General features: G+C 40.6%; 73 protein-coding genes and 1 tRNA gene. 31 read left to right on the top strand and 43 right to left on the bottom strand.

Going from position 1 to position 93,268, the window contains the following annotated elements; genetic code table 11:
- Positions 1 to 75: 75 nt before the first annotated feature.
- From B2O97_RS14395 to B2O97_RS14420, 6 genes are all read right to left on the bottom strand, one after another.
- A tRNA-Asp gene (locus B2O97_RS14395) sits at positions 76 to 149 on the bottom strand.
- Positions 150 to 223: 74 nt separating this feature from the next.
- Positions 224 to 1,297, bottom strand: a complete 1,074-nt coding sequence (gene prfA / locus B2O97_RS14400) for a peptide chain release factor 1 (protein WP_070563288.1) — start codon at positions 1,295 to 1,297, stop codon at positions 224 to 226.
- A gap of 98 nt (positions 1,298 to 1,395) precedes the next feature.
- Complete coding sequence (locus B2O97_RS14405) at positions 1,396 to 1,725, bottom strand: DMT family transporter (RefSeq protein WP_070563291.1); 330 nt, start codon at positions 1,723 to 1,725, stop codon at positions 1,396 to 1,398.
- Between the two features lie 66 nt (positions 1,726 to 1,791).
- Complete coding sequence (locus B2O97_RS14410; protein WP_286767607.1) at positions 1,792 to 2,382, bottom strand: Crp/Fnr family transcriptional regulator; 591 nt, start codon at positions 2,380 to 2,382, stop codon at positions 1,792 to 1,794.
- The gene (locus tag B2O97_RS14415) at positions 2,364 to 3,119 is read right to left on the bottom strand and encodes a UDP-2,3-diacylglucosamine diphosphatase (protein ID WP_070563293.1); all 756 of its coding nucleotides are present in this window, start codon (positions 3,117 to 3,119) and stop codon (positions 2,364 to 2,366) included. The genes B2O97_RS14410 and B2O97_RS14415 overlap by 19 nt, the downstream gene beginning before the upstream one ends.
- Positions 3,120 to 3,178: 59 nt before the next feature.
- Positions 3,179 to 5,347 carry a M1 family aminopeptidase gene (locus B2O97_RS14420; protein WP_286767608.1) on the bottom strand — a complete coding sequence of 723 codons (2,169 nt, stop codon included), beginning with the start codon at positions 5,345 to 5,347 and terminating at the stop codon, positions 3,179 to 3,181.
- Between the two features lie 321 nt (positions 5,348 to 5,668).
- Here B2O97_RS14420 and B2O97_RS14425 point away from each other — a divergent pair, with 321 nt between their 5' ends.
- Positions 5,669 to 7,792, top strand: coding sequence for a prolyl oligopeptidase family serine peptidase (locus B2O97_RS14425; RefSeq protein ID WP_286767609.1), 2,124 nt, complete (start codon positions 5,669 to 5,671; stop codon positions 7,790 to 7,792).
- Between the two features lie 111 nt (positions 7,793 to 7,903).
- Here B2O97_RS14425 and B2O97_RS14430 read toward each other — a convergent pair whose 3' ends face one another.
- The 19 genes from B2O97_RS14430 to B2O97_RS14520 form a co-directional block, all read right to left on the bottom strand.
- A complete protein-coding gene (locus tag B2O97_RS14430) occupies positions 7,904 to 9,142 on the bottom strand; it encodes a thioredoxin family protein (RefSeq protein WP_286767610.1) in 1,239 nt (412 codons plus the stop codon).
- Positions 9,143 to 9,195: 53 nt separating this feature from the next.
- The gene (locus tag B2O97_RS14435) at positions 9,196 to 10,434 is read right to left on the bottom strand and encodes a thioredoxin family protein (protein WP_070563305.1); all 1,239 of its coding nucleotides are present in this window, start codon (positions 10,432 to 10,434) and stop codon (positions 9,196 to 9,198) included.
- Between the two features lie 111 nt (positions 10,435 to 10,545).
- Entirely contained in the window at positions 10,546 to 11,733 is a 1,188-nt protein-coding gene (locus B2O97_RS14440; protein ID WP_286752243.1) for an aminopeptidase C, read from the bottom strand.
- Positions 11,734 to 12,000: 267 nt separating this feature from the next.
- Positions 12,001 to 13,053: a TerC family protein gene (locus B2O97_RS14445; RefSeq protein WP_115047120.1), complete on the bottom strand. Its 1,053-nt coding sequence runs from the start codon at positions 13,051 to 13,053 to the stop codon at positions 12,001 to 12,003.
- Between the two features lies 1 nt (position 13,054).
- Positions 13,055 to 14,026, bottom strand: coding sequence for a polyprenyl synthetase family protein (locus B2O97_RS14450; RefSeq protein WP_070563314.1), 972 nt, complete (start codon positions 14,024 to 14,026; stop codon positions 13,055 to 13,057).
- Between the two features lie 50 nt (positions 14,027 to 14,076).
- Positions 14,077 to 14,640, bottom strand: coding sequence for a DUF3109 family protein (locus tag B2O97_RS14455; RefSeq protein ID WP_070563316.1), 564 nt, complete (start codon positions 14,638 to 14,640; stop codon positions 14,077 to 14,079).
- A gap of 5 nt (positions 14,641 to 14,645) precedes the next feature.
- Positions 14,646 to 15,431, bottom strand: a complete 786-nt coding sequence (locus B2O97_RS14460; RefSeq protein WP_070563318.1) for a DUF3108 domain-containing protein — start codon at positions 15,429 to 15,431, stop codon at positions 14,646 to 14,648.
- A 117-nt stretch (positions 15,432 to 15,548) separates the two neighbouring features.
- Positions 15,549 to 16,070, bottom strand: a complete 522-nt coding sequence (locus B2O97_RS14465) for a DUF2480 family protein (protein WP_286767611.1) — start codon at positions 16,068 to 16,070, stop codon at positions 15,549 to 15,551.
- Between the two features lie 62 nt (positions 16,071 to 16,132).
- Positions 16,133 to 18,238 (bottom strand): peptidylprolyl isomerase, encoded by a 2,106-nt coding sequence (locus B2O97_RS14470; RefSeq protein WP_286767612.1) that lies wholly within the window; start codon positions 18,236 to 18,238, stop codon positions 16,133 to 16,135.
- A 293-nt stretch (positions 18,239 to 18,531) separates the two neighbouring features.
- Positions 18,532 to 19,161 (bottom strand): LPS export ABC transporter periplasmic protein LptC, encoded by a 630-nt coding sequence (gene lptC / locus B2O97_RS14475; RefSeq protein ID WP_070563326.1) that lies wholly within the window; start codon positions 19,159 to 19,161, stop codon positions 18,532 to 18,534.
- Between the two features lie 8 nt (positions 19,162 to 19,169).
- Positions 19,170 to 20,495, bottom strand: coding sequence for a membrane protein (locus B2O97_RS14480; RefSeq protein WP_046672330.1), 1,326 nt, complete (start codon positions 20,493 to 20,495; stop codon positions 19,170 to 19,172).
- Positions 20,496 to 20,670: 175 nt separating this feature from the next.
- The gene (locus tag B2O97_RS14485) at positions 20,671 to 21,654 is read right to left on the bottom strand and encodes a DUF6427 family protein (RefSeq protein WP_070563329.1); all 984 of its coding nucleotides are present in this window, start codon (positions 21,652 to 21,654) and stop codon (positions 20,671 to 20,673) included.
- Between the two features lie 20 nt (positions 21,655 to 21,674).
- Positions 21,675 to 21,884, bottom strand: coding sequence for a CcmD family protein (locus B2O97_RS14490; RefSeq protein WP_046672332.1), 210 nt, complete (start codon positions 21,882 to 21,884; stop codon positions 21,675 to 21,677).
- Positions 21,885 to 22,031: 147 nt separating this feature from the next.
- Positions 22,032 to 22,694, bottom strand: coding sequence for a cytochrome c biogenesis protein (ccsA, locus tag B2O97_RS14495; protein WP_046672333.1), 663 nt, complete (start codon positions 22,692 to 22,694; stop codon positions 22,032 to 22,034).
- A 37-nt stretch (positions 22,695 to 22,731) separates the two neighbouring features.
- A complete protein-coding gene (locus B2O97_RS14500) occupies positions 22,732 to 23,391 on the bottom strand; it encodes a heme exporter protein CcmB (RefSeq protein WP_046672334.1) in 660 nt (219 codons plus the stop codon).
- A 77-nt stretch (positions 23,392 to 23,468) separates the two neighbouring features.
- Complete coding sequence (locus B2O97_RS14505; protein WP_286767613.1) at positions 23,469 to 23,867, bottom strand: hypothetical protein; 399 nt, start codon at positions 23,865 to 23,867, stop codon at positions 23,469 to 23,471.
- Positions 23,868 to 23,970: 103 nt separating this feature from the next.
- Positions 23,971 to 25,806 (bottom strand): ABC transporter ATP-binding protein, encoded by a 1,836-nt coding sequence (locus tag B2O97_RS14510; RefSeq protein ID WP_286767614.1) that lies wholly within the window; start codon positions 25,804 to 25,806, stop codon positions 23,971 to 23,973.
- Positions 25,807 to 25,966: 160 nt separating this feature from the next.
- A complete protein-coding gene (locus B2O97_RS14515) occupies positions 25,967 to 26,521 on the bottom strand; it encodes a hypothetical protein (RefSeq protein WP_070563342.1) in 555 nt (184 codons plus the stop codon).
- Between the two features lie 158 nt (positions 26,522 to 26,679).
- Positions 26,680 to 27,468, bottom strand: a complete 789-nt coding sequence (locus B2O97_RS14520; protein ID WP_046672337.1) for an SAM hydrolase/SAM-dependent halogenase family protein — start codon at positions 27,466 to 27,468, stop codon at positions 26,680 to 26,682.
- Between the two features lie 351 nt (positions 27,469 to 27,819).
- Here B2O97_RS14520 and B2O97_RS14525 point away from each other — a divergent pair, with 351 nt between their 5' ends.
- The 13 genes from B2O97_RS14525 to B2O97_RS14585 all read left to right on the top strand — a co-directional run bounded on the left by B2O97_RS14525 (position 27,820) and on the right by B2O97_RS14585 (position 39,551).
- On the top strand, positions 27,820 to 28,785 hold the full coding sequence (locus tag B2O97_RS14525) for a PhoH family protein (protein WP_046672338.1): 966 nt from the start codon (positions 27,820 to 27,822) through the stop codon (positions 28,783 to 28,785).
- Positions 28,786 to 28,985: 200 nt separating this feature from the next.
- A complete protein-coding gene (locus B2O97_RS14530) occupies positions 28,986 to 29,936 on the top strand; it encodes a phosphoribosylaminoimidazolesuccinocarboxamide synthase (RefSeq protein WP_286767636.1) in 951 nt (316 codons plus the stop codon).
- A 33-nt stretch (positions 29,937 to 29,969) separates the two neighbouring features.
- Positions 29,970 to 30,350 (top strand): STAS domain-containing protein, encoded by a 381-nt coding sequence (locus B2O97_RS14535; RefSeq protein WP_046672339.1) that lies wholly within the window; start codon positions 29,970 to 29,972, stop codon positions 30,348 to 30,350.
- A 1-nt stretch (position 30,351) separates the two neighbouring features.
- Positions 30,352 to 31,263, top strand: a complete 912-nt coding sequence (locus B2O97_RS14540) for a ribonuclease Z (RefSeq protein ID WP_070563348.1) — start codon at positions 30,352 to 30,354, stop codon at positions 31,261 to 31,263.
- Between the two features lie 118 nt (positions 31,264 to 31,381).
- Positions 31,382 to 32,440 (top strand): histidinol-phosphate transaminase, encoded by a 1,059-nt coding sequence (gene hisC / locus B2O97_RS14545; RefSeq protein ID WP_115047130.1) that lies wholly within the window; start codon positions 31,382 to 31,384, stop codon positions 32,438 to 32,440.
- Positions 32,441 to 32,444: 4 nt separating this feature from the next.
- Entirely contained in the window at positions 32,445 to 33,584 is a 1,140-nt protein-coding gene (gene hisB / locus B2O97_RS14550; RefSeq protein WP_046672342.1) for a bifunctional histidinol-phosphatase/imidazoleglycerol-phosphate dehydratase HisB, read from the top strand.
- Between the two features lies 1 nt (position 33,585).
- Complete coding sequence (gene hisH / locus B2O97_RS14555) at positions 33,586 to 34,185, top strand: imidazole glycerol phosphate synthase subunit HisH (protein WP_046672343.1); 600 nt, start codon at positions 33,586 to 33,588, stop codon at positions 34,183 to 34,185.
- A 12-nt stretch (positions 34,186 to 34,197) separates the two neighbouring features.
- Positions 34,198 to 34,950: a HisA/HisF-related TIM barrel protein gene (locus tag B2O97_RS14560; protein WP_046672344.1), complete on the top strand. Its 753-nt coding sequence runs from the start codon at positions 34,198 to 34,200 to the stop codon at positions 34,948 to 34,950.
- 1 nt (position 34,951) lies between these two features.
- Positions 34,952 to 35,704 (top strand): imidazole glycerol phosphate synthase subunit HisF, encoded by a 753-nt coding sequence (gene hisF, locus B2O97_RS14565; RefSeq protein ID WP_070563353.1) that lies wholly within the window; start codon positions 34,952 to 34,954, stop codon positions 35,702 to 35,704.
- Between the two features lie 123 nt (positions 35,705 to 35,827).
- Positions 35,828 to 36,412 carry a bifunctional phosphoribosyl-AMP cyclohydrolase/phosphoribosyl-ATP diphosphatase HisIE gene (gene hisIE, locus B2O97_RS14570; protein WP_115047132.1) on the top strand — a complete coding sequence of 195 codons (585 nt, stop codon included), beginning with the start codon at positions 35,828 to 35,830 and terminating at the stop codon, positions 36,410 to 36,412.
- A gap of 258 nt (positions 36,413 to 36,670) precedes the next feature.
- A complete protein-coding gene (locus B2O97_RS14575) occupies positions 36,671 to 37,573 on the top strand; it encodes a WD40 repeat domain-containing protein (protein WP_286767615.1) in 903 nt (300 codons plus the stop codon).
- A gap of 123 nt (positions 37,574 to 37,696) precedes the next feature.
- The gene (locus B2O97_RS14580; protein WP_115047136.1) at positions 37,697 to 38,917 is read left to right on the top strand and encodes an LVIVD repeat-containing protein; all 1,221 of its coding nucleotides are present in this window, start codon (positions 37,697 to 37,699) and stop codon (positions 38,915 to 38,917) included.
- A gap of 31 nt (positions 38,918 to 38,948) precedes the next feature.
- Complete coding sequence (locus B2O97_RS14585) at positions 38,949 to 39,551, top strand: hypothetical protein (protein ID WP_115047138.1); 603 nt, start codon at positions 38,949 to 38,951, stop codon at positions 39,549 to 39,551.
- Between the two features lie 132 nt (positions 39,552 to 39,683).
- On the opposite strand, the gene B2O97_RS14590 is transcribed toward B2O97_RS14585, so the two are convergent.
- From B2O97_RS14590 to dacB, 5 genes are all read right to left on the bottom strand, one after another.
- Entirely contained in the window at positions 39,684 to 40,160 is a 477-nt protein-coding gene (locus B2O97_RS14590; protein ID WP_286709377.1) for a GAF domain-containing protein, read from the bottom strand.
- A 180-nt stretch (positions 40,161 to 40,340) separates the two neighbouring features.
- Positions 40,341 to 42,197 carry a beta-N-acetylhexosaminidase gene (locus tag B2O97_RS14595; RefSeq protein WP_115047140.1) on the bottom strand — a complete coding sequence of 619 codons (1,857 nt, stop codon included), beginning with the start codon at positions 42,195 to 42,197 and terminating at the stop codon, positions 40,341 to 40,343.
- 659 nt (positions 42,198 to 42,856) lie between these two features.
- Entirely contained in the window at positions 42,857 to 43,438 is a 582-nt protein-coding gene (gene ruvA, locus B2O97_RS14600) for a Holliday junction branch migration protein RuvA (RefSeq protein WP_115047142.1), read from the bottom strand.
- A 32-nt stretch (positions 43,439 to 43,470) separates the two neighbouring features.
- Positions 43,471 to 45,753, bottom strand: a complete 2,283-nt coding sequence (locus tag B2O97_RS14605; protein ID WP_046672353.1) for an NADP-dependent malic enzyme — start codon at positions 45,751 to 45,753, stop codon at positions 43,471 to 43,473.
- A gap of 93 nt (positions 45,754 to 45,846) precedes the next feature.
- Complete coding sequence (dacB, locus tag B2O97_RS14610; RefSeq protein ID WP_286767616.1) at positions 45,847 to 47,271, bottom strand: D-alanyl-D-alanine carboxypeptidase/D-alanyl-D-alanine endopeptidase; 1,425 nt, start codon at positions 47,269 to 47,271, stop codon at positions 45,847 to 45,849.
- Positions 47,272 to 47,505: 234 nt separating this feature from the next.
- On the opposite strand from dacB, the gene B2O97_RS14615 reads away from it, so the two are divergent.
- Complete coding sequence (locus tag B2O97_RS14615; RefSeq protein ID WP_286767617.1) at positions 47,506 to 49,281, top strand: aminopeptidase P family protein; 1,776 nt, start codon at positions 47,506 to 47,508, stop codon at positions 49,279 to 49,281.
- A gap of 103 nt (positions 49,282 to 49,384) precedes the next feature.
- Here B2O97_RS14615 and B2O97_RS14620 read toward each other — a convergent pair whose 3' ends face one another.
- The 9 genes from B2O97_RS14620 to B2O97_RS14660 form a co-directional block, all read right to left on the bottom strand.
- Positions 49,385 to 49,792: a response regulator gene (locus B2O97_RS14620; protein ID WP_286767618.1), complete on the bottom strand. Its 408-nt coding sequence runs from the start codon at positions 49,790 to 49,792 to the stop codon at positions 49,385 to 49,387.
- Between the two features lie 158 nt (positions 49,793 to 49,950).
- Complete coding sequence (locus B2O97_RS14625) at positions 49,951 to 51,846, bottom strand: sensor histidine kinase (protein WP_286752259.1); 1,896 nt, start codon at positions 51,844 to 51,846, stop codon at positions 49,951 to 49,953.
- Positions 51,847 to 52,059: 213 nt separating this feature from the next.
- Positions 52,060 to 53,853 carry an alpha-L-fucosidase gene (locus B2O97_RS14630; RefSeq protein ID WP_286752260.1) on the bottom strand — a complete coding sequence of 598 codons (1,794 nt, stop codon included), beginning with the start codon at positions 53,851 to 53,853 and terminating at the stop codon, positions 52,060 to 52,062.
- A 165-nt stretch (positions 53,854 to 54,018) separates the two neighbouring features.
- Positions 54,019 to 55,872 (bottom strand): alkaline phosphatase, encoded by a 1,854-nt coding sequence (locus tag B2O97_RS14635; protein WP_286767619.1) that lies wholly within the window; start codon positions 55,870 to 55,872, stop codon positions 54,019 to 54,021.
- Complete coding sequence (locus B2O97_RS14640; RefSeq protein WP_286767620.1) at positions 55,866 to 57,386, bottom strand: RagB/SusD family nutrient uptake outer membrane protein; 1,521 nt, start codon at positions 57,384 to 57,386, stop codon at positions 55,866 to 55,868. Before B2O97_RS14640 ends, B2O97_RS14635 begins: the two co-directional genes overlap by 7 nt.
- Before the next feature lie 53 nt (positions 57,387 to 57,439).
- Positions 57,440 to 60,784, bottom strand: coding sequence for a SusC/RagA family TonB-linked outer membrane protein (locus tag B2O97_RS14645; RefSeq protein WP_286767621.1), 3,345 nt, complete (start codon positions 60,782 to 60,784; stop codon positions 57,440 to 57,442).
- 67 nt (positions 60,785 to 60,851) lie between these two features.
- Complete coding sequence (locus tag B2O97_RS14650) at positions 60,852 to 61,799, bottom strand: FecR family protein (RefSeq protein WP_286767622.1); 948 nt, start codon at positions 61,797 to 61,799, stop codon at positions 60,852 to 60,854.
- A 97-nt stretch (positions 61,800 to 61,896) separates the two neighbouring features.
- Positions 61,897 to 62,424 (bottom strand): RNA polymerase sigma-70 factor, encoded by a 528-nt coding sequence (locus tag B2O97_RS14655; RefSeq protein WP_286767623.1) that lies wholly within the window; start codon positions 62,422 to 62,424, stop codon positions 61,897 to 61,899.
- Positions 62,425 to 62,551: 127 nt separating this feature from the next.
- Entirely contained in the window at positions 62,552 to 64,015 is a 1,464-nt protein-coding gene (locus B2O97_RS14660; RefSeq protein ID WP_286752265.1) for a hypothetical protein, read from the bottom strand.
- A 334-nt stretch (positions 64,016 to 64,349) separates the two neighbouring features.
- On the opposite strand from B2O97_RS14660, the gene B2O97_RS14665 reads away from it, so the two are divergent.
- A complete protein-coding gene (locus B2O97_RS14665; protein WP_286767624.1) occupies positions 64,350 to 65,450 on the top strand; it encodes a Fic family protein in 1,101 nt (366 codons plus the stop codon).
- A 29-nt stretch (positions 65,451 to 65,479) separates the two neighbouring features.
- Here B2O97_RS14665 and B2O97_RS14670 read toward each other — a convergent pair whose 3' ends face one another.
- Positions 65,480 to 66,571 (bottom strand): DKNYY domain-containing protein, encoded by a 1,092-nt coding sequence (locus B2O97_RS14670; RefSeq protein WP_286767625.1) that lies wholly within the window; start codon positions 66,569 to 66,571, stop codon positions 65,480 to 65,482.
- Between the two features lie 545 nt (positions 66,572 to 67,116).
- Here B2O97_RS14670 and B2O97_RS14675 point away from each other — a divergent pair.
- The 4 genes from B2O97_RS14675 to B2O97_RS14690 all read left to right on the top strand — a co-directional run bounded on the left by B2O97_RS14675 (position 67,117) and on the right by B2O97_RS14690 (position 73,534).
- The gene (locus B2O97_RS14675) at positions 67,117 to 68,844 is read left to right on the top strand and encodes a hypothetical protein (protein WP_286767626.1); all 1,728 of its coding nucleotides are present in this window, start codon (positions 67,117 to 67,119) and stop codon (positions 68,842 to 68,844) included.
- Between the two features lie 10 nt (positions 68,845 to 68,854).
- Positions 68,855 to 72,352, top strand: coding sequence for a DEAD/DEAH box helicase (locus tag B2O97_RS14680; protein ID WP_286767627.1), 3,498 nt, complete (start codon positions 68,855 to 68,857; stop codon positions 72,350 to 72,352).
- 18 nt (positions 72,353 to 72,370) lie between these two features.
- Positions 72,371 to 73,063 carry a hypothetical protein gene (locus B2O97_RS14685; RefSeq protein WP_046674172.1) on the top strand — a complete coding sequence of 231 codons (693 nt, stop codon included), beginning with the start codon at positions 72,371 to 72,373 and terminating at the stop codon, positions 73,061 to 73,063.
- Between the two features lie 159 nt (positions 73,064 to 73,222).
- A complete protein-coding gene (locus tag B2O97_RS14690; RefSeq protein WP_286752270.1) occupies positions 73,223 to 73,534 on the top strand; it encodes a hypothetical protein in 312 nt (103 codons plus the stop codon).
- A 60-nt stretch (positions 73,535 to 73,594) separates the two neighbouring features.
- Here the strand turns inward: B2O97_RS14690 and B2O97_RS14695 are convergent, their stop codons facing one another.
- The gene (locus B2O97_RS14695; protein ID WP_286767628.1) at positions 73,595 to 73,945 is read right to left on the bottom strand and encodes a helix-turn-helix domain-containing protein; all 351 of its coding nucleotides are present in this window, start codon (positions 73,943 to 73,945) and stop codon (positions 73,595 to 73,597) included.
- A 276-nt stretch (positions 73,946 to 74,221) separates the two neighbouring features.
- On the opposite strand from B2O97_RS14695, the gene B2O97_RS14700 reads away from it, so the two are divergent.
- The 9 genes from B2O97_RS14700 (at position 74,222) to B2O97_RS14740 (ending at position 87,714) form a co-directional block, all read left to right on the top strand.
- The gene (locus B2O97_RS14700; RefSeq protein WP_286752272.1) at positions 74,222 to 75,352 is read left to right on the top strand and encodes a TlpA disulfide reductase family protein; all 1,131 of its coding nucleotides are present in this window, start codon (positions 74,222 to 74,224) and stop codon (positions 75,350 to 75,352) included.
- 20 nt (positions 75,353 to 75,372) lie between these two features.
- On the top strand, positions 75,373 to 75,531 hold the full coding sequence (locus tag B2O97_RS14705; protein ID WP_286752273.1) for a hypothetical protein: 159 nt from the start codon (positions 75,373 to 75,375) through the stop codon (positions 75,529 to 75,531).
- A 156-nt stretch (positions 75,532 to 75,687) separates the two neighbouring features.
- Positions 75,688 to 78,768, top strand: a complete 3,081-nt coding sequence (locus tag B2O97_RS14710) for a SusC/RagA family TonB-linked outer membrane protein (protein ID WP_286767629.1) — start codon at positions 75,688 to 75,690, stop codon at positions 78,766 to 78,768.
- Between the two features lie 28 nt (positions 78,769 to 78,796).
- Positions 78,797 to 80,371 (top strand): SusD/RagB family nutrient-binding outer membrane lipoprotein, encoded by a 1,575-nt coding sequence (locus tag B2O97_RS14715; RefSeq protein WP_286767630.1) that lies wholly within the window; start codon positions 78,797 to 78,799, stop codon positions 80,369 to 80,371.
- A 30-nt stretch (positions 80,372 to 80,401) separates the two neighbouring features.
- The gene (locus B2O97_RS14720) at positions 80,402 to 80,770 is read left to right on the top strand and encodes a hypothetical protein (protein WP_286767631.1); all 369 of its coding nucleotides are present in this window, start codon (positions 80,402 to 80,404) and stop codon (positions 80,768 to 80,770) included.
- Complete coding sequence (locus B2O97_RS25265; RefSeq protein WP_369012019.1) at positions 80,671 to 81,339, top strand: BT_3987 domain-containing protein; 669 nt, start codon at positions 80,671 to 80,673, stop codon at positions 81,337 to 81,339. Before B2O97_RS14720 ends, B2O97_RS25265 begins: the two co-directional genes overlap by 100 nt.
- A 205-nt stretch (positions 81,340 to 81,544) precedes the next feature.
- A complete protein-coding gene (locus B2O97_RS14730; protein WP_286767633.1) occupies positions 81,545 to 84,796 on the top strand; it encodes a SusC/RagA family TonB-linked outer membrane protein in 3,252 nt (1,083 codons plus the stop codon).
- Positions 84,797 to 84,931: 135 nt separating this feature from the next.
- Entirely contained in the window at positions 84,932 to 86,452 is a 1,521-nt protein-coding gene (locus tag B2O97_RS14735) for a RagB/SusD family nutrient uptake outer membrane protein (RefSeq protein WP_286709382.1), read from the top strand.
- 17 nt (positions 86,453 to 86,469) lie between these two features.
- Positions 86,470 to 87,714 (top strand): YdcF family protein, encoded by a 1,245-nt coding sequence (locus tag B2O97_RS14740; protein ID WP_286709383.1) that lies wholly within the window; start codon positions 86,470 to 86,472, stop codon positions 87,712 to 87,714.
- Positions 87,715 to 87,823: 109 nt separating this feature from the next.
- On the opposite strand, the gene B2O97_RS14745 is transcribed toward B2O97_RS14740, so the two are convergent.
- Positions 87,824 to 88,906 carry a Gfo/Idh/MocA family protein gene (locus tag B2O97_RS14745; protein WP_286767634.1) on the bottom strand — a complete coding sequence of 361 codons (1,083 nt, stop codon included), beginning with the start codon at positions 88,904 to 88,906 and terminating at the stop codon, positions 87,824 to 87,826.
- Between the two features lie 16 nt (positions 88,907 to 88,922).
- Positions 88,923 to 89,570, bottom strand: coding sequence for a hypothetical protein (locus B2O97_RS14750; protein WP_286767635.1), 648 nt, complete (start codon positions 89,568 to 89,570; stop codon positions 88,923 to 88,925).
- A 149-nt stretch (positions 89,571 to 89,719) separates the two neighbouring features.
- Between B2O97_RS14750 and B2O97_RS14755 the strand changes: the two genes are divergently transcribed.
- Positions 89,720 to 91,090, top strand: a complete 1,371-nt coding sequence (locus B2O97_RS14755; RefSeq protein ID WP_286709386.1) for a sulfatase-like hydrolase/transferase — start codon at positions 89,720 to 89,722, stop codon at positions 91,088 to 91,090.
- Between the two features lie 20 nt (positions 91,091 to 91,110).
- Positions 91,111 to 93,213, top strand: a complete 2,103-nt coding sequence (locus B2O97_RS14760; RefSeq protein ID WP_070563436.1) for a polysaccharide lyase 8 family protein — start codon at positions 91,111 to 91,113, stop codon at positions 93,211 to 93,213.
- Positions 93,214 to 93,268 lie beyond the last annotated feature (55 nt).

Below are 93,268 nucleotides of genomic sequence, written 5' to 3' on the forward strand. Positions count from 1 at the left end.
AGCTGAACTACCAGACCTAAAAATCTTAAAAACTTATTTGTTAAAGAACGTATGAGATTTCTCTCTCTTTTGAAGCGGTCTGGACGGGACTCGAACCCGCGACCCCATGCGTGACAGGCATGTATTCTAACCAGCTGAACTACCAGACCTCAACCCTTCTCCTCAGAAGGTGTGCAAATATAGCGTTTGTTTACGTATCTGCAAAGATTTTTTGAAAAAAAAACTAATCTACTTGACCGTCTTTCATCTTCTCTGCATTCTCCGCAAACTGCAATGCATCGATAATACCTTGAATATCACCGTCCATAATTGCCGGTAAGTTGTACATCGTCATTCCAATACGGTGCTCCGTTACGCGACCTTGTGGGTAGTTATAGGTACGAATTTTTGCCGAACGGTCTCCAGTAGATACCAAAGTTTTTCTTTTTGCAGCGATGTCGCCGTTCTTTTTGTTCAACTCGAGCTCGTAAAGTTTGTTCCGCAACATCTCCATCGCTAACTCACGGTTGGCTAATTGGGAACGTTCTACCTGACAAACCACAACGATACCACTTGGTTTATGCGTCAACTGCACTTTTGTTTCAACCTTGTTGACGTTCTGTCCACCAGCACCACCTGAACGGGATGTCTGTAATTCAATATCACCCGGATTGATCTCAACATCGACATCTTCAGCTTCAGGAAGAACTGCAACAGATGCTGCAGAAGTATGTACACGACCCTGTGTCTCCGTATCCGGAACGCGTTGTACACGATGTACACCTGATTCGTATTTCAATTGTCCGTAAACGTCTTCACCGATGACTTTTAAGATCACCTCCTTATAACCGCCAGAAGTTCCTTCGGTAACGTCCATTACTTCGTTGCGCCAGCCTTTGGTTTCGAAATAACGTGTGTACATGCGGTAAAGGTCGCCAGCGAATAAGGCTGCTTCATCACCACCTGATCCACCACGAATTTCGATAATGGCATTTTTCGCATCTTCAGGATCCTTAGGAATCAACATTAAGCGAATTTCTTCTTCTTTTTCTTCTTTTGCTACGTATAAAAGATCCAATTCCTCTTTAGCCATCTCACGAAGTTCTTGATCCTTCTCGTTCATGATGATGTCCTTATTGGTATCAATATTACTCACCATATTTTTGTAAATATGGTACTGATCCACGATTTTGCCCAAATCTTTGTACTCTTTATTCAATTTGGCAAAACGTTTCATATCTTGCATGGTATCAGGGTTGCTCAATTCAGCTTCCACTTCTTCCCATCTTTCTTTTATCGCTTGTAATTTATCTAACATATATCAAAAATGCTTCTTCTAGGAATGTATGACCTAGATTACTATTGAGTGTACAAAAGTAAGGAAATTTTGTTGCTTTTAAACAACCTAGCCTGCTATTAATGAGAGGAAACTGCTTTTAGTCCCACGATGGAAGCAATCAGCGTGAAAATAAAGAATATGCGCCAAAAATCTGCAGGCTCCTTAAAGAAGATGATCCCCATTAAAACTGTGCCTACTGCACCTATTCCGGTCCAAACAGCATAAGCTGTGCCTAAGGGAAGTGTCTGTGTAGCTTTGATCAATAAGCCCATACTTGCAAATAAGAATACGACAAAGGCACCGTACCAGAGCCATTGCGCATTTCCGGTCGCATCTTTGGCTTTACCTAAGCAGGTCGTAAAGCCGATTTCACATAATCCACCCAATATTAAAAATACCCAGTTCATATCTTTTTTGATTTTTTGTTTCGATACAAAGATCCGGCTTTAGGGCGATAATAATTTTTACAAATGTTAAAAATTTGTGTGAATATTTGCGCGAATCCGGCTTAGGGTAACCTGACTGACACCGAGATAGGAGGCGATGTAACCAAGTTTGATCCGTTGAATATATTGAGGGTATTTTTGAAGTAACTCGGCATAGCGCTCTTGGGCAGTATTAAAGAGCTTGGACATGGTTCGTTGCTCGGTCTTGATAAATTCAAGTTCAGCCATCTTTCTTCCCCAGTTGGCAATGGCAATATCACTTTCGTAGAGATCAAAAAGTTGCTTTTGGTCTATCTGATAAACAACACTGTCCTCCAAAAGGTCTATGTTTTCATAACCCGGGGTATCATGGACATAACTATTCATGGATATGAGCGTTCCACCGGGTGAAACGAAATCCAAGGTAATCTGACGGTTGGCCGTCTCGTAGTAAACGCGGGCTAATCCGGAAGCCAGAAAATAGAGATTTTTTTGAATTTTGTCCTGTTCGATCAGCAGGCTATTTCTTTTCGCTGTGATTTTCTTACTGACCTGCTCCAATTTTACAGCACTTTCAGGCGTTAGAAAGTGGTAACCGTTCAGGCAATCGGATAAAGAAATTAGGATTTGCTCGCCCATTTTTCCAAACGTAAAGTTTCACCATCCCATACTGCATAGGTATGGTAATTGATCCATTCCCCTAAATTTAGAATACGGCTATTGGAGTTGAGTTCAACATCATAGGGAAGATGTCTATGGCCAAAGATATAATAGTCGTGATGTTGGGTTGACTCCAGCTCCTTTGCATAGCCAATCAGCCATTCTTTGTCTTCACCCAAAAACTTTTCGTCCTCATTATTCGAAAGCCTACTATGTTTGGACCAGCGTGTCGCGATTCCGATTCCAAAATTTGGGTGCAACCGCGCAAATAACCATTGGCAGAGACGGCTCCGAAATACTTTCTTGAGTACCTTGTATTTGTAATCACCCGAACCTAATCCATCGCCGTGGTGAATATAAAAGTGTTTTCCGTTGAGTTTTAATTCCAGCTCATTGTCGATGATCTGAACATTTAATTCCTTTTTGAGGTAGTCAAACATCCACATATCGTGGTTTCCTTTAAATAAAGTAATGGGAATGCCGAGATCCGAAATTTCGGCTAATTTACCCAAAAAGCGGATATAGCCTTTCGGGACAACCGTGGCATATTCAAACCAGAAATCAAAAATATCACCAACAAGATAGAGCTGTGCAGCATCTGTTTTGATCTGGTCCAGCCACTGTATAATTTGCAGCTCCCTTTCCCGTGAACGTTCCAAGGGGTAAGATCCAAGATGAAAGTCGGAGGCAAAATAAATTTTTGTTCTTGTTGACATGTGGCCAAAACTAAAAAAAATGGCGGCGAATACAAAATTCGCCGCCACAATATAATTTGCTATGATTTCGATAATTCGGTGATGAGCGCCTTTAGATATTCCGTGGCATCCGGATCAATGCGCTTCAAAGACTGCTGAAGTTGATCGGGATAAGCACTTTTTATCGCCATGATTGAACTTGCGATAACCATATAAGATTTGTCATTTACAGCGTTCAGAATTAGACTTTTGTATTTTTTATCTTTTGTCTGTGCGAGCTTTTGAATCGCAGAGGCGCGGATGACAGAGGCTTCGGATTTCTCTGCAAGTGTCAAGATTGTTTTTTCTGTTGATTTGCGAACCGTGGGATTGCTTAAATCGAGCCCTTGAATTGCTGTTGCAGCAAGATCCGCATCGGTATCCGCCAATGCTTTTGTTAAGATTTGCTGGCTGATGGTATTTGTCGGATTTTTTGAGGCGTATGCAATCGCACCGACGCGGTTAGCAAATGAAGGTGCATGCTCATATTGATACAGATAGTCGGCATCTGACTTATCGATTTGAATTTGACCAACGAGTGTTTTTTCGGGATCGACATCAATAAATTCAACAGCAGCAGGTAAAGGAATCATAAATTGGGCATTCCGCTTGTTGAGTTGAAAGGTCTGTCTGATCTTCCCATTTTTCGTATAGATATCGACGGCTAAGGGAAGCTGGAATGTCTGCACGGTTGAATCTTGAATTTGGGCTACATTCAGGATGATACTGTTCTCTCCGTTTCTTGTCGTGATTTTCAAAATTGGATGCCCACCTTGGTAATACCATTGATTGAAGTACGGAGCCCAGTCTTTTCCGGTCACCTCTTCCATCGCTAGACGGAGCTGTTGCGGTTCGCCGGTTTTAAAGGAATTGTCTGTCAAATATTTTTTCAGCGATTGATAGAACGCTTCATCACCCATTTGTTCTTTTAAAGCATAGAGAATCAATGAACCTTTTGCATAGCTGATATTATCAAACATATCTTCTTTATCATGATAATAATAACGGGCTAAAGTCGGACTTTTTCCATTTTTTGTCGATTTGAGATAAGACTGGAGTTTTTCAAATCTAGATTTATCGCCACGATCTTTACCACCATCGTGCTCACGCCAGATAACCTCGCCGAAAGTAGCGAAAGATTCATTCATGGTCAAATTGGACCAAGATTCTGCTGTTACCAAATCGCCAAACCACTGGTGAAACAGTTCATGGGCAATCGTTCCCTCCTGATTATCGTCCAACAATTCGCGTTTTGTCTTTTGTACATGTTCACCATGTAGGGTTGCACTTGTATTTTCCATGGCGCCTGAGACATAATCGCGACAGACAATCTGTGCATACTTATTCCAAGGGTAAGGAACGCCTAGAGTCTTGCTGTAAAAATCCATCATGGCCGGTGTCTTTCCGAAGATATCTTTGGCATAGGGTGCATACTTCGGTTCAAGGTAGTAGTCAACGGGGATATTGTTGTATTTGTCCTGATAGATTTTAAAATCACCAACGGCCATCATAAATAGATATGGGGCATGTGGTAAATCCATTTTCCAGGTATCTGTACGTGTACCATCACTATTTTTCTGTTGATTGCTCAATGCACCGTTCGATAAACTGACGTAATTGTCAAGAACGGTCATGGAGATTTCAGCCGTCGTCTTTTGGTTGGGGCGATCAATTGTCGGGAACCAGGCTGATGATGCTTCAGTCTCGCCCTGTGTCCATATTTGACGAGGTTTGTTGGGTGTGCGTTCATCTGGATTGATAAAATAAAGCCCCTTAGCATCGTTGATTGCTGCACTGCCCTGCGCCTTCAATAAATTGGGCTTTGCGGTATAATCGATGTATACTGTATATTGCTCCTTTGCAAGGTAATTCCGGTCGAGCTTAATCAGTAGAGAGTGATCATCATAGGTATATTTCAAGGGAATCATTTGTGTGCCATTGACCAAAGATACCTGTTTAATATCCATGCCTTTTGCGTCAAGGCGGAGGGAGTCTGTTGGGTAGAAATAGGGTTGTAAAGTGACCCATTCTTTGCCATTCAGAAATTGGTTTGTATAGTCAAAACGTACATCGAGTTTGGTGTGGACAAGATCGTTGATCTTGGTAGGGGTGGCTCGATATTGCTGATCTATAGGTAATTGTTGTGCTTCGCTTATTCCGATTTGAAGAATGGAAATCGACAAAGAAAGGTATATGACTTTTTTAAACATGGTTATAGTATTTTCAAGATTTAAATAAATCTAAAGAAATTTCGGTTGTGATAAAAATATACGCTGCAGAAATGTGTCTAATGCTACTATGAGCGGCCCATGTTTTGTTTATTTATTCGCTTTGATTTAGGTAGTTTGGATGCTAACGTAAAGGACAAGCGGGAAGTGATGAATCTAGGCTTTTTAGTTATTATTCGAGGAAGAGAAAAAACTGCCTAAGGTAGGTAAGAGGTCGATAAATTTGTTTATATTCAACTCAAATTGAATTTTCAAATGCTAAGTGAATAAAACTTAGATTGGTTGAAACAAGTATAAGGTTTTATGATAAATAAGAATTTTGGTCTTATCCTAATGATGATAGGTATGGCAGGTACAGCGACGACTGGTTATGGACAACAGTTGACATATCCGACGACAAATAAAGGAACCGTCGTGGATGAATTTTGGGGTGAAAAGATAGCCGATCCTTACCGCTGGTTGGAAGATGATCGTTCAGCTGAAACAAAAAGCTGGGTACAGGCAGAGAATAAAGTGACTTTTGACTACTTGAATGCTATTCCATTCCGTACAAAATTAAAAGATCAATTAACCGAAATATGGAATTATGAAAAAATAGGAACCCCGTTTAAGGAAGGCGAGTACACTTATTTTTTTAAGAATAATGGCTTGCAGCAACATGCTGTCCTCTACCGTAAACTAGGGGAGGGAGGAGCAGAAGAAGTTTTCTTGGACCCAAATACGTTCTCGAAAGATGGGTCGACTTCATTGGCCGATGTTTCGTTTTCAAAGGATGGGAGCTTAGTCGCCTATTCTATTTCTGAAGGGGGATCGGACTGGCGGAAAGTCATTGTACTGAATGCCAAAGATAAGGCGCCTGTGGGAGAAACATTAGTAGATGTCAAATTCTCTGGTATTGCTTGGAAAGGAAACGATGGTTTTTATTACTCGAGTTACGATAAGCCAAAAGGATCTGAACTTTCTGAAAAAACAGACCAACATAAATTATACTACCATAAACTTAAAACAGCTCAGTCTACAGATAAATTGGTTTTTGGCGGTGCTGCAACACCGAGACGTTATGTCGGTGCTTCATTAACAGACGATCAACGTTACCTGATTATTTCAGCTGCAAATACGACAACAGGAAATGAACTTTATTATCAGGATCTCCAGCAACCGAATAGCAAGATTGTCTGCCTACAAGATCATTTTGATGCCAATACAAGTGTCGTTGACAATATTGGGGATAGTTTCTTATTGGAGACAAACTACAAGGCTGCCAACAACCGTTTGGTAAGAGTTGATTTGAAGAATCCTGCAAAGGAGAACTGGAAAGATGTTATTCCAGAAACTGAAAATGTGCTTTCGATCAGCACCGGAGGTGGTTATCTTTTTGCAAATTATTTGAAAGATGCGGTTTCAGTGGTGATTCAATATGATTATACCGGTAAAAAGATTCGGCAAATAGAATTGCCAGGTGTAGGCACAGCGAGTGGTTTTTCGGGCAAGAAAAAGGAAAAAGAAATCTATTTTGGTTTTTCAAATTACATTACGCCTTCTTCAAGTTATAAGTTTGACGTGAATTCTGGTCAGTCTGCACTTTATATCAAACCTAAGGTGAAGTTTGATTCCGATCAGTATGAATCGAAACAGGTTTTCTACACATCCAAAGATGGTACAAAGGTTCCGATGATTATTACGTACAAAAAGGGGATTGTCTTGAATGGGAAAAACCCGACGATTGTGTATGGTTATGGCGGCTTTAATATCAGCTTGACACCTGCCTTTAGTACTTCCGTTGCGGTGTGGTTGGCAAATGGCGGTGTTTATGCTGTTCCGAATTTACGTGGGGGCGGCGAATATGGTCAGAAATGGCATGATGGCGGCAGACAGTTCAATAAGTTGAATGTGTTTAATGATTTTATTGCCGCCGCACATTATCTTCAGGAGAATGGTTATACATCACCCGAGTACACCGCTTTATCGGGGGGATCCAATGGTGGTTTGCTCGTGGGGGCAACAATGACAATAGATCCCAAAGTAGCCAAGGTCGCACTTCCCGAGGTCGGTGTTTTGGACATGTTGCGTTATCATACCTTCACAGCTGGTGCAGGTTGGTCCTATGATTATGGTACAGTCAATGATAGCAAAGAAATGTTTGACTATCTGAAAGCATATTCTCCGGTGCACAATGTGAAAACTGGAGTTTGTTACCCAGCGACGATGGTCTTTACGGGAGATCATGATGATCGGGTGGTACCGGCGCACTCCTATAAGTTTGCTTCCGAACTACAGGCAAAACAAGCTTGTGATAATCCTGTATTGATTCGTATTGAGACAAAAGCTGGTCACGGTGCGGGAAGGTCAACAGAAGTCCTGATCAATAGTACAGTTGATAAATATGCTTTTGCCCTTTGGAATATGGGTATTAAAGAATTAAAATAAGCGGACAGCAGTCAAAGACTCAACATATTGTCTGTCTTGTTCTCCATAAAAAAGCCGCGATCAATAATTTGATTGCGGCTTTTTTTATTCATTGACTATTCGAATATCTTCTTATTGCCAGGTCTTTTCACCCTTTTTCATTTTTTGTAATGTTGCTACATATTCTTCTTTTTGAGTAGCATCGGTAATGAGTGAGATCGCTTTTTCTTGCGTTTTAATTGCTTTTTCTTTTTCTCCGAGGCGATATAATATGTTTGCAAAAGTGTCTAAATACATGGGTGCATCTTTTTCTTTTTCGTTGGATAATTTGCTCCATTCAGCTGCTGCTTTTAGGCACGCTGGGTCATTGCAGTTTTCAAAAATGGACCACGCCATGTTGTTTAGTTCTGCAGCGGTAATGGTTGAACCATATTTTGCAATGTATTTATTGAAGCTATCTCTTAAACCAGGGTAATTTTTGGTATAACCATAATAACGTGGTTGCATTTCGAGACTTGCTTTCTCTGTATTCACAGTCGGATATTTTTGCGCCAATTCTTTTTCTATGCTCGTAAAATCAACTGTTTCCTTTGCACGAATTTTGGTGTTTACTGCATTACTAACCAACAGTTGGGAGAGGAAGTCATTTGCTTTCACTTTTTCACTAACGACATCAAATTTAGCAGGATTGTCTTTGATTAAATTAAAAGCCTTAGAATCGACAACATTCGCCGCTGAAAGTAATAAACTAACATTCTCCTTTGTAAAGATTTGATCCGTAGACAAGGACGCTAATACGACTCCTTCCGCTTTTGCTTGTGTCTCTTGATCATAAGCTTCTTTGGCAGCTATAGCCATACTTTTGGCGATGTTTACATTTGTTGGGTCGGCATTGAATTTTGCCAATAGTGTTTCATATTGTGTATTTGGATCAAGTGATTTTTGTGTTTTCGCTATAAAATCGTCCGCTTCACCACCACCTACGATACGATGCACAAGGGTACCTTTTGAGTCAAAGATCAGAAAAGTTGGGTAGGCTCTAACTTTATATTCTTTGGCAAAACGATCGGCCTCTTCGTACCATGATTTTACATCTTCATTGTCATTCTTAGTTTTATCCATCTGAATTTTTGCATTGACAAATTTAGCATTGAAAAAATCGCCTACTTTGGCTTGTGGGAAGATGGTACTCGACATATATTTACAGGGGCCACACCAGGTTGTAAAACAGTCTACAAAAATGAATTTGTTTTCTTTAGCCGCTTTTTCTTTAATCTGACTCCAATTGAGCCCATGCTCAAATTTGACCCCTTCGCTCTGCGCAAATAGGAGGGTTGGAATTAGAAATAGCATTAAAATCAATTTTTTCATAATGTTGGTATTTTGGATTTTTAATTTAATCGTTCGTATTGGTCGGGATAGGTTTAGTTTTCCCAAGTTTTTATTCCTTTCATCATTTTGTCCAGTGTTTCTTGATAGATAGGACGATCGTCCTCACTGGCCATTTCGATCGCTTTGTTTTGCCACTTTATGGCTTTTTCTTTTTCTCCTTTCTTATAGAGCAGATTTGCATAGGTATCCAAAAATGCACTGCTTGGATCCTCAAGGATGGATTTCTTGCTCCAGCTTAACGCGGATTCAATACATGCAGTATCACTGCTATTATTAAAAATAGTCCAGGCAAAGGTATTTAATTGGTGTGGGGTAAAATCTTCTGACGAAAGGTAATCATTGATGGTATTCTTCATGGCGACGTAATTCTTCACCTGAAGGTAATAGTGTGCTTTTATTTTCTTGAACATCGGGATGAAATCGATGTCTGGATATTTTGCAGCGAGTTCATTCTGATAACTATCCCAGTTGGGTTCATGTTTGGCATCAATCTTAATCTGAAATAATTCGTTGACGACAACATTAGCCAGGGTGCGGTTGGCAATACCTGGTGACTCTAATAGAATATCGATTTTCTCTTTATTGTTGCGAATAAGATTAAAAGCTTTTGAATTGGTGAATTTGGCAGCTGCCAATAAAATATGGACATTTTCTTTTTTGAATAACTCATCCGTACCCAATGAATTCGCTAAGGTATTTTCTGCCTTTCGTGCAGTATTTTCATCGTAAGCGATATTTGCTGCTTTCAGCATCTGCTTGGCCGTATAAATATCTTGGGGTCTTTTCTCGAATTTTTTTAACAGCGTGTAATACTGTGTTTCGGGATTTAGTCCATCCATCACATGTCCGACAAATTCGGGAGCATCACTTGCACCGACAATCCGGTGTACCGCCTGCCCATCGGGATTAAAGATAAGAAATGTGGGAAAGGATTGAATATTGTATTCATTGGAAATAGCACGCGCATCGGCATACCATTTTTTGACATTGGCATTGTCGGACTCTGTCGAATCCATTTGCACTTTTACACTAATGAAGTTCTGATTGATTGGCTGCCCCACCTGCTCTAGGGGAAAGATCTCATTGCTCATATATTGGCATGGGCCACACCAGGTTGCAAATAGCTCTACGAAGATAAACTTGTTCTCAGCTTGTGCCCGTTCCTTTATCTGCTTCCAACTCAACCCTTCTACAAATTTCACTCCCTTAGTCTGGGCTTGAGCCAAATTCCCGAATAAAATTGTAAGGCATAACGCGATTATACTTCTCATACTCACTCAACAAAAGATTCATAATTATGTTTAAGTTATTAAATTAATCTGAAAACAAAAACACCTCTGAAGTATTAATTTCAGAGGTGTTTTCGTGGACTGATAAATCGCTTATTTGATATTTATCTTCGATTTTAAATCTTTTGTTAGACCGTCTTTATGTAACATCAAAGAAGTTGTTTTATATCGTACAAATTCTTTTGATGCATACAAATAACCATGGTAGTCATTTGTTGTACCCCAAGAGTTTTTAACGATGTAATACTCTTTTCCGTTTTGATCTTTTACAAGACCTACGATATGCATACCGTGGTCATCTGTAGTTTGCCAGTTGTCGAAAGCTTTTTGTCTTTCTTCCGGTGTTACTTTTAACTCTGGTTTAGGACCAACAAACATTGTGGACTTTTCTTGATCTGTCATTTCCTCGAAAGGTTTTTCTGGTACATAAGCTACACCGTTTTTCCAAGAGAAACCTTTTTCTGATACGTCAGTAGCCCAAGCTACCGTATAACCTTTTTGTAAAGCGTTGTCAATAATGTCCGTTAAATCGTTCATCTTAACATTATAGAAACGGTCGAATGACCAGTTGTCTGGAATCAACAATACGAATTGGCTGTAGTATGGGTGGTCAGTTACCGAAGCAATACCCACGTAATCATCCGGATTGATACCGATTACCTGATCTGCAAAGGTGCGCGGTGTATAGGATTTACCGTTATAGTCAAATTTCTCAGGTACTTCCCCAAGATAAGAATCCATCGCAGCGGTATACGCTTTTTCCCAGTTTGGCGTTAACGTTTTACCCTTTACTACTGCCCCTAACATCGCATCCAACATATTGGTCATTTCACCAAAGTTGTTACGTGTAGTACCGTAGTGAAGACCTGTGTAAGCCGATTGCGGCATTGTACCATATTTACGGAAAGAGTTCAACACATCATGGAATTGACCACCTTCACCCAATGACAATCCGCCATGAAGGCGTACATACGTGCGTGCTTTATCTAAATACGTGTTGCGCGCGGTATAGATTTGTGAGATCTCCACTGGTTTTTTACCCATACGGATCATTTCTGACTCCAGGAAAGAATTACCTGAATAAGACCAACAGGTACCAGATGAACCTTGGTTTTTGATGGATGTGTTACCCAGATTGATAACTTCAGTAAATGTAAATCCAGATTTGCTATTGTCATTTTGATTTGCTTTTAGCGCATTGATCAAATTGTCTTGTGCTTGTACTTGGAATGAAGCTGCGAAAAGTGAAGCAGCTAGTACAATCGTTTTATTCCAATTCATTGTTAGTATTTTGTTAATTTAGTGTGGTGCTAAATTAAATAAATAAAATTTAGTAAGGTAAATTCCTCTGTAAAATAATTGTTCTTAAAAATCTGCTGTTTTTCTGCAATCTTTTGCTGGAGAATAGGATATGCATAAAGCATAATATCACATAAAAATGGTCAGAAATTTCTTTCTGACCATGGTGTTCTGTATCGTTTGTAATTTCGCGCAGATTACCGGAGTTTATCGCCGAATAATGACCGTCGGTACGCTTTCAATAGTCGTTTAATCAGTCGGTTCAGCTTTTTTAGGAAAAAGCAGCGAAGCAATGATACTCAATGCAAGTATGCCGACAATAACGATCAACGAATGCGTTGTTGTAAAACCTACTTCGGCCAACCAATGATGCAGCAGCATTTTTAAACCAATGAAGACCAGCAAAAATGCTAAACCTACTTTGAGGTATTGGAATTTGTGGATGATATTGACCAAAAGGAAGAACATCGACCGCAATCCAAGTATTGCAAAAATATTGGAGAAAAATACAACATAGGGATCTTTGGTAACCGAGAAAATTGCAGGGATAGAATCCACAGCAAAAATCAAATCCGTAAATTCTATGACCAGCAGTACAAGAAATAGCGGTGTCATATATTTCACGCCGTTCTCTACATGGAAGAAGTGTCCACCATCTAATTTGGGGGTTACCTTAAAGTATCGGGAAGCAAATTTAACGACCGGGTGATTCTGTGGATCCACTTCTTCGTCCTGGTTACGGTTGATAAACATTTTGACCCCTGTAAAGACCAAGAAAGCGCCAAAAACATAGAGGATCCAGCCGAATTTAGCAATAAGGGTTGCGCCAAGGAAAATAAACAAGAAACGCATAATGATTGCGCCCAAAATTCCCCACACCAAAACTTTATGGTAATAGCGCTCCGGAATGCCAAAAGAAGTAAATAATAATACCATCACAAAGATATTATCTACGGATAGGGCATATTCCACAACGTAACCGGTGATATATTCCAGACCAAGGTTTTTGTTGTAGAGCTCGAGACTCGCCGCTAAATCACCGGGAATGATTTTAATATCGTGGTGGTGTTTGGTAATGATTTCTTGAAGGTGGTCCAAGTCATGGATATTGTGCAATTCAAATCCATAGTGACGGAGAAGCCAATAGAAACCCAAGGAGAATAAGACCCAGATGGCGCTCATGATGCTAGCCATCTTTAGGCTAACAGGTTTGTCGCCTTTGGAGAATAAGCCTAGATCTATTGCTAGCATAAGTGCAATAAAGATGAGGAATCCGCCAAAAAACATTAATTCGTGACTCATTTTATTTTTTTCTTTCTGTTGTATATTTTACCAGTTGCTCCAACCCCGATTTGTATTCACTGTCGGGAAAGTCTTCCAAGATCCGGAAAGCATCTTGTTGGTATTCCAGCATCTTATTTGTAGCGTATTCGAGCCCACCACTCTGGCGGACAAAGTCGATGACTTCAGCCACTTTGTGTGTGTCTTCATTATGGTTTTTAATCAAATTAATGATCCTTCGCTTTTCACTTGAAGTCACTTGATTCAAGGCATAGATTAACGGTAAGGTCATTTTCTTCTCTTTGATGTCATTGCCGAGTGGTTTGCCAACGTCATCTAAACCAAAGTCGAATAAATCGTCCTTGATTTGAAATGCAATTCCGATCTTTTCACCAAATTGATGGAGCTTGTCGATTGTCTCCTGATCTGCATTCGAAGAAGCCGATCCACAGGCACAGCAAGAGGCAATCAGCGAAGCTGTTTTCTTTCGAATGACCTCAAAATAAATAGACTCTTCGATATCCAGTTTACGGGCCTTTTCGATTTGAAGCAATTCACCTTCGCTCATCTGATCAACAGCTTCCGATACAATTTTTAGTAAGTGATAATCCTGATGTTTTACAGAAAGGAGCAGGCCCCTTGACAGCAGAAAATCACCCACCAAAACAGCAATTTTATTTTTCCACAAAGCATTGATGGAAAAAAAACCTCTGCGTTCGTAGGAGTTGTCTACCACATCATCATGTACGAGTGATGCGGTATGCAGCAATTCTACGAGAGCAGCTCCTCTGTAGGTGGATTCATTGATTCCGTTGCATATCCCAGCAGAAAAGAACACAAACATGGGCCGCATTTGTTTGCCTTTACGTTTGATCAGGTATTGTGTAATGCGATCCAACAAGGGGACGGAGCTTTTCATTGAAGCTTTGAATTTTTTTTCAAAAGCCTCAAGTTCATGGGCAATAGGACGTTGGATCTCTCTTAATTTTGACATGAATTGGGGTGAAATACCAAAATAGTTAAAGCTTAAAGATAGTGATTTTGTTACAACTCTTCGACTGCTTTCTCAAGATTTTTGTACCATTCCTCACCATAGGTTCGGATGAGAGGATCCTTTAAAAATTTAAATACAGGGACCTGTAATTCTTTACCAAATGAGCATGCATCTTTACAGATATGCCAACGGTCATAGTGAAGTACGTCGAATTCGGGGTAATGTGTTGTCCTGATAGGATAGAGGTGACACGAAACGGGTTTTCGCCAATGCACCTCGCCAAGTTCGTAAGCTTTTTCGATAGCGCATTTTGTAATGCCATTTTCCCAGGTCACATAGGCACATTCTTTATTCCCATCAACACAAGTGGTCGTTAGATCGCCATCAATATCGACAACATACTTCCCTTGCTCTTCAATCGCTTCAATACCTTTCTCGGTCATATAGGGCTTTACTTTGGGATAAATCTCCTCCAATATAGCCTTTTCACTCTCCAATAAAGGTGCGCCTGAATCGCCTTCAATACAACAAATTCCTTTACATTTTGATAAATTACACACAAAGTCATTGTTGATTAGATCTTCGTGCACCAATACATTTCCTACTTCAATCATTCTAATTATTTTGAGTAGCTTGCTTTCTGTCCCAATTTGTATTTTAATCCACTGGCTTCGAGTAATTCCAGTGTTACCGAACCGATTAGAATATCTACATTGGCTTTGACCGGAATACGGTTGCCATCATTGGTTACCCACAGATAAAGCTTGCTATTTTTTTTAAAGATACGTCCTGGTTTAATCTCAGGACTGAATTTGAGACATTCTAAAGTGCCTAATTCCGTTTTTATTTTTTCTATTCCAATATATTGTATGCCTAAGGTGGCAATCTCATCATTCAAAAAATAAGTCAGCTTAAAAGATTCTCCTGGTTTAACAGTCGACAGATCTAGATTTCGGGCGAAATAATAGGAAGAAAGCAAGTCGAAAGTCTGATCTACCTTCGAATTGAAAGTCCCCTTGTTGCCTACAACACTATTTGTCTCCTGGTTGAAGCGCACCTTATCGTTCCGTCTATATCCTCCTTCACGAATGTTTTCCGTATAGTAATACGGTAAAAATGTCTTGCTATTGATATACGAGTTGTATTCATTTCTCACCGTATATATGGCAAAGGCGCCAGCTGTTTTGCCGGCAGCGTATAGATGAAAGGAAGGGTTTCCGGCTCCATCCTTGGTATCCTCAACGGTTAATGTCCCTGTTGCGGCTGAAATAAAGCCATAACGGAGTTTATATTTTAATTTCTCGCCACCTTTAAATGCCGATTCTTTTAAATGCGGTAAATCTTGAGCGAAAGCAGTACTTACGATAACGGATAAGTAAAGGAGCAAAGTCGATATAAGTTTCATGTACGTAAGTTTACGAAATTTGTTTGAAAAAGAAATGTTAATTTCATTCAAATAAATTTAACTTTTGGAGTTAATGAGACCTTCATGGACGATGACATATACTTATGTTGAGCTGAGTTATTTAGGCTGTGTCCGCTTAAATACGGGGACCGTAGAACAGGGTTCACCATACATAATACTCTTTGCTACCTTACTCAATTTTACCGTAAACTGCACAAAGGTAGACTCCGGAATAAAAATATCACCACAACCTTTCACAACCACACGTTGATCTCGAAATTGTTCCATGTCAATCTGTTCGATTGCCGCAGCATACTGCATACGCAACAACTCCTCTGAATCCCCAAAAATAACTGTCTTCGCATAGGGTTCCAATTTGTTGGCTAATAACATATAAGCCCAGGTCGGAACAATAGCATCGGCAGTACACGTAATTGCGACATGTTTACCTTCGTATTGCGACCAGTCGTGTGTCTTAATGAATTCTCGGAAATCCTTTTCTTTAAGAATCAAGCCATGGAAGAGATTATCCTTAATATCATAGACTACATTGTCTGCTTTAGGATGGTAGTTGGCCAGGTCAACTGTGACTAACCCACTTTGCGCAACTTTGTTGACAATATCTGTTTGAATATCCATATTTACATCAAAAAAAAAGCCGGACGATAATTCGTCCGGCTACAAATTTACTTAAAAATCTTTTAAAAGAATTTCACTCTATTGTCAATGATTTCAGCTTTGTCTTGTAAAGCGCGGAAAATAGATCCCCAAGCGCGTTGTGCTTTAGCTGCAAGCATTTGTTTCTTTTGTCCGTTGATATCCGAAATCGCGGCAGGATTGGTAAAACCATTTACTTGTACAACATATACACCGGTATTGCCTTCAATCGCTTTGGAAGGTTTGTTTGGCTGTAGCCCAAAAACAGTACCAACCACTTTGTTTTCTAATGCAACACCAGGAATAACTGGATTTGCGAAGACAACATTTTCAACGTGAATAGCTGCTTTACCAACTTTTTGTGCTACTTGATCAATAGAAGATGTACCTGCTAAAGCCTTGTCAAATTTATCTTTCAAGATTCTAGCTTTAACCATATTTCTTACTGCAGGTTCGATATCTTTCTTAACAGCATCCAAGGAAAGAGTTCCTTTAGGCTGTATGTCGACCAAGTTTGCTAAGATATAAGAGGTTTCAGTTTCGAAAACTTTATCTGAAATATCGCCTTTTTTAGCTTCGAAAGCCCATTTGATTAAATCACGTGGAGCTTCGGCGCCACCTAATACATTGTCCATCGCTGTTACGCGTGAGGCTGTTTTTGCTTCCAGACCAATTTTTTTCGCTTCTTGAGCAAAGTTCTGTGCTGTAGCTGCAGATAAGAATGCTGTTGCTTTGCTATGTGCATTGTTCAACGTTTCTTTTCCGCTGTTGATCACTTTGTCAATGATAGCAACTTTTGCATATTTTGAACTTCCTGATTGTTTTTCAATTTTAATGACATGGACACCATATTGTGATTTTACAACTTTGATATCGCCTGTTTTACTTTCGAAGATGGCTGTCTCAAGATCTGGAGCCATACGGCCTCTTGTTAAAGTACCCAGCTCGCCACCGTTGGTTTTGCTCTCTGGATCTTTGCTGAATTGAACCGCCAATGCCGCAAAATTGTCTCCTTTTTGAATCAATCCTTTGATCGAATCTGCTTTCGCCAATGCTTTATCCATTCCACCTTCGGCAGCAGGATCCAATAGTATGTGTGATGCTTTCACAGAGTCAGGGCTTACGATCGTCGAAACAACTTTTGCAATTTCATACGCATTGTTGTTTAAGAAAGGTCCCACAGTTGTTCCGGCCGCAACATTGAAGACAACGGAATCCAATGAAGGACTCAACTGTCCTTTTTTCACATAAGTAAACGGAAATTTGTTGTCTGAATTGATCGAAGCAAATAAAGAGTCATCTTTAGCAACGATTAAATCTTGTTTCAATTTATTGATCGTCTCTTTTACGGCCAATGAATCTTTTGCAAGAGGTTTTGCATCCACCATTACGTATTGGATCGCACGTGTTTCCTCTTGTGTTTTGAACATACTTTTATGCTCATTATAATATTCTTGGTAATCTGCATCAGTCAATTTGGCATCAGCATCCTTAACAGAAGCGTAATCCAAAAGAATGTATTTGAAGTCTGCTAGTTTATTACGCTCTTGGTATTCTTCGTTTGCTTCCAAAGAAGTAACATATACGCTATTAGAAAGCAATTCGCCATATTTGCTGCTTAAACGCTCATCTCTAACGCCTTTCAGTAGTTCCTCCCATTGTTCAGCCACTTGTTGGTTACCTGATGTGTTCATTTGGGTGATAAAAGCACGCAGTTGACTCGGGTCAAATTGTCCTGTTTGTGGGTTGGTAAACGCTTGAACGATTTGAGGTGAAGGGTTGTTACCTTGCACTAAATCATTTAATTCGTCTTTACCGACAGTCAAACCGATTTTTTCAATTTCCTTTTTCAAGATTTCTCTTGATAAAAATTGATTCCATACTTGTTGAACAGCGTAGGTCCGCATTTGAGGGGTCACTGCACCGCCCATTTGTTGTTTGAACATTTCCTCTGTTTGTTCAACTTGCTTACTGAACTCAGGATATTCAATTTCAGTTCCGTTGACTTCCCCTACACGATTTTGATGTCTCGCCCAAAAAGGAGCTCCCCCTCGAACGACATCGCCTAGTAAAAATGCTAAAATTGCGATAGCCATAGCTGCGGTCAAGATGACACCAGCTTTGTTACGCAAAAAGCCCATTAATCCCATAGTCTGCTTATTGTGTTTATATTGTGTAAATACTTGTATTTCGTTAATTTATGCATAGCATAGCAAAATGCGGTGCAAGATACAATTTTTATAAAAAAAAACGGAATATTTTCCTGAATGTAACAAAACAAATTTGAAAACTATTTGTATAAAGTGGAGTTTTTTGTGCTCTTTTAGTTCAAATGATTCGTTTTGAACAACTTAATCGTATAAATAAACTGCCTGGAGGTATTGTCTCGGATCTATACCTGCTGTTAAGCTAAACCTGAATCTGGTTTATGGCCTGCAAATAGTTATTTACCTAAGGAAGGGAAGAGACTGTTGTTGGTGATCACCGTATAACCAGTTGCATTGGCTATATTGACGTGTTTAAAATCCTTGTCCGAAGTAAATGATGAACCTTGTAAGTTACCGCGATTATCCCGAAAGAATGCCGTAATGGGAACATGATTATAAAAGGTCATGTTGCTGTTGCTATCGGCTTTACTTTCGTCATAGATGATCTCTTCTGTTTTGATGACAGAACCGTCAGCCATAGTAACCACCACATTTTTGGTAAATACGGTGGTCTTTTCTTTTTCCCGCCGAATAGCATGGTCGGAAGTAATTCGCTGAGTTTCCTTTAAATTGTCGTCGTAAAAGATGATTTTTATGCTTTTTGGAAATTCGTATACTTCGGTGCTATCGTGTTTGATACGCATTTCAGGGGCTGTAAGATTCGCTTTTACCCGTGTGGAATCGCTATAAATAATATCGACATGACGCGAAATGTCGACCGCCTCTTCCTTTTTCATATTGGCAATGCGGTCTACCTCTTTTAGATCCGGTTCGCAAGAGGTCAATGAGAGCGCCCCTAGTAAAAATAAGATTACTAGGGGCGATATATTTTGGAATATGGATGAAGCAAATGTCTTGCGTACCATCGTATTAATTAATCTAAAGGCGGTTTTCTAAACCAGCGGTCATTGAGGGTAAAGCCGATATTAAAGTTAATATAGCGTTCACGTAGGAGACTGTTGCTGATTTTGCCCATTTGGCCAAATTCTGCAGAGAAGTTTATTTTAGAGAAAGCTCCTGAAAATTGATTTCTTGCCAACGGCAGTCCCACACCTACAGTAACCGCCATATCGTTGATATTCTGGTCGCTTAAGAAATATTGTGTTTTATTATACCTGAAACCAACTCTATAGTCTACTTGGTTCAGATATTTAAGCGAAGTAACATCTGGTGTAATCTGACCACCAATCGCTACGCCATAATTCTTCCGTAGTTCGTTTTCACCCGCTCTGGTCTGAAATCTTGACCAATCGGCATATTTAAAATCGGCCCCGATTAACCATCGGTTGTTACGTGCAAGGGTAATACCTACATTATGTCGCAACGGAAGCGTCAAATGCCTGCTGCTACGGTCCGAAACATAGGTGCTATCCAACGGGATATTTTGGTTGTCTGGATCCGTTGAAGGTGTAACCCGTGTATTAAAAATTGTTGCTCTTTCTTTGATATCATTATTGAGCGACCCTGAATAACCAACGATCAACGAGTATTCTCTATTTAAAGGTTGTTCGTATTGCAGACCATAATCAAAGATAATCCCTTGGATTTCGCGCTTATTTTGTTGTTGTGTATTTAATGCTCCGGATGAAGGCAAAAACTCTACACGGCTATAATCATTTAGGGTTCCAAATAGATAAGACATATTGGCACCAATACTCAGACCTTTTACAATGCGTACCCCCCAACCTGCATAGGCTTTAGTTAAACCACCTTCGCCCGTAAAAACTTTCGTATAGGGATCAGAATTGACTGTTCCCGTTGAAGATGTCCGATAGCCTATATCTGAATAGGGAAGGATACCCAAGCTGATACCACCAAATCGTTTCATTGGGAATGTCATGGTGATGTGGCTAAAGGCAAAGTCAGCGGTATTATCCGATCTTGTTGTCGAATTTAACTGCGTGTAGTTCCCGTATAAACCAGCATCAAAGGTCGTAAACTGTGTAGCAGAATAAGATGCAGGGTTGCTTGGGTTGGTATTATACACGCCATTGATTCTCCGGACAGCGGTATTGACACCTCCCATCCCTCTATATTGTGGCAATAAATCTTCACGCATCTGACCAAGTCCAAATTGAGAATAAGGTGATGCGGATGTCGTTTTTTGTGCAAATGCGGTAGTAGAACTAGCTAAAATTCCACCTGCTAACAACAGTTGGAGTGATTTATTTCTTAGAGAGCTTGTAAAGCGTTTCTGCATGGTCAATCTATAAAATTGAGAAACTAATGTTTATTTAGTTTTAGTGAAATTTTCGAGTTATCTGACTCTTATATTAAATGTTCTTTGCTTTTAATCGCATACAAAACTATTCAATTTTTGCGAGCTTGTTAAGCCGATTTTGTTAAAAAAGGTTAAACACTTATTGTACAGTCGTTTAGAAAAACTGAAAGTAGATTATGGTCAGTGTTATGATGGCATATACAACTTCAAAAAACCATTTCTTTTTGGCATAAGTGAAATAATAAGCCATATAAATAGCGATGGAGGGGGCACAAAGTAAAAAATGGGCCTCCGTTAGTTTTTTATTCCAGTAAAAAGAAACTATCGCAAGGCATAACATAAAAAACAACAGTTGAAATGACTTGCGAATATGCACGACACTTTTGAAAAAATTGTCTTTCAATACCAAGAGGAAGAGTATTAACGTAAAGATTACTGGGACGAGTACCAGATAATCGACTAACTGAATGCGAATAGCAGTAGGGAATTTGTAGGTAAACGGTAGCCAAATGGTATAAAACTGCTCCATTTTACCCATCCAAAGGTAGATAACCGCTAAGATGAAATAGACCGTTGCTAGGCCAAGTAAAGGTGTAATCCACTCGCGCCAGTTGAATGGCCTAAAAATGAGTAGGCCTATCCATAGTAAGGCGAACATACTCAGAAAAGGGAAGTAGATCAGACTTCCTATCCCTACAATCATACCGAGATCAAACATTTCGGCTTTAACATCTGTCTGCCGATAGAGGGAGAGCAATTTGCTTAACATCCATATCGAAATGAAATTACAGATCAGTGTGGGTGAAAGTACCAAAAATGGTAAAAACAGGCTGGCCAGTGTCATGTACATCAAAGCAACCAAGAAACTGGGTTTACCCAGCAGGTTAAAATGGCTTGTGATGCGATTGAGTATCGTTGCCTGAGAAATCGTCAGGATCAGTGTGATAAAAACATTGGTCGAAGGAGAGAGGTTGATTAAGTTATTTTCTCCCAAAAGATTCCCCAAGGCAGGCTCAAAGATTACAGAATCAAGTTTGTCCGGAAGGTGAAGAAATATGCCTAAGCATAAAACAAAACCCACGATGGATAGAAATAAAATATTGATGGGTGAATAATTTCTAAACTGACTTATAATCATCGTATGCAATCAATAAAATGCTATTTATTCTTTTTTTCCAATTTGCTGATACGGCGATCGAGCAAGAAAAGGAAGAAAGCCAAACCCAGAAAAATGACCAACATGACCAATACAACAACGTAGATCTTACCTTCGCTACGTAATCCAGTCGCCATCTCGACATCATCCTGTGCAAATGTGCTCAAAGTTGATAAGAGTAGTAAGGCGATTGACAATGTTATTTTTTTCATTTGTTTAAAATATTATTCGTGTCGTTTTCATTGTTATGTATGATTCGATACACGCTATTTGATTTATGTAATATTCTGTTTTTTACTGATTGGGTTTTACCGGATTTCTTTATTTTAGAAATAAAGTACGGTATTAGCCGTTCAATATTATGCGTTCAAGTCTTTCTTTTCGAGCAGGCGTACTCTATAGCGAAGTGAACAAATCCAAGCTGCAATCATTGGCCAGCCGATCATCGCGGCATAAAATGTAGGGCGTAGCTCGCTGCTCATTTTTAAATCGCCAAAGGCTGCGTTTCCTCCACTTCCAGGGTGAAGAGAGTCTGTCATCTTTGGTAGAATATAAAGTAACACGATGATAATCGGAAATGCAAAGATATTGTACACAGCCGATATTTTGGCTCTTTTTTGTTCTTCTTCCAGCGCATTGCGGAGCACCAAATAGGCTAGATACATCAGTGTTGCTATGGCAGAGCCATTAAGCTTCGGGTCGTTTGGCCAAGGCTCTCCCCAGGTGATGTTTGCCCAAAGCATACCTGTTGCAAGTCCAAGAAAACAAAATGTTATTCCGGTATTAACGGCTTCAATGGCCATTAAATCATACTCCTGTTTGCCCGTATTGAGGTATTTGATACTATAAATAACAGAAACCAGGTACATAACGAACATAGCCGACCACATTGGGACATGAAAATAAACGTTGCGTATGCTTTCGTGAAGGATGAATAGGCGGGGAACAGGTCCCAAAAGACCATTGATAATGACCGCACAGATAATCATTACCGCTAATATTTTCCACCATTTTTTTCTCATGGATAAATTGAATTTAGTTTGTTCTCAATTCTGACACTTAATCTCGCCAAAGGTACGGAAATAACAATAAAGAAATAGTGATGGTGATTACATTAATTGCAAGTAATACGATTATTTCTTTGCTGCTGGAAGCCCTTTCCAGGCCTTCTATTGCATTGCGGGATAGCTTGATTAATACGATTAACAGTGGGATGATGGCGGGGAAACTCAAGATGGCCATTAAGGTGCTGTTGTTGCCCGCTTTGGAGCTGATCCCGGAGATCATGGTAAAGACTGTGGCGAAACTGATGCTGCCTAAGATGACCGAAATGAAGTAAAGTGTTGGATCACCGACAGGGTTTCTGAATATCGTCGAATAGACAAAATATGCAATGATCGCCAGCAGGGTCATCATCATCATATTGTAAATGACTTTCGCTAAAATGATCGCTCTGGGATCAACCAGTGAATAGTAGTAAAGTTGCCGGTTTGGGTTTTCTTGGACGAAGCTTTTGTTGATTGCATTGATCGAAGCGAAGAGCATAATGATCCAAAATAATGCATTCCATGTAGCCGTATCAACTGATTTGAACGCTTGATAGCAGACGAAAACAGTTGATACGACATATAGTAGAATTCCGTTAATAGCATATTTTGAACGCCATTCCAGAATGATGTCTTTAAGAATTAAAGTTTTTACCTGTTGCAGCAAAGTCATATGCAGCAAAGATACAAATGTATTTTGACCACGGGAGTGACCAAAACCATCAATTCTTAAAAAAGCTGTTTTTTTACTTATGCGTTAGAAATTTTGGATTTTGCAGCATCAGTTGTATTGTCGATTTTGCTTGCCAAATTTTGAGCGGCATTGTTAGCGTGGTCCAAAGCTTCTCTGCCGGCTTCTTTTGCTTTGTTTTTCAGTGCATCTGCATCATCCGATGCTTTGCTGAAAGCTGCTTGTGCTTTTGATTTCAAATTGTCTAATTCAGCCGAAGCTTTGTTCGCTAGTTTTTGTGCCTTTTTAGCTTCTTTTTTTGAAAGATCTTTCAATGACTTAGTTAAGCTTTTAATGCCGTCATTTGCACGATCTAATTGTTTTTTCCCATCATCAGTTCCTAAAAGATACCATGCAGCAGCTCCCGCAGCTAATCCTACCAAAGCAAATGCCACTAATCCATTTTTGCTATTTTTCATAATTCTTCTATTTTGTTATATATTCAAATGATAATCAAGTATGATACCAAATGAACAATCCCAGGGTGAATTTGTTTAAAAAGAATCAATAATTAACAAAATTTTACATAACAATTTTCTGCTGCTTTGATTGCAGATTATAGAGGTGCTGATAAAGACCGCTTTCTTTTTGGAGCAGTTCAAAGTGCGTACCGCTCTCAGACACGATTCCATTTTCGACAACGATAATTTTATCGGCATCAATAATGGTCGATAGTCGGTGTGCAATAATGATCGAGGTGCGTCCACGCATTAATTCTTCCAACGCCTCCTGCACTTGTCTTTCTGATTCTGAGTCTAGGGAAGAAGTGGCTTCGTCCAAGATAAGGATTGCAGGATCTTTTAATAGTGCACGCGCAATGGCGATTCGTTGGCGCTGACCACCAGAGAGTTTAACGCCACGTTCACCAACTAAGGTGTCATAGCTTTCGGGGAAATTTAATATAAATTGATGTGCGTTGGCACGTTTTGCAGCCGCTATTATTTCATCTTCCGTGGCATCGAGCTTACCATAGGCTATATTTTCACGTATTGTTCCGCCAAACAGCAAAACATCTTGCGGCACGATAGCGACCTGGTTGCGGATATCGCAAAGTTCAAAATCGGATGCCGGTTTGTCATCGTAATATACTTCCCCTTTATTGGCTGTGTAGAATTGAAGAATCAATGAAGCTATTGTTGATTTTCCGGTTCCACTCGGTCCAACGATGGCTATTTTATCGCCAGCATTGGCTGTAAAGTTGATGTCTTTCAGAATTTCAATATCGGGGCGGCTTGGATAGGCAAAGGAAACATGGTTGAAGCTTAGTTTTCCGGTCATGGTCTTGTGCACTTCCTTGCAAGTTGGTTTTACATTGAGGTGTTCTTGGGGCTCATCTAAAATTTCCAAGATCCGCTCACTTGCACCCAAAGAGCGTTGGATATTGGCATAGAGTTCGGGGAAACTGCCCATGGAGCCTGCAACAAACATCGAATACAAGATATAAGTAGTCAGGTCGCCTACAGTCATTTCATGGATAGAAACCAATGCTGCGCCGTACCAGATGACAGCAATCACCGCACCGAAAATACAGAAAATAATAAAAGAGGCAAATGCACCACGGAAAGTAGCTCCTTTGACTGCCAACTTTACCACTGAATCCATTTGATTGCTGTAGCGATTAAACTCGAAGTACTCATTCACAAAGGCTTTTACGTTGCTTATCCCCAATAATGTTTCTTGAACGATACTATTTGACTCGGCCATTTTATCCTGGGCCTGTCTGGACAATTCGCGGATGAATTTTCCGAAAATAATAGCAGCTACAACGATAATCGGTAAAATACAAAGGTTCATGAGGGCAAGTTTGGGCGATACCCAAACCAAAAGGAACACACCGAAACAAAGACTAATCAACTGTCTTAAGATTTCAGCCAAAGTTGTTGTTAACGTATCCTGGATCTGTGAAAGGTCAGCAGACAGGCGGCTGTTTAATTCCCCAACACGACGATTGGCGAAAAATTCAATTGGCAAAGAAATCAGCTTAAGATAAGTATCCTTGCGTAATGCGGATAGCGTACGTTCGGCAATCTCAACAAAAATTCGGATACGAAAAAAAGAAACGACTGACAGAAAAGACAGAATAATAAAGGCAATTCCACCAATATAATAAACATGTGGTGCAAGCCATGGATAAGTTTGCTTGCCTTGCGCGGCATCAATCATGGCGCCAAGCAAAGCCGGAAAGGCGAGCATGGCCAAACTGGATAATACCAAGAAAAACATGCCGACCCCAAATTTAAAACGATAAGGTTTTAAATAGGTCATCAATTTAGATGCTCTCAATAGGAGCTCTTTATTCAATTTTGGTTTTGGTAGATCTTCTTCTTGTTTGTTACCGCTGTTGAATCCTCTTGCCATATCCGCTACTTCAAATTTTGTTGCGAGGACAAATGTAAAGAGATTAAAAATATTTTGCTATCATACTTTAGTCAATTTTTTGAACTAAACCGTACTTTTTCTGATTTAAAACGGCTGTTTTAAGTGGCTTGTACTTGTGCAAATGCTTGTTGCTGCTGCTTTATCCTAAATTTTGTTGTTTCGAAGCTGTTAGTTGCGCGTTAAATTTATACAATAAATATCCTAATACGGCGATAACAAGTAAAGCGATATAGAGCAGGATATTGCCTATACCTCCGTTGCCTGATGTTTTGTCAATCTGTGCCCGCAGTTTCTCGTTCTCTTTTTGAAGCTTACTTATGGTGCCGATATAGGCTGATACCTGCTTGTCGTAATCTGTTGCCAATTGTTGGAATTTATCTTTCTCAAAATCTTTGATTTTCAATAGTTTTTGAGTCTCTAAGAAAATGTTATTGTCGGTGATAACAATATCTTTAAGGATATCAATGCTCTTTTGCATGTCACCTTTTGATTTGAAAAGGCCAAAAAGCCCTGTTTTTTGAGTGAGGCTCGTGTCATAGGCGCCGAATTTCTGTTGACGGGCATCGAGTAGGTCATTTACACGGCTTCGTTGGACCTCAAAAGAGCTGGAGTCTGGGTTGTTTTGCGACTTGGCCTGTCCAAAGAAGCAAAATAGAACGGCGATTGGAAGTAGGAATTTTAAGAATTTCATCATGTATTTGGACGATCTATTTAATCAAATGTCTAGTTTAAACTAACGTTGATGGTAAAATTTTATTTTGCCACGAAGCTACAACTACAATTTTAGCCTTGTGGTCAGTTTGACCAAGGATAAAAAAATGGAGCGAAAGCACGACAAATGAATTTATGAAATTAATCTTTAAATTCTATACGAATAACATTGGAATCGTCATCATGAAGTCCGAGTAGCTGGCTGGCATTACCTTTATTGATGGCGATTTCAAGGTAGTTGGAAATACCGAATAAACAAAGTTTCTCTCCTTCTCCCACTTCATTGTAATGCCAGGAAAGATTGGTAATGGTTTCATTACGTTTAAAATAGAGGACAAAATGACGTCCTTTCTGAACTTTATTGAATAGATCTTTCGAGATATTGGTAATGGCGTTGCCGAATGCATCAACATAAATGACGTTGCCTCGGATCATGTCTTTATCAAAGATGGGCTGCAAAGTTACTTTTTCGATGAGCTGTTGCATTGAAGTACCGATTTCTTTCAGTTTGCCCCCCTTAGCAATATGACAGGCGGATTTAGAAAGAATATCTGCGAGCGGAAAGTGTAGATACCGAAGGTCTTGCATTAAGTTGAGCTCATAGAGTTCCTGTGGTTCGTTGCCATTCAACAATAAGCTGAAAATACCGTTGTCGGCTCCGACGAAATAATGATCGTTGTATTTCATGCCGATATATTTCGACTCTTCATGAAACAGGGTGTTAATGCCGATAATATGTACGGTTCCTTTAGGGAAATAATGATAAGCGTTGCCTAACACAAAGGCCGCTCGAGGGATATTGAATGCTGGAATTTCGTGGGTAATATCAACAATATTGGCACCGGACAATTGCGATAAAAGACTACCCTTTAACGCGGCTTGATAAAAATCTTTGTGTCCTAAGTCTGTTGTTAATGTAATTACTGCCATTATAATCTAAATCCTAGATCGAATTGCTGTCGAATTCCCTTAAATATACCCTTAAATTTATCTAAATAGTGGACAAAATTACTATTTATCAGATGATTTATAAAGTTAATTGGATAACTTATTTTGAATCTGTCTTTTTTCGATTGATATACACAAACATAGCGAAGATTTTATGCATAACGAAATCTTTGTGCCCCTTTGTCGGCTGTCTCCATAAGCTTATAAATCATCGTCGTTTGTACGCCGTATCTTCTTGGTTGTTTCGTTAGAATACGTTAATTTTGAATAGTATTATACAGGAACGATATTGTGTAATGGCTACAATCTAATTAATTCTAAATAGGATAAAATTTGAACGAATTACTAATTGCATTAGATGGTCTGAATTTGCCCATATTATGGGGAGCAGACAATGAGCACTTCGATTATTTGAAGAAGCAATTCCCAAAACTGCGGATTGTAGCTCGCGGAAGTGAAATGAAGGTGTTGGGAGACGCGAAGGAATTAGACCTGTTTGAGCAATCGTTTAAGGAAGTCATGGCTCATCTGGAGAAATTTAACAACATTACTTTATTGGATTTTGAAAATCTCCTTGGAGCAAGTGCAGGTTCTGCTGTTCAGCAGGAAAAAGAACTTGCGGCCAAACATGCAGCCTTTGGATCCGAACCGATCGTGTATGGACCTAATGGCCTTATTGTACGTGCACGTACGGCCAACCAACGGAAGATGGTGGATAGTATTTCGAAAAATGACATCTTATTTGCTATCGGACCGGCGGGTACAGGAAAGACCTATACGGCGGTTGCATTAGCTGTTCGGGCACTTCGAAATAAAGAAATCAAAAGGATCATTCTAACGAGACCAGCCGTCGAGGCCGGCGAAAATCTCGGGTTTTTACCGGGCGACTTAAAGGAGAAGGTAGACCCCTATTTGAGACCGCTCTACGATGCATTGGACGATATGATTCCAGCAGAAAAGCTAAAAGGTTACCTGGAAAATCGGACCATTGAAGTTGCACCTCTAGCGTTTATGCGTGGACGAACATTGGACAACTGCTTTGTGATTCTGGACGAAGCTCAGAATGCAACGGATATGCAGCTGAAGATGTTTTTGACACGTATGGGGCCAACGGCAAAATTTATCGTTACCGGTGATATGACACAGGTAGATTTACCGAAAAAAAATCAATCTGGATTGTCTACTTCAATTCGCCTATTGGAGAATATCGAAGGAATAGACATTATCCACCTCAGCGGTGGAGATGTGGTTCGCCATAAATTGGTTCGCCGCATCCTCGAAGCGTATGGCGATATTTAATCGGTCTATGCTGCAAACGTATGATTTGGGATATCCCAGTTTGGCATGGGTACAAAAGGTGCCGACTGATATAGTTCAAATAGCCTTATTAAAAGGCAAATCGAGTACAGTGAGCTCTTAAATAAATGCGCTGCATTTATGAATGCCGTTGAACGCAGTCATAAATGAACAATTACTTACATTTGAATTTTACGTTGAACATGAATGCTATAAAAGAAACAAATTTCAATTTCGAAAACCAGACTGCTTTTTACCGGGGAAAAGTACGTGACGTGTATACGATTGCCGATACGTATTTGGCGATGGTTGCCTCAGATCGTATTTCGGCATTTGATGTGGTACTTCCACGTCCTATTCCTTATAAAGGACAGGTGTTGAATCAAATTGCAGCCAAATTTTTAAAGGCTACGGCTGATATTATTCCAAATTGGGTCGTGTCTGTTCCGGACCCCAGTGTAACTATCGGTCAGCTATGCGAGCCGTTTAAAGTGGAAATGGTTATTCGGGGCTACTTGTCAGGACACGCTTGGCGCGAATATGCTGCGGGTAAACGGGAAGTATGTGGTGAGGCATTGCCAGAAGGACTGAAAGAAAATGACAAATTACCTGAGCCAATTATTACACCGACAACAAAGGCTGCTGTTGGACATGATGAGGATATTTCACGTGTCGATATCTTGAAAAAAGGCATCGTAAGCGAAGAAGACTATGTTCAATTGGAGCAATATACCAAAGCGTTGTTTCAAAGGGGTACCGAAATTGCCGCGCAAAGAGGGCTTATTTTGGTGGATACAAAATATGAGTTTGGAAAAAAAGATGGGAAAATTGTGCTGATCGACGAAATTCATACACCAGATTCTTCCCGTTATTTTTATGCGGAAGGTTATGCGGAACGTCAGGAAAAAGGGGAGGCACAAAAGCAATTGTCGAAGGAGTTTGTTCGCAAATGGTTAATTGAAAACGGCTTCCAAGGGAAAGACGGTCAGGTTGTTCCGGAGATGACGGATGAGATTGTCGCTTCCATTTCTGAACGTTATATTGAGCTTTACGAGCATATCGTCGGAGAGAAGTTTGTGTATCCAGATCAGGAAAACGTACTGGAACGTGTGGAAAGAAATGTGGCAAAGGCCTTGAAAACGCTAAATTATTAGTACATTGTATCCTCAAACAAAGGAGATAGACTAATGAAGTATACCATTGATAAGCACGATCGCTATATTGTCATAGAACCTCATGTCGATGTGATTGACGCGGATAATGCCGCTAAACTCAAAGGGGAGTTTTTGTTGCGGAATACGATTGGACAACGGAATATCGTTTTGGATATGATCCACGTTAAGCAAACGGACGAGGTCGGTATCCGTTTAGGTGTGCTTGCCCATCGTTTATGTCAGTCTGTTGGGGGCATATTTATTTTGGTTAATCTTTGTCCAACGTTAATGGATATGGTTCGTGTGTCGCATTTGGATAAATCGCTTAAAATAGCACCATCTTTAAAGGTGGCGGAAGATTTAATCTTTGCACACGAATTGGAATCTGAGTATCGCGGGGCAATCGAGGATTAATATGAAGTTTGAAGTTCTGATATTAGGAAATAGCTCGGCCACACCGATGTTTGATCGTCATCCGACTAGCCAAGTGTTGAACTTTAATGAGCAATTGTTTTTGATCGACTGTGGAGAAGGTACACAAATGCAACTTAGCCGATACGGCATCAAAAGCAATCGTTTAGGACATATATTTATTAGCCATCTGCATGGGGATCATTATTTGGGTTTGGTGGGGCTGCTTTCATCGATGCACCTTGTCGGCCGAAAAAGTGATCTCCATTTGTATGGGCCACCTGCGTTAAAGGAAATTTTAGACGTGCAATTTTTGCATTCCGAGACTATTTTACGCTATAATCTTGTTTTTCATCCGATTTCACCCGAACAGCCGGGGGTCATTTTTGAAAACAGAACATTAAAAGTAAGCACTTTTCCATTAAAGCATCGTATTGCCTGTACAGGCTTTCGTTTTGATGAGGGTCCCCGTGCACGAACATTGCTTGGCGATGTCGTACAGGAACTGAATATACCCACCGCTTATTTTCCGATGATCAAAAAAGGATTTGAATACGTCGATGAAAGTGGTAAAGTATATACTGCAGATGACCTGAGCCTTCCCGCTCCCTTATCGCGCAGTTATGTGTATTGTTCGGATACCGTACGGACGGCAGAATACCTGCCTTATGTGCAAAAGGCTAATCTGATGTATCATGAGTCCACATTCTTGCACGATATGGTCGACCGCGCAAAAGAGACATTTCACACCACTGCGTTGGAGGCTGGAGAGATCGCCCAGGAAACTCATGCAAAGAAGTTGCTATTGGGTCATTATTCAGCGCGGTACAGAGATTTAAATCCCCTATTGGAAGAAGCGAGAACTGTATTCCCAAATACGGAACTCTCTGTGGAAGGTCGGTGGTTTTCCGTTTAATTTTTTTGAATTTTCTCTGATATCCCAACGATAAACGGGTTAACACTTATGAATAATTGCTTATTATATTGCATATGATGAACAATTTATCTAAGTTTACGGCTCTAATTTTTTTATAATGGATAATCCATTCAACTTAAACAACCTACTACGGGAAAATATTAAGAAGCTCGTACCTTATTCATCCGCAAGAGATGAATTTAAAGGGGAGGCATCCATATTAATTGATGCCAATGAAAATCCTTTTGGATCCCCCTTAAACCATGATTACAACCGATATCCAGACCCTCTCCAACATCAAGTTAAAGCAAAACTTTCTAAAATAAAAGGTGTACCATTAGAGAATATCTTTTTGGGAAATGGAAGTGATGAAGCTATTGATATTTTATACCGTGCATTTTGTACCCCTGGTGTTGACAATGTCATATTAGTTCCGCCAACCTACGGGATGTATGAAGTCTCGGCGAACATCAATGATGTTGCTTTCAAAAAGGTAAACCTTACTGCTGATTACCAGCTGGATTTGGATGGTATTGCCAATGCAATAGACGCACATACTAAACTGATTTTTATCTGTTCTCCGAATAATCCAACCGGAAACTCAATCCGTCGTCAGGATATTGAAGCAATCCTGAATAATTTCCAGGGGCTTGTGGTAGTGGATGAGGCCTATATTAATTTTTCTGCTGTCAAGTCATTTACGCAAGAACTGGCTGAATACCCCAATCTAGTGGTATTGCAGACCTTATCCAAAGCCTGGGGGCTTGCGGCCTTACGCTTGGGTATGGCTTTTGCCAGTAAGGAGATTATCGCTGTTTACAATAAAATAAAACCACCATACAACATTAATCAAGCGACACAAGATATTGTATTGGAAGCCTTAGATCAGGTTGATCAAGTCAATGACTGGATCAAGGAGACAGTAGCAGAACGTGAGCAACTAGTGCGTGGATTGCTTGAACTGGATTATGTGCAGCATATTACACCTTCTGATGCCAACTTTATTTTGGTGAAGATGGAGCAGCCACGTGAAGTTTACGATTATCTCGTTCAATATGGAATTATCGTTAGAGATAGATCCAAAGTCGAACTGTGTGAAGGCTGTCTACGGATCACGGTCGGTACACCGGCTGAAAATAAAACATTGTTAGAAAAACTTAATCAAATCAATAAATAATACTATGCCTGATAACTTAAAACGTGTACTGTTTATAGACCGCGATGGAACATTGATTTTGGAACCTGAAGACGAACAAATCGATTCTTTTGCCAAATTAAAATTCTATCCTGGTGCTTTGCAGTATCTACCACGTATCGCAAAGGAGCTGGATTTCGAATTGATCTTGGTTTCCAACCAAGATGGTTTAGGAACGTCTTCCCATCCGGAAGAGAATTTCTGGCCAGTCCATCATTTTGTGATTGATACGTTTGCAGGAGAAGGCGTAGTGTTTGCCGAGGAACATATTGATAAAACCTTTCCACACGAGAATGCGGAAACCCGAAAACCGGGAGTTGGTATGCTTGGAGCCTATTTTGATGCGTCGAAATACGATTTGAGCCAATCCTTCGTCATTGGCGATCGTGTGAACGATGTTAAATTGGCACAAAACCTCGGTGCAAAGGCAATTTGGCTGCGTGCAAACGATCAATTAGGTGCTTTGGAAAACCTTGCGATAGATTCAACTGTTATAGCTTTAGAGACAACGGATTGGAAGACGGTGTATGAATTCCTTAAATTGGGTACGCGCACTGCCGAACATCATCGTAAAACCAATGAAACTGATATTTTTATTCAGTTGAATCTGGATGGTTCGGGTAAGTCAGACATCGAAACGGGGTTACCGTTTTTCGACCATATGCTGGATCAATTGGCTAGACATGGAGCACTTGATTTGACCATTAAGGCGAAAGGGGATCTTCATATCGACGAACATCATACCATCGAAGATACCGGTATTGCGCTGGGCGAGATCTTTTTGAAGGTTTTAGGGGATAAACGTGGAATTGAGCGCTACTCCTATACGTTGCCGATGGATGATTGTTTGGCTCAGGTTGCATTGGATTTTGGTGGTCGCAACTGGATAGTGTGGGATGCGGCATTTAAGCGGGAGAAGATCGGCGATATGCCTACGGAAATGTTTTTCCACTTCTTTAAGTCGTTTTCAGATGCTTCACGATCGAATTTAAACATTAAAGCTGAAGGTGACAATGAGCACCATAAGATCGAAGCGATTTTCAAAGCTTTTGCTAAATCTATCAAGAAAGCGGTAAGACGCGATGCCGACCATATGCAATTGCCAAGTACAAAAGGAGTATTGTAAGATGATAGGAATTATTAATTACGGTGCGGGGAATATTTTCTCCTTGACAGCGGCACTGGATCGTGTTGGGCTTACCTATGGTATGGTCAATACTGCCGATGAGATCGATCAATACGATCGTATCATCATTCCTGGAGTGGGCCACGCTGGAGCCGCGATGGACAAACTACAGGAATCGGGATTGGTGCCCTATATCAAAAAGCTAAAAAAACCTGTGTTGGGTATTTGTGTTGGTATGCAATTACTGACGGCTTTTTCAGAAGAAGGAAATGCCGAAATGTTAAAGCTATTTCCTTTGAAGACCTTACATTTTGATGCCGAAAAGTCGGGTAAAGTACCACATATGGGCTGGAATAGTGTTTCCGTGCCAGCAAACAGTCCTTTATTTGCACATATTGAAGACCAGACTTATTTTTATTTTGTCCACTCGTACTTTATCGAATTCGATGCGACATATACTGCGGCGAAATGTGTCTATGGACAGCCTTTTTCGGCTGCAATTTCCAAAGACAATTTCTTTGGCGTACAATTTCATCCAGAGAAATCTGGAAAAGCAGGAGAGCAGCTGCTGCTCAATTTTTCAACTATTCAAATTGATTAAAAATATTCGACTATGTATATCATTCCAGCAATAGATGTCTTGGACAAAAAAGTTGTCCGCTTGAGAGAGGGTAACTACAATGACGTTACAACGTATGCGATTAGTTTAGAAGAGCAAATCGAAACCTACCGTGCAAATGGTACGGAACTCGTCCATATCATTGATTTAAATGGTGCAAAAGGAGACTTCAGCAATCAGGCCTATTTATTTGATATCATCCAAAAGACAGATATGAAAATTCAGTATGGCGGTGGTGTAAGAAGTATCGAAAAGGTTAAGGAATTGGTTGATGCCGGGATTTATCGCGTTATTGTCGGAACACAGGCAATCACCAATCCTTCATTCTTGGAGGAGCTGGCTACGTTGAACGAAGGTAAAGTAAAATATGCCGACCACATCGTTATTGCAATCGACGTTTTGGATGAGGTAATCAAATACTCGGGTTGGTTGGAAAGTTCGCCAATCAAATTGATCGAATATATTGATAAATGCTTGGTTTTAGGATTCTTTAGGTTCTTATGTACCGATATTAGTAAAGATGGAAAATTGGGCGGTGCAGGCGTTGAACTGTACCAAAAGTTGTTGAGCCATTCTCCGATTATCAAGTTAATAGCTTCTGGTGGGATCAGTTCAATGGACGATATTCAGAAACTTCAGGAATTGGGCAGTGTAGAATCTGTTGTCGTTGGTAAAGCAATCTATGAAAATAGAATCTCGATCGATGAAATCAAAGATTGGAATTTAAAATCGTTAATCAGATTTTAAAATGCTGGCAAAACGTATAATTCCCTGTTTGGATGTCAAAGATGGGCGGACGGTAAAAGGAGTCAATTTTGTGGATCTGCGCGATGCGGGTGATCCCGTTGAATTGGCCTATGAATATTCTCAACAAGGGGCTGATGAACTCGTTTTTCTGGATATTACAGCAACGCATGAAGGGCGTAAAACGACAATTGATCTGGTCAAAGCAGTCGCACGTCAAGTGAATATTCCCTTTACAATCGGCGGTGGTATCAATGAAATCAGAGATGCTGATATCCTGTTGAATGCAGGTGCAGACAAAATATCCATCAATTCCGCTGCGGTACGCAATCCTGCTCTTATCAACCAGATGGCTGCAGCTTTTGGTGCACAATTTGTTGTGGTTGCTGTGGATACCCGGTCGATCGAAGGTCAGAATTTTGTGCATCTGAGCGGCGGACGCATTAAGACGGAATTGGACACAGCGGATTGGATCCTTGAAGCGCAAGAACGTGGAGCAGGAGAGATCCTGTTGACGTCAATGGATCATGATGGAACAAAAAATGGCTTTGACAATGGTTTTTTAAAAACAATAAACGACCAGATTCATATTCCACTGATTGCTTCTGGCGGTGCCGGTAATCAACAGCATTTTGTCGATGTTTTTCAACAAGCTAACGTGGATGCTGCCCTGGCGGCATCGGTCTTCCATTATGGTGAAATATTGATCCCCGATCTTAAAGCTACCTTACGCCAAAATGGTATTGTCGTAAGATAGGATAGCGGAGTAAAGATCGATAATCAAAGGGGTGGAAGTTATAAACTTGCTGAAAGAAATCCTGAGAAATTAAACTGGGCTCATGGCTCTTCGAAAATAATTAAAAATTGAAATACTAAAATCATGTTAGATTTTGCAAAAAGTGACGGCCTTGTTCCAGTGATTGTGCAGGACTTCCAAACATTGGAAGTGTTGATGTTAGGCTATATGAACGAGGAAGCTTGGGAGAAGACACAAGCAGAGAAACGCGTTACGTTTTTCTCCCGAAGCAAAAATCGCCTCTGGACAAAAGGAGAGGAAAGTGGAAACTTTTTGAATGTAAAAAGCATCCATGTTGATTGCGATAAGGATACTGTTTTGATCAAAGCAGAACCAATGGGACCTACCTGTCATACAGGAAGCAGAAGTTGTTTTAATACAGACTTCAACCAAAACTTTCTGTTGGAGCTAGAGCGTATTGTCAACCATCGCTATGAACATCCTTCTGACGAATCTTATGTCAATCGTCTGCGTTCTCGCGGTATCAATAAGATTGCGCAAAAGGTTGGCGAGGAAGCCGTAGAAACAGTCATTGCAGCATTGACCGAAACGGATACTGATTTTATTAATGAAACTTCAGACTTATTGTTTCATTTGATCGTATTGTTGCGTGAGAAAGGATTTTCTTTGGAAACAATTGCGAAAAACCTCGAGAGCAGACATCAATAGGTATTTGGATGACGGCATCAGCGTTGAACAAAATCTGAAGCGGAAAGAAGGCTTTAAGCTAAGATGACAAAATAATCTAAGAAGTGCAGTATATTTGTGGATATACTGCACTTCTTGTTTCTACCGACTAACAATACGTATTGCTGTATTGATCTTTACTGGATCACAGCTCAGTCAGCGGAGAATTCGGTCCTATAACATAAAAAAATAGGCTTAAAACAGGTGCTCCGAATAGAGAAGGCATTTTAGCGAATTACTATGGATATTACATTAAAATCGACGTTACCAGGGCATCAAAACCCTATTTTTTGTGTAGAGAAGGGCTACTATGCAGATACTTTTTTTACGGCTGGTAACGATAAGGGCGTTGTCGAATGGGATATTGAGCAAAATGCATTTAAGCGTATTCTCTGTGCGGTAAGTTCATCGGTTTATGCTTTACGGTTGATCCCGGGGACGCCGATTCTGGCCATAGCCTTGCGTGAGGGTAAACTGCTTTTTGTAGATGTCGAAGAGCAAAAGCTTGGAGCAAGTATACAGCTGAGCAACAAAGCTATTTTTGCATTGGCTTATATGTCCTGGAAAAATGAACTTCTGGCAGTAGGTGAAGAAGGAACATTGTATGTCATCGATTTGACAACTTATAAATGTATTTACGAAAAGCGTATATCCCCGACAACAATTCGCGCAATTGCAATTGATGAAGGACTTGGACGAATAGCATTAGGGGATAAAGATGGGAAAGTTTATACCTTGGACAGTACTGACTTTCATGTTATTACTGATGCAAAATTGCATAGCATGCCCGCTACGTCGCTGGCATTTATCCATAATAAATTGCTAAGCGGTGGACGGGATGCGCAATTGGTGATTTCTGACCCCAATCAATTGACAACTAATTTTTCGTTTGTACCGCATCTGTTTACCGTATATGGAATATATCCCCATCCTGAAGCACCAATTTTTGTTACTGTCAGTCGCGACAAATCGTTGAAATTTTGGTCCACAGCCGATTTTGCACTATTGAAAAATATGAGCCGCGAGAAGATGCAAGATGGTCATCATTTATCTGTAAATGCGGGAGCATGGTCCGAAAATGGGCAATATTTCTTTAGCGTCAGCGATGACAAACTAGTGAAAATCTGGGAATTTCATGTATAAAAGATCGGGCAGGAAGTGCGGACTAACTTAGGGGCATAAAAAGTAAAGTCATTTGTAGCGAATTCATAATTATATCGTTAACTATGGTAATTATAAATTTAATTGACCTTATAGTTATATTTTATGAAAAGAATTTGGCTTATCCTATTAGGCTGTATAGCGCTTTCGAGCTGTGATAAAATCGAAAGTAAAGGAATGTATCTAGCTAGCGTGCCCATATTCGAAACAATGGAAAGTATACGAGCTAAAGCTAATCCCGTAAGCGGCCCTACGACAATTGTTCAAACCGGAAAGATTTATATTTATCAAGATTACTTGTTTATAAATGAGCCAGGGAAAGGAGTTCATATCTTTAATAATGTTGATCCGTCAAAACCCGTGGCGATGGCATTCTTAAGTATTCCCGGCAATGTGGATCTTGCGGTTCTAGATGGAAAGCTGTATGCGGATAGTTTTACAGATCTGTTGACCTTCGATCTCGAAAATCCTGCATCTCCAAAATTATTGACACGAAATAAGGATGTGTTTAAGATGTTGCTTCAAATGGATTACTTGAATAATACTGCCGATCGCATCATTACAGGATACCGAGATAGCCTGGTAAGCTATAGCCAAAAAGATAAATATTCACCTTATGATCGAAAAGAACCTCTCTATAACGAGACCAATTCGGGCTCGGGACAGGGCGGATCCATGGCGCGATTTACCATTGCCAATAAACATCTATATGCCGTGGACCAAACGATGTTGCACCTTTTTGACGTGCAGAATGCGAGTAAACCTGCCTATGTAAAGGATATCAAAATAGGTCCTGGCATCGAAACAATTTTTCCCTTTAAAAACAACCTGTTTATCGGCTCCAATACAGGTATGGTGATTTATGATATCACGACGGCATCAGCTCCCGTAGAGCTGTCGCGTTATACACATATTCGTGCCTGTGATCCTGTCGTTGTCAATGAGAAATATGCCTTTGTAACCTTACGTGCAGGCGTGGTATGTGGGGGGCAGCAAAATTTGTTGGAAGTTATCGATATCCAAGATCTGACGAAACCGATGCTGAAACATAGCTTCACTTTGGAGAATCCTTACGGACTGGCGCTATCGGACCACACGCTGTATATCTGTGATGGAAAATTCGGGTTGAAGTCATTCGATGCCAGTGATGTTAGTCAAATAGGTAATAAGCTTTTAGAAACTCACAAAGACCTGATGAGTATGGATGTTATCGCTGGACCAAAATCGCTAATTATTGTTGGAGAAAAAGGTGTACATCAATATGATTATAGCAATAAGGCCAAATTGAAGGAATTGAGCATTATTCCTGTTATTAGACCCAATTAAGACACTATTTCAAGAGCTTCATTATTCTGATATGAAAAGACTTTCGATTGCCATTTTGGCTCTTCTCGGGTATTTAACTGTTGATGCCCAAACAAAAAAATATACAAATCATAATGAATTTTCGGTTATTACTTATGGCCCTGCTTTTCTGGAATCTGGATTTGGCTTACATACATTGCATGGGGTGCAGCTCCATGAAAATATCGCTCTGGGTTTAAATACAGGGGTGGATAGGTATCCTGTAAACAATGAAGGATCAAAATGGTTTTTACCACTCTCAGCCAAAGTAAATTATGTGGAATTCCCTGACAGAAAACGTAGTTTTTTTGCAGGATTGGATTTAGGCTATAGTTTTGCTTTCTTGAATAAAAATCTAGTCGAGAGCAATTTAAAATATGAATATCAGGGTGGCTTGTTGGTAAATCCACAGCTGGGTTGGCGCTTTAAATTTAAGAATTCAGCGAAATATTGGTTTTTGGCAACAGGATATCGGTATCAGCACTATAGCCGAAAGGATACTTATACGCGACCCTCAGCAAGTTTGCCAGACACTAGCATAGGGTATGGAACAACACAAATGGATAAAAAATATGATCTGCACCGTTTTACTTTACAGGTAGGATTTGGTTTTTAGGTATCGATCGGATGTTTTTTTTATTAACAGGTGTCGATAGCTTGAAATGTAAAAAAATAGCGTAAGTATACGGTTCGTTTTTCAAATCTAGGCCGATACTAACGCTATTTCACTCTTTTTTGTGGAGCTTACTTATTCGCCGTCTAAAAGCTGTAATACCTGCGTAAGGTATTTCTCATCGACTTCATCAAAACTATTTAATTCACTACTGTCAACGTCCAGCACACCGATAATCTGTCCCTGTTTAAAAACGGGTAGCACGATTTCGGACCGCGAGAGCGAACTACAGGCAATGTGTCCCGGAAATTGCTCCACATCAGGAACAATCAATGTTTTTTCCTGTGCCCAAGCACCCCCGCATACACCGCGACCTTTCTTGATACGCGTGCATGCAACAGGTCCCTGAAAAGGGCCTAATACGAGCTCGTCTCCATCGACGAGATAGAAACCAACCCAGAAAAAATTGAATTGTTCTTTCAGTGCAGCAGCGATGTTAGCCAAATTGGCAATTTGATTCGGCTCGCCTTGCAAAAGTCCCTCAATTTGAGGAAGTAAATTTTGATATTGTTCTTCTTTGCTACCTTTAGCTATTTGTAAATCCTCTGCCATAAAAATCTATGTAAAAAAAATAATCATGCATTTGCTATCAGGATTACAATTGCCAAGCATGTTTTGCCTGTCCGGAAAGCTTCACGGCATATTGAGTTCCAACCTGCATGAAATGAAAAAGCGCTAATACGCTGTTCAAAGTTAACAGAATATTAGCGCTTTCTTATCAGGCAAATGTTATTATTTCTTGGTGTTGATAATATTCACCCGAATGTAGTTGCTTCTTTTGCCGGAAGGCGTTACAACAACGGCTTTGAAAACACGTTCCTTACTATTAGGAACCGTAATTTTCACTGGACCTGTATATTCTAAATCCAATTCTGAAGGATCGTAGTTGTCCAATGTGTAATAAATTCTGGCTCCTTCAACAGAAGGTTTCAGCCCACGGATCGTATATTCTGAAGCATAGACGGTGCTGTCTGTGATGCCATATACTTCTGGTACACGATAGAATGTATTGGTTTGGTCAAGTTTAGCCAGCTGATTTGCTGCACGCTGTTCTGAGAAATTTTTCCAATTCTTTTTTTCTGGCTGTGTCCAGGCAATTTCAGAAAGCGCTAAAACGCGTGGTAACACTGTAAATTCGACTTTATTGGATGATCCAATATACTCTGTCCAAATATTTGCTTGTACACCTAGAACGTGTTTCTTGTTGTTTTCAGCAATTTTGCTAGGCATTGGGTCTGACGAATATACTTTGCTCAATGTGGAAAGTCCGCCGATACTTAAAGGTTCTCTGTTTTGATCAGGACCTTGTTTGTGATCAAAATATAGACCATAGCTGTTTGCCGTAATGATCACATCGTGACCTTGATTGGCTGCATCAATCGCACCTTGATCGCCTCTCCAGCTCATGACAGTCGCATTAGGCGCTAAACCGCCCTCTAAGATCTCATCCCATCCAATGATGCGTTTACCTTTGCTATTGATATATTTTTCCATACGTTGGATAAAATAGCTCTGTAACTCGTGTTCATCTTTGAGGTTGTTATCTTTGATTCTTTTTTGACAAAATGGACATGTTTTCCATTTTGTTTTTGGACATTCATCACCACCGATGTGGATATATTCGCTCGGGAATAGGGGAATGACTTCGTCAATGACATCTTCCAACAACTTGAATGTTTCTTCTTTTCCAGCACAGAAAACATCGTCAAAGACCCCCCAAGTCTGCGCAGCCGTGTAAGGTCCTGGCTTATCACCACAGCCCAATTCTGGATAAGCCGAAAGTGCTGCTAACGCATGCCCAGGCATTTCGATTTCGGGTATAACCGTTACATATTTAGCTTTAGCATAAGCAACCACTTCTTTGATTTGGTCTTGGGTATAGAAACCGCCATAAGGTGTGTGGTCATAATCACCATCTGTCTTGTAGTTACCCAGTAGTGTTTGCTTGCGGTAACCGCCAATCTGAGTCAATTTTGGATGTGATTTGATTTCGATACGCCAGCCTTGGTCGTCTGTCAAATGCCAATGAAACGTATTCAATTTGTAAGACGCCAGAATATCAATGTATTTTTTTACAAACTCTACTGGAAAGAAATGACGGCCAACATCGAGATGTAATCCACGGTAAGCAAAGCGAGGTTCATCCTGGATTGAAGCTTGTTGAATTTCTATGCTGGCCTTTTTATCCACAGGTAGCAACTGGATCAACGATTGCATACCATAAAATAGACCGGCAGCTTTTCCGCTAATAGTTGCGCGGTCTGAACTTATGTTAAGTTCATACGCTTCAGCATTAGTGGATTTTGCGTTTTTGTAGGAGAAATAGATCGTATTGCTGCTCGCTGATTTCACTAGGGATAAATTGAGACTGTAGTTGCTTTTTAGGAAATCCTGAAACAGCGTTGCAACTTTTTTGTCCTCTTCGCTATCAAAGGCGATTTTGGTGTTAGCGTTGATTTTAAATGTACCATTTTTAATTTGAACCTGTTGCGGTAAGGGCACAATGTTCAAGGTAGCATCTTTCTTTTCTTGCGCAAATACTGCTGCTCCTATACTTAGAGCCAGCGCAAGTGAAAATAGTTTCTTCATGCGTGAGATTATAACTGAAATAAGAAGTTCTAAAAATAGGTGAATAAATACGTTTTAGCAAAGAGAAAATGTAACAAATAGGGTATGAAAACACTGTTGAACGTATTTTTGGGCACTTAGAAGTAGTTTGGATAATAACGTGTTTGGGTTAGATCAATCGTTTGTTTAGTCTGTTAAAGGGGATATTTTACTTCGGGGAATAGTATCTAAATTTAGGTAAAAAAATATGCCTTTTTAAATGTTCGTATCTCCTGTGAGCTGATGCTTTATCACTAAACCTTCTTTCGTTGTACAGATTATTTCGATCACGTGAAGGGAAGATAACGACCTTGAAACTTCTTCTGAATGATGTCATTTTTGATCCGTTTTTAATGCTTAGTTTATAGGTACATTCAACAGAGCTGATAGGGCTTTATCCGAATAAGGTCCGAATGAGGTCCCTATAAAGTCCCTATCAGCTCCTTATTATTTATAGCAATATCTTTTTGATGTTTCAAATTTGAAGCACTGTTAATAGGGCGCGAAGTATTGCAAAACTGAGGTTCGGGAAATGACAAAGGAACCCGAAGGTTCCTTTATATCTTTTACGTTACAGCATGAATAGCACGTATCCGTCATCTAATGATTAATATCGGATATGTTCAGCAAATGTTTATGCATTAAAGTCGTTTCAATGCTAATTTGATCATATCCTCTACGGAAAGATTGCTTTCGGTCTTTAAAATGGTATTTAACACCTTCTCTGCCGCGACTTTGTTGAATCCGAGCATCACTAGTGCTGACAATGCTTCGTCCGGAACTGATTGGGATTGGATAGGTGATGCCAAAGCTTCGAAGCCCTGTTTTTTTAATTTATCCTGAAGTTCCAGTATAAGACGTTGTGCTGTCTTAGGGCCAATTCCTTTAATCTTTTGAATGAGGACAACCTGGCCATTGACGATGGCAGACTGGATCTCATCGGGTGTGTTTGACGATAGGATCATACGGCCTGTATTGGGGCCAATACCAGAAACAGAGATCAAATTTTCGAATAATTTTTTCTCGCCTTCTGTTGCAAAGCCATAAAGCGTGTGTGAGTCTTCCCGAACTTGAAGTGAAATAAATAGTTTACAGTTTTCCTGATCCTTGATTTGGGAGAAGGTATAGAGCGAGATGTGGACATAATAACCAATCCCACTCACATCGATAACAACATGAGTGGGGGCTTTATATGCTAATTTTCCAATGAAATATTCGTACATAGTATACGAATATAGGAAGATTTTAAGCTATTCTATAAATTTTTAAGATGTGCTTGTACATCTACTACGGCAATGGTAACCATATTGACGATTTCGCGCACAGAGCTATCCAGTTGCAATACGTGAATAGGTTTGTTCATACCCAGAAGGATTGGACCTACTGCCTCAGCTTCACCAACTTCTTGCAATAATTTATAAGCGATATTTCCAGACTCCAAATTAGGGAATACAAGTGTATTCGCCGATTTTCCATTCAAGCAGCTGAACGGGAAGTTTGCGGTCAACATTTCGCTGTTTAAGGCGAAGTTTGCTTGTAAATCACCATCAGCAATAATCTCTGGATGTTGATCGTGTAGAATCTGCGCTGCTGCTCTTACTTTTGTTGGCGTTTTTCCTTCACTTGAACCAAAATTAGAGTAAGATAGTAATGCAATACGTGGCTGAATGTTCATACGTTTCACAGCTTTATCCAGTAACAGGGTAATGTCTGCCAATTCTTGTGCTGTAGGGTCTTCATTTACGGTTGTATCGCCCATGAAGATTGGTCCTTTTTTGGTTAACATCATGTACATACCTGCCACACGGCTGCCTGGCTTAGCACCGATTACATGCAATGCCGGACGGATTGTATTTGCATAATTTTTGGTCATACCGGAAATTAGGGTATCAGCTTCGCCAAATTCCACTAAAGAGGCACCAAAATAGTTACGGTCGTACATCAACTTACGGGCGTCGTATTTCGAAATACCACGACGTTGTCTTTTGCTATAAAGATGCTCAATAAATTTCTTCGAGCGCTCCGTTTCGCCATCTACTTCAGCAACCGGGTCGATAATTTCAAGGCCATCCAGTTCAAAAGCATATTCTTTGATTAGACGTTCGATTTTATCTTTTCTACCCAAAAGAATTGGAATAGCAATGCCTTCTTCTTTAACAATCTGTGCCGCACGCAACGTTTTGTAATTGTCTGCTTCTGCAAAAACAACACGTTTAGGATCTCTTTTAGCAGCCATGGTTAAATTGCGCATAATCGCATCATCTTTACCCAGACGTTTACGTAATGCGTCGCTATATTGATCCCAGTCTTCGATTACGGTCTGTGCTACACCTGATGCGATGGCAGCTTTTGCAACAGCCATGGAAACTTCAGTGATCAATCGCGGATCGGTAGGTTTTGGAATGATATATTCTTCCGAGAATTTTAAATTGCTGGTATTATAGGCTTGATTTACTTCTTCTGGAACAGGTTGTTTCGCCAAGTCTGCAATTGCACGCACTGCAGCAATTTTCATTTCTTCGTTAATTGCTGTTGCACGTACGTCCAAAGCACCACGGAAGATATAGGGGAAACCCAATACATTGTTTACTTGGTTAGGATAATCTGAACGACCTGTACCCATGATAATATCGTTACGTGTTGCCATCGCCAAATCGTAAGCAATCTCAGGATTTGGATTTGCCATCGCCAATACAATTGGGTTCGGAGCCATTGATAACAACATCTCTGCCGACATGACGTCTGCTGCCGAGAGACCGATAAATACATCTGAATCTTTTACAGCGTCTGCCAGTGTGCGAATATCGCGATCTGTTGCATATTGTGCTTTCATACTGTCTAGATTTTCTCTATCGGTACGGATTACACCTTTGCTATCCAGCATCACAATATTTTCTTTGCTAGCACCTACTGAAATATACATTGCTGTACATGACATTGCAGCTGCTCCGGCGCCATTGACGACGATTTTTACTTTTGAAATATCTTTACCAATAATTTCACAGGCATTGATCAATGCTGCACCTGAAATGATTGCAGTACCATGTTGGTCATCGTGCATCACAGGGATGTTCATTTCTTCTTTTAGACGGCGTTCGATTTCAAAACATTCCGGTGCTTTGATATCTTCCAGGTTGATACCTCCAAAAGTAGGCTCCAATGCTTTAACGATATTGACGAACTCATCGACATTTTTGGTGTCCACTTCGATGTCAAATACATCAATGTCGGCAAAAATTTTGAATAATAAACCTTTACCTTCCATAACTGGTTTACCAGCTTGGGCGCCGATATCGCCTAAGCCCAAAACTGCTGTACCATTACTGATCACAGCAACAAGGTTTCCTTTTGCAGTATATTTATAAGCATCTTCTTTGTTCTCAGCAATAGCCAAACATGGCTCCGCTACACCTGGAGAATATGCTAATGATAAGTCTCTTTGCGAATTTGTTGGTTTGGTCGGAACAACAGCTATTTTACCAGGTCTACCCATTGCGTGGTAGTTTAATGCTGCCTGTTTACGATTAGTGTTACTCATTACGATTTTATTAATTTAAGGCTACAAATCTATCATTCTTTTTGATAATTGGAAATATTTGCCAATATCTTATTATAATTAGACAATAATATGTTACTTCAGGACATCCAATAGTTTAAACATTTGCTGACGCATGCTGGACGCCGATCCTGCATAGTTGTTGACCAGTAAAGTATAAGTAAACGACTGCCCTGTTTTATTGGTATGCACACCTGTATAACCAAGTACGCCGCCAATTGTTCCACTTTTCATCTTCATATTGTTATAGGTGGGAAGACTTTCGTAGAAGGCAGGATACCAACTCTGTTTTTGTGCATACTGCATAATCTTATTCATCGCTGATGTCGTCACTCGATTTTGAGGCGAGAGTCCCGAACCGTCCATACTATTGAGTTCACTGGATTTTATGCCTAATTTGGCATTCCAATATTTTTGTACATAATACGCGCCATCGTCGGTGCCCGTTTTACCAGCTGTTGTATAAGCAATCGCTTTCAACAAGGCCTCTCCGTAAAGGTTGATGCTCTTTTGGTTAAACCAGTAGACAATTTTGTCTAAGGTTGGAGATAAATGGATATCGAGGGTCTGTTTTTTTGAAATATCAACTGAATCCATCTTGGTTCCGGTAGCTGGTAGTTCGCTGGCGGGAATACCGTTGTTACTTAGTACTTCATTTAATTGATAAGCGAGATCATAGGCCGGGTCTGGCGAAGAGAGCTCGATAGTTTTCTTGAGGTCCTGTCCATAGGTGCCGCGCACAAATATCTTGGTCGAATAGGGAGCGGCATAGGCGTACACATTGTCTCCGCTTCCCGATTTACCCGTGGTTGTTTCATTGATGATTTCCAGATACGGAACTGGCGTTGTGTAATTGGCGATCTCAGCTTTAGCTCCGACTTTAGTGCTTGGCAGAAAATTTATGCCAAAGGCATTTTCACACCAATTGAGGGAAGAAATTCCAGCACCATAGTAATTGCCCATGTCGGTCCAGATCCAGCCCCCTGGAAGCTGGTTGCCATTGTAAAGCCGGTCATCGGCGATGATTGCGCCATTTATACTTTTAATACCGGCATTCTGGACTGCTGTAAGCCACTTGTTCAGTATCGTTGTTGCTTGAGTCTCCGGGTAGCGGGCGCTGCCGAGGGTAGGATCCCCCGTACCTGTCACAATAATATTTCCGTTTAACACTCCGTTCTCGTCGATTTCACCTGTATAATACAGGGTTGTTTTGAACTGAAAATTCTTGCCCAGGAAGTCCAGGGCCGTAGCCGAGGTGATGACCTTCATGGTGGAGGCGGTCGCCAATCCGACGTTCTCATTTGCTGCGAATACAGTCTGGCCTGTTTTTGCGTCGAAAACAGTCAATGAGCTCAAACCATTTCTGAGGTTTTCCTGATTTTGAAATTGCGTGAATGCATCCTGAATTTTACTACGAAGATCCTGTGCATATACTGGCGTAGCAACGGTCGTTAACGTGTAGGCAGAAAAAGCAATGGCACTTAGCACAAATTGGTTCATATATCATGTTTTTATAGTCCTATGGTATATCCAGCTTATCTTCGATGAGCTTGTTGGCACGGTTATTTTTATTCGTGTTTGGAAATCATGGATATTCCATTGGACGTATTGTAATTCCTGGAACGCTGCCAATTTTAGGGAAAAGCGTTCGCTGTAGTTCGTTTGTTTTATTTGGCTTAAAGTTAGGCATTCGACCCTAAAAAATCCTAACTTGCATAAAATTGTATAGACGACATGAAGCATATCGAAAAATTAGCTGCCATTCGTGAGGCGATGAAGGTTCAGGGAATCGATGGATATATCATTCCATCTTCAGATCCTCATATTAGTGAATATCTACCAGAACGTTATAAATGTATTGCCTGGGCGTCTGGTTTTACCGGATCAGCAGGGACGTTGGCAATCACACAGGATTTTGCCGGCCTTTGGACCGATTCTCGTTATTTTGTCCAAGCAGCAGAGCAATTGGCGGGAACAGGCTTTGAATTGGTGAAATTGAAAGTGCAAGGTGCAGCGGAGTATGCAGATTGGTTGGGCGAACAGTTGGGCGCTGGTGCTAAAGTTGCTTTTGACGGCAATCTCGCTTCTTTATTGGTGGCTCAATCTGTTCAGCATACTTTGGAGCCTTTGGAGATCAAAGTAGATGGTCATGTTGACCTGTTATCTTCATTATGGGAAGGACGACCAGCGCTGCCTAAGGCACAGGCCTACCTGCTGGACGAAAATATTACGGGACAGTCAACGGTTTCTAAAATTGAAGCTGTTCGTGCGGAGATGAAAAAGAATAGAACGGAAGCTCATCTGATCTCATCTTTGGATGACTTGGCCTGGTTATTAAACATCCGTGGTCAAGATGTACCATGTAACCCTGTTGTTTTGGGATTTGTATTGATTACCCCAGAAAATGCAACGCTTTATATCGAACCTTCGAAGCTGACAACTCAGGCGACTGAAGAACTTAAAGGCTATGGAGTGGGTGTTTCGGCTTATGAAGATATTTTTAAAACGATTCCTACATTGGATGTTACTTCAATTTTAATTGATCCTAAACGTACCTGTTTTGCTGTTTACGATAGCATACCTAAACAGGTTAAGATTGTTGAGAAAATAAACCCTTCAACAAGTTTGAAAGCGATTAAGAACAAGGTTGAAGTTGAAAATAACCGCCATACGTTTGTAAAAGATGGTATAGCGTTGACGCGTTTCTTCAAATGGTTGGAAGAGAATGTCTCCTCTGGTGAGCTTTCTGAATTATCAATTGCGGAGAAATTACGTGGATTTCGCGAAAGTCAAGAGGGTTTTGTCGACGTCTCATTCACGACAATTGCGGGATACTTGGATCACGGTGCCCTACCGCATTATTCAGCCAATGAAAAATCGAACTATATATTACAACCTAAAGGTTTACTATTGGTCGATTCTGGCGGACAATATACTACTGGTACAACGGATATTACAAGGGTGGTAACGCTTGGTGGTCTTACGCAGGAGGAAAAAGAGGATTATACGCTTGTACTCAAGGGAACAATAGAAGGCTCTCAGGCCATTTTCCCTACTGGAACGCGCGGCTATCAGATCGATGCCATTACGCGTCGTCCATTGTGGGAAACATTGCGCAATTATGGACATGGTACAGGACATGGCGTCGGTTTCTTCCTAAACGTACATGAAGGTCCGCAAGTGTTCAATGCAGCTGCAATAGATGTTGCTGTTGAACCAGGGATGATTACATCGATAGAACCCGGATTGTATCGCGTAGGCAAACATGGTATCCGCATTGAAAATCTTGTGTTGACCCGTAAGGCAGGTTCTTCTGAATTTGGAGACTTTCTGGATTTTGAGACACTAACAATATGTTATATCGCAACCGATTTAATCGAAAAATCCCTATTGGATAAAAAACACATTGCTTGGTTGAATAACTATAATCAGTGGGTGTTTGATCAATTATCGACTCATCTTACTGCTGAGGAAAAGAATTGGTTGGCAGACAAGTGTCAGGCGATTTAATCCAAAAAGAATAACAACAGTGGTTATCCGCTGCGCACAACACGAAGTTGTCAACATAAACGGTCCCCCAATACTTAGGCAGAAAAGTTGGGGGACCGTTTTTTTAATCGGTTTTTTTCAAAATCTCATAAATGGATTCTTTTCCAAAAGGTTTCAGAATGAAACCGCTTATAAAAGGGTAATTTGCCAGTTGCTCCTGATCGTTTTTGCTCGTGGAGGAACTGACGATAAAAATCTTGGTTTGCTTGATGAAATCGGTCCGGTTTTCAAGTACATCCATTAACTCCCAACCAGTCATAAATGGCATATTGATATCCACAAAGAGTATTGCTGGCATCAACGACTGGCTGATGTCATTGTTCTCCAAATAATCCAATGCATCCAGTGCATTTTTGAAAGAATGAAAGTCAATTTCATATTCGGTAAATCCCTGTAGCATATGGGCGAAAATAGTCCGTAAAATGGCATTATCATCAATGAGAATGATCGTTCTTTTGGTTTCAGGAGTCATGGTCTTTTTGATTAATAATTGTTTTCATCGTGTCAATAACCCTCATCTTGGTTTTGATTGACAGCGCAGTTTTTCTTTCACTCTTTTATATATGAGATCACGCTGTCCAGGATTGTAGCAGTTATTTTCTGCTTCAGGATTGAACGCTGATTTTTTTATTATAGCTGTATCAGCGGATCTGTATATGCTTTTTCTAAAAATTTGACATAAAAGGTGCTACCCGAATCGATTTTACTTTGTACATCGATTTTTCCACCCAATGATTCGATCTGATATCTAATGAGAAACAATCCGACACCTTTACTCTCAAATCCACGGTGAAAAACCTTTTTGAACATAAACAGCTCCGATTTGTATTTTGGCAGGTTAATGCCCAGCCCGTTGTCTCTAACCGTTAATAACGTTCCTTCTTGTTCCTGATGTGTATGTATTTCGATCTTAGGGGCTCGGTCTGTCGCTGTAAATCGGAGCGCATTACTGATGAGGTTGCTGAAAATACTTTCCAGATAAATCTTAGGATAATAGATGTCTTTTACATTGAATTCGATGGAAATAGTTGCATTTTTTTGCTGTATTTCTTCCATAAATTGCTGCTGCACTTTTTTGAATATATCTAAAAAATTACATTGTTCATAAATCAGTGAATTGTTTGATTTAATATCAAGTATTCCGTCCAAATTATGTAACGTTTCAGTCAGATCGTCACTGCTCGTATGCAGCAGGTTCACAAAATCAGCCTTTATTTTTTCATCATGTGTTAACTTAATTTCAGCAATAAGCATCTGTATATTGCTGAGTGGGCCTTTTAGATCATGAGCAAGTATGTTCGCAAATTCTTCCAGTTGCCGTATTTTGGTTTCAAGATCTATTTTGACTAAATCCGATTCAATTTTTTGCCGTTTTAGGATTTCGATATTCTTTTTTGATTCAGAAATATCCTGCACCTGGACGATGAGAAATTGTGCGGTATTGGTATTATCAAAAACTGCCGCAACCGTTACAGAACACCATACAAAATGTCCTAATTTATGTATATAGCGTTTTTGAAGTGTAAATGCGTCGATTTCACCCCTGACAAGTTTTTCTCTAAGTTCAACATCTTTGTTTATATCGTCGGGGTGCGTTCTATCAGTAAACTTGGTTTTCGACATTTCTTCGTGAGAATAACCAAGAATTTTGGTTAACATATTATTGGATTCTATGGAGTAGCCTTCGAGACTCGTCAATGAAATTCCCAGACCTGATAAATAAAATGCTTGATTAAACTTGTGTTCATTGAATTTACTTTTTTCATTGGACTCGACTTGTTTTGTAATGTCGGAAATAACCAGGGCTACCCGGTTCTGAGCCCTATGTATAGGTTTAATCTGTAAACGATACCATTTGTCCTTGTGCTCGTTTAAATTGGATTGAAAATCCATCTTAAGTTCGCGGTCCAATTTTAATGAATTTTGTATCAATTGGACAGTGGGTACAGCAAGATCCGGCGGAAAGAGTTCTGTGAGACTCTTGTTTAGAAATTCTTCGGGACTGTAGAACAAGAGATCTGGATTGTTGGTCCAGTAGTTTTTAAATACACCAGCATCGGTTACTTCAAATACGAGATCATTCAATGAGGCAACAAGCAATTGAAGTTGGTGTTGTTTATCTTCCAGGACGCGGTTTTTATTGACCAATTTCGATACATCCATAAATGAAATTAAAAGACCTTTTTTATTGTCTTTTATCATAACATGAACATCGAATTGATACCATTTAAACTCTTGATCCTTTTTTCTTCCTAGGATAATTTCATTTTGGTCTTGGTTTTTGGAAAGAGCTGTAAAAAATGGCGTTTCTGTAGGCGACAATACCGAAAGATCATCTGCTGTGTAAAACGTTATTAATTCCTGTATTTTGTAGCTATCTGCCGTACTATCGAAGTCTAAAAGTTCTTGAGCCCTTTTGTTGAATAGTAGAATAGTGCCATCATCTGTGGTCGTGATTGTTCCCTCCAACCTTGTATTTACAGTTTGATCAAAAAGCATAGATAAAGAGTCCCGCTGCTGATGCATTATTCAACCATATTTAGGGTTAATTTTCTCATTTAAAAGTATAAGCAACTCATTGAGTACTTAATTTGCAAAATTGGTAACTTTTACCCCAAAATAATAAATAAATATTAAAATATGTAACTTTTTATATAAAATACTAGCAGGTATATTGTTATGTATGCATAACAATATACCTACTAGTATTTTACCTCTTCTGTGCCTAAGACCTTCTGTCTAATTCTTAATTTTTTCTAGCCACATCCAGTTGAACCAAAGTGGTTGTACTTGTTTACTATTAAAGGTTATGATATACTTTCCGGGCTTATCGAATTTAAATTTGCCGATGCGGTTTTCGACAAATTCTTCTGTATAATTGTTTTCATTGGGCTCGACCACCATTTTGTTGGTCGAAGCAAAACTTCCTTCCAACCGCTGATTGGTCGTACTGACTTCAAAAACACTGTTTTCTTTATTGGGATTATGCGCTGAAAAATCGAGTGAGTAGATGCCCGCTTCAGGGATGGTTACCTCCCAATCGATCTTCGTATCCCCCGTCAGGATCGCATGCGTTGGGTTTTTGCCGTTATAGCGTACAATTTTGAGTCCTTGGTTGAGGCTATTGGTTGATTTCAATGAAAAGCCACCAAAGGTTGATTCTGGGACCGTATTTTTGTCTAGTTCCACCGGCCCATTAAAGGTTAATTTAACTTCTGAAACATAATGATCCGGCTGCGCGTCAGGCAATTGGATATGGATTAAACTGAGACTTTGATCAAATTTTAGTGCCGTTGATACACTTCCCTTCATCAGGGAAACCTGTTCTGGTGTCGATTTGATTCCTGTAATCCGAAGTGTATGGTCTAAGGGCCAATTAAAGACGTGTGCATACACGAGTGTTTTTTGCCCTTCCTTTTTAGTTGTCAGGTAACCCCAATCGAACTGGTTGTTTTTTAGATCAAGGCCGGTGCTGCCGTAGATGCCCTCTCCGTATGTGTTTAGCCAATTTCCGACTTCGTGCAGACGACTGACACTTTCGTAGGGCACTGTTCCATTGGCACGTGGCCCGATATTTAAGGTGAACCCGCCGTTGAGACTTACATTGGAGATTAAGGACTGGAAAATTTGACTGGTTGACTTCCACTCATTTTCCTGACCATTGTAACCCCAAGAATGGGCAATTGTTCCAGGGGTTTCCCAGGGATGGTTAATGTAATTGCTACCAAATTGGTTGTCACCTAATGTTTCGAAATCCACATTTTCAGCATCCGTAGGAAGACCTAGACGTGAATTAATCAAGCAATTAGGTTGTAGTTCACGGATAAGTTTGACAACCTGAAGTAATTGTTCTTTTTTAATAATAGATTTTTGATAAGGGATCCACATGTCGAACCATATCAAGGCAATGTCGCCATAATTGGTCATCAGTTCGCGCAGTTGAGGGATGACTTTTTCTTGCCAATATTGATTGTATTGGGCATCGGTAACATGTCCCGACAGCTCCTGTTGATGGTTCCAGCCGTATGGATGTTCCCAGTCAATCCAATGTGAATAATAAAAACCCAATTTCATACCGTGCTTTCTACAGGCTACTGCAATATCTTTGATGACATCCCGATTGGAACCACTCAATTGTGGAAGGCTATAATGACCAACTTTTGTGTCCCAAAGAGCAACACCATCGTGATGTTTGGCGGTGATGATAATGTATTTCATCCCAGCTTCTTTTGCTAGAAGAACCCATTGCTCAGGATCTATTTTACTCCAGTCGAAACGTTTTGCCAAGGTACCGTATTCTTCTTTGGAGACGCGGTTGCGATATCTTAACCACTCGGCATAGTTATTCATATAACGCAAAGGTTCGCCCTTCCACATGCCTTCAGCTGCACTGTACAGCCCCCAATGAATGAACATGCCAAAGCGGGCATCTTTAAACCATGAGGCTTTTTCAGAAGTTTGTGCAAATAGTTTGGCTGAAATACTGAATAGCAATAATGACAGAATCAGTAGTCGCTTGATTGATGGTATCATAAAGGTTGTTCTGTTTTTTGACTTACAAGATAGGCAAAAAATCGAATATCGATCCTTAAATTGGGTTTTGAAGTGGCTGTGAAGGATAAAATGTCGTCTGTAAAAAAGAGAAAACCCCTCGTATTTAAACGAAGGGTCTTTGTTTAGTATGAAGCTTTAACGCGATTATTTCAAGTTAAAGGCCTGGATAATCTTTTTAAAAACTGCTGTATTGTTGTAGATGCCAATAAAATTTTGCGCACCTGGTCCATAAGCAAAGACAGGTACCATAATATTGGTATGGTCATCGCTACTGAAATTGCCCCTAACAGTTCCCTTTTTATAATTGGCATCCAACAGGGAAAGTCCGCCAGTTTCGTGATCTGCAGTGACAATGACGAGTGTTTCACCATCTTGGTCCGCAAATTTTAGGGCTTCCCCGACAAGCCGATCAAAGTCATGTTGTTCGGTAACAACATAGGGAAGATCGTTGGCATGGGCTCCATAGTCAATTTGTGCACCCTCGGCCATGATAAAGAAGCCATTTTTATTTTTAGACAAAAGCTCAATCGTTTTTGAGAGGGAAGTTTTTAGCATTTCTCCCCGTCCATCGAGTATTCTTCTTGTCGCAGAATCCGCCAGGAGTACGAGCTGTTTGCCTGATGTCGCTTTTTCAAAATCACTTAAATTTTGCTGAAGCTGATAACCTTTTGCCGTCAGTTGCTTCATCAGCGTGTTATCCTTGTTGTTGAGGAAGCTTTCGCGACGGGATCCAACGAGAATATCCACATGGCTATTTTTGAAATCTGCCGCAATTTCCTGTGACATGGTCCGATCGATCTGATGTGCGTAAAATGCAGCCGGAGTGGCATCTGTAATATCTCCCGCACTGATTATACCGCTTTTGATCCCGTGTTGAGCAAGTGTATCAGGAATAGCGCTCAACAATTTACCGTCTGCATCCACGCCAATGTAACGGTTATTGGTTTTATGTCCAGTAGCCAAAGCTGTCCCACCCGCAGCGGAGTCTGTAAAATCCGAGTTGGATGCTTCGGTGCGCGAAAGACCAATATGTTTCATATTGATGATATTGGACTGACCAAAATTGGCACTTAAACCTGCTTGTATTTGGGCTAAGCCCATTCCATCACCAATGAGTAAAATAACATTCTTGACCTTGCTCGTTGCACCATCATTTTTATAGGTTGGCTGATAGGGAATGTAGGCCTTTGGATTTGCGTATTCGACTTTAGCGTTGTTTAAATAGAAATTCTTAAGTGCAGTAGGGTGGTCTGTATTGATCCAGTCTACCCCCATGTGACCAAGCTCTTTCCAACTATTGGGACTATCTTTCGTAGCCCAAAAACGAAAGGGTTTACCTAATTTATGCGCTTTGTCTATTACAGATTTCATCTTTTCAAGGTCGGGCGGAGTGGGAGTTCCTTTGCCATTCCAGACAGAATACTGCTTAATATCCTGACTGATCATCCCAATATGTTTGAGCTGTGCCGGCGTATAGTCTTTTTCCGGCCTACCATCAAAATAAATCATCGATGGATAATTGTCGAACTTTTCGGGCGGTGGGATTTCACCGCTGACGACAATTTTAATGGCGGAAGGATTTTTCTGCTGGTCGAATACAGATTCGTTGCCCTTCAAATCGGCTAACAATTTAGACAATACCTGTTCGTAATTTTCCTTAATATCAATCACAAGCTGCAAGGTTTGCTCAGGTTTGGCATAAGGTTTATTGCCGTTCTCCTTAAAGAAAGCAATTAAAGGGTCGATGTAAAGTTTTTTCAACGTCTTCCCTGGTTTGATTTCGCTGCTTTCATGGGCAACGTAAAGCTCCCCATTGCGGTAGAAGACGTCCGCTTCGATAGAGCCCATTCCAGCATAGTAAGCCTCCAACAGCGGGATTTGTTGTTTGTAATCATTGTGGCTATGACCTGCATTGGCAGTCAGTTTCTGTTGTGCAGAAACTGACTGAATGCTTAGGCCGGCAAATAACAGCCACATTAATTTAGTGTTTTTTACCATCCTGCGTTTTGTTTAATGACACCGGAACTGTTGTCGATCTCGCGTTGTGGAACAGCCCAGACATCATGTACTTGCGGATTGAAATTTCTAGCCGGCCAAATTACAGCACCATCAAAATCGTGTAGCGGTTTGGCATAGGTAGCTTGCGCATCGCCCCATCTGACCAAATCGCGGTGACGGTCTGCCCATTCACCAGCAAGCTCATTGCGGCGCTCACGTTTTAGGTCTACGAGGGTCATTCCGCTTTTTGCGATTAAACCAGCTCTTTTTCTAATTTTATTTAATTCGGTATCACCAGCACCAGCGCCATTTAAATTAATGGCTGTCTCAGCTTTAATCAATAATACTTCGGCATAACGCATCAAGGGTACATTGAGGTCTGTAGTGCCGTTGTCACCATTTGGATTGACATGTGTTGGAATAGGGTTGGCATATGAAAATGGTTCCATGTACTTTTTGAACTGATAGTTCGAAGTCGCGCCACCGTCTTTAGTAAATGTACGTTCTGCGCCAAAAAACTGGAATTTGTCTCCTGGTTTCAAGATTGTTGCTTCACGGCGTAGATCGCCAGATTCAAAAGAATCATACAGTTCTTTTGTCGGTAGATAATAGCCCCAGCCATTGTAGATTCCCCAGGCCTTGTTGGTGAGCATAACTCCAGGAAGCTTACTTCCCCATCCAGTACCGCCACCATTTGGCGTACAGACTACCGACCAGATATATTCTTTGGACCAGTTGTTGGCAGCTTTAAACACATCGACAAAATTAGGCAGTAAATCATGTTTGCCCGAATTGATCACCATATCTGCATATTTGGCCGCATTGGTATAGTCCTTTTTGTACAGGTATACTTTTGATAAATAGGCCCATGCCGCAGTTTTGTGCGCTTTACCGTAATCTGAGGTATTCATGTCTGAGAAATAGGGAAGGTTCTCCGCAGCTTTTAGAAATAAAGAAGCAATGTAATCATAGTTCTCGTTGACATTGTTAGCACGGGGTACGGGTACGGTTGCATCAGTTTCAGGTTTAACGATCGGAATTCCAGCTTTGTCATTACCATAGTTTGCAGCCAATTGAAAATAAACCAGACCTGCATTGAAATAGGCATCGCCAATGATCTGTTTTTTTCGCGCTTCATCCATGGTTATATTGGGAACATTGATAATAATATCGTTAGCTCTTTTTATAATCGCATAGCGCATGCTCCATTGCGATTCTGTATAACCGCCACCGATGTAATTGCGGTTGAAATTTTTGATATTATCGGCTTCCGGTTTGTTACGTCCGGTCACCATGTCGTCACTGGCATTAATAAACCAGAACATTCCACGGCCATAATAATCCTCTTCGTTGTACTTTTCATACATACCAGCTTCTGCTTTGATCGCATCTTGTTCCGTTTTCCAGAAATTCTGTGCAGACGGGGAGCCCTCTGGCGTTATATCTAACTGTTTGTTGCACGATGCAAAAAATGCTAGTGCAGCTATTGCAAGGTATTTTATATTCGTTTTCATTTTTTTTTATTTTTTAGGGCTGATAAGTATAACTCATCTGCATTGTTTTAAGATTAGAAATTGACATTTAAACCGACAATAAAGCTTCGGGCTTGTGGATAACGGCCGACATCAAGACCATTGTTATCCATCCCAATTTCTGGGTCAAAACCTGTATATTTTGTAATGGTGAACAGATTATTGGCTGTTGCATAAATGCGTACGTTACCCGTCTTAAATTTGCTTGCAATTGATTTTGGTAAAGTGTAGCCTAATGTAACGTTACGAATGCGGAGGTAAGAACCGTTTTCAATGTAAAAATCGGATGCATTGAAGTTTCCGTTCGCATCTGAGGTGGAAATGATTGGCACTTTACCATTTGGATTTTCTGGAGACCAGGCGTCCAAAATACCCGTTAACTTATTGTAAGAAGGGCCACTTGCACTATACGTTGTTCTTTTGATAGCGTTGAAAAGCTTGTTGCCTTGAACGCCCTGAGCAAAAATATTGAAATCAAAATCTTTATAATTCGCATTAAAGCTCAATCCATAGGAGAAATCCGGGTATGCACTGCCCGCAAAATAACGATCTTCAGGTCCGATTGAACCATTGCCATCGATGTCTACAAATTTGAAATCTCCTGCTTTTGCATTCGGCTGAATTTTTTGTCCATTGGCGTTTTTGTAATTATCAGCTTCGGCCTGACTCTGGAAGATACCATCTGTTTTGAGCACATAGTAGCTGTAGAGCGGTTGACCGACGGTAATAGAGAGCGGAGCCAATTCATTTCTGAAATTAGTACCCACAGCAATGGTGTTCAAGCCCGGTGCTAATTCTTCAACCTTGTTGTTTAATTTGGTTAAGGTTGCATTGATGGAATATGTAAAGTCGGAATTTCTTGAACTATTATAGGTCAATCCTAGCTCGATACCTCTGTCTTTGACTAAACCCGCGTTGATCGTTTGACTATTTAAGCCTGCTGTACCTGGTAGTGAACGGGTTAAGATCATTTTATTTGTTTCCTTAATAAAATAATCGGCGACTAAGTTAAAATGGTTGAAAATTCCCAAATCTAAACCTATATTAGTCTGTTTACTTTCAGCCCAAGTGAGGTTCTTGTTGGCCAGAATCGTTTGTACGTATCCTTTTTGTAAGGTCGGTGTTTGACCGAAATAACTTTGTGTCGATGCTAGTAGCGGGTTGACAGCTGCAGCTGACAAACTACCGAGATTACCTAAAATACCATAGCTACCGCGTAATTTTAATTGATCTAACCAGGTTGCTGATTTTAAAAACTCTTCTTTACTAATTACCCATCCTGCTGAAGCAGAAGCGTAGTTTTTAAATCTATTTTCTTTTGTTAACATGGATGAACCATCTCGTCTACCAATCAACGATAGTAAATACTTGTCGTTATAACTGTAGTTTGCTCTTAAGAATAGCGATGATATTGCCGTTGAAGCATAGCCACTTTCCGAAGGTTGAATAGTTTTCGCATTTGTTAAATAACGATATTGTTTGGACTCATCGTCAAAACCTGCTCCGGAAGTATATAGATAGGTGTTCTTTGTTTTTTGAAAGGTATAACCACCGGTTAGGTCAAGTTGATGCTTGTCAAAAGAAGTTTTGTAATTTAAAACTTGTTCTGCAAGGATATCATTTGCATCATCAGCTCGTTCAACTAGACTATTGCTCAAAACCGGTTTACCTATTTCAGGACGTCTTGGTGTAAAGCTTTTAAATCGAGCATTCGATTTAGTAATACTTAAGTTGGATCTGAATGTTAAGCCTTTTGCCAATTGGATGCTCGCATAAGGATTGACAACAAGGACATTGACCGGATTGTTGATGTCGATGCGCATCAGTTCGGCAACAGGGTTAATGATATCACCGTAATCGCCCGGGAATGGCCCTGGTAGACCGGCAAAGCTGCCATCAGCATTGTAAGAGGTTCCATTGGTTGGATAATAGATGGCCGATAATAGCGCTCCTGTATAATCGCTGCTCGTATTGGCACCATTTCCATTGGTACTGCTGTAGGATAAGTTTTCACCAACTTTCAACCAGGGGGTAAGTTGATGTTCTGAATTTATACGGAAGTTATAACGCTTGGTTTTCGTATTTAGGACAATACCTTCGGCGTTGCGGTAATTGAAACTGAAGTAAAAACTAGATTTTTCGCTACCACCATTAATTGCAGCATTGTAATCCTGTAGTGCTGCATTTCTAAAAACTTCATCCATCCAGTTTGTTTTGGTCACTAGACCCTCCGGGTATTTGGTCGGATCAAAAGCAGGTAGGATGGTCGTTCCACCATTTTTTGCAGCTGTTGCAGCGACTTCGGCACGTTGTTCGGCATTTAGCGGCTGTAATTTTCGCCAAGCGCTTTGTTGGCCTAACTTGGCATCAACGCTAATTTGCATCTGCCCTTTTTTTCCTTTTTTAGTGGTGATCAACACCACACCACCAGAAGCTCTGGCACCATAGATTGCTGCAGAAGCATCCTTTAATACAGAAATAGACTCAATGTCGTTGGGATTTAATTGTGGCGTACCTAGGAAAATGGAACCATCAATAACATAGAGTACACTTTCACCATTTATACCACCAGCACCGCGGATATTGATACGGGGTGAAGCAGTTGGGTCACCACCTTCGTTTGTGACAATAACACCTGGCGATTTTCCGGCCAATACTTCGCCAACGCTGTTGACAGACCTAGACGATAATTTGTCAAGTGAAACCAAGCTTACAGCGCCCGTTAATGTCTCTTTTTTCTGCGTTCCATAACCAACAACAACAACTTCGGATAGGGTCGAACGTTCTTCGCTTAGCGTTACATTAATAACTTCATTTTCGCCAACTGCGACTTCCTTGGAATGGAATCCGACCATCGAAAAAGAAAGTACAGCTTGCGGTCCTGCCTCGATTCGGAAGGCTCCTTTTGTATCTGTTGTCGTTCCAACCTGCGTACCAACTACTTTTACAGAAACACCTGCGATTGCAGTTCCCAATGTGTCCCGTACAAAACCTGTCACGATACGATCTGCCTTCATGTTTGCTTGTGTGTTCAAGATCACATAGTCCTCTTTTTCCACCGCATTGATTCCAAGCTTATTCAAAAGAGAGCGAACTGGTTCAGTTTTAAAACTGCCGCTTAAGACCGTGTTACGTTCTTGCAATAGATCAGGATTGTAAACAAAATGAAGGCCTGAAAGACTCTCGATTTTGTGTAGAATCACATCGAGTTTCTCGCCCTTGCTTATTTTGATGTTTACACTGCTTTTGTCCAGACGTTGGGCCATGCTTGGGGAGGCCATCAATGAACTGCAGAATACCGAAGTAATCGAAAATGCGATGCAGGGATACTTCATGATCCGATAAAAAGAGAATTCTCTTTTGAATGCAGGTGTTTTCATTTTTTTGTAATGATTAGGTAATGAATTACGCATGGTGACTAAGATGTTTTAGGTAAATTTTTAGACATTATTTGTGGACTTTAAATATTTTATCCTTTTCAATCGTACTGTACTTGAGGTGATGTAGGCTGCAGATGATATCCAGTATTTCTGCCGGATTTTGTGTGCTATTGAATGTGGCTGTTGTTTTTAAAGGCGAAAGTGAAGTGTCTTTTAAGATAATTTCGATGTTGTAGACATATTCCAGTCTTTTTACCACCTCCTTAAGTGGTGTTCCATCAAACGCAATGGCTACGGCTGTATTTTTTTCTACTAGGTTGCGCGATGATTGTTTGGTCTCTTTATCATAGCGTAGACTTTGGTTTTTGGTTAATATGCCGAGGATCTTATCATTTTGCTCCACAGCAACCTTACCCGTAGCGACGGTGACTTCGACTTGATCGGAAGCCTGATAAGCTTTTATCCGAAAAGAGGTTCCTAATACTTTAACTGCTAGCTTCGATGCAAGCTGTACCTGAAATGGATGCTTCTCGTCGTGGGCAATGTCAAAGAAGGCTTCCCCCTCAGTAAGTGCTATTTCACGGATATTGCCCTTGAATTTACTTGGATAGCTGATTTTTGAAGATGGTTCGAGGATAATTTCCGAACCATCTGCCAAGACAATCTTTTTATGTTCCCCTGCAAGGGTTGTTGTGACGATCTGCGCAGATGCTGTGATAGGTTGATTATTTACTTTCCAATAAAGAAGTCCTATGGAAGCAATCATTAAAATAGCGGCTGCTATTTTGAATACAGGTGAATACAGCCGGGAAGGTGGTTTACTTCCCTTTTCTGAAATACTGGACTGAATATTGGCCAATAATTGTTCGCGCAGTACAGCTTTTCGTTCCTGCGGAACTTTTTTTGCAGCGTTATCCAGTTGGGCGTACCAATCTTCGACTTGCTTAATCTCGGCGGCGGTAGCCTCTCCATTTAAATATTTTTGCAGTAACTGCTTTGCTTTTTCTTCCCTCATTTGAATACATGTCACTTCAAATGGGAAATGGTACTAGTCGAAAATATTAGGAGTATATTAAATTATTGTTAACACTCAAAAAAAATGGAGGAACTACCTAAGAGAGGCTTTTTTTGAGCAGTTTCATGGCCGAGGTAATTTGGTTCTTGACAGTTTGTACGGAGACATTTAGCTCGCTCGCAATTTCCTTGATAGACTTTTCTTGCTTTCGGCTCATGGTGACGACCAGTCGCATACGTTCGGGAAGCAGCATCAAAGCTTCTTCAACTTTTTGCTGCGCGTCTTTTAGGATCAGTAGGTCGTCCGCTGAATCCGCATATCGTTGGTTCATTAAAGTCGCTAGTTCGGCTTTATGTCCATCTTTAACTGTCGTATTCCGAAAATAGTTGATTACTTTGAATTTGACAGCCCCATGTAGATAGGCTGCAAGACCACCAGATATGATGACCTGCTCACGGTGTTCCCACAGCGAAATGAAGATTTCCTGGGTAATGTCCTGAGCCACATTTTCGTCGCCTATTTTCTTAAAAGCTGCATCAAATATGGCTTCCCAGTACAGATTAAAAATCTGTTCCATGGCAAAGTGGTCACCTTGCTTTAATGATGCTATCAATAATTCGCTCACAAGATCAGTTTTAATTGGACAAAGCTAATAACTCAGTATTCCTTTAAAGTTAATAAATCTTAAAGAGTATATTTTGTCTGTTATAAATTAATCTTGGTAATTTTTGCTGAGATTGAGCGGTATATTTTTATTCTTTATATTCCTTGCCCGTAGCAATGTCAATAAAATAGCCGTCGTCCCGATTGCACTCATTTTTATATTGTACCCACCCGTTGGGATTGATGGTCATGTAGCTTTTGTTGCCGATTCGTTGTTTTGTCTTGTTGTTGTATAAAGTATAGCGACCATCTTTATGCTCCTGTAATGCAAAGATTTGTCGTTTACCATCTAAGGTTTCAATATGTTCGAAATCGGGGTTTATATCCCAAGTCTTTGTACTTGAATTCCATAGGCCTTTTGTAGGTTCTAGATCACCTCGTTTTACATCAATTAAATAAAGATCTTCTGATGAATCGATGTACTTTATTTTTCCGGTCTTCCAATTCTTTTCCAGGGCATTCGAGGTGAGTAACATGTGTTTGTCTGGCCAGACCAAATTACCCACCTGATCCAGGATATAGAAGTTCGGGGCTTTGATGGTGTCCAATAAGTTGCCATCTTTATCCATATATAACCAATCATAAGCCCAGATGGCATGATCGTAGTTAAATCTGCCTAGAATAAAATAGGGCGAATTAGTCACCGAATAAACTAAGGATATTTCTTTTAGAAAGGCAATCTGTGTCGCATTGGCTTGTCTAATTTGTTTTGGAAAAGCTTTGTCGTATTGTGGAAAGGCATATATGCTGCCTGTATTATTGTCCTTTAGTAGTTTGGGGATTGCTGGGCTGTAGCGCTCCTGATTGATAGAATCGAGCTGTATGGCCTCATTTTTCCAAAGAAGGTCTATTTTGTCTATGCCTGTCAAAGCGGATAAAACCGGTTTTTTGCTTCGGATATCAAGGATGGTAAAACTGTTTGCTGATGCTGGAATATAACGTCCGTTTTCCAAGGGCATTTCAATGTGTTCTTCTATTTTCTTAAGTTTTTGATCTTTTAGCAGATACAGGTTCCCATTGAGGATCAGATGCTTGTCGTTTAAGGGGTAAGTTGCAAGGTTATATTCGTTCTCATCGTAAGGAATATCTTTTTTCAGCAGAATCTGATTACTTTCCAATACCCGTATTTCAAGCTTGACATAAGTAGCTGTTTTCTTGATATAACTGCTTAGGATATTCCAGTCCCATTTCCAGAAGGGCAATTTCTTTTCATATTCCTGGCGTTTCATCAGAAGAGTCAGCTGCTTGAGGTCTAAGAGCTGTAAATCTGTGTCGGAATAATGTTCGATAAATTCACCTTCGCTGTTAATGATCCCCGTTTGATCCTTTTCATTGGCTACCAGTGCATATCCTGTGGACGTGAAAGGCTGAGCCCAATGGAACTCTTGGGATAGCTTCTTCTGGAATGCGCTGTCGACATAGACAAACTGCTTGTTTTTGGTTTGATAGGGAATCCATTTAACCCGGTCATTTTTTGTGATTATGGCGGATTCCTGTGCACATGCTGTGATACATAGCATAGTTGTTATACTTAGCAATAATGATTTGATCATCCTTTTTTCAATTAATTGAACCTGGTTGTTTGCAGCTCTCATGTTGTTGCAGTTGCTCGTGTTGATTGAGTCCGAATTGCAAATCGTACACGCTCTGAACCCCCTTGGTTTAGAAACTAAAGTAGTGGAAAACAGGCTTTGGAAAAATAGCCGATTTCAGTGATTATCTTGATTATTCAAAAGGAATGTAATTTTTCTTTTGCTGGACTCATAGTTATATCATCCAAGGATGTCAATATTGCGTATGCTTTTTTCTTTGAGCCGATTAATTTGGCTAATCGGCTCAAATTTTGTTTATATTTGAGCCGATTATAAGTTTAAATCGGCTCAAATTATGTATAACTGGCAATATAAAGAGTGGCCTAATTTCATTTATAGGCTTGAAGAGATTCAACCCATAGCGGTTGCATTTGCGCAAGAAATGGGGGCAATACATGGTTTATTAACAGGACTGAATGAAGAACTAAAACAGGAAGCATTTGTAGAGGTAATTATATCTGAAGCTATGAAAACCTCGGAAATTGAGGGAGAATATATGAGTCGAGAAGATTTAATGTCTTCAATTAAGAGAAATCTCGGTATTCAGGGCGATGTTGTTGTTCGTGATCGCAGAGTTGCAGGGATTGCAAAATTAATGACAATAATAAGAGATAGTGCCAATATTGAACTGACTCTCGATGTTATACTGAGATGGCATGCTATATTAATGGCGGGGTTTCCTCAAGTTAACGCTGGAAAGTGGCGTGTGGTGGAGGAGCCTATGCAGATAATTTCAGGTTCATATGGCAAAGAAACCGTTCACTATGAAGCTCCCCCGTCTGCTAACGTTCCAAAAGAGATGGAGCAAATGATTAACTGGTTTAACTCATACGAAGTTAAGGAGTCAGAATATATAATTGCTGCATTGGTCAAGACGGCTATCATTCATCTTTACTTTGAGTCAATTCATCCTTTTGAGGATGGCAATGGGCGAATAGGCAGAGCATTGGCCGAATATACGCTGTCGCACACATTAAAGTCTCCAGTCCTGTTGTCGATATCAAAAACTATTGAGAAAAACAAACAAGTTTATTACGATAATTTAAAAATTGCGCAGGCTAGTTTAGATATTACAGGGTGGATTAGCTACTTTACCAAAGTAATTTTTGAGGCACAAAAGGAAACCAGAGAGCTCATTGAGTTTACTGTAAGAAAAGCAAAATTTTTTGATAGAAACCGTGATCTATTGAATGATAGGCAAATGAAGGTTATCAATCGGATGCTCGAGCAGGGAATTGAAGGTTTTATTGGCGGGATGACTGCAAAAAAATATATTTCTATTACACGGACCTCAAAAGCTACTGCGACTAGGGATCTGCAAAGGTTGCAGGAACTGGGGATAGTTGAACAGTTGGGACATGGGAGATCTGTACGGTACGAACTCATACTTTCTTAACCCCGGGCATAAAGTCCTCGGTGCTTCTATTACTTTTTAGTAACCGGAACCAATAGGACCTGTCCTTTATTGGTTTGATACCAATATCTGTTGCCAAGGTCATCTTCGAAATCATAGTTCACCCGGGATTTATCAACCTTTTTGAAACTTTTTACATCTGGTCCGTTGAATATTTTATTGCCAATGAAAATATGTTTGGCATCCTTGGCGACGGCAAACTTGAGGACCTCAAAAGTCTTTGGATCTGCTTCTGAAAATATCTGTTGCTCATAATAGACATGATTTTTGTCGCGTGACCAGCGGGCTTTTCCGTTTGCTCCTTCCAATAGCTCGAAGCTATCTGCATCAACCTCTGAGTATCCAAATTTCTTACCCGAGATAATCACCAATTGGTCAATGATTACCATTTTCTCATTGAGGAATTTTATGTTGTTTGACGAAGGGAGTTCGATTTCCAGTATACCGATGCCTTGATAAGGCTCGTAGTAAAGCAGTGTATGGTTATCCAGTAGTACATATGCCGTATTGAGAGCCTTAACGTGAGCTGTTTTATAGTGGAGCGAAAGAATACCTTTGTTGGTGACTACCGAAAGCTGATTTTTATCTTTTACAAAGTTGTTGTTGACAACGCTGAAAGTCGCATAGTCGACGTGAAGGGGTTGATACTTATAAAAGTAATGTGCTTTGTCTTTAGCTAGTGCCGGCAGTTGATCATATAACGTCGTAAAAGTTGCCGGATCGGCTCCATCAATAATGGTGAGCTGGTTTTGGCTGCAATCGGAAGTAGCCGAAGCAAAACCTTCAAACTTGAATACGTGTTGTTGATCGACAGGAATCCTGTTTTTCAGTTGAAAGGTCTTTACGTCGACGAGTTGTTGGGGGCAGCCCATGAAATAGAGGTGATCTTTATCGCGGGCATAGACATCTTTAATCACTGAAAAACTAGCTACATCGGCAACGGTCTTTCTCGACCCTCTTTCAAAACCATTGCCGCCCGGTATAAAATAAATCGCGCCGTTCTTTTTATAGTAGTCTTCAGATAAAGGACTGACCTGCTCCTTGCAGGAAAGGAGTAGACTTATCAAAGCACTTAGGATTCCCATTTTTAAACTACTGTTCATAACTGTAAATGCTATGTTCTATAGCAATTATTAAAGATCTATTCCGCTAAAGATAACGGAAATATATAAGTAATCTGTCGATTGTTTACAATTCGCTTCTCGCTATTTATAATTCGTGTATTTAAAGCTCTATTGGATTTACTTATTGGCTATTTTTAAACATACACAAGTGAAATCTAAAAAAATAATTTGTTTTTAAATTGTTAATTTATATATTTGTATATATTAACTATATAATTGTATTGTTATTGTTTTTCTTGTAATTGAATTACAAAGTGTTTTAGTTATCAAATTACCAGCGGTAGCTCATCACTTTTTCACGAAATGAAAGTTTCGATACATTTTTAATTGTGGTGCTGGTATTTCCTAAAAAGCCAAGGGGCGAACGTCTATCTAATAAAACGTGTTGACCCTATGTAGTCTCCTTGGATATTATACTATCTTTTTTACAAATTAAGTATTGATTATTTGCAATAATGGTCTTTAACAGTTTGATCTGTTGGTCTGTTTTATTGCGCCGATTTTTTAACCTTAAATCATTTAGTATGGAAATTAATAGCCAATTAATTATTGATCGGCTTTCCCAGCGTATGGATCTCGATCGTGCCTATGTCGTTAAATATCAATTTCTCGATCAGGAATCGCATCATTTAGTTTTAGCGCTTAAACCCGTGAGTGGACTTTCACACAAAGTGCTAAAACCTATTGTGGAATTGTGCTTGATGGATCAGGAGAACATTTCATTTGAATTGATTTTTGCGCCAGAATTGAAGAATAAAATAAAGCTTGGGAGCTTATTTTATTGTTATGCGATCTTGCCTCAGCATGAGATTTTTAGTAGTACACGAAGTAGTTCTCTCATCATTAAAGGTAAGGAAATACGTGGCATATTGGATCTCTCGGAAAAGTATTATGAGAAGGCGACTGCTGTATCCGCGGAGTTTTTACAGGGAGCACAAACATTTGCAGAAATAGCCAATTATCCGCGTGCCTTATTTATGGTTCACCAAAGTTTGGAAAGTCATCTGAAACTGCTTCAAGTAATGGTAGAAGGTAAGGGAAATAATGTACATAGTCTTGACAGTCGAATTCGGAGCCTGCATACGCATTTTCCGATGTTCAAATCGGTCTTTATGGGAGAGGCAGACGAAGATAAGATGCGTTTTGCATTACTGGATAATTCTTTTAATGCCGTTAATCAAAATAGAGACCTGGATATTTCAACCGTAGATGCTTCGCAACTATATGATCGTTGTCTCGTATTGCAGGCTGCAATAGAAAAGTTGTTCCGCTACTTTACGGAAGCCTTGCAGGCCGTATACGATGCGCTTGTGGCCGCAGAGGGCGCTGCTCAAGCGGCGCTAGAAAAGAGCAAGTTGGCTAAAATGAAGGAACAAGAGCAAGTTGAAGCTGGTGCAGACTTTCATAGTTTCCCTTGGCCAGCGCAATATCAGAGCGATGTACAGGAGTTGTTGCATCAGATCCACCAGGAAAATAACCCCGAACAAATGATGTTGCTCAATTATTATGTCAGCGATGCCCATGGAAAAGGGCTGTTTGATTTTCCTCGTCAGGAAAATGGAAAAACAGAAATCTACCTTGTTGTGATAAAAAAGAAATTGGGTCACTGTCACTTTCGAAAAGTCGCTTACGGTCAAGTTACTGCAGTTGTAGCTTTTATTAGCACAGATTTTCTGGCAACAAAATTGGATCTGGGTAGCCGTTTCTCTCATACCATCTGGAATGAATCTGTTGTTCTCTATCGCCATCCGCGTTATAAACCGACTTACTCGGTTGTACCTGTTGATTGGCATAGTACCTTATTTAAGACCTCAATTTCATGGGTGCGGAATTCAAAACTCATGCAGAATCTTTTGGCTGTTTTTTCTTCTGAAGGCCTTTCTAGTGCTCAATTGGCTGTATTATTTTTAAATCAGTTGACTTCTATTGGACTATATAGTTATCTATATCTCCGAATCGGTTATGCGCCAATGAATGTCACCATTGCAGATCTGGTGGATTGGACATGTATCTGTGATAAAAAGGTGAAAGAACTTTTTACAGCAAGAAATGAGGTGGAGGAAATATTGAATGCAGAGCTGTTAAAACAAATGAAAGGGCGAGTCTATGAGCTTCCTTCACCATTGGCTCAGCTTGATATGGACTATTTTAGGTCAAAAGCGAAGGAAATTACGGATTTCTTTGTCGATCTCTGCGATCAGAGCATACGGTATATGGAGCTGAAATCGGAGGTTAATTTCAATAAGCAATAAAAAAGGATTTATGGGAAATAGTGTTGAAAATCTGGGGCTATCAACAGATGTTGCTCCGATTATACCTGACAAAGAGAGGAATAGCTTTATTATTCCTTGGGAAAATCAAGAGGATCTTTATATTTCATCAAACTACTTTCTTAAGCTCTATAAAGGAGAAATACCACTGGAAGATTTCCACCTTTATAGTTACAGCGTTAGGATAATCAAAGTCAACAAGTTTAAATGGTCATTTTCTCTAAGAAGAGATGGAAATTATAAAAGCAAATATCTCAAAATTGATCTCGAGATCAAAGAAATCGGATTGAAGGTTAAGTGCGATTGTAAAAAGCGTCATGATAGTCTGTGTGATTATGTAATTATTGGACTTTATCGTAAGTTTTTACTCAGTAATAAATTCTTACATGATTTATATGCAAAAGATATTGCCCTCCTACCCGAAAGTCAGCATAAGTTCTTTCAATTGGGTATTTCAAGGCTATATTACCGCAATGATAAGGTTTGTATTGAAAATCATAATCAATTTGGTCAGGTATATAATTACTTCGACCACCAGGAACTTGAATCGGAATTACTAGATGTAGCATCTGAAAACCAATGGCTAGGAAAGCTTGGGGCGCCTTTTCCGGACTTTATGTATGTTGTTCCTAGAGAGCGTCAGTTGGACGGACTGCCCTTTTTAATACCTTTTGAAATAGACAGTAAGATAAATTATTTAGGAGAATTTGGTAATGAGTTGGCGAATTTTGCTGATAGCGATGTTTTAAAAATCGATTTATGTCGTAAGATTCTAGCCTTTTCCAAAAGTCCACAAAGACAATTAGGGGATAGGGAAAAAGAAGACGTGCGAAATGACTTTAATCGTTTGGAGAAGGATTTTATCATCAGTGCTTGGCGTAAACTTTTGGAAGGAAAATCGGATCAAAGATTACGTGTTGCCTTTGTCGATAGAAATAATTTAAAAACTACAATTGAAAACTTCAAATATCCATCCAAATATCGTACAACTTATCGGAATGTGATTTTGGCGGGCGATGATCTTAGTCTGAAATTTCATTTGAAAGAAAGCAGCGATCACCTGCTTCTATCGTTAATTCTTGTCTACAAAGGAGAGGAGTTGAAAGACTATACATCCGAATGTCGGTCCAATTTCTTCTTTATCAATTTGAACGAAGATGAGTGTCTTTTTGTTGATAATCTTCAAAAGGAGTTTCTATTACGTTTCTTTTACAGTATTTCTACTAAAATCACGGTGTTAAAGAAGGACTATGAGGATTTCTTTACACATTTATTGATACCACTGTCAACATCGTTTCACATAGACCTTGAACCTTTAAACAAGGATACAGTTTTTATTTCTAATACCGCTCATCATGTGCCTCAATTTAAGGTTGTGGTGGAGAAAGACGACGATGATCATTTAAATTTCGAATTGAAAGCTACGCTGAGTGAAAAGGAAGAATATGTAATTCCATATGGAGGAAACTTGATTTTAAAACCGGAAAATGGAACCTGCCTGTATACGGAGAGAGATCTTGTTGGCGAGCATGAGTTTAATACCTTTATTGAAGCACAGTTGCCAAATTTGAAAAGCTGCACCAATAGAATGGTTAAGCGCTTGGAATGGCAGGCGCATAGCAACAGAAATAGACTGTATGAATTTATAAAAAAATGTAAGAGCAAGGGGTACAAAACTATTCTGAACAATATTTCAAAGGGAGCTTATTTGCTGCCACACCAACTGAAATGGGAAGTATTGGATATTCGTCAGGACAATAATGTATTTTCCATTTACATGATTTTCAAATTTGGAACAACGGCCTATTTACCGGGAGAGTTTGAAGAAAAGATCATAAACGACTACAGTAGCATCCAATTGGCAGATAAATCTTTCGGATATATTAAAGCCTCAGATAAAGCATTATTTGATGTGCTGTTTAATTATGCGCTGGTTGAAACCGACTGTCTTAAACTCACTTCAGCCCAATTGCTATCTTTCCAAACACGGCTGGATCGAATTGATCCCCGTATTATTCAAAATAGCCTAGCTGAACGTCGAAAGAAACTGTTGGATACGGATGAAATAGCCCTGTTGGATGTTCCAAAAGCGATCCAGGCAGAGTTGCGTCCTTACCAACAGGCAGGGTTTAGCTGGATGGTATTCTTAAGCGATTTTCAATGGGGCGGTATCTTGGCTGATGATATGGGATTAGGGAAAACATTACAGGCAATAACGCTTTTGGAATATTTCTATCAAAATAATCCAAAGGCAGCCCCCTCAATTATTATTGTACCCAATTCCCTACTATTCAATTGGCTGGCTGAATTCAAGAAATTTTCTCCAAATCGTCGAACATCTATTTATCATGGACAAAAAAGGAGGGAAGTCACGGAAATAGAGAACGAATCCATCTTGATTACAACCTATGGAACAGTTATGATGGAGCTTGACTTTCTTAAATCCCAGTCCTTTAGTTACATGATTTTAGATGAGTCGCAGGCGATAAAAAATCGTCATTCAAAAAGATTTAAATCGCTAACTGAGCTAAAGTCCTGCTATCGAATAGCGATGACTGGAACACCTATTGAAAATGGGGTGGAAGATATCTACGCACAAATGAGTATGGTCAACCCTGGTTTTTTTGGAACTTATGGCAGTTTCAATAACACTTATCGAGGGATCAAAGATGAAAATACAGCGCAAACAACTATCCTTGGGCTTCAAAAGATGATCCAACCTTTTATTCTTCGGCGTACAAAAAAACAGGTTGCCTTGGATCTTCCTGAAAAGACCGAGACAATTCTGTATATGGATATGCTTCCGGAGCAAAGAAAGATATATCATAAGGTCAGAAAGATATTCAAGGGGGAGATTGAAAGTAATCTGAATAGTGCCGATTCCACAAAATCCAAATTTTTGGCGATAGAGGCGCTGCAAAAACTACGACAGCTGTGCAATTCGCCCATGCTGATGAAAGATGGTGGCTTCGGTCATGATTCGATCAAATTGGATTTTATTGATGAGATCATGGATGAAGTAGCTCCGAATCATAAGATTCTTCTCTTTTCGGCGTATACGTCCATGCTAAAGCTCGTGGCACAACGAATCGAAAATAAGGGTATAGCGTATGCCTATCTTGATGGTAAAATGAATCAGGATCAGCGGCAAAATGCGGTCGAAAGATTTCAGAACGAGAACGGATGCCGTGTGTTTTTAATCAGCCTCAAAGCCGGAGGAACAGGCTTGAATCTGACCGCAGCTGATTATGTTTATATTTTGGATCCCTGGTGGAATCCCGCTGCCGAAGCACAGGCAATAGATCGGTGCTACCGCATTGGTCAGGACAAGCATGTCATGGCTTACAAGATTGTTTGTCGGGATTCCGTTGAGGAGTACATCTTAGCACTCCAAGAAAGTAAAAAACGAATATCCGAAGGACTTATTTTAGATGAAACGAATCTGATGAAATCGATCAGTAAAGAAGAGCTGCTTAAATTATTTGAATAACCAATTACAAAATAAATTATGAAAACAGAATCTATTCTAAAAACTTCCTATTCGGGAATGATGTATTCACACGATTTTCAGCTTTGGTACACCTATCTTAAGCGGCGTATTCAACAAGAGTGGAGGCCGGAGGAACTGTCGTTTTTACTGGGGAAAGCCGATCACGCTTATTTGGATTTTGAGAAAATGTATCAAGTTCGAAAATTTTTAATACAAGAGTCCATCCTGCTCGACCGCATCTATGCAAGTTCCTGCATAGAAGCGATGGAATTCCACCGTGAAAAATATGAAGTTTCCGAAGAGCGTCTCGTGCGCCTACATATCGAAGAGGATGAGGTAAAATGGAGTTATACGCTCGAATTACCTTGGCAGTTTGTAGCTGGAGATAATAAACCCGCTGCTCCAAAATTACAATTTGAAGAATGGAAGGCTGAAAAGGACCTTCAGATAGAATCGGATGCAATGTTGCATGTACGACAGAAAATTAACCTCCTTTTGGATGTGGATTTCTTCAGATCGGGGGCTTCTCCCTATCAGTTGTTTCGGAAAGTTAAGGATACGGGATTGGCTCACCTCCGGATTTATCCAAGACATTTGAAAAATGTACTGTATGGGCTCATTCAGCAAAATAAATTGGTCATCATAAATGTGGAAGGAAGGTATTCTTTTTATCCAGTTGATAGAAAGGGAGAGCATGCAATATTTAATTAGTGGTGGTGAGAGATAAAACAACGTACACAGCATAACGCTATGTTAAGTTTGATCAACTTTGTAAAATACGACGATCAAAATGTGTAGACCTAGCTAGTCACTGGCAAGGTACCTATAGTGATTATAACATGCAATCAAAATGAATCGCTATATTTAAGCATGCACGCAAAACCCGAACAACGTAAAACATCAATAGTGCCGACATTATACAACGTCCTTGTTGGTACTATTGGTGTTTTTGCTATTTTGACAGTTTGTTTCTATCATAATGATCTGGACGTCGACGGTAATTTAACCGTAGGATTTCCCTGGATATTCTTTCGGAAAGGGAGTGGCTATAGCCTGGATCTTAATGAGCAGGTCGGATACCACGAATTTGAACCTCTAAAATTGATCGGCAATATTCTTTTTTCTGCAACACTGGCTCTGATGATCTTCTGGATATATCGCGCCACCATAGGAAAGCGCTAGAAATTTTATAAATTTCATAAAGAATGCCAAGAATACATTCGCTAGTTTCAGGCTCCTTGACTACAATAAATTATTCTCCTTAATAAGGTTTCTGTAATACTGTAAACTCTCCTCTAAATAAGAAATATAACTCTCTTTGTCGCGTAAAAGCTGCTTTTCCTTTGCTAAGGGTAATTTTTCTTGCTTTAACTGAGCTGTCGGAGAATTGATCAGACTATTCATATCCGTGTTTAATATATCCGCAATTTGCTGTAAACGCTCAATGTCTATCTTCGTTGTTCCGATCTCAAGATTCTGATAGGCTTTTAATGATATATATAATTGTTCAGCCATTGCCCGTTGGGAAATCTTGAGATATTTCCTACGCTCTTTAACGGCTTTGATAATTTCTTGTGATGTAACATTGCTCATGGTTAATAGAATGCAAATTAATGTGAATACAGGGTTTGGTATAAACAAAGATAAGTATTTTGAAAATATAATCTACTTATGTGGTAGTCTTTATTTTTATTTATTTAAAAACCACTGCTATCCTCCTCGTAAAGCCTTCTTCGTAAAGGCGTATTAAATCTTCATAGCACCATTTAATATAGGAACATTTTCTACCTAACTGTTGGAAATGAATAGTCAAACCACTTATTTTTGAATAGTCTACTTATTTTGTAGTTTTTATAAAATAATAAACATATGACTAAAGTATTTACATTGATTGCATCGCTCACTTTCTCTACAGCGATTATGGCGCAGCATAAAACTGTTCTGTTAAACGGTCAAGTGACTGGCTATACCGCGCAGGACAAAGCTTTTCTGAGCTATCGGAATGGTACACAACGTGTCGTAGATTCCGTCAACATTGGTTCAAATGGAACATTTCAATTCAGTTATACGATTGCTGATCCGACAGTAGCCAGCCTAGCGGTAGGTAAGACACTTGCCCTGGCTCAACGTTCAAAAAATCTAACACTTTATCTTGAAAACACAGCGATCAAGGTTCAATCCACCGATTCATTAAAAAATCCATTGATCCAGGGAGGGAATACAAATAAGGAGCTTAGCCAATTGAAGAAACGGCTGGAACAAATTGCTCCTTTGCGTGATGCGTTGAATACAAAATATTTTTCGGCGAGCCCAGAGCAACGAAATTCCCCAGAATTCAAAAAAGAAATTGAACAGCTCAGTGAGCATTATCAGCTTGAGAATAAGAAAATTCTGGAAGCCTTTATCTCAGAGAATCCTAATTCTTTCGTTAGCTTAGACCGGATTGCAGAAGTTGTTGGCTATGCTCCTGAGGCTGACGAACTAGACCGATATTTCAAACAGCTCAGTCCAGAAATACGTCATTCGGAAAAAGGAAAAGCTTTTGCACTACAGATTGATCAAACCAAGGCGACATCAATCGGACAGATTGCTCCGGCTTTTACCCAGGCTAACCCGGATGGGAAAAATATCTCCCTTGCCGATTATCGGGGTAAATATGTGTTATTGGATTTCTGGGCAAGTTGGTGTGGCCCCTGCCGTCAGGAAAATCCCAATGTCGTAAAAGCTTATCATGCCCTAAAAAATAAAAAATTTACCGTGCTCGGCGTATCTTTAGATCAACCTGGCAAAAAGAACAGCTGGCTAAAAGCTATTGCAGATGATAAATTAGAGTGGGATCAGGTTTCGGACCTTAATTTTTGGGATAACCAGGTCGCTAAGCTTTATAATATCCGATCGATTCCTCAAAATTTTCTGATCGATCCCAATGGAAAAATTATTGCCAAAAACCTTCGCGGTGAAGATTTGGAACTCCAACTTTCTAAATATATCGTTGATTAAACAGTAAACATGCAGAATTTATGAAAAGACAGTTATCGATTTTATCCCGTAAAAAAAACATTTCCTCAACGACGGTCATTGTTGTTGACGAAAAATGGAAAGTGATTTTTATGCTACAACAGCTAACCTCAGCCTATATTTCCCAAGCACGAATGTGCATGCCTATTCCATATATGTAGGTCTAAACTACTCCCGCTATTTTATTCATTGACGATATGGGGTTTACCTCATGTTGTTCTACTTTTTTGTCGCAATAAGGGATGCCGAGCAAATGCCCCTAGGGTATTGCTTTGTCCCTGTGTGACATGCTACACTTTTATTAATCGAAAATTACAATGAAACAAAAATTAATCTATTTTTTGTTGGGAATCCTCTTTGTCATCCATGTCCAGGCACAGTCTGCTCGTAAAGTCAGCGGAATTGTATCTGCTGCGGATGGCACGCCTTTGGCTGGAGTTTCTATCCGGGTAGAGAACACAAAAGAAGCCACACAAACAGGTAGAGATGGTCAATATAGCATCCATGTCGCAGCTTCTGAAAAACTGATATTTAGCTTCATAGGCTATCAGGTCCGTCACATTGATTTAAAAGGACGATCATCGTTGGATATTGTGTTACTGAAAGAGGAGTCTGTCTTGGATGAAGTTGTGGTATCGGCAGGAGGAATTCTCCGAACTCCACGCGAGCAGGGCTATGCAACCACACAGGTTACCGGCGAAAACCTCACCCAGGGAAAATCACCGACTATTGCCGGAGGACTTCAGGGCAAGGTCCCAGGATTACAGATCAATCAGATCAGCAGTGGCGTAAATCCCAACTACAGGTTGGTGCTTAGAGGAAACAGATCTTTATTAGGAGACAATACGGCTTTGATCGTATTGGACAATGCGGTTGTAAGTAGCGATTTGCTCAACAATATTAATCCCGCCGATGTAGAGAATGTACAGGTCTTAAACGGCGCTGCCGGTGCAGCAGCATATGGGGCCGAAGGATCCAATGGAGTGCTTATCATTACAACAAAGAAGGGGCAGGCGGGACGTACCGCGATCAACTTGAGTAATACTTTTACGTTGGAGGAAATCAGTTTCTTCCCGAAGTTACAGGATAAGTTTGGCGCAGGATCCACTTCGGGTGCACAGATCTACAACCCCGAAGAGAACCAACAGTATGGTCCAGCCTTCGACGGGTCTACGGTTGCGATTGGTAACCCGCTGGAAAATGGTGAACAGCAATACGGCATATATTCTCCGCGCAAAGATCGTTTTGATTTTTGGAATGTCGGCCGCAATAACCAAACCGATCTTTCAATCTCCTCCGGAAATGATAAATCTTCTCAATACATTGCCGGGCAATATCTTACCGGTAGAGGAACAACCCCTGGCGATAAATACAATCGGATCTCTTTTCGTTTGAACGGTACAAGAGCTTTTTATCCCAATCTGACCCTGGATTATTCAGCGAGTTATGTCGAGAACTTTTATGATATTACCTCAGCCACAAGCTCCATTTATACACAGTTAACACAGACTCCAGCCAACATTCCATTATTGAGTTACAAAGACTATGTCAATAATCCTTTTGCAACACCTGATGGCTGGTACAATCCCTGGTACTTAAATCCGTATTGGACAGCGGATAATTACCGATCGAAAACAAAAAATAGCTATTTGACGGCCAAAATTGAACTGAAGTATCGTCCGACAACTTGGTTGGAGTTTACCTATAGACCCTCAATTTCCAACCGATGGTATGATTCAAAATCTGTTTCACCCAAACAGACATACTCGAGCTATTCTGTCAATACCATTGGACGTACCAATTTAGCGGGAGGTGTTTCGGATACTGAATATAACAGTGCCCGTATCAACCATGATCTTCAGATAGGCATAAAAAAGGATGTCAATGATTTCTCTTTCAATTTTAATCTGACCGGTACTGCCATTAGCCGACGGTATAAATCGGTGGCTGTTTCGGCATCAGGTCTTGAAATTCCGGGGCTTTACAACGTGTCCAACCGAATCGGGGAAGCTGGCGCCAGCGAGTCGAATACACTTGCGCGTACATTTGCGGTATGGGGTGATCTCCTGGTTGGATACAAGGATTATCTTTTCTTACATGCTACAGGCCGTAACGATTGGACATCCGTACTCAGCAAAGCAAATAGGTCTTATTTCTATCCTTCTGTAGACCTGTCTTTTATTCCAACAGATGCCTTCAAGCAATTAAAAGACAATTCGATTGTCAATTACTGGAAGTTGAGAGGAGGTCTGTCGCGCACTGGCTATGTCAACGTGGATCCTTACTCGTTAGTACCTACCTTCTCCTCAGTTACAGGATATAGTAGCGGAACTTTCTTTTCTCAGGGAAGCCGGATTATTTCATCTAATTTAAAACCGGAGATTACAACAGGGGTAGAGTTTGGTACCGATTTTAGGTTGTGGGATAACCGCATTGATGCAAATATCACGTACTATCATACCGGAACAACAGGACAGGCGATTCCTGCCGGGATAGCAATTTCTTCCGGCTATTCTCAATTTTATGTCAATACGGGTAAAGTTACAAACGAGGGGATTGAAACCGCTCTGCATATCACGCCTTTTCGTAGCAGAGACTTTCAGCTAACGGTTGGGGGAAACTATACGCACAATAAAAATATCTTACAGGATCTTTACCCTGGACTAGATCGTATTTCCATTAATGGAAGTAGTGTGATCTATGCACAGAAGGGCTACGAGCTGAATCAGATTATTGTTTCAGATTATGCCCGTGATGAGCAGGGCCGTGTCATTGTCGACGTAAATACGGGTTATCCTTCCGTGGCTTCTGAAAGCAAAATACTTGGCAATACCACACCACGTCACCGCTTGGGTCTTGATCTGTCTTTACGTTGGAAGGATTTCTCTTTCAGCACCCTTTTTGAATATCGTGGTGGATACAAATTTGCCGCTATAGACCTCGGTAGTACGCTTGATTTTGGCGGTTCATCGGCTCGAAGTGCCTACTACAACCGGGAGCAGTTTGTCTTTCCAAACTCTTCTTATTTAGATGCCACAAGTGGTCAATATGTGGCCAATGATCATATTACAGTTTCAGATGGCGGAGCTGGATTTTGGACTTCGGGTACATATAACAGAGGTGTGTACAGCAATTATGTGATTTCTGGAAATTATTGGAAGTGGCGCGAGGCCTCGCTTTCCTACCGCTTACCGCAGCATATCATTTCCCGCTTAAAAGGGGTGAAAGCTGCTTCAGTCAGCATCCAAGGGCGCAACCTATTGTTATTTGCCCCTAAGTCCAACGAATATACCGACCCTGATTACAGTGCCAATGATAACAATGCAATAGGAGTCTCGACAACAGGACAGACTCCACCGACACGCTATTTTGGGGCTACACTATCACTTACTTTTTAACTAGTGAACAATCATATACTTATTCTCAATGAAAAAATTACATTTGAAAAATATATTGTCCCTGGGGATCATCATTGCACTATCTTCTTGCTCACAATTGGATATCAATGAAAATCCCAATGCGGCAACCGAAGCAACAATAACACCCGACCTGGTATTGACCCAGGCGATTGCTGCCACGGCATCCAATATCGTTAGTTATCATTCATATGGAGCCTTTTTGGTGGGATATCAGCTTCCCGGTGGCGGGATTGGCGGGTATGGAGATACGTACACATATAACATCACATCCAATACCAATGTGGGATTGTGGAATAATGTGTTCAACAATCTTCGCGATTACCAATTTATTATCAACTACACACAAAAAAGCCCCGAGTATAAATTCTTTGGCGATATAGCGCGCATTTTTAAAGTGTTCAATTATCAGCTGCTCGTCGATGCCTACGGGGATGTACCTTACACAGAAGCGCTGCAGGGGGATAATAACTTGGCGCCCAAGTTTGACGATGATGCAGTGGTTTATCAGGCATTGGTTACCGAACTCGATGCGGTTATTGCGGATATTAAGCAGTATAAGGGTGATCTAAGTTACCGAAGTCTAACGAAAAAGACCGATCCGGTGTTTGCTGGTAACCTGGACAACTGGATTAAGTTTGCCAACAACCTTAAGCTGCGTCTTTTGGTGCGAGCAAGGGGTACTTCTATTGACAGCTTTGTCCAATCGGCTTTTAGTAAGTTCTCGACGGATGGATTTCTGATCGATGATGTACTCGTCGATCCCGGATATCAGGCCACGGCAACACAGAACCCTTTGTTTGCAAGTTTTCATAGCTCAACTGCTGGTTCAATTTCAACGGCCGCCAATTATTATGTGCCCTCTAAATATTTGTTTACATTTTATGACGGCCGTAAAATAACCGATGAGAAACGTGGCAAACTTACGTTCCGAAATTTTCCCAATACATCCATCGGTCAGCTTGGCGACGAAGTCAATAACCCCAATTCTGATGACTATGTGTGGTATGTTGGAACAGGAAGTGCAGATGCCCTAGGTGTATTGAAAGGACGTACCGCAGGTTTACCGATATTTCTTGCTTCGGAAACGTATTTCTTACTAGCCGAGGCGGCCTTATATGGGCACGAGCTTAATAGCTCGGCATCAAGCAACTTCGAAAAAGGTATTTTAGCTTCATTTACTTATCTGGAAAAGAATGCGACCAACGCATTGGCAACAGGACAGGTGCCTGCAACTGATGCCGCGAATTATAAAGCCGATAATAGCACAAATTATCTAGTCAATTATGCGTTAGCGACCTCGACCGCACAACGATTAGAAGCAATCATCACGCAGAAATATATTGCCTTGAATTTTTTTCATGGTCATGAGGCCTGGAACGAATTTCGCCGCACAGGATATCCAAAAATTGTCAATGGTTCGCAAGTTGCCACGGAAACATTTGCATCGGTCCAATCGGGTTCGCCCCGCGCGGATAAACTTCCAATACGAAATCTTTATCCACAGACTGAAATAAATTTAAATGTGAACGTTCCCAAATTGACGAATGGATTTTCGGATCCAATCTTTTGGGATATCAATTGATCAACATCATCAACTAAAGCTTGAAAATCAATGAAAATAAATAAAAAATCAGTATTAGGCCTGACAGCGGTCACCTTGAGTATGGCGCTCTGGGGCTGTGTAAAAGAAAAAGGTGTCTTTGAAGATGGTGGAAGCTCAGGCATTGTGCAGCTTGTACTTCCTGCACGGACAAGCAGTACGGCAATTGCCCGTGCTGTAACAACTGTTTTTGAAGCCCTTGACGTGGTGACCCTTCCTCTGAAAGTTCATTTGACAGGTGCACAGGGTGCCCCAGAAGACCTGAAGCTAACCTTTACAACCTGGCCTGGCAATCTAAATACGAAGCATTACCTACGCGTTTATATGCCGTCGACACCTATCATGTTACTATACCCAAAGGGGCAAAAGAAGCTGTTTTAAATGTTAAAATTTATCCTCCACGTTTTACAGCTACTGATTTTACCAAGTCCTATGCGCTTGGCATCCAGATACAGACCGCGACAGGTGGAAAGATCAGCGGAAATTATGCCGAAGGGATCTATGCTGTATCGATAAAGAATAAATACGATGGTGTTTATGAGATCACAGGAACCTACCAGGACTATGTCAATGCTGCCTTTAAAGGAATTTATCCACAGACCGCAAATCTGGTTACGCTCACAGGTAATACCACTGAAATTAATTATACAACCTTCAATAACGGTAGTTCTCCGCATTCCTATTATTTTAACGCGGGGGGATCAAATTCTTATTTCGGCAATTGGAGCCCGATATTCACGTTCGACAATGCAACAAATAAGGTCACAGCAGTGACAAACTATTATGGACAGGGTTCCAATAGTAGTGGACGGTATGGCGAGATCGACAATACGGCAAATAACTATTATGACCCAGCAACGAAAACCATACATGTGACGTATTATCTTGTCCAGCCTTCGGGACGTCGGGGAAAATTTACAGAGATCTATACGTTCAAGAAAACGCGTTAGTCCGTACGATTACCAAAGCACTTTTTCAATATATTTATAGCAATTTTGCGCGGCGGCTGAGTACACAGCCGCCTTTTTAGTATTACCTTTTTGTTAAGTCTCATCAGTTTGCTAACCCGGTTTAGTTAAAAACTGTTAATGTTTTGTTGACCCTGCCTTCATATAGCATTTGTAATCTTGTACCCATAAATCAAATGCGCTACTTATGAAATTTAAAGCCAACAATGTCTTTTGGTTGTTATGTACCATTGCAGCGAGCTCAACCGCTGTTCAAGCCAAACCGTTCACACTAACCACCTCGCAATTTACGTATGCACAGGGGATCGTCAAAGGCCGTGTCCTAGACGCCCAAGGAAACGCAATCGCAGGAGCAACCGTTCAAAATTTGAAAAGTAAAAAATCTGTTCAGTCTGACGAAAGAGGAAATTTCCAGATCGAAGCTGAAATGGGCGATAACCTGAGTATTTCCTTTATTGGATATAGCAGACTCGTGCAAGCTGTCAGCCAATCCAATGGGCAGATCTTTTCTCTAAAGACCGATGAAAACACACTGGAAGAAGTGACCATCTCTATCGGTTATCAGCGGATCAGAAAGTCGGATGTCACTGGCGCAATCGCTAGCGTTAAGGCGGAAGAGCTCAATCTGAGCGCACCAAAATTATCCCAGGCATTGGTTGGTAAAGTAGCAGGTGTACAGGTGATGCAGACAAGTGGCGCTCCATACGATGGGACCAAAATGCGCGTCCGCGGAATGGGATCGATCAATGCTGGTTCGGATCCATTGTACGTTATTGATGGATATCCAGCAGGAAACAATTTAAATATCAACCCCAATGATATTGAGTCTATCGATGTGTTAAAGGATGCCGCTTCTGCAGCGATCTATGGATCTCGTGGTGCTGGCGGTGTTGTCTTGATTACAACCAAGCGGGGTAAGGAAGGTAAAAGTAATGTGGACTACGAAGTATTGGGTGGCTTTGGTCAGCTCTCCAAGAAAATCGATGTTCTAAATTCGGAACAGTTTATTGATCTCCTGATTGATGGTCGTAACAATTCGTATAAAGACCTTCTGGCTACGAAAGGGATCGCCTGGAGCGACAGTAGACGCTTTGATGATAATAAAACACGTATTGCCAATGTTGGAAATGCCGGCTCAGTAAGTATTCCTGAAGACTACTATGACTTTGCGTCTGGTACAGCAAAAAAAGCAAAATATGATACGGATTGGCAGGACGCCTTATACCGTAATGCACCTTTCCAACGTCATAATCTATCAACCTATGGCGGTAACGAAAAAAATCGCTATTTCCTAAGTGGATCTTATCAGAATCAACAAGGGATCATGCTGGGGACGGATCAAAAAGTCTTTAATTTTCGTGCCAATATCGATAGCAAAGTAAGCAAGAGGTTGACCGTCGGCGCAAACGTATCGTTTACATATAACGACAATAACGAGGTGACGACAGGCCGTTACGACAGAAGTCCGTCTATGGCGGCTTTAATCTATCTGCCGACACTGCCGGTTTATAATGAAGACGGGACCTATGCCAAATACCTGATGGCTGATCTTTCGGCGAATAATTATGGTATCCAGAACCCTGAAAATCCACTGGCTTATGTTACTGAGATTAAAAACAACCGTCGTGGAAAGAGAGGAGTATACAACGCCTTTGCAGATTTTTCCATTATGGATGGCCTAAATCTAAAAGTAAACGGTGGACTGTCTACTTATGACGAGAAGTATGATTATTTCCGTCCGACAAGTATATCCGATGGAAACAACAAACCGTTTTCACCGCAGGCAATTTCTGCTGCCTATGCAGATGCCAAGACAAAAAATGAATTGGACAAATTGCTGGAAACAACGTTAAACTATAACAAGACCTTTGGTGGTAAACATCAGGTATCTGCGTTATTGGGCTATTCGGCTCAACGAACAGATTATGATTATCAAGGTGTGAGAGCCAACGGTTTTAATAATAATGCAATTGGGGAAATTACAGATAAAGGAGCCGATCCTTCTAATTTCCAATTGCTAAAAGACGATACGTTCAAACGTACGACAACGCTCCAGTCTTATTTCAGCCGCGTAAATTACAGCTTCGATTCGAAATATTTCCTTTCGGCATCCATTCGTACTGACGGTTCGTCACGCTTTGGACCGAACAGTAAATGGGGAACTTTCCCATCGGTTTCAGCCGGCTGGACCCTCTCCAAGGAAGAGTTTTATACGGATTGGTTAGGGCAACAATCGACAGTCAAACTAAGAGCGAGCTGGGGACGTAGTGGAAATAATAATATTGGTGATTACAATGCGATATCCGTGATCAACTCACCAGCGGGTGTGATCCTTGGGGATAAAGTAGAGACCTCTTATACAGCAGGCAATCTACTCGATCCAAAATTGAGCTGGGAAACAACTTCGCAATATAACGCTGGTCTTGATCTCGGTTTGTTGAAAGGCCGCCTCAACATTATGACCAACTTTTACCTGAGCCGTTCCTTCAATTTATTATTCAACCAGCCACTCTCCGCTGTGTCTGGATCAACAACGATCTTAACCAATCTCCCTAATTCAAAGGTGCAGAATAAAGGTTTTGATCTACAGATTGATGCAACACTGATTCGTAAAAATGAATTTGAATTAGGATTCAGTGGGAATATCAATGTCAACAGAAATAAAGTGCTCGATCTCGGTGGGGCTTCTACCATCCTGACGAATGGTGCTGAACGCTCCTACTTAACGCATATTACACAAGAAGGAAGTCCAATTGGTATGTTCTATGGTTTTAAAGTTCTGGGTGTTGCAACAGAGGAAAACTATAAAACTGTCGCACCTTCTGCGGCTTCAACAACCCCACTGCAACCAGGAGATCTTTATTTTGAAGATGTAGATGGCAATGGTATCGTCAATGATGCCGATAAACGTGTGATCGGCAATCCGCATCCTAATTTCACTTATGGCTTTGCCGTCAACGCACGCTATAAGGCATTCGATCTACGGGCATCATTTAATGGCTCCCAAGGGAATAAAGTGCTGGATGGCTATGATTATTACCTCTACAATATGGAAGGCTCCGGTAACCAATATGCGGATGTCGCACAACGCTACCGTTCGGCTCAAAATCCGGGAAATGGTAAAGTCTACCGTGCATCACGTGGCGGTACGCAAAGTAACAGTACACGTCTTTCCGATTTTTATCTGCAGGACGGTTCATTCTTGCGTATGACAAATATTGCCTTGGGTTATAATCTTCCCAAAAGTCTAGCGGAAAAACTAACACTTTCTGGGGTAAGGGTCTACGCGACCGTGGACAATCCATTTACGATTTCTAAATACAAAGGCTACAATCCGGAACCGGATTATAATCAACGCGGCAACCTGACTCCAGGTGTGGATTATGGGCTTTATCCATTGGTGAGATCATATAACCTTGGTGTGAAAGTAACGTTCTAATAGCAGGATCGAGGAGCTGTTGTGCGTAGGAATATCAAGGAAAGTCCCGTGTTAATAGCTCCAGTATTGTAAAAATAGTCCTACAGACTGCTCTTTGCAGTTCCGTGGGCTGATGAAAAATAAAAAAATAACAGGATGAAAAAAAGATATATATTACCCTTTGTTTTGTTGGCATTGTCTTCATGTACCAAAGATTTTTTAAATCAGAAAAATCCCAACGCCGTTACGATCGATGATTACTTCAAGTCGGAAAATGATGTGCTCTTGGCGGTTAACGGTCTTTACCAGTCCCTTCGTTCGGGAAGTACGATCGGAGAATCCAGTACATTGTATAATGAGGAACGTTCGGATAATAGTGGACGTAATGATAACCAATCCAACGCCGGGGAGCCATTCCAATTCAATGACTTTTCGTTGCTGCCAAGTAATACCTATCTAAAGACGCATTGGTCGGCTATGTATGCGGCAATCAGCCGCTGTAATGTGGTTCTGTCACATGTCGACGATGTAACCTTTACAAGTGCAGAATTAAAAGGACGTTATATTGCGGAAGCGAAATTCGTTCGTGCATTATTATATTTCCATATGGTGCGTAAATTCGGAGATATTCCATTATCTACGGTACAGGTGACCAGTAAAGAGCAAGCAAATGAATTAGCTTTTAGGCAAAAAGAGTCGGTTGTGTACGAACAGATCATTAAGGATTTGACAGAGGCATTGTCCAGCAATCTTCCCAATACGCAGAAAGATTACGTCATTGGCAGAGCATCTAAATCGGCTATTAATGCAATTTTGGGACAAGTATACTTAACGTTGGGAGCAACGCAGACGTCGGGGAGTGCAGAAAATTTTGCGAAAGCAGAACAGTACCTTAATGCGGCCTACCAAATGCGAACTTTTGGTAAACTGAACGAAATCCCCTATGCGGATGTTTTCGATGTGACCAAGAAAAATAGCTGTAAAGAACTTGTTTTTCAGATTCAGTACAAACAAGGTGACCAAAACTATAGCTCGAGTATTGCCCGTAATTACCAGGCGAGAGGGGAGACCATCAACTCACGCTATAACTCTACAGGTGCTGGCGAAGTTGCGAAACTAGATTTGATTAAAGATTACGAGCAAGACGATATCCGAAAAGGCTTCTCGGTAAAGTTTGCCGCCAATACGCAAGTTAACGATTGGTTTGTAACCAAATTTAGAGATAACAGTGACGCTGCCGGTACCAATGGTTGGGGTGGAAATGACTGGATCTTGATCCGTTACGCAGATGTGATGCTGTTGTTGGCAGAAGCAAAATATCACTTGGGTAAAGATGCGGAAGCTATCGTGCTTTTGGATCAGGTACGTGAACGTGCTGGATTGCCTTCGTATGCTACTTCAATGCTAAATACTACCTATCGTAGTAAATATCCAACCTTAAAGGAGGCCATATTGCATGAACGCCGTGTAGAACTGGCATTTGAAAACCAACGTTGGTTTGATTTGATCCGTAATTATAATGCACAAGAACTGGTGACTTATTTCAAAACGAAGAGCCAGGCTGATTATGGAAATGCTAAAATCTCCAATATCTCGACAAAAGATCGATATTATCCAATTCCTTTTGATGAATATAAGCTGGATCCGGCACGTATGTATCAAAACCCTGGTTATTAATCTGCAATGGAATAGATATGATAAAAAATATCAGAAAGATCTTATTACTTGTCTTTGGAATATGCTGCCTGCATATTTCCAAAGGTCAAGTAAATACTACACCTGTTGGACCACAGGATTGGCTGATCAAGAAGAATTATTATGCATCCTATTTGCTCTTAAAAGATCCTGCCCTTATACAGGAGCTCGTGGGCTCCAAGCCGATAGCACAGGTATTGGAAAAACGGTTCGAACGTTTTAACAACAGCGCCAGTTGTACCGATCTCACGTGCTATTTGAATGCCTTCAAATGGCAGGAGAACGAAATTGACCTGTTGGTAGAGCAATTGGCGGAGCAAATTGGTCATAACAAGAAATTGGACCAGCTTGTTCAGGCTAATCTTATTCCATCAATGACCTATGGTGTGTTGCATCATGAAACGGCAAAGGCCTATTTTACGAAAGCCTTGAAACAGGATTTAAAGGCAATGAATTATGTGGTGGACGTCTATGGCGGAGGTAAAAGTCCCAATTACCCCAAAATAGATTCGATCTCTTTCGATGTAAAACGTGCGGCCTACCTTCATCTTCTAGACGATGTTCGCCAAGACGTCCGCAAGGATATTCCAACACATAAAACGGCATTTTTTTTGACCATGATGACTGCGGTACGCTTGTTGGAAATTAATGAGCGATGGGACGCGGCACAACTAGAACCGCTGATTGAACTCGAAAACAAGAAAGCTTACGAAGCGATCAAAAATACCGACTTCGCAAGCTATCCCTATAGTCTGTTGCTGACCTTAGGTGCAGGCCCCGAGGTGTATGGACAGCCTATTAGTCCTGGTGGAATGCTACGTGCGCGAATGGCAGCCCGAAGCTACTTTGAAAAATTGGCCCCTTTTATTGTGTTGTCTGGCGGTAAAGTACATCCCTATAAGACTCGCTTTATTGAGGCAATAGAAATGAAAAAGTATCTGATCGAGATTATGGGAGTACCTGAAGCAGCAATATTGATTGATCCACATGCGAGACATACGACCACAAATTTGCGTAATACAGCACGTATCCTGTTGAATTATGGTTTTCCGAAAGATAAATACGCCATCGTTAACAGTAGTAAAGTGCACATTGATGCGGTGGAAAAAATGGGCGATCGTTGTATACGTGAATTGGGGTATATTCCTTATACATTGGGTAAACGAATTTCAGATGTGATCATCGAGTTCAAGGCAAAAGAAGAGGCCTATACGATCGATCCTGATGAACCATTAGACCCCTAGCCGACTAAGTAGGCCAATTGCTAATCCATTAACTGAGCGGATCGGCTTTGTCTATGGCTTATGGGAAGGCATGAAAAAGGTCCGTAGCATTGCAAGCTACGGACCTTTTTTATTTTAAAATAATGGACTTTCCTTCTTTAGCCGAGCGTTTTGCCGCTTCCAGGATTTCGACCACAGTGACATTATTATTGATCGATCCGAGATCATTTTCTGGTGGCATGGCATCTTTCAGAACCTGTTCCAGATAGGCAATATGGTTCTCAAAATAGGGGACCGTAGTCGGTACAGGTGTAGGTGGATCATTCTGCTGTTTGTATTTTAGAAGCTCTTTATCGTTTTTAGCGTAGAGCTGAGCTTTTGTGCCAAACACCTGCAGATCTTTAACACTGTATGGCCAAGCCCAGGAAGCTTGAATAATACCCGTGCTGCCATCACGGTAGCTTAGTATGATGGTAGCGTTGTCATCGACTTTTGGATAAACCTCAGGCTTGAGCTGTTGTGTAAAGGCTGTCACTGAAATTGGCCTTTCTCCATTTTTGAGCCAGGTCATCAGATTGGCGCCATAACAGCCAAAATCCATCACTGCACCGCCACCATTTTTTTTCGGATCAGTAAGCCAGTCGAGGAAGTAATTGCTACAGCCAATTTCTTTAGGTCCTTCGTGTCCGTCTTTTACAAGTATACGTGTGATTTTTCCAATTTCACCCTTGTCGACCAGCTGCTTCAACTGTTGATTACTTTTATACCAGGTTGTTTCGTAATTTACCAAAAAGGGTGTTTCGAACTGTTTGGACAAAAATGCAATACGTTTTGCGTCAGAAAGAGTCGTAGCAAGAGGCTTCTCTACCATTACAGGGATCTTAAGCGGGAGACAGGTCTCTGCGACGCGGATATGCTCATCGGTTGGATTGTAGGCGAGTACCGCATCCGGTTTGACATGTTTCAATAAGCTGGGTAAGTCATGGTAGAAGATTGCGTCAGGTAAATTATACTGCGTTCGTATTTTGTTTGATAAGGTTTGATTCGGTTCGGCAATACCGATAATATCGACTTTTTTATCCTTATATAAATTTAAAAGCAAGAATACGTGGTCATGGTTGAGCCCTGCAACAGCAACCTTAAGCCGTTCACTGGCCTGTGCAATTTGTTGGAAGAATAGGAGCAGGAAAACTAGGCGGATAAGATGCTTCATATGTTAAGTTTAGTTATTATAAATATACCGATTTGTGCTGAGGATACCCGTTGTAAATCCAGGTAACTTTGCGGTGCGACCGGATGATATCGGCAACAATGTCAAAATAGGTTTCTCCACGACCAGCTTTTAGCTCATCTAGTTTCTTTTGAATATGCGTTTGATTGAATGGTGATTCTGCTCCAAGTTTACCTTGATAATAGGCCAAAGTTGTTTCAACGCCCAATGACGTCCTGCTGTGTGCAATATCCTTCCAAACAATGCAATGTGAAGCTGCGTCTTTGAAGGTCCCAAATCCACCGTAAAGCAGGTCGTCAAAACCGTCTAGGCTTCCTATCTTCCAGCTTTCGCTGGACATGTAGACGGCATTGATTTCATCGTAAAAACTTGCAATATCGTTAATGTTACAGCCATCAACCACAGCCACGCCGAGATCGGGATTGCTCCCCACAAGTTGCTTAAAATCCGTCCATAGATCCTTCGCAGGAAATATTAAGTCATCCTCTTTATCTTGCCATTTGTTTAACAATTGAACGAGTTCGGTTCTAATGGTACTGGGATGATAGGTCAATGAAGACAAAAATGACCTTAACGCAGTGCTATCCGAATCACTGACCAAAAAATGCGCAAGTGTACCGACCAATTTTTTTTCATCTGTTTTCATCACTGACCTTTATTTTTAATCTTCTGATAATAGTCTAACGAAATCGTTTGCGGTTTTTTAACAAAAAATCCTATACATTTAACGATACATTTAAGGATAAATCTAATGTTATGTTCTACCGATTTACGTGCTATAGTATATTAACCCTTGTGAATATACTCTTTACGTTTGGGATTCCTGTATTTGGGCAGCAACATCCTAACGTTATTGTCATCTTGAGCGACGATGGAGGTTATGATGATTTTGGTTGTTACGGCGGAAAGGAGGTCTACACCCCAAATATTGATGCACTTGCACAAAAAGGGGTGCGTTTTCAGTCGGCCTATGCCTCAGCTTCGGTGTGCGCCCCTTCTCGCGCGGGACTACTTTCTGGCCGATATCAACAGCGTTTTGGTTTTGAACATAATATTTCCAAACGTCCAACAGCGGGCGTCGCACCAGAGGACATCGGGATGGATACACAGGTAGCCACCATCGCCGACTTTATGAAGTATAACGGCTATAAAACTGTGGCCATTGGCAAATGGCATCAGGGGGATGGCCCACAATTTAATCCGCTTAAACGTGGATTTGATCATTTCTATGGTTTTATTGGCGGCGACCGTCCTTACTTCCCAATCCAGGGAGCCGTTAAGCCAACGCAGCTGCTTTATGACGATCAACGTGTAGTCCCCGAAGATTCGATTCGTTATTTGACAGAAACATTGACTGATAAAGCAATTTCGTATGTTCATCAGTATAGAAGCCAGCCTTTTTTTATGTATTTAGCATTCAATGCTGTGCATACACCCGTCGAAGCACCCCTGAAGACCATTGAAAAGTATAAAAATGTAGCCGTTCCATTGCGACGGGCTTATCTGGCTATGTTGGACAATATGGATGAAAATATTGGAGGTCTGGTCAACCATTTAAAGCAAGAAGGACTTTATGAAAACACCTTAATCATTTTTATGAATGATAATGGTGCGGCAACAAATAATGGTGCAGACAATGGGCAATTGCGTGGTTTAAAGGGATCAAAATGGGAAGGTGGAATTCGGGTTCCCCTTATTATGCAGTGGCCAGCCAAGCTACCGAAAGGGATAACATCCGATGCCATGGTATCGGGTATGGATATTTTACCCACGAGCATCGAGGCAATAAAAGGTAAGAAAATCCCTAGGCAGCAAATCGATGGCATCAGTTTGCTATCTTCCTATAAGGATGTGAAAAATGGGCACGACTATTTATTCTGGCGTCGAGGGATTGCACGTGCTGTGCGACATAGAGAGTGGAAACTGATTGTGGTTAAAGATGATCCGATATTATTGTTCAATCTTAGGGATGACCTTCGGGAACAGCACAATCTGGCCACGAAGTATCCTGAGCGTGTAAAGGAGATGCTGCATAAACTGACGGAATGGGAAAAGGGACTGGAGAATCCAAAATGGCTAAGCTCTGTATTGGACAATGATCAAAATCAACTGATGAAACACCGGATGGATGTCGTCGGACGAGCCGCAGAACGACAATATCCTTAAGTAAAGAATACTAAAAACAGATGAAAGGACTAATCCTATTTTTATTGTCCTTTGCCTTAGTTATGGCAAAGGCGCAGAACAGCGATACGTTTGTGCGTATTAAAAAGCATATATACGATGATGAATTAAGTGGCCCATTGCCCGGTGCAGATAAAACACGAAGCCTATGTAATCAACTGCGTGCGGACGGTACCTGGGCAGATATCGATTACAGCAGTAAGTCAATATCGCTTTGGCCTCCGGGAGAACATTTGGATCGATTAAGGACACTTATTGTTGCCTATGTGTCTCCGCAAAGTGCATCTTATCAGCAAAAATTACTTTACGATAAAATCCTGCTTGCGGCACAATATTGGGCGAATAATCGTTTTGAATCTTCGAATTGGTGGCATAACGAAATCGCTTCTCCAAAGGCCATCGGTGTTTGTCTGATCCTGATGAAATTTGGAAAGGAAAAAATTCCTACTACACTAGAGACTCCACTTGTTGAGCTGATGAAGCGTGGTGATCCTTACACAAAAACAGGAGCGAATAAAAGTGATATTGCCATGCACTATTTTTATCGTGCATTGATCTTGGAAGATGAAAATCTTTTAGCTGCTGCTATGGAGCAGCTGCTTTTTCCGATACAGCTTGTGAATGGCAAGGAAGGACTGCAATATGATTTCTCTTACTTACAACATGGCCCTCAATTATACATTGCAGGCTATGGGGAGGAATTTCTGAAGGGGATCTCAAAAGTTATGGCTTATGTGCGCGAGACACCGTATGCTGTTGATCAGAAAAAACTGGATCTTTTTGAACGTTTTCTCACAGAAACATATTTACCAATTATACGTTCGCGTTATATCGATTTTAATGTACATGGCCGTGGGATCTCACGCCCCAATATCTTGGAAAAGACACAGGAGACTGCCATATTAAAACAAATGAAGCTGATCGATCCAGCTAAAAATGCTGTTTGGAATAAAGCGCTGGCAAAATTGGATAGTGTGCAGCCTTTTGACGCCGAAAATATCGAGGCCCACCGTCATTACTGGAAAGGTGACTACACCACTCATTTACGTAAGCAATTTCATTTTAATGTTCGATTGGCCAGTAGCCGTACCAATAAATCGGAGTCTGGAAATGGAGAAAATATGCTTGGTCGTAATATGTCAGATGGTGCGACCAATATTCAGGTGTTTGGACCGGAATATTATAACATTATGCCTGTATGGGAATGGGATAAAATTCCTGGAACGACAACGCGCGATTATCCGGGCGACCTGGAGCTGAAAGAACAATGGGGAGCACTTGCTGCAAATAACTTTGCAGGCGGCGTAAGCAACGATAAGACAGGGGCTTCAGCTATGTCGGTCGATTACGACGGGGTCAAGGCTCAAAAAGCCTGGTTCTTTTTCGATCGGGAAATTGTTTGTTTGGGGGCTGGGATTCATTGTGCAGCGCCAGAAGCTGTGGTAACAACCTTAAACCAAACCTGGCTTAATGGACCCGTTGTCTGGAATGGAAAGGAAACGTCGATGCTCGATTCAGTACAGCGAATTGTCAAAAAAGGCGAATTTATAACCCATAATAATGTCCTGTATTATTTTCCAACAGCGATGAACGTTGGATTGACAACAAAGGATCAGGTCGGCTCCTGGTATCGTATCAACCGTTCCCGTTCCAAAGATGCTGTACATGGAAAGGTCTTCAAGCTCTGGTTTGATCATGCTGTTGCACCGAACAATGCGAGCTATGCCTATATTGTTTTGCCTGGCACCAAAACTGTTGATAAAAAAGTAATGCAGCGCATAAAAATTTGGCAGAATACTCCGGATATACAGGCCGTGGAGCATAAAGGGAGCGGGATTCTACAGCTGGTTTGTTATCAAGCGGGAACGTACCAAGTTGGCGATTGGTCTATTAAGCTCGATCAACCTGCTATCATGCAACTGAACCTGCTGGAACCTAAAAAGATTCAGCTTGATATAGCAGACCCACTGCAAAAAGCCAAAATAGTGAAGGTTCAGCTTGTCAATAAACAGCTTCGAGTAAATCAATCGTTGGAGCTTTCGCTTCCACAGGGCGAGTACGCTGGAAGTACTGTAAGCAACCGAATCACTATCGGGAAGAAATAATCCGGATACAATTGGAAAGCTTATAAAAATACCAAGAGGCTGTCTCAAAAAGGCA

This window comes from Sphingobacterium sp. UBA865 (genome assembly GCF_002295765.1).
GTDB classification, from domain to species: domain Bacteria; phylum Bacteroidota; class Bacteroidia; order Sphingobacteriales; family Sphingobacteriaceae; genus Sphingobacterium; species Sphingobacterium multivorum.

Excerpts from the sequence above, each read along its gene's own strand:
- B2O97_RS14665 (WP_286767624.1), top strand. The coding sequence starts at position 64,350 with ATGTATAACTGGCAATATAAAGAGTGGCCTAATTTCATTTATAGGCTT.
- B2O97_RS14645 (WP_286767621.1), bottom strand. The coding sequence starts at position 60,784 with ATGAAAACACCTGCATTCAAAAGAGAATTCTCTTTTTATCGGATCATG.
- lptC (WP_070563326.1), bottom strand. The coding sequence starts at position 19,161 with ATGGTACGCAAGACATTTGCTTCATCCATATTCCAAAATATATCGCCC.
- B2O97_RS14450 (WP_070563314.1), bottom strand. The coding sequence starts at position 14,026 with ATGTCAAAATTAAGAGAGATCCAACGTCCTATTGCCCATGAACTTGAG.
- B2O97_RS14410 (WP_286767607.1), bottom strand. The coding sequence starts at position 2,382 with ATGGGCGAGCAAATCCTAATTTCTTTATCCGATTGCCTGAACGGTTAC.
- B2O97_RS14650 (WP_286767622.1), bottom strand. The coding sequence starts at position 61,799 with ATGAGGGAAGAAAAAGCAAAGCAGTTACTGCAAAAATATTTAAATGGA.
- B2O97_RS14535 (WP_046672339.1), top strand. The coding sequence starts at position 29,970 with ATGAAGTATACCATTGATAAGCACGATCGCTATATTGTCATAGAACCT.
- ccsA (WP_046672333.1), bottom strand. The coding sequence starts at position 22,694 with ATGAGAAAAAAATGGTGGAAAATATTAGCGGTAATGATTATCTGTGCG.
- B2O97_RS14500 (WP_046672334.1), bottom strand. The coding sequence starts at position 23,391 with ATGACTTTGCTGCAACAGGTAAAAACTTTAATTCTTAAAGACATCATT.
- B2O97_RS14485 (WP_070563329.1), bottom strand. The coding sequence starts at position 21,654 with ATGATTATAAGTCAGTTTAGAAATTATTCACCCATCAATATTTTATTT.
- B2O97_RS14445 (WP_115047120.1), bottom strand. The coding sequence starts at position 13,053 with ATGAGTCACGAATTAATGTTTTTTGGCGGATTCCTCATCTTTATTGCA.
- B2O97_RS14405 (WP_070563291.1), bottom strand. The coding sequence starts at position 1,725 with ATGAACTGGGTATTTTTAATATTGGGTGGATTATGTGAAATCGGCTTT.
- B2O97_RS14675 (WP_286767626.1), top strand. The coding sequence starts at position 67,117 with ATGGAAATTAATAGCCAATTAATTATTGATCGGCTTTCCCAGCGTATG.
- hisH (WP_046672343.1), top strand. The coding sequence starts at position 33,586 with ATGATAGGAATTATTAATTACGGTGCGGGGAATATTTTCTCCTTGACA.
- hisC (WP_115047130.1), top strand. The coding sequence starts at position 31,382 with ATGGATAATCCATTCAACTTAAACAACCTACTACGGGAAAATATTAAG.
- B2O97_RS14580 (WP_115047136.1), top strand. The coding sequence starts at position 37,697 with ATGAAAAGAATTTGGCTTATCCTATTAGGCTGTATAGCGCTTTCGAGC.
- B2O97_RS14690 (WP_286752270.1), top strand. The coding sequence starts at position 73,223 with ATGCACGCAAAACCCGAACAACGTAAAACATCAATAGTGCCGACATTA.
- B2O97_RS14595 (WP_115047140.1), bottom strand. The coding sequence starts at position 42,197 with ATGAAGAAACTATTTTCACTTGCGCTGGCTCTAAGTATAGGAGCAGCA.
- B2O97_RS14760 (WP_070563436.1), top strand. The coding sequence starts at position 91,111 with ATGAAAGGACTAATCCTATTTTTATTGTCCTTTGCCTTAGTTATGGCA.
- hisIE (WP_115047132.1), top strand. The coding sequence starts at position 35,828 with ATGTTAGATTTTGCAAAAAGTGACGGCCTTGTTCCAGTGATTGTGCAG.
- B2O97_RS14615 (WP_286767617.1), top strand. The coding sequence starts at position 47,506 with ATGAAGCATATCGAAAAATTAGCTGCCATTCGTGAGGCGATGAAGGTT.
- B2O97_RS14470 (WP_286767612.1), bottom strand. The coding sequence starts at position 18,238 with ATGGGATTAATGGGCTTTTTGCGTAACAAAGCTGGTGTCATCTTGACC.
- prfA (WP_070563288.1), bottom strand. The coding sequence starts at position 1,297 with ATGTTAGATAAATTACAAGCGATAAAAGAAAGATGGGAAGAAGTGGAA.
- B2O97_RS14510 (WP_286767614.1), bottom strand. The coding sequence starts at position 25,806 with ATGGCAAGAGGATTCAACAGCGGTAACAAACAAGAAGAAGATCTACCA.
- B2O97_RS14640 (WP_286767620.1), bottom strand. The coding sequence starts at position 57,386 with ATGAAAACGAATATAAAATACCTTGCAATAGCTGCACTAGCATTTTTT.
- hisB (WP_046672342.1), top strand. The coding sequence starts at position 32,445 with ATGCCTGATAACTTAAAACGTGTACTGTTTATAGACCGCGATGGAACA.
- B2O97_RS14660 (WP_286752265.1), bottom strand. The coding sequence starts at position 64,015 with ATGATCAAATCATTATTGCTAAGTATAACAACTATGCTATGTATCACA.
- B2O97_RS14425 (WP_286767609.1), top strand. The coding sequence starts at position 5,669 with ATGATAAATAAGAATTTTGGTCTTATCCTAATGATGATAGGTATGGCA.
- B2O97_RS14435 (WP_070563305.1), bottom strand. The coding sequence starts at position 10,434 with ATGAGAAGTATAATCGCGTTATGCCTTACAATTTTATTCGGGAATTTG.
- B2O97_RS14420 (WP_286767608.1), bottom strand. The coding sequence starts at position 5,347 with ATGTTTAAAAAAGTCATATACCTTTCTTTGTCGATTTCCATTCTTCAA.
- B2O97_RS14490 (WP_046672332.1), bottom strand. The coding sequence starts at position 21,884 with ATGAAAAAAATAACATTGTCAATCGCCTTACTACTCTTATCAACTTTG.
- B2O97_RS14455 (WP_070563316.1), bottom strand. The coding sequence starts at position 14,640 with ATGATTGAAGTAGGAAATGTATTGGTGCACGAAGATCTAATCAACAAT.
- dacB (WP_286767616.1), bottom strand. The coding sequence starts at position 47,271 with ATGAACCAATTTGTGCTAAGTGCCATTGCTTTTTCTGCCTACACGTTA.
- B2O97_RS14695 (WP_286767628.1), bottom strand. The coding sequence starts at position 73,945 with ATGAGCAATGTTACATCACAAGAAATTATCAAAGCCGTTAAAGAGCGT.
- B2O97_RS14720 (WP_286767631.1), top strand. The coding sequence starts at position 80,402 with ATGAAAATAAATAAAAAATCAGTATTAGGCCTGACAGCGGTCACCTTG.
- B2O97_RS14465 (WP_286767611.1), bottom strand. The coding sequence starts at position 16,070 with ATGGATATTCAAACAGATATTGTCAACAAAGTTGCGCAAAGTGGGTTA.
- ruvA (WP_115047142.1), bottom strand. The coding sequence starts at position 43,438 with ATGTACGAATATTTCATTGGAAAATTAGCATATAAAGCCCCCACTCAT.
- B2O97_RS14440 (WP_286752243.1), bottom strand. The coding sequence starts at position 11,733 with ATGAATTGGAATAAAACGATTGTACTAGCTGCTTCACTTTTCGCAGCT.
- B2O97_RS14705 (WP_286752273.1), top strand. The coding sequence starts at position 75,373 with ATGAAAAGACAGTTATCGATTTTATCCCGTAAAAAAAACATTTCCTCA.
- B2O97_RS14460 (WP_070563318.1), bottom strand. The coding sequence starts at position 15,431 with ATGAAACTTATATCGACTTTGCTCCTTTACTTATCCGTTATCGTAAGT.
- B2O97_RS14715 (WP_286767630.1), top strand. The coding sequence starts at position 78,797 with ATGAAAAAATTACATTTGAAAAATATATTGTCCCTGGGGATCATCATT.
- B2O97_RS14730 (WP_286767633.1), top strand. The coding sequence starts at position 81,545 with ATGAAATTTAAAGCCAACAATGTCTTTTGGTTGTTATGTACCATTGCA.
- B2O97_RS14630 (WP_286752260.1), bottom strand. The coding sequence starts at position 53,853 with ATGATACCATCAATCAAGCGACTACTGATTCTGTCATTATTGCTATTC.
- hisF (WP_070563353.1), top strand. The coding sequence starts at position 34,952 with ATGCTGGCAAAACGTATAATTCCCTGTTTGGATGTCAAAGATGGGCGG.
- B2O97_RS14625 (WP_286752259.1), bottom strand. The coding sequence starts at position 51,846 with ATGCATCAGCAGCGGGACTCTTTATCTATGCTTTTTGATCAAACTGTA.
- B2O97_RS14745 (WP_286767634.1), bottom strand. The coding sequence starts at position 88,906 with ATGAAGCATCTTATCCGCCTAGTTTTCCTGCTCCTATTCTTCCAACAA.
- B2O97_RS14710 (WP_286767629.1), top strand. The coding sequence starts at position 75,688 with ATGAAACAAAAATTAATCTATTTTTTGTTGGGAATCCTCTTTGTCATC.
- B2O97_RS14540 (WP_070563348.1), top strand. The coding sequence starts at position 30,352 with ATGAAGTTTGAAGTTCTGATATTAGGAAATAGCTCGGCCACACCGATG.
- B2O97_RS14520 (WP_046672337.1), bottom strand. The coding sequence starts at position 27,468 with ATGGCAGTAATTACATTAACAACAGACTTAGGACACAAAGATTTTTAT.
- B2O97_RS14685 (WP_046674172.1), top strand. The coding sequence starts at position 72,371 with ATGAAAACAGAATCTATTCTAAAAACTTCCTATTCGGGAATGATGTAT.
- B2O97_RS14605 (WP_046672353.1), bottom strand. The coding sequence starts at position 45,753 with ATGAGTAACACTAATCGTAAACAGGCAGCATTAAACTACCACGCAATG.
- B2O97_RS14560 (WP_046672344.1), top strand. The coding sequence starts at position 34,198 with ATGTATATCATTCCAGCAATAGATGTCTTGGACAAAAAAGTTGTCCGC.
- B2O97_RS14590 (WP_286709377.1), bottom strand. The coding sequence starts at position 40,160 with ATGGCAGAGGATTTACAAATAGCTAAAGGTAGCAAAGAAGAACAATAT.
- B2O97_RS14515 (WP_070563342.1), bottom strand. The coding sequence starts at position 26,521 with ATGATGAAATTCTTAAAATTCCTACTTCCAATCGCCGTTCTATTTTGC.
- B2O97_RS14735 (WP_286709382.1), top strand. The coding sequence starts at position 84,932 with ATGAAAAAAAGATATATATTACCCTTTGTTTTGTTGGCATTGTCTTCA.
- B2O97_RS14750 (WP_286767635.1), bottom strand. The coding sequence starts at position 89,570 with ATGAAAACAGATGAAAAAAAATTGGTCGGTACACTTGCGCATTTTTTG.
- B2O97_RS14415 (WP_070563293.1), bottom strand. The coding sequence starts at position 3,119 with ATGTCAACAAGAACAAAAATTTATTTTGCCTCCGACTTTCATCTTGGA.
- B2O97_RS14575 (WP_286767615.1), top strand. The coding sequence starts at position 36,671 with ATGGATATTACATTAAAATCGACGTTACCAGGGCATCAAAACCCTATT.
- B2O97_RS14430 (WP_286767610.1), bottom strand. The coding sequence starts at position 9,142 with ATGAAAAAATTGATTTTAATGCTATTTCTAATTCCAACCCTCCTATTT.
- B2O97_RS14680 (WP_286767627.1), top strand. The coding sequence starts at position 68,855 with ATGGGAAATAGTGTTGAAAATCTGGGGCTATCAACAGATGTTGCTCCG.
- B2O97_RS14670 (WP_286767625.1), bottom strand. The coding sequence starts at position 66,571 with ATGAACAGTAGTTTAAAAATGGGAATCCTAAGTGCTTTGATAAGTCTA.
- B2O97_RS14620 (WP_286767618.1), bottom strand. The coding sequence starts at position 49,792 with ATGACTCCTGAAACCAAAAGAACGATCATTCTCATTGATGATAATGCC.
- B2O97_RS14505 (WP_286767613.1), bottom strand. The coding sequence starts at position 23,867 with ATGAAAAATAGCAAAAATGGATTAGTGGCATTTGCTTTGGTAGGATTA.
- B2O97_RS14585 (WP_115047138.1), top strand. The coding sequence starts at position 38,949 with ATGAAAAGACTTTCGATTGCCATTTTGGCTCTTCTCGGGTATTTAACT.
- B2O97_RS14530 (WP_286767636.1), top strand. The coding sequence starts at position 28,986 with ATGAATGCTATAAAAGAAACAAATTTCAATTTCGAAAACCAGACTGCT.
- B2O97_RS14740 (WP_286709383.1), top strand. The coding sequence starts at position 86,470 with ATGATAAAAAATATCAGAAAGATCTTATTACTTGTCTTTGGAATATGC.
- B2O97_RS14480 (WP_046672330.1), bottom strand. The coding sequence starts at position 20,495 with ATGCAGAAACGCTTTACAAGCTCTCTAAGAAATAAATCACTCCAACTG.
- B2O97_RS14700 (WP_286752272.1), top strand. The coding sequence starts at position 74,222 with ATGACTAAAGTATTTACATTGATTGCATCGCTCACTTTCTCTACAGCG.
- B2O97_RS14635 (WP_286767619.1), bottom strand. The coding sequence starts at position 55,872 with ATGGTAAAAAACACTAAATTAATGTGGCTGTTATTTGCCGGCCTAAGC.